Consider the following 115,343-nt stretch of genomic DNA (forward strand, 5'->3'; position numbering starts at 1 on the left):
GGTGCATCTGCGGGAGCGCGTCGTGCAGGGCGGTACGGCCACCGTGCGAGGGCAGCGCACGACGGTTCGGCCGGCCAGGGGGCACGCGGCGGAGCGTGCCGCCATGCGGGCGGCCTCCTGGACGTTCGACCATCCGCGTGCGCTGCGTGCCGGTGAGCGGATGGCCGCACGGGCGCGGCGCCTGGTGCCGCGCAGGCTGCCGGGACCCGGCCGCGCGTGGAGCGATACCCGGGAGGTGCCGGCGGTGCCCGCGGAGTCGTTCCGCGACTGGTGGCGGCGCACCCGCGGTACCGCGGGCGGCGCGCTCGGGAGCGCCGCCGCGCACACCGCGGAGAGGGGTAGTGGAGCAGCCGGCTCGGCGGGCCGCGCCGGACCCCGGGAGGACCCGGGGTGAGCAGCCGGGAGACGGTACTCGGACGGGTACGCCGGGCGCTGGCCGACGTACCGCGCGGAGAGTTGCCGCAGCAGGCGCCGGTCGCCCGCGACTATCTGCGCGTCCACGGCCGGCGTTCCCCGGCTGAGGCCGCGAGGCTGCTCGCCGCCCATCTGGCGGACTACCGGGCGCAGATGCACCACAGCACTCCCGGCGGGCTGCCGGAGACCGTCGCGGGCCTCCTGGTGCGCCGAGGATCGCGCCGTGTGGTGACTCCTCCGGGAGTCCCGGAGGAGTGGCTGCCGGACCGGATCGAGCAGCTGCGGGACGGGCCGGCGCTCACCCCGCTCGTGCTGGACTCGGTGGACAGCGTGGTGACCGGGTGCGCGGTCGCGGTGGCCGAGACCGGCACCCTGGTGCTGGACGGCTCCCGGGATCAGGGGCGGCGGCGCATCACGCTGGTCCCCGATCACCACGTCTGTGTGGTGCGGGTGCCGGAGCAGGTCGTGGACTCCGTACCGCAGGCTCTGGAGCGGCTGGATCCGGCACGGCCGCAGACGTGGATCTCCGGCCCGTCCGCCACCAGCGACATCGAACTCGACCGGGTGGAGGGCGTGCACGGCCCGCGCACGCTGGACGTGGTGCTGGTGTCCGCGGACGGGCGGCAGACGGCGGACGGCGAAGCCGCGCGGAGCTGACCGGCCGCGCACCGGTCGCCCGTTGTTCTCCTGAACGTAACTCCCTTGTATTACCGGCGAGTTCAGCCGCACTGTTATCCGATTTCCCTACCGGAACCGCTGGTTCGCGCATGCGTTCCCGTGCAAGGGTCGAACCGTTCGTTCCATATCTCGTAATGCCGCAAGGAGTTCGCGCACGTGAGCCACCCCCAGACCGCCCCCCGCACCGGTACGCCGTCCAGCTTCCCGGACTCCGAGCACCCGGCCGGGCAACCGGTGCGGAAGCCGGGGCTCATGATCGCCCTGCTGGCCGCGACCGCACTGTCCGCCTTCTCCGGCGCAGTCGGTGCACTGCTGGTCTACGTCGGCGGCAAGGACCTCGCGGACCGGAACGTCCGCAACGCCGTGGACAGCGACCCGACGGCGGTCGGTCTGCCGGCGGGCACGGACGCGGCCGACGTCGCGGAGATGACCCGCACCGCATGGGACGACGTCGTCACCGAGTGGCAGAGCACCATGTCAGCGCGGGCCGCCATCGCCCTGGCCCTGGCCCTCGCCCTGCTGCTGGCCGGGATGTTCGTCGGCAGCAGATGCACCCTGTGGGCCCGGGCCCTGCTCACCGTGTCGGCGGTGGGCGGAGCTGTCTTCCCGCACCTGCTGATCCTGCGGGACGCCGCCCCTGCCGGGCCGTACACCACCAGCCTCATCGCCGCCGCGGGGGCGCTGCTCGCAGCGGTACTGTGCTGGCTGCCGCCGGTGGGGCGCTACCGAGAGGCGGTCCGCGGCCGCTGACCGCACCGGCAGCGATCCCGTCCGACAACGTTGCCGACGGGGTTCACCGGCCCGGGTGCGCCGCGCGGGGTTTCACCGGACGCGCAACCTCTCAGCCCCGGGCGTAACGCCGCGCAGTCGGCGCCCGGGGCCGCCTACGGTGCCAGCGTGGAATCCCGAACAGTGCGCCCCTCACTGCACGTTGTCCCGTTCCCCGTCGGCCGGGCCTGGCTGTGGCAGGACGGTGCCGAGGTCACGCTCATCGACACCGGTCCGCCCGGCAGCGCCGACGCGCTCGCGGACGCCATACGCGGCTGCGGGGCCGGCCGCGGGCGACTGCGCCGGATCGTCCTCACCCACTTCCACCCCGACCACGCCGGTTCGGCCGCCGAGCTGGCCAGGCGGTACGGAGCCGAGGTGGTGGCGCACCGCGCGGACGCTCCCGTGATCCGCGGCCGGGCGCCCGCTCCGCCACCGGACATGGCGGGGGCGCCGGAGTGGGAGCGTGCCCTCTTCGATCAGGTGCACGCTCCCTTCGGCAGCACCTCCGACGCACCCGCGATACCGCCCGCGCCACCCTGCCGGGTCGACCGGGAGGTTGCGGAGGGGGACCTGCTGGACTTCGGCGGCGGAGCCACCGTGCTGTCCGTGCCCGGACACACCGAGGGCAGCATCGCGGTACTGCTGCCCGAGCACCGCACCCTGTTCACCGGCGACACGGTGGCCCGGCTCGGACAGGGACCCGCACCGGGCGTGTTCAACCTGGACCGGGCACGCACAGTGGCGGCGTTCCGGCGGCTGTGCGCGCGGGCGGCGGAGGAGGGTGTCGAGACCGTCTGCTTCGGGCACGGTGAACCGCTGGCCACCGGTGGCGGTGAGACACTCGCGCAGGCCGCTGCACGTTACAGCTAGCCTGGTCGACCGCACGACGCGCGGAGCGTGCCGCGCCCTGCGCACCCACCCCTCAGCAGGACCGGGAGGCCCCGTGAACCAGCCCGCACCCCGCCAGGTCGCCTCGCTCGAGGGAGTCGGTGTCCGCCGCTCGGCCTCGGACCAGCTCATCCTCGACGGCATCGACTGGTCGGTGCGGGCCGGGGAGCACTGGGCGCTGCTGGGAGCCAACGGCGCCGGGAAGACCACCTTGCTGAAGCTCCTCGGCGCCGTGCTGCACCCCACCACCGGCAGCGTGGAAGTGCTGGGCAGCAGGCTGGGCAGCGTGGACGTCCGGGAGCTGCGCGCACACATCGGCCATGTGTCCACCGCACAGCGCGTGCCGCAGGACGCCACGGCGCACACGGTCGTGCTGACGGGGGCGACGGGCACGGTGCAGCCGCTGTGGCGCAAGTACGACGACGCGACCCGGCAACTGGCGAGCGACCTGCTCTCCGAGCTGGAGTGCAAGGAACTGGTCGACCGGCCCTTCGGGGTGTGCTCCGGGGGCCAGCGCGCCCGAGTGCTCATCGCCCGCGCCCTGATGCCCGCACCGTCGCTGCTGCTGCTGGACGAGCCCTTCAACGCGCTCGACCTGCCCTCGCGCGAGGACCTGATCGACGCGCTGCGCCGACTGGCCGCCGACCGCCCGTTCCTGGCGACCGTGACGGTCACCCACCATCTGGAAGAGCTTCCCCCGACCACCAGCCACGCACTGCTGCTCCGGGAGGGCAGAACCGCCGCTTGCGGCCCCGCGCCCGAGGTACTGACCGGGGAGGTGCTGACGCAGTGCTTCGGCCGCCCCGTCGAGGTCTCCCGCAAGGACGGCCGGTGGCTGGCCCGCTCGGGCCGTCGGTCCTGAGGCCCCTCGGCAGGCCCCCCGTCCACCGCCGAGCCCGCCGTCTCCGGGATGCCAGGTGTCCGGCCCCCATGGCCGAGACGAATTCCAGGGCCCCTGCGGCACCGATCCGGGCCGTCCCGGGACGGGGAGCCTAGGTCCTTCGCCGCGGCCCGGCTCCGCCCCGCGTCCGATACCTGTCGCCGGGCCCGCTCGTACCGTCCTGGTCATGGACTCCACGAGAGAGAACACGAGCCGCGGCGACCCGACCGGCACCCTGGACGAGGCCTTCGAGCGCCTGCACACCAGTGGGCCCGAGCGGGAGGGCTGGCTGAGCAACCACGCCCCCATGGCGGTGGAAGCGCTGGTGCGGCACGGACAGGCCCCGGCGGTGCACAAGTGGATCGACGCCTACCGGAACAAGCTGGAGGACCTGCCCGGACGGAGCAGCCGGGTCACCGCCGACAACTGGGCCGAGGCGCTGGGGGACCCGCGACGGCTCGGGGACTGGATCGGCTATTTCGCCCGCCAGGTCGAGGAACACCCCTGGCGCGACGTACTCGCCCTGTGGTGGCCGCGGCTGCTGCCGGGCATCTCCGCGGGCGCCACCCATCCGGTGATCCGTACCGGACACGCCGTACGGGTGCTGCTCGCGGACGTCCCCCCGAGTGCACCGCGCCTGGCGGAGCTGGCGCACGCGCTCGGGTACTGGGCGGCCCGGCACAGCACTCTGCCGGAGATCGGCCTGCTGCCGCGGGAATCCACCGCGGCGGCGGGCCTCGGCGCCGTCCCGCTGATCGCCGACCAGAGCGGCGGTATCCGCGAACGGCTGGCGCGCATCACCGCGCTGCCCCGTCGGCCACAGGCAGGACGCCCGGGATCGGACGCGGTCGCCGCGGACCGCGCCACCGGCCCCGACAGCGCCCGCGCGGAACTGCGGGAGATCGTCCGCGCCGCCACCCACCGGTACGCCACCCACGCGCACGGCTCGCCGGTCATGCTGGTGCACGCGGCCACCGCACCCAACGCGGTGCTGCGCGTGCTGCCCGCGCTCCCGCCCCGCCTGTGGGAGCTCAGCGCCGACGCCGCCTGGGCCGCGAGCGCGGCCGTCACAGCCGTGTACGCACCCGCGCAGGCGGCGCCGGTCCCGGACAGCACCCCGCCGGCGCCGGAGGAGGTCTTCGCCCGCGCGGCTGCCCACGGCGACGAACACGCGATCAAATTGGCGGACACCGCGCTGGAGGTGGCGGCCGCCCCGGAAGGCGGCGATCCGCAGTCCATGGCAGCGGCGCTGCGCGCGACCGAGCTGATCCCGCGGGGAAACTGACCGGGCCTCAGAGGGCCGCGCGGAAGGTGTCATAGGAACTCCGGCCGAACAGCACGAGGCGCACCTCGGCGAAGCCCTGGCCCTCGGCCCGCAGGGTGCGCAGCGCGATGCGCGCCGCGTCGTCCAGCGGCCAGCGGTAGACACCCGTGGAGATGGCGGGGAACGCGACCGTCCGGGCACCGAGTTCACGGGCGGCGCGCAGCGATTCGCGGTGGCAGGAGGCCAGCAGCTCCGAGCGGTCCTCCTGCCCGCTCCAGACCGGGCCCACCGTATGGATGACCCAGCGGGCCGTCAGCCGTCCGGCCGTGGTGGCGACCGCAGCGCCGGTGGGGAGGCCGTCGGCGTACCGCTCGGCGCGCAGTCTGCGGCACTCGGCGATGATCTCCGGGCCGCCCTTGCGGTGGATGGCCCCGTCCACGCCTCCACCGCCCATCAGCGAGGATTTGGCCGCGTTGACCACGGCGTCGACATCCTGCTCGGTGATGTCCCCCTGCACGAGGGTGAGGTGAGTGGGCATGGCCCCATCCTGGCGCGGCGCCCGGCGTGGCGCACGCCGGTTACCGGTGCGCGCCCCCGAACGGCGCCGCGGCACGGCTGTCTGCTGCGCGCCCTCTGGTCGGCGCTCCCGCGTTCGTATTAGCTTGCCCCACCGCCCGCTGCCCCCAGGACGCCGGAAGGACGGTCCCCGATGACCGCTGCACCCTCGCGCCGTTCGCTGCTGGCCGGTGGCACCGCCGCCACCCTCGGCACGCCGCTGCTCGCCCCGTCCGCCTCCGCCACGGAACCCTCCCGTCCCGGCGGCGGCCACCGCAAGCCGCGTGTGGTCCCCGGCGCCGACGCGGCGGCCGCCGAGGGCTGGCGCACGCTGCGGGGGCGGAAACTCGGCGTCCTCAGCAATCCGACCGGGGTGCTGCGGGACGCCCGGCACGTGGTCGACTCGATGGCGGCCCACAGGGAGCTGCGGATCGCGGGCGTCTTCGGCCCGGAACACGGCTTCCGCGGCAGCGCGCAGGCGGGCGAGTCGGAGCCCGAGTTCGAGGACCCGCGCACGGGACTGACGGTCTACGACGCCTACGGCGCCGACGGGGCGAAACTGGCCGCCCTGTTCCGCAAGGCTGACGTGGACACGGTCGTCTTCGACATCCAGGACGTCGGTGTGCGCTTCTACACCTACATCTGGACGATGTACCACGCGATGGTCGCGGCGCGGGAGATCGGGGCGTCGTTCGTGGTCCTGGACCGGCCCAACCCGATCGGCCGCAGGGCGGACGGCCCGCTGCTGACGCCCGCGTTCGCCTCCGGCGTCGGACTCAAGCCGATCATCCAGCAGCACGGTATGACGGTCGGCGAGCTGGCCCGCTACTTCAACGGCGAACTGCTGCCGGGAGAGGGCGGCGGGGGCCGGGTGGAGCTGGAGGTCGTCCGGGTCCGGGGCTGGTCGCCGCGCACCCCGGCGCAGGAGACGGGACTGGCCTGGGTGCCGCCCTCCCCCAACGTCCCGACCCCCGACACGGCGACCGCCTACGCGGGAACCGGGTACTTCGAGGGCACCAACCTGTCGGAGGGACGCGGGACCACGCTGCCCTTCCAGTTCATCGGCGCTCCGTTCCTGGACCATCACTACAGCGACCGGCTCAACGCGCTCGGGCTGCCTGGGGTGCGCTTCCGGGAGGGCTATTTCGTTCCCACGTTCAGCAAGTACCAGGGCAGGACCTGCGCGGGAGTGCAGCTCCTGGTGACCGACCCCGCCCGCTACCGGGCCGTACCGACGGCGGTGGCCATGCTGCGGGAGGCGATGCGCTACGACGGATTCGCCTGGCGCGAGGACGCCGACCCGAAGCGGCCCTTCTGGATCGACAAGCTGTCGGGCTCCTCCCGGCTGCGGGAGATGCTGGACGCGGGCAACAGCCTGGAGAAGATCACCGGGGCCTGGCGGGCAGAGGTGCGCGACTTCGAGCGGGCCAGGCACCCCTACCTGCTCTACCGGTGAGGGGACCGCGGCGGGCGCCCCCGCCGGGCCCCGGTCCGCCGGTGTTCCGGCGGCGCTCGTCCCCCGCCGTCCCCGGGCCGGCCGCCCGCTTCCGGCCGCGGGTCAACCGCTCACTGCCGCGTCCGCGGTCCGGCTGTCGCGCCGGACCAGCGCGGCGTACCGCCCCTCCGCCGCGATGAGTTCGGTATGGGTGCCGCGCTCGGCGATCCGCCCGCCGTCCAGGACGACGATCTGGTCGGCGTCGCGGACGGTGGAGAGCCGGTGCGCGATGGTGAGCGTGGTGCGCCCTTCCGAGAGTGCGTCGACGGCTTCCTGGACCGCGCGCTCGGTGCGGGTGTCGAGTGCGCTGGTGGCCTCGTCCAGGATGAGTACCGGCGGGTCGCGCAGGATGGTGCGCGCGAGGGCGAGCCGCTGCTTCTCGCCGCCGGAGAAGCGGTAGCCGCGCTCGCCGACGAGGGTGTCGTAGCCGTCGGGAAGCGCGGCGATCTGCTCGTGGATCTGCGCGGCGGTCGCCGCCTCGCGCAGTTCCTCGTCGGTGGCGTCCGGCCGGGCGAAGCGGAGGTTGTCGGCGACCGTCGCGTGGAAGAGGTAGGTCTCCTGGGAGACCACGCCGACGGCTCCGGAGAGGGTCGCGAAGTCGAGGTCCCGTACATCGACACCGTCGAGGGTCACCCGGCCTGCGGTCACGTCGTAGAGCCGGGGCACCAGGTAGCTGAGGGTGGACTTGCCCGAACCGGTGGCCCCCACGACCGCGAGGCTGCTGCCGGCGGGGACGGTCAGGTCGATACCGCGCAGCGTGTGGCCGCTGTCGCGTGCGGGGCTGCCCGGCGGACGGGTGTCGTAGGTGAAGTCCACGTTCTCGAACCGGATTTCGCCGCGCACCTGCGGAAGCGGGACGGGGCGGCGCGGTTCGGTGATGGAGACGGGCAGGTCGAGGTATTCGAAGATGCGCTGGAAGAGGGCGAGCGACGTCTGCATCTCCACACCCGTGGTGAGCAGCGAGACGGTGGGGCGCAACAGCCCCTGCTGGAGGGTGACGAAGGCGACGAGGGTGCCGATGGAGAAGGCGGGCCCCCCGAAGTGGGTGAGCATGCCCGCCGTCCAGTAGAGCAGAGCGGGGATCGCGGACATGACGATCCCGATGGTGGACATCCGCCAGCGCCCGGCCATGTGGGAACGGATCTCCAGGTCGGCCAGGGTCTCGGATTCATCGGCGAAGTTCCTGGTGAGCGAGTCGGCCCGGCCCATGGTGCGGCCGAGCAGGATGCCGCTGACCGACAGGGACTCGGTGACGAGGGCGGACATGGCGGCCATCTGCTTCTGCCGCTGGGTGGTGATGCGCTTGCGCTCCCGGCCCACCCGGCGGCTCACCCAGACGAAGAAGGGCAGCAGTACCAGGGAGGCGAGCGTCAGCCGCCAGTCCAGCGCGAGCATGGCGACGATGGTGGCCACCACGCTGGTGAGATTGGAGACCAGCGAGGTCGCCGTCGAGGTGACCGTCGCCTGCATCCCGCCGATGTCGTTGGCGATGCGGGACTGGACCTCGCCCGTCCGGGTCCGGGTGAAGAAGGCGAGCGGCATCCGCTGGAGCTTGGCGTACACCCCGGTGCGCAGGTCGTGCATGACGCGCTGGCCGACCGTGGTGCTGATGAGCGTCTGGAGCACGCCGAAGACACTGGTGACGACCGCCGTGACGATCAGGCCGAGGGCGAGCAGTGAGAGCAGTCCGGTGCGCTGCCGGGGGATGGCGACGTCCAGGATCTCGCGCAGCAGGAACGGTGAGGCGACGGAGACCAGGGAGGAGGCGGCCACCAGGAGGCCGACCAGAGTCAGACGGGCACGGTAGGGACGGAAGAGCCGCAGGATGCGGCGCACCTGGGCGGGCTGCTCCCGCGGCGTCGGGGTTTCCTGCGGTGACGGCGTCCAGCCGGATGCTTCACGGTGCAAGGGGCTCCTCGGTACTCGGGGGTGTCGCCCGGGGCGAAGCCGGTCCGCCGGCTCGGGCGCGCTCGACGGACTGCGCCGAGACTCATGGAGCATAGTTCATCGTTACCTATGTTCACAATGACTTATATCCTGATAACCTGCCGGCATGGCCCACCACCCCTCCGGCGAACGCGCCTCCGACCTGGCTGACCAGCTCCTGCACCTGACGAAGCGGATCAACCACGCACACCGGGAGAACTTCGCGCCACTGGGGGTCACCCCCGCGCAGGGCCGCATGCTGCGCACGGTCGCGCACTGTCCGCAGCCGCCTCGGATGGCGGACCTCGCCGCCCGGCTGGGAGTGGTGCCCCGACAGGTCACCAGCCTGGTCGACGCGCTGGAGGAACGCGGCCTGGTGCGCCGCTCCCCCGACACCACCAATCGCCGGGTGATCCGCATCGAACTGACCGACGGCGGCTCGACGGCCCTCACCGCACTGCGGCAGGCGCGCAGGAGCGCCGCGGAAGAGCTGCTCGCACCGCTGACCGCCGCACAGCGGGAGGAACTCAGCCGGCTGCTGACTCTGCTCGACGCGGACCAGAGCCGCCACTGACCCCGACCGCGGGAGCCCGGCCCGCCCACGGTGACGCAGGCCCTCCGGCGCCGGCTGCGCGCACCGGATCGCCGCGGAACGGACCCACCGGCGACCGTTACCCGGCGGGAACGACCCGCACGGATCCGGTGGGCCGGCGGAACTAGCATGTGCCACACACAAGCCCGCACTCCCGCCCGACCCCTGTGCGCCCAGGAGATGCCATGCCGCTGCTCGAACCCGAGGCCGGAGCGCTGCGCCCGCGGACCGGCACCGGCCACTCCCCCGCCGCCGACCGGGTCCCCGAGACGCTGGCACACGGAACGCCTCAGCCGCTGCGCGGCGACCTGGAGCGGCTGCTGGGACCGGAGAAGGTGCTCAGCAAGGTCTCGGACCTGGTGCGCTATGCCTCTGACGCGAGCCCCTACCGCTTCGTGCCGCGGGTGGTCGTCCTGGCCGAGGACGTGGCCGATGTCTCTGCCGTGCTCGCGTACGCGCGGCAGAACGCCCGGGACGCCGTCTTCCGCGCCGCGGGGACCTCGCTGAACGGGCAGGCCCAGGGCGAGGACATCCTGATCGACGTCCGTCGGCACTGGGCGGGTGTCGAGGTGCTGGCCGACGGCGCGCAGGCCCGGATCCGGCCGGGTACCACCGTCTTCCGCACGAACGCCGCGCTGGCGCGGCACGGGCGGCTGATCGGCCCCGACCCGGCCAGCGCCATCGCCTGCACCGTGGGCGGAGTGGTGGCCAACAACGCCTCCGGGATGACCGCCGGAACCACGCGCAACTCCTACCGCACGGTCGCCTCGCTCACCTGCGTCCTGCCCAGTGGCACAGTCGTGGACACGGCGGACCCGGCGGCGGAGGAGAAGCTGGCACAGGCCGAGCCGGCACTGTGCGCCGGGCTGCTGGCGCTCAAGGCGGAGATCGAGTCGGACACCGCGCTGGTGGCCCGGATCCGGGCGAAGTACGAGCTGAAGAACACCAACGGATACCGGCTCGACGCCTTCCTCGACGGCAGCACCCCGGTGGAGATCCTGCGGGGGCTGATGGTGGGCTCCCAGGGCACGCTCGGCTTCCTCGCCGAGTTCGTCTTCGACACCCTGCCCCTGCACAGGCGCACCTCGACCGGACTGTTCTTCTTCCCGTCACTGTCCACGGCGGCCGCAGCCGTGCCCCGCTTCAACGAGGCCGGCGCCCTGTCCGTGGAGCTGATGGACGGAAACACGCTGCGCGCCTCGGTCAGCGTCTCCGGCGTGCCGCAGGACTGGGCGGACCTGCCCAAGGAGACCACGGCTCTGCTGGTGGAGTTCCGCTCCCCCGACGACGCCGTGCGCGAGGAGCACGAGGAAGCGGCGCGCGCGGTGCTGGCCGAACTGGAGCTGGTCGCACCGGTCACCTCAGTGACCAACGAACTGACCCGCGACCCGGCCACGATCGCCTCCTACTGGAAGGCGCGCAAGGCGTTCGTCACCGCGGTCGGCGGCTCGCGCCCCGCGGGCACCACGCTGATCACCGAGGACTTCGCGGTACCGCCCTCCAGGCTGGCCGAAGCCTGCGAGGCGCTGCTGGAACTGCAGGAGCAGCACGGATTCGACGCGGCGGTCGCGGGGCACGCCGCACACGGCAATCTGCACTTCCTGCTGGCCTTCGACGCGGCGGCGCCGGACGACGTGGAACGCTACGCGGCCTTCATGGACGCGTTCTGCCGGATGACCGTGGAGCGCTTCGACGGCTCTCTGAAGGCCGAGCACGCCACCGGCCGCAATATCGCCCCCTTCCTGGAACTGGAGTGGGGCAGCACGGCGACCGAGCTGATGTGGCGGGTGAAGCGGCTGCTGGACCCGAGCGGGGTGCTGGCGCCCGGTGTGCTGCTGGACCGCGACCCGCAGGCACATCTGCGGGGCCTCAAGTCGATCCCCGGGGTGGAGGCGGCCGCCGACCCCTGCATCGAGTGCGGCTTCTGCGAACCGACCTGCCCGAGCGAGGACCTGACCACCACGCCGCGGCAGCGGATCGTGCTGCGCCGCGAGATGACGCGGCAGGCCCCCGGCTCGCTCGTCGGCGAGAACCTGCTGGCCGACTACGGTTACGACGCCGTGGACACCTGTGCGGGCGACTCCACATGCAAGCTGGACTGCCCGGTCGGCATCGACACCGGGGCACTGATGAAGACCCTTCGGCACGCCCGCCACTCGCCACGGGAGGAGCGCGCCGCGGAGCGCACCGCGCGGCACTTCGCACAGGTGGAGCGCGCGGCCCGGCTCGCGGTGGCCGCCGGAGACCGGATCCGCAGCCGGGTGCGCGGGCGGGGAGGAGACCTGGGCGACCGGTTGCTCGGTGCCGCGACCGGTGCCGCCCGCCGGGCGGTCCGCCCCGATCTGGTGCCGCAGTGGCTGCCGGAGATCCCGGCGGCCGCTGCCAAACGGCTCCCGGCGACGGACCGGCAGGAGGCCGCTGCGGTCTATTTTCCGGCGTGTGTGAACCGCATCTTCGGCGACCCGGACGGCCACCGCGGGCTGTCGCTGCCGGAAGCCCTGGTCACCGTGTCGGCCCGCGCGGGTCGCCCGGTGTGGGTACCGGAGGACGTCACCGGGACCTGCTGCGCGACGATCTGGCACTCCAAGGGCTACGAGGCGGGCAACACCCTGATGGCCAACCGCATGGTGGAGGCTGCCTGGCGGTGGACCGACGGGGGCGAACTCCCGCTCGTCGTCGACGCGTCGTCCTGCACTCTGGGACTGACGGAAGAGGTCGTCCCGTACCTGACACCGGCCAATCGCAAGCTGCACGCGAGGCTGACGGTGCTCGACTCCCTCGTGTGGGCCGCCCGCGAACTGCTGCCGCGGCTCACTGTGGAGCGGAAGGTCTCCTCGGCTGTGCTCCATCCCACCTGCTCCATGCGGCACCTGGGCGACGAGGCGGAGTTGCGCGAGGTGGCCGAGGCGTGCGCCGAGGAGGTCGTGGTACCGCTCGACGCGGGATGCTGCGCCTTCGCGGGTGATCGCGGCCTGCTGCACGAGGAGCTGACCGCCTCGGCGACGGCCCGGGAGGCCGCGGAGGTGAACCTCCGCTCCTACGACACCTACCTGTCGGCCAACCGCACCTGCGAGATCGGCCTCGACCACGCTACCGGCAACCGGGGCTACCACTCGGTCCTGCAGGAGTTGGAGCTGGCGACCCGGCCCCGGTGAGGCGGTGCGGGCGGGCCGCTGGAAGGCGGCCCGCCCCGTTCGTCCCGCGCCTCAGCCGGTCGCCTCCACATGGAAGGCCACGGACTGGTGGGCCGGGACCGTCAGCCGGGCGCTGCCGTCGGCGGCGACCGTGACCTGCTGAGCGCAGCCGCCCTGGGCGACGGCGACATCGCAGTACGTTCCGGCGGGAAGGGAGGTCTGGAACGTCCTGCTCAGCTCGGCGTCGCCGTTGTTGAGTGCGACGAATCCCCGGTCACCGCGCCCGAAGGCGAGTGCCTGCCCCTCGGACCACCAGTGCGTCAGCTCCGCCGTACCGACCGCGTTCCGGAAGCCGACCATGCCGGTGATCTCGGGTTCGGCGTGGAGGTCCGTCCACCCGCTCTCCCCGGTGGGCGGTCCGGCATCGCGGTCGGTGAACGTGTAACCCGAGAAGATGTTCGGGGAACCGTAGGGGTGGGCCAGCTCGAAGACATTGGCGAGGGTGTGGGTGGCACCGTCCCGGTAGCTGAGCGTGGAGCCGTTGCGTTCGGTGTCCCAGTTGTCGACGAACGTGCGTGCCGCCCCGCTCTCCAGCATGCCGTCACCGACGCTCCACAGGGATCCGAGGTCGCCGCCCTGGAAGGCGCTCTTGAGGCGGCGGCCGTAGCGGAACTCGTCCACGTCGCCGACCCCCGTGTACTCCTCGGGCTGCACCGCCTCACCGGCACCGTGGATGACCTCACTGACCCAGTAGCCGGGCGGCTGGGTCAGCTTCGCCTTGACGGCCGCCAGATCGGCGGCGGCCATGTGCTTGGCGGCGTCGATGCGGAACCCGGCCACGCCGAGGGAGCGCAGATCGTCGAGATACCCGGCGAGAGCGGCCCGCACCTTCTCGCTGCCGGTGTCCAGGTCGGCCAGTCCCACGAGTTCGCAGTTCTGCACATCGTCGCGGTCGGTGTAATCCGAGATGTCGTGGCGGCAGGTGTGGAAATCGGCGTCCTGGTAGGTCCCGGGGTAGTCGTACTTGCTGTACACGGTTCCGCCGGTGCCGGTGCCCGCCCCGGAGGTCATGTGGTTGACGACCGCGTCGGCGATGACCCGCACGCCCGCCGCCGCGCAGGTGTCGACCATGCGCGCGAAGTCCTCCCGGTCGCCGAGCCGTCCGGCGATCCGGTAGCTGACCGGCTGGTACGACGTCCACCATTGGTCGCCCTGGATGTGTTCGGTGGCGGGTGAGACCTCGACATAGCCGTACCCTGCAGGGCCCAGGGTGTCGGTGCACTCCCGGGCGACGGCGGTGAAAGGGCGCTCGAACAGCGTCGCGGTGACGGTCCGTTCACCGGGCGCCGTGACCGCGTCGGCAGCGGGCCGTGCCGATACGGCGGATGCCGAGCGGGATGCTTGGGCCTGCCAGGGAGTCGCCGCCAGCAGGGCACTGGCCACCAGTACTCCCGCCGTACCGGCGCTGAGCAGTCGTTTCCTCATCGTGCGGCTCCTTCGGTCTGCGGGCGCGGTAGGGGCCCGGGAAGGCAGCAGCCAGCGTGTCCGGCCCACCGTGGGGGGATGTGAACGGGCAGTTGCGGAGGGCCCGTTCACGGGTGGTACGGCGGGGAGCCTGCCGGTGCCCGGCGGCGCCGTCAAGAGATCCTGCAAGATTTTCCGGTTCATTGCTGCAAGAATTTGCGGAAACGGAAGTCCATCCACGGACGACGAGAGTCCACGTACGTCCTCTTGCGGCCCGGTGGTCTCCACCAGCAGGGTCCTGAATCGAGATCACGCATCCGAGTTGCAGAGAGCTGCGGGAGACCCGATGAGTGACGACCAGGGATTCAGCCGGCGTTCGGCACTGCGCACCGCCGGTGCCGCGGGTGCCGGACTCGGCATCGGCGCGCTGGGCACCCCGGCGGAGGCGGCGCAGGGGGACGCCTCCGCCGCCCGACAGAGCGCGAGCACCGCGGCACCGCCACGCCGCGGCCGCACCATGATCGGCGTACCGTTCGAGCAGCGCAGCACCATCCGGGTCGGCCTGGTCGGCCTGGGCCGGCGCGGCGGGAGCATGATCGACCTGTTCCTGGCGCTGGAGGGAGTGCAGGTGGTCGCTCTGTGCGACCCGGTGCGGGAGAAGACCGAACGCGCGGCGAAGAAGGTCACCGATGCCGGACAGCCCGCTCCCGCCCTCTACACCAAGGGGGACCACGACTTCGAGAAACTGTGCAGGCGCGGCGACCTCGACTTCGTCTACGTCGCCACCCCGTGGGACTGGCACTTCGAGATGGCCAAGGCCGCGCTGACGGGCGGCAAGCACGTCGGCGTCGAATGCCCCATCGCTCTGGAACTGGGACAGTTGTGGGAACTGGTCGACCTCTCGGAGCGGACCCGCAGGCACTGCATGCAGTTGGAGAACTGCGTCTACGGCCGGAACGAGATGCGGGTGCTGCGGATGGCGCACAAGGGGCTGTTCGGCGACCTCCTGCACAGCGCCGGCGCCTACCTGCACGACCTGCGCGGACTGATGTTCGACCCCGACTACTACGAAGGACCCTGGCGCCGCAAATGGCACACACGACTGCGGGGAGACCTGTACCCGAACCACGGTTTCGGCCCCGCGGCCAACTACATGGACATCAACCGCGGCGACCGGGCCGTCCGCATCGCGACCTTCGGCTCCCCCTCACTGGGCCTGGCCGCCTACCGCGAGGAGCACATGCCGCCCGGCCACGAGAGCTGGAAGGAGACGTACATCGAGAGCGACATGTCGATCAGCCTCGTACAGACGGCCAAGGGCCGGGTCATCCGACTGGAGCATGACGTCTCCAACCCGCACCCCTACTCCCGGATCAACACTCTCGGCGGCACCATGGGAGTCTTCGAGGACTACCCACCGCGCATCTATCTGGAACCGGACATGTCAGGTGACCAGTGGGGCGACTTCGGACAGTACAAGGAGCACGACCACTGGCTGTGGAAGGAGCACGCCGATCCGCCCGGCGGGCACGGCGGCATGGACTACATCATGCTGTTCCGGCTGACGCAGTGCATGCGGCTGGGGCTGGTGCCCGACTTCGACGTCTACGACGCCGCGACCTGGACGTCACCCGTGCCGCTCAGCCACGCCTCCATCAAGGCCGAAGGCACGCCGCAGGAGATCCCCGACTTCACCCGCGGGCACTGGAAGAAGAAGCGGCCGGGGGTCGATTCGGAGAAGCCGGAGACCTGAGCGGGGGCACGCGAAGACACCGGCTCGGCGCCTGAACCGGACGGGCCGGGCAGACCCGCGCAGCGCGCCCGGCCTGCCGTTTCACCTCCCGAGCGTCGCCCGGTCCCCCATCACCACCACGGGATGCTTGTCCGGGTCCAGCGTGCGCAGCAGCGTCCGCATGCCGGACTTGGACAGGCTCACACACCCCGACGTCCCGCTGCCGTGATCCATGTGCAGCCAGATACTCCCCCCCTTGGCCTTGCCCTGCGGGCGGGTCGGGTCGAGGGGGGAGGTGCCGGTGACACGGTTGTAGTCGATCGCGATCACATGGTCGAAATCGTGCCGGGTCTTCTTCGGCCAGTACGAGGGCGGGGTGAACGCCGACGAGTGCGTGTAGGGCAGTTCGGCCTCGCTCTCCGGCAGTACGCCTCCCGCGTCCGAAAGCGTGAAGACGCCGACGGGGCTGCGTTTGTCACCCTCGTGGTGGTCTGTCGTCCAGCCCTTCTTGCCGTTGTGGCCGGCCCAACGGTGCTCCTCGCGCCACTTTTTGCCATGCCGTGTGTAGAGCCGCACCGTGGCCTCCGCCGCGTCCTCGCCCTTGCCCTCGACGGCCACGACCTGGCTCGTGTCATCGGGGATCCTCGACTGCAGCCGGTCACCCACCCGGGGGATACGGGTGGGGTTCTCGGCCAGTTCGGCCTCCGCCGAGTGCTCAGGCGCCTTCGTCCGCTTCGGGCCGCCCGAACCACCTTCGTCCCCGGCACCGCCCCCGCATCCGGAGAGCAGTACGGCCAGCGCGGTGCCCGCCGCGGCGGCCGCCACCGCCCCACCGACCGCGCCCCGGCCGCGGGCCCCGCCGATCGGCGCACCCCGGGAGAGGTCCTGGGCGGCCTCCGGCCGGACGGTTCCGTCACCTGTACGTCGTGCCCCACGCATGCCCATGCCCTCCATCCTCGCATTGGCCGGAAATACGCCGCCGTCCGGGAAATCCCGTTGCAGACGCGGCAGCGACCCGGTGGGATCGGCGCACGCCCGCGGGATCCGTACCGCCTGCCCGCATACCCCTTCCGCCGTTCCCCCGCCGTCCCGTCCGTGCGGTTCCCGAGCCCCTTGGAACGCGTCATGCAGATCCGCGACCTTCCCTACGACGACCCCGGCGAACCCGATGTCCGTTCGGGCTTCCGGCTGCTCCTGTGGCTGGGACGCATGCAGTTGGGCGGCCAGTGCAAGGCGCTGGGCTGGGGAGTCGTGCACCTCGCCTCGATCGCCTCCTTCCCCGCCGTCGCCGGGCTGGCCGTGACCGCGGTGGTGAACCGCTCGGGCGGCGACCTGGCGCTGGCCGCGCTGGCGATGGCCGCCGTCACGATCACCGTGACGACCGGGGACACCCTGCTGCACAGGGCCGCCGTCACCAACTGGATCACCGCTGCCGCACGCATCCAGCAGCTTCTGGCACGCCGCACGGCGGCTTTGGGCGCGACCCTCACCCGCAGAGTCGCCGCCGGCGAGATCGTCGCCGTCTCCACGGGTGACATCGAACGCATCGGATGGTGCGTCGAGGCGGTCTCACGCTTCAGCGCCGCCCTGCTGACGACACTGAGCGTCTGTGTCGCGCTGGTGGTCTATCAGCCGCAGCTGGGTCTGCTGGCCTGCGCCGGGATGCTCGCACTGGCGCTGACCGTGCTGCCGCTGCTGCCACGAGCCACCCGGCGCGCCGACACGCAGCGGGAGCGCGCCGGGCGGGCCACCGAACTGGCCGCCGACACGGTGGCCGGGCTGCGGGTACTGCGCGGCATCGGTGGTGAGGAGCTCTTCCTCACCCGCTACCGGCAAGCCTCGCAGCAGGTGCGGCACGCGGCCGTGCGCACGGCCCGCATGTGGTCGTTCATCGAGGCGATCCAGGTCGCACTGCCCGGACTGCTGCTGGTGGCCGTGGTCTGGTACGGCACCCGACTGGCGCTGCACGGGCACATCGCCGTGGGCGAACTGGTGATGGTCTACGGCGCGATCAGCTTCCTGCTGGTACCGCTCCAACTCTTCGGCGAGTTCGCCATGTCGTACTCCTTCTCGCGCCCCTCCGCGGCCCGCGCGGCACGGGTACTGGGACTGCGCCGGCCCGGCGAGGAACAGCACCCGGCGACCGCATCCCCCATCCGGTCGGACCTACAGGAGCGGCCCGCCCGCGCCGGCTCTGCCGACGTGCGGGAGGGGTTGTACGACCCGGCCACGGGTCTGCACGCCCCGGGGGGTCTGCTGACCGCCGTGGTCTGCGGCGATCCGGACACGGCAGGGCACCTCGCCGAACGGCTGGGCGGGCACCCGGCCTCCGCCGCCGGAGCGGGGAATGCGCCGCCGCAGTCCGCGGCCGGGGAGCGAGCCGACCGGGAACAGGCCCAAGAACGCAGGAGAGAAGAGGCCTCGGTACTTCTGGACGGCACACCGCTGGACGCCATGCCGCTGATACAGGCCCGGGCCGCTGTGCTGGTGCAGGACAAGGACCCGGTGCTGCTGTCCGGCACACTTGCCGATCTGCTGGACGTGCCCTCATCCGGCACGGTGGAAGCCGGCCGGGCACTGAAGGCCGCCCAGTGCGCCGACGTCCTCACCGCGCTGGTGCAGGGCAACCCGGACGCGGCGGACGATCCGATGCGGGCCAGGATCACCGAGCGGGGACGCTCGCTCTCCGGAGGGCAGCGGCAGCGGCTCGCGCTGGCACGGTCGCTCCTGACCGATCCGCGGGTACTGGTGCTGGACGAGCCGACCTCGGCCGTGGACTCGCACACCGAGGCGCGCATCGCCCGGGAACTGACCACGCTCAGATCGGGCCGGACGACGGTGGTCCTCACCTCCAGTCCCCTGCTGCTCGAGACCGCCGACCGGGTGGTCTTCGTGCACGGGGCCAGGGCTGCGGCCGTCGGCACGCACCGGGAACTCCTCAGCTCCGAGGACGCGTACCGGACCGTCGTCACCCGGGCACCACAGCCCGACGCCCTGCGGCCGGCCGGGCCGCGGGCCGAGCACGCGCAGACCGAGGGAGTCGGACCCGCATGAGCCCGCAGAGCCACCCGGTGACGGACGACCGGACAGCGGGTGAGGCACGCCGCGGTCCCCGGTTCGGCGTACCCGAGCCCGGCTACGACCCGTCGGCCCCCGAAGACGTCACGATCCTTCCCGTCGGCTCCTCCGCGACGGTCCGCAGCTATGTACGGGAACTGCTGCGCCGGCACCGGCGGGCCTTCGCACTGCTCGTCGGCGTGAACAGCGGCGCCGTCCTCGCCTCGACCGTGGGGCCCTGGCTGCTGGGCGGAATCGTGGACGGGCTCGCAGCCGGACGGGAGGACCTTCAACTGGGCCGGGCCACCGCCCTGTTCGCCCTCGCGCTGCTGGTGCAGACGGTCTTCACCCAGCAGGTGCGGGTGCGAGGTGCGATGCTCGGCGAGGAGATGCTGGCGGACCTGCGCGAGGACTTCCTCGTGCGTGCGGTCGGACTGCCACCGGGCGTGCTGGAGCGGGCCGGGACCGGCGACCTGCTCTCCCGGATCACCACCGACATCGACCGGCTGGCCGACGCCATGCGCAAGGCGGTGCCCCAACTGGCGATCGGCCTGGTCTGGGCGGCGCTGCTGGTGGGGGCGCTGTGCGTCACGGCACCGCCGCTGGCCCTGACGGTGCTGCTCGCCCTGCCGGTACTGCTGGCGGGCTGCCGCTGGTACTTCCGCCGGGCTCCGCACGCCTATCGGGCGGAGGCCGCGGGCTACGCGGCGGTCGCCGCGGCGCTGGCCGAGACGGTGGACGCGGGCAGGACGGTGGAGACGCACCGGCTGGGCTCCCGCCGGGTGGCGCTCTCCGAGCGCCGGGTCGCCGAGTGGACCGCCTGGGAGCGCAGGACCCTGTGGTTGCGCACCGTGCTCTTCCCCGCCGTCAACCTCAGCAACATGCTGATCATGGGCGGTGTGCTGTTGCTGGGCGGCGTCTTCGTGCTCCAGGGCTGGATCGGCGTCGGCCGGCTCACCACAGGTGCTCTGCTCGCGCAGATGCTGATCGAGCCCGTGGGCCTGATTCTGCGCTGGTACGACGAGCTCCAGATCGCCCAGGTCTCCCTCGCCCGGCTGGTGGGGGTCCGGGAGATCGAGGCGGAGGGCGGGGAGGGCCCCGCGCCCCGCGGCAAGGACATCCGCGCCGGCGGAGTGCGGTTCGGCTACCTGGCCGATGTCGACGTCCTGCACGGGGTGACGCTGGATGTGGCCGCCGGCAGCCGGGTGGCGCTGGTCGGGCCCTCCGGAGCGGGCAAGTCGACACTGGGACGGCTGCTGGCCGGGATCTACGGACCGCGCCGCGGCGAGATCACCCTGGGTGGGGCCGCGTTGAGCGAGCTGCCGGCGGAGGAGGTGCGCCGCCATGTGGTGCTGGTCAACCAGGAACATCACGTCTTCGTGGGTAACGTGCGCGACAACCTGCTGCTGGCCCGGCAGGACGCCGAAGATGCCGAGCTGTGGGCGGCGCTGGGCGCGGTGGACGCCGGCGACTGGGTCCAAGCGCTGCCGAACGGGCTGGACAGTGCGGTCGGCTCCGGCGGGCTGGCCGTCACCCCGGCGCAGGCCCAGCAGATCGCACTGGCCCGCCTGGTACTGGCCGACCCGCACACACTCGTCCTCGACGAGGCGACGTCGCTGCTGGACCCGCGTGCTGCCCGGCATCTGGAGCGTTCACTCGCCCAGGTCCTCGAAGGGCGCACCGTGGTGGCGATCGCGCACCGGCTGCACACCGCACACGACGCGGATGTCATCGCGGTCGTGGAGGAAGGCCGCATCAGCGAACTGGGCAGCCACGACACGCTGGTGTCGGCCGACGGCCCCTACGCCGCGCTGTGGCGCTCCTGGCACGGCTGATCCGCGGCAGGGGCCGCCGCGTATCGGGGCCGCGGCGGGGCTCAGCCTATGAACCCCAGGGCCACCACGCTCCCGGCCCCGCTCAGCACCATGAAGGCCGGCATCAGCACCGCGTTCTCGACCCGGGCTCCGGCCCGGAAGCGCATGAACCGGGGGGTACCGAGCGGATACCACCGCTTGCCCGCTATCGGGATGGGCCACAGTATCGGGCAGCCGGAGATCGTCAGAGCGTCGCCGATGTTGTGCACCATCGCGCCCAGCACGATCGGCAGCCCCATCCACAGGTACTCCTGGCCGTCTCCGGTGAACAGCCAGTCCGCACCGTTGCCGGACTTCTCCAGCAGACCGGTGAGGATCCAGGCGCACGCGGCTCCCAACAGCCACACCAGCACGTCGCTGGAGACCCGCGCCATCCGCCACAGCAGGCCCTCGACCGCGAGGACCACGTGGATGAAGAGGATGACCAGCACCGCCCAGCGGCCCCACACGGCGGCGGCCGCGGAGAAGCCCGCACCGATGAGGAGCGCCCAGGGCCAGGTGTGGGTGAGGGTGCGGTGCCCTCCGGAACGGCGCCGCTCGCCACCGGAGCGGGTGCCGTTGTAGACGGCGGCGGAGAGCTTGTCCACCACTCCGCACAGCAGGCGGGAGAGGGGGCCGAAGGCCCGGGAGATGGTGGCGGACTTCTGGTCGAGGTCGGGTGCCAGCGCCGCCCCGGCGCACAGCAGCGCGCCGACCACCACCACCGTCCAGGGCATCGGATGGTCCAGCAGCGCCGCGGCCGCCCCCACCCCGAGCCAGGCAGCGGCTCCCGACAGCGAGTGCGCCGGTCCCATCATGCGTATCCCCGCCCTGTTCCTCGTATCGCGTCGGCCGCGGCCGACGCGGGGCCCACCCCGTGGCCGCGCTGCCGCCGTCGGCAGCTGATGCCCGTTCGGCGACACAGCGTAGCGCCAGGTGATCTTCGAGAGCCCACCGGTTCCCTGATCGTGCCGGGCAGCAGGCAGTATGGGGGGCGTGACAGCCACCCTTATCGACCAGATGCCGAGCGACGCCGATCCCGATGCCCTCTTCGAGTCCTTCTCCGGATGGGCGGAAGAGCGGGGCATCTCGCTCTATCCCGCCCAGGAGGAGGCACTGATCGAGGTGGTCTCGGGGTCGAATGTGATCCTGTCGACCCCGACGGGATCCGGCAAGAGTCTGGTCGCGGCGGGAGCGCACTTCGCCGCGCTCGCCCAGGACAAGGTGACCTTCTACACCGCGCCGATCAAGGCACTGGTCTCGGAGAAGTTCTTCGACCTGTGCAAGCTCTTCGGCACCGAGAACGTGGGGATGCTCACGGGGGACGCGTCCGTCAACGCGGACGCGCCCATCATCTGCTGTACCGCCGAGGTGCTGGCGTCCATCGCGCTGCGCGACGGGGCGGACGCCGATGTCGGCCAGGTGGTGATGGATGAGTTCCACTTCTACGCGGAGCCGGACCGGGGCTGGGCCTGGCAGATCCCGTTGCTCGAATTGCCGCAGGCGCAGTTCGTGCTGATGTCGGCCACCCTGGGGGACGTCTCGCGTTTCGAGGAGGATCTGACCCGGCGCACCGGCCGCTCCACAGCCGTGGTGCGCTCCGCGACCCGCCCGGTGCCGCTGTCGTACGAATATCGCACCACGGGTCTCACGGAGACACTGACCGAACTGCTGGAGACGCATCAGGCTCCCGTCTACATCGTGCACTTCACCCAGGCACAAGCCGTGGAGCGGGCCCAGGCGCTGATGAGCATCAACATGTCGACCCGCGCGGAGAAGGACGAGATCGCGAAGGTCATCGGCAATTTCCGCTTCACGACGGCCTTCGGCCGCAACCTCTCCCGTTACGTGCGGCACGGGATCGGAGTGCACCACGCCGGAATGCTGCCGAAGTACCGGCGGCTGGTGGAACGGCTGGCCCAGGCGGGGCTGCTGAAGGTCATCTGCGGCACCGACACCCTCGGTGTCGGCGTCAATGTGCCCATCCGGACCGTCCTGTTCACCGCGCTCACCAAGTACGACGGCAGCAGGGTGCGCACCCTGCGCGCCCGCGAGTTCCACCAGATCGCGGGCCGGGCCGGCCGAGCGGGCTTCGACACCTCGGGCTTCGTCGTCGCGCAGGCGCCCGAGCACGTGATCGAGAACGAGAAGGCGCTGGCCAAGGCAGGAGACGATCCGAAGAAGCGCCGGAAGGTGGTCCGCAAGAAGGCCCCGGAGGGTTTCGTGAGCTGGGGCCAACAGACCTTCGAGAAGCTGATCGCCTCCGATCCGGAGCCGCTGACCTCCCGCTTCAGGGTGACGCACGCGATGCTGCTGTCGGTCATCGCGCGCCCCGGTGACGCCTTCGCGCAGCTGCGGCGGCTGCTGGAGGACAACCACGAGGACCGCCGAGCCCAGCTGCGGCACATCAGGCGAGCCATCGCCATCTATCGCTCGCTGCTGGACGGCGGCATCGTCGAGCAACTGGAGGAGCCGGACACCGAAGGAAGGCGGATCCGGCTGACCGTCGACCTCCAGCAGGACTTCGCGCTCAACCAGCCCCTCTCCACCTTCGCGCTCGCCGCCTTCGAGCTGCTGGACCCCGAATCGCCCTCCTACGCACTGGACATGGTGTCGGTCGTCGAGTCGACGCTGGACGACCCGCGCCAGATCCTCGCCGCCCAGACGAACAAGGCCAAGGGCGAAGCCGTTGCCGAGATGAAGGCCGACGGAGTCGAGTACGAGGACCGGATGGAACGGCTGATGGACATCACCTATCCGCAGCCCCTCGAAGAGCTGCTCTTCCACGCCTACGGCCTCTACCGCAAATCCCATCCCTGGGTCGGGGACCACCCCCTCTCCCCCAAGTCGGTCATCCGGGACATGTACGAACGGGCGATGACGTTCAGCGAGTTCGTCTCCTTCTACGAGCTCGCTCGAACCGAGGGCATCGTGCTGCGCTATCTGGCGAGCTCCTACAAGGCTCTGGAGCACACCGTCCCCGACGACCTGAAGTCGGAGGATTTCCAGGACATCATCGAGTGGCTCGGCGAGATGGTGCGCCAGGTCGACTCCAGTCTGTTGGACGAGTGGGAGCAGCTCGCCAACCCCGAGGACGAGACGGCTGAGGAGGCCCAGGAACGGGCCGACCAGGTCAAACCGGTCACCGCCAACCCCCGTGCCTTCCGCGTCCTGGTGCGCAATGCGATGTTCCGACGGGTCGAGCTGGCCGCTTTGGACAAGCTCTCCGAACTGGGCGCCCTCGACGGGGACGCGGGCTGGGACGAGGACGCGTGGGCCGAGGCCATGAACGGATACTGGGAGGAGTACGACGAGCTCGGCACCGGGCCAGACGCCCGCGGCCCGCGGCTGCTGCGGATCGAGGAAGTGCCGGAGGACCGGCTGTGGCGCGTCCGGCAGGTGTTCGCCGACCCGCGCGGCGATCATGACTGGGGTATCTCGGCCGAGGTGGACCTCGTCGCCTCGGCCGAGGAGGGCCGCGCGGTCGTCGAGATCACCGACGTGGGCCCCATGTGAGCGCGGCACCGCGCGTGCCGACCGCCTTGGACGCGAGAGAGGAACGCACGAGATGACCGGGCCCAACCCTGCCGAACGCCTTGTCGACCTGCTGAACCTGGAAGAGATCGACCTCAACATCTTCCGGGGCAGGAGCCCCAGGGAGTCCCTCCAGCGGGTCTTCGGCGGCCAGGTCGCCGGGCAGGCGCTGGTGGCGGCGGGCCGCACGGTGGACGAGGACCGCCCCGTGCACTCGCTGCACGCGTACTTCCTGCGACCGGGGATTCCCGGTGTGCCGATCGTGTACCAGGTCGAGCGGGTCCGGGACGGGCGCTCGTTCACCACTCGTCGCGTGATCGCCGTCCAGCGGGGCCGCACGATCTTCAATCTCACCGCCTCCTTCCATGTGAGGGAACCCGGCTTCGAGCACCAGATGCCGATGCCCGAGGTGCCGGATCCCGAGAGCCTGCCGCGCCTCGCCGATGAAGTGCGCCAGCAGCTGGGCGCCTTGCCCGAGCCGCTGGAGCGGATGGCGCGTCGGCAGGCTTTCGACCTTCGCTACGTGGACCGGCTCCGGTGGAGCAGCGAGGAACTGGCGGGGGCCGAGCCGCGCAGCGCGGTGTGGATGCGGGCGATGGGCTCACTCGGCGGCGACCCGCTCGTCCACACCTGCGCGCTCACCTACGCCAGCGACATGACCCTGCTGGACGCGGTACGGCTTCCGATCGAACCCCTGTGGGGTCCGCGCAGCTTCGATACCGCCTCGCTGGACCACGCCATGTGGTTCCACCGCCCGTTCCGGGCCGACGAATGGTTCCTCTACCAACAGGAGTCCCCCATCGCCACCGGTGCGCGCGGTCTGGCACGTGGCCAGATCTTCGACCGGAAGGGCAACCTGATCGTTTCGGTGATGCAGGAGGGCCTGTTCCGCCCGCACAGCCCGGAGCCGGAGACCTCTTCCAGCGGGGAAGCCCGAGGAGAGACGCCCGCACGCTGAGCGAGCACCTCTGCGCCTCGCCGGTACGCGGGTCGGACGGGCCGCCGCGCGGCCGGTTCAACCGGCTGTTCGTGCCCAGGGCCTCGGCCTGCGGCGACGCAGCAGAGTCCACCGGCGCCGCGGGCCGGGAGACGAGGGCGATCCCGCTACAGGCCGCGCAACCCCGGGGTGGGGCCGCCCTTCCCCGGGGGCGGCGCCCGAGGGGCGGCCGGTGCGGCCCTCCGCAGATCCGGAGCCCGGCTCGCGAGCACCGCGAGTGGCGCACGCCGCGGGAGCCTCAGCGGCCCTGGCGGTCTCCAGGTCGGCGTCCAGCAGGAAGCGATACCAGCGAATCTCCTCGGCGCCCTCGGCCAGGCACACGTCCTCCAGGACGTCCCGAGTGGCCTCGGCGGCGCTGCGGACTTCCAGAAATCCGGGCCGCAGCGCCCTGAGCCTGGCACGTTCACCCGAGTCGGGCACGGCTTCGGCGAGCACCGCGTCGTCCAGCACACTCGCCCGCACCGCGGCCCGCTCCCAGTGATCAGCGGCATGCCGGGTGAGCTGCCCCACCCGACGACCCCGCCAGCGCCGGGCGCGGTGGTCGGTGCCGGCCTCCAGCCCGGCCCGCAGTCCGGTGGGGAGGTGACCGGTGAGCAGTTGAGGATTGTTCTCCGCGAAGTCCCGGAGCTCTTCGGCGAGATAGAGCCAGACGACCGAGCGGTATCGGTTCACATAGAAACTGACCGGCGCGAAGCAGCCCGCCCTGGCGAGCCGCGCGCACCGGGACGGGCTGATGTCCAGCAGCGCGGATGCCTCCCGCACCCCCATCACGCGCAGCCGCTCGCGCAGCATCCCGGGGAATCCCGAAGAGGCCTTGATCCGCTCCACTTCCGCCCGGGGCACCCGGCGCGCCCCACCCTCCGGTCCCGGCACGGTACGCACCTCTTCGATCTGGACCGCCAACTCGAACTCCCTGGGGCGCAGCCCCAGTTCCCGCGCGGCCGTACGCAGGCCCACGTCGGTCGTCTCCCGGAGTGGAGCCGGCGTGCGGTGCTCCATGGGCTGGTGTCGCATACGGTCATCCCCCGTCGCTCGTCCCTCACCTTGCGTGACAACGACGGTAGCCCGGGGCGAAGAATCCCGCCGAGCCTGTGGAAAACCCTAGGGACGCGCAGGTCGGTCGCCGTTCCGGGCGGCCAGCCCGAGATGTTCGCCGACACGGTTGACCAGCAGCGTCATCTCGTAGGCGACCTGCCCGATGTCCGCTTCGGCCTCCGCCAGGACGCACAGGCAACTGCCGTCCCCCGCCGCCATCACGAAGAACACGCCCTCGTCGAACTCGATCATGGTCTGGCGCACCCGTCCGGCCTTGAAATGCTGCCCGGACCCCTTGGCCAGGCTGTGGAGTCCGGAGGAAACCGCGGCCAGGTGTTCCGCGTCCTCGCGCTCGAGGTCGTGGCTGCTCCCCGTCACGAGCCCGTCGTTGGAGAGGACCAAAGCGTGCCGGACCGATGAGATCCGCTTCGTGAGGTCGTCCAGCAACCAGTCGAGTCCCGTGTTCAGTGCCACGACGCGCCCCCTTTTCCTCGGCATCTGCCGTGCCACCCTTACCCACGAGAGCACAGTCAGCAACCATGAGGTGGTTATCTGTTGCGCACAGTTACTCCCCTGTCGCAACTGTCACAGAGGTAACGACAGACCGAGCCCGAATCACCTCTGCCGAAGTCGCCTCCGGAGCGGGAGACTAGGACGATGGCACACGACCTGGCAGAGGATCGGGAGGCGGTCCGGGCATTTTTCGAGGAGCGGGCCGCCCGTTGGGACGCACGGTTCCCCGACGACGGACCCGCCTACACCGCGGCCGTGGCCGAAATCGGGCTGCGTCCGGGCGACGCCGTACTCGACGCGGGGTGCGGTACCGGACGGGCGCTGCCCGCGCTGCGCGGCGCGGTGGGCCCGGAGGGGTCGGTACTGGGCGCCGACCTCACCCCGGAGATGCTGGAAGAGGTGGTGCGGGCAGGCCGGGACAGCGCCGCCCTCTTGCTCCTCGCCGACGTCGCCCGGCTCCCGTTGCGCGGGGATTGCCTGGACGCGGTGTTCGGCGCCGGGCTCATCTCCCACCTCCCCGGTCCGCAGCGCGGTCTGCGCGAACTGGCCCGCGTCGTTCGCCCGCACGGGCGGCTCGCACTCTTCCACCCGGTGGGCCGCGCCGCGCTGGCAGCCCGCCGGGGCCGACAGCTCATGCCGGACGATATCCGGGCCGAGCCGCGGCTGCGGACGCTGCTCGATGCCACCGGCTGGCGGCTGATGTCCTTCGCCGACGAGGACGACAGATACCTGGCGCTGGCGGAGCGACAGCCCCGATGAGGCCCGGTGCCGGAACGGGCGAACCGGTCCGGCGCCCCGGCGGAGCGGCACCGATGGAACGGGCCGGGGGTGCCGCGCTCAGGCGTGCGGGTCGCGGGACTCGGCCGCCGCCCGCCGCCCGGGGCAACCCGAGCCGGCCGGGCCGCCTTGGGCGGGAAAGACCCCCAGGTCAGCGATGCGGAAGCCGTTCGGGTAGCCGGGGTAGCCCCGGATCTCCGGATTCTGCCTGGCATAGTGCGGCCGTCGGCGCGGCGGCAGCAGGCGGACGCCCCGGCCGCGGAGTCGCAGCGCTCCCCGGGTCAGCCGCCGGGCGAATGCGCCCGGCTCCGGGTAGCGGAACGCCCGCAGCAAGGCGTCGTCGAGCAGCGCGAGGCTCGCACCGCGCACCACGGGGGCGAGCGGGCGCGGATACCAGGACGCCATCAGCTCCAGGGTGGCGTCGGAGACCTTCCGCGCCGCCTCGTCCCAGCCGAAGTGCTCCGCCTCGTAGCGGTCGAGGAAGCGCTCGAACTCCGCATAGCTGCCGGGGATCTCCTTGATGCCCATGCGCCGCCCGAGGGTGCGGTAGTAAGTGCTGACGGCACGCAGTTCGTGGCCGGTGAGACGACGCCAGCCGAACGCGTCGAGCCAGCGCTTGGGCATGACGACGAAGGTGCACAGCACATAGCGCATGTCGTCGTCACTGATGTCGTAGGCGTGGTGCATCTGGTTGATCCGGCGCACCGCGGTGCGCCCCTGGGCACTGTCGAAGCCGTGCTCGACGACGGCGTCCAGCAGAAGCGCGGTGTCGTCGTAGCGCTTCTGCGAGCGGTCGGTCAGCTCCGCGGTTGCGGCCAGGAGCCTGCCGATGCTCGGCACTGCGTACGTGCGGTACAGGGCGAGTTCGAGGGCACGGGTGAAGTCCCACGGGAACTCGTATGCCGCGATCAGGCGGTAGATCTCATGCGCGTCCTGCTCCGGGTCGAGCCGGAGGATGTGGCTGAGCCGTTCGTAGCGGCGCACGCGGAGTGCTCCTCTCCCTCGGATCCTGGCGTGGTCACGGAGGTGTTTCGGCTGTCCCTCGTGGACGCGTTCCATCTGTCGCCTCCGGACTCCGGGGGCTATCGTCACCGAGATCCACCAGGAACGGGAGGTCATCGGTGGCTGCGGAAGAGGAAGATTCGCTCTATGTGCTGACTGCCGTGCTGCTGACGCCCGCACAGTTCCCCAGTGTGCTTGCGGACGACTACCCGGCCGCCTGCGCCGCACTGGACCTGGAGCCCTATGCCGAGGGGTACGGCCTCGTGCTGGGACAGGACGGGGCCGGTGCCCGATGGACCGTGGTGACGGAGGAGGTCCCGCAGGTGGCGTGTGCCATCGCGGCCTGGGACTGCGGTATGGAAGCGGAGCTCTCCCCGGACGAGCGGGACATCGTCGCGGTGCTGCCCGGGTGGCCGCTGGCACTCGCGGTCTCCGCGCCCGGTCTGCCCGAGCCGCACGACCCGTCCCTGGAAGGGGAGCCGGCGGACGCCGGGCCCTTGCTCACTCCGCCGGACACCTCCGGCTGGGGACCGGCGCAGCGACGGCTGGGGGCGGACGAGATAGCGCTCCAGTGGGCGCAGTGGCGGGACCAGGTCGACGACGAGGTGGAGTTCGTGGAGTCGGGCGGCGGGCCCGCCGCACCGGTGCGGCGGGTGCTGGAGGAGGTGCGGGCCTATCTGGCGGCGCCCCCGCCCCCCGGGCGGATACGGTCCGCGTTCGCCTCGGGCGACTCCCGCACCCTGCGGGCGGACGGGCCTGGCTGGAGCATGGTGGCGCGCACCGACGACATCGCGTTCGTGCTGCTGGACGAGGCGCCCGGAGAAGTGCTCCCGGTCGGCCGCGGCCGCGAACTGCCCGAGCTTCTCACGGCCCTGGACGGGATCGCGCTGCGCCCGGCGGCGTGACAGCATCACCCGGCGACCCCACCCGACCGGCGTTCATCGGCCCAGGGGCACGAGGGCATAGGTTCGCACGGCACCCCGGTCATGCCCTGCCGCGAGCGCCGGGGCAGGGCCCGTGGCGGGCCGACAACGGTCAGCGGTCCAGCTCCTTGCGGCTGACTCTGCGCAGCCTCCTGCGCTGCGAGGGATCCAACGCCAGGTATGCGACCGCGGGGACGCCCACGATCACCAGCAGTGCGATCCAGAACGACGTCAGCCACCACAGCAGCAGCCCGACCGCCACCCCGCCGACGGCGATCTTCGCTCGGTTGGTCATCCTCATACCTCCTCCGCACCCGCGGGGCGCCCTCTGTCATCCAGTCCGGCAGCTCCGCCTCTCCTTCCATTGAACGCCATCCGGGCACGGCGGGTTCCCTCCCGCGCGGGCGGACGCCGCGTGCCGCGGGATTCACCGGTACGCGGCGTCCGGCCCCCGCGTGCTGTACCCTCGGCCGCCCCCACTCACTAATCAAATTTGAGGAATGCATCAGCACTGTGGCAGCGACCCTGACAACCGCCCCCCGGATGTCCCAGCTCACCGACTGCGTGGCCGTCTTCCTGCCCGCGGACCCGCCACGCCGGTCCCGTGTCGCCTTCCGGCTCCCCGAAGGGGCCGTGCAGCACCCCGCCGCACCTGATGCGGCGCCGTCCCACACCCACGGAGCCGACCGCGGGCCTCATGCCGATTCCCTCGAACTGACAGTTGTCGTTCCGGTCGGCGGTGGCGCGGAGACCCGCACGGTGCCGGTCCTCGCCCTCCCCGTGACGGCGGCCCTTCCCGTACTCACCAGAGCCCATGCCGCACGCCAGGAGGGGGGAGCGGGGCCGACCACGGCATTCTGGGGCGCAGCCGCGCTGTTCGCCCTCCGGCTGACCGCCGAGGGGCGACTGCGGCCGGGAGTGACTCCGGCCGGCTACGACGCCTGGAGCCTGGGCCCGCTCACCGGTGAGGACCGCAGCGCGCTGGAGGAACTGGCCGCCGCGATGCCTCCGGACGCCCATGCAGTGCCGCTGCCCGGAGGCGGTCCGTTGCGCATGCCGGAGCCCGGCTCGCTGCTGCTCGCGTTCCTGGGCGCGGTCGCGGACGGCCTGCCGCGCACTCCTGCCGCGGCGGTCGCCGCAGGAGCGGCCGCGTTCACCGGTGACGAGCCCGTCGCAGTGCCGGAGCTGCGGCCCTGGGCCGCGGAAGTGGCCGCCGGTATCGACGGGGGGCTGGGCCTTTCGCTGCGGATCGAGATCGAGAGTCCGCATGTCCTTGGCGCGGAGACGGAACGCAGCGGAGTGCTCACCGAAGAGCAGACCGGCCCCGTCTTCCGGGGAGTGCTGCAACTGCACGTGCCTGCCGACCGCGCGCTGGTCGCCGACGCCGCGGCGGTCTGGGCGGGCACCGCACCCCTGACGGAACGATTCGGCCCACAGGCGCGCACGGACGCGCTCCTCGCGCTGCGGCGCGCGGCCGCTGCCTGGGCACCCCTCACCCCGCTGCTGTCGGCGGCGGTGCCCGACTCGCTCGAACTCGCCGACGAGGAGGTGGCCGAACTGCTGGGCACCTCGGTTCCGCGTGCCCTGGCCGACGTCGGCCTCCAGGTGCACTGGCCGCGAGAGTTCGCCCGGTCGCTCACCTCCCGCGCCGTGATCGGCCCGGACGGCGAAGCCGATCCCTCCGGCGGCGGCAGGCAGAACCCGCACCGCCGGGGAGTGCCCTCCCGGCTGGATCCCGACACGCTGCTCCGCTTCGACTGGCGCTTCGCCATCGGCGACCAGGAGGTGACACGCGCCGAACTCGACCGCCTGGCCGAGGCGGGGCGCCCGTTGGTGCGGCTGCGCGACCAGTGGGTGCTCGTGTCTCCGCAGGAGATCGCAGCCGCCCAGCAGCGCAAGGACCGCAAAGTGGGCACGCTGGAGGCACTCGACGCCGTCCTCACCGGCGCGGCCGACACCAAAACGGCCGACAGGGAAGCCGCACGTGTCGAGGTCGAGGCCACCGGCTGGCTGGAGACGCTGCGGGAGCGGCTGTCGGATCCGGAGCGGCGCGAGGAGCCCCCGCTGCCTCCGCCCGCCGAACTGAGGGCTACGCTGCGCGACTACCAGTTGCGCGGTCTGGACTGGCTGCACCGGATGACATCACTCGGCCTCGGCGGCTGCCTCGCCGACGACATGGGTCTGGGCAAGACACTCACGCTGATCGCGCTCCACCTGCGCCGGCAGCACGTCGAGGGCTGCGGCGGACCGACCCTGGTGGTGTGCCCCGCGTCCCTGGTGGGCAATTGGCAGCGGGAGATCGAGCGGTTCGCGCCGGACACTCCGGTACGCCGCTACCACGGACCGAACCGCTCGCTGGAGGGGCTGCGCGGGGCCGAGTTCGTACTGACGACGTACGGCACGATGCGACTGGACGCCGCTCGCCTGGTTCCCGCAGACGGTGGGTCCTGGGGCATGGTCGTCGCGGACGAGGCCCAGCACGTCAAGAACCCGTTCGCAGCCACCGCCAGGGCCCTGCGCACGATCCCGGCACGAGCGCGGGTGGCACTGACGGGAACGCCGGTGGAGAACAACCTCTCCGAGCTGTGGGCGGTGCTCGACTGGACCACCCCGGGGCTCCTGGGCCGCCTCGGTACCTTCCGCAGACGCTACGCCGACGCGGCCGAGGGCGGCGACCCGGTGGCCGCGCAGCGGCTCGCACGGCTCGTGCGGCCGTTCCTGTTGCGGCGGCGCAAGACGGATCCGGGGGTCGCGCCCGAACTCCCGCCGAAGACCGAGACCGACCGTGCGGTCGCCCTGACCCCGGAACAGACGGGTCTGTACGAGGCCGTGGTGCGCGAGAGTCTGGAAGCGCTGAAGGGCACCGACGGGTTCGAACGGCGCGGCCTGGTGGTCGAACTGCTCACCTCGCTCAAGCAGATCTGCAACCACCCAGCGCAGTACCTGAAAGAGCACGGCGGCCGGCTGTCCGGACGCTCGGGAAAGCTGGAACTGCTGGACGAACTGCTCGACGTCCTGCTGGCGGAGGGAGCCTCCATTCTCGTCTTCACCCAGTACGTACAGATGGCCCGGCTGCTCGAACGTCACCTGGCCTCCCGGCACGTACCCACGCAGTGCCTGCACGGGGGCACCCCGCTGCCCCGGCGGGACGAGATGGTGCGCCGCTTCCAGGAGGGATCGGCACCGGTGTTCCTGCTGTCCCTCAAGGCCGCCGGTACCGGTCTGAACCTCACGCGTGCGAGCCATGTCGTCCACTACGACCGCTGGTGGAACCCGGCGGTCGAGGCCCAGGCCACCGACCGCGCCCACCGCATCGGCCAGACCCGGCCCGTTCAGGTGCACCGGCTGGTCACGGAGGGAACCGTGGAGGACCGGATCGCCGACATGCTGCGGCGCAAGCAGGCCCTGGCGGACTCCGTACTGGGCACCGGCGGGGAGTCGGCGCTGACCGAACTGACGGACTCCGAGCTGGCCGAGCTCGTCGAACTGCGGAAGGTGGAGCGTTGACCGGAGGAGACGAGCAGGCGCACACCGTGGCGGAAGCGGAGAACGGGGGCGAAGGGCGCGAACGCGTTTTCGCGCCCCTGCCCCCCGCTCGTGGGCGGGCGTTCGCCCGGACCTGGTGGGGCCGGACCTGGCTCAAGGCCCTCGAGGACACCGCGCTGGACGGTGCACAGCTCAAGCTGGGCCGCACGTTCGCCAGGCGGAGCGCGGTCGGGGCCGTCGCCGTCCGGCCCGGCCGCATCACCGCGGTGGTCCTCGGTGCCGACCGGACACCGTGCCGCGCCGATGTACTGCTGCGCGAACTCACCGCGGACGAGTGGGACCGGCTGTTGGACGTGGTCGTCGCACAGTCGGGCCATATCGCCGCGCTGCTGGACCGGGACATGCCGCCCCGGCTGGTGGAGGACGCGGCCGAGGCCGGACTGGACCTCCTGCCCGGCGTCGGGGACCTGGACCCGGAGTGCGCGTGCGGCGGATGGGACCACTGTGCACACACGGCCGCGCTCAGCTACCAGACCGCGCGGCTGCTGGACGAGGACCCGCTCGCCCTGCTGCTGATGCGGGGACGGGGCGAGCGGGAATTGCTGGAGACTCTGCAGGAGCGCAGCGCCGCACAGGCCGCGGAGAAGGGCGGACGGCCGCCCGCGGCAGCCGCGCGCGAGGAGGACGGGCCGGAGGGTGTGGACGCCGCTGAGGCTTTCGCCCTCGGCGTGCTGCTGCCCCCGCTGCCCGAACCACCCGCGCCGTCGGGCGGAGCCGTGGGGGCCGCGGCTCTGGACGGTGCCGCCGATGTGCCGGGACTGGACGTCGGGGCCCTCTCCTTCCTGGCCGCGGACGCCGCCGTGACAGCGCGCCGCATGCTGGCCGAGGCCGTCTCCCCGCAGGGGCCCGGCCGGCCGGTGCAGGGTTCGCTGACGGCGCGGGAGGACGCCGTGCGACTCGCCGCGGCAAGCCCCGGACCGGCCGTCACGGTCCGGCTGGCCGCGTTCTGCGGCTGCTCGGAGGCCGAACTCGAGATCGCCGTACGGGCCTGGGGATTCGGCGGCGCGGAGGCGCTGTCGGTTCTGGCGGACCGGCCGGGGCCACCCGCGGCGCTGCGGCAGGCGCGTGACGAACTCGACCTCGCATGGGGCGAGGAGGAGATCCCGCCGGTGCTGCAGGGCGAGGGCCGACGCTGGACGGAGGTGGGAGGCGAGGCCCAGCTCCGCTACGGGCCGGACGGCCGCTGGTGGCCCTTCCGCAGGCGTGGGCAGGCGTGGTGGCCGGTGGGCGGGCCGGAGCGGGATCCGGCGATCGCGCTCGCGGCCGCACTGGCCGAGGACGGTGAATCGCAGGCCGGAGCCTGAAGACGGACGTGCCGCCGCCCCGGGGCACGGGCGGCGGCACGGACCTGAGGTGTTCCGTCAGGCGAGGCCCTCCAGAACGGGGAGATAGCCACCGGACTGCCCTGCGGCGGTGGGGTGGTAGGACTCGTCGATCGGGAAGGTGACGCTGTGCAGCCACTCGTCGTCCGAGCAGATCTCGTGGCCCGAGAAGGTGGGACGGACGTCGCCGAAGCTGAACCCGTGGTCGGCGGCGCGCTTGGCGGTGACCTCGTCCAGGGCGTCGGACGCGGAGTTGATGGCTTCGCGGGACTTCTCGCTGATGCCCACGATGCAGCCGCCGTCGAGCTCGTAGATGTGCGGATAGCCCAGTACGACGACCTTCGCGGAGGGTGCGCGCTGGGCGATGGCGTCATAGACGCCGTCGAGCTTGCCCGGCAGAGTGTTCTCGACGTAGTCGCGGGCTTCTTGGACCCGCGCCAGGCAGGCGCTCTCGCCCTGGGTGACGCAGGTGGTCATGGTGTCGGCGAATCCGGCGTCGTTCCCGCCGATACTGATGCTCACCAGGCCCGTGGAGGAGTTGAGGGGGCCGAGCTGGCCGGCGAGCACGTCGTCGGTGCGCGCGCCGGAGCAGGCGGTGAAGTCGAAGGATGAGGGGGAGTTGGCGGCGTTCCAGAGGTTCGGGTAGGCGTGCGCGCTTCGCTTGCAGTCGCCTCCCGCGTAGTCCCCGGCGCCCACTCCGGAGGAGTAGGAGTCGCCGAGGGCCACATAGCCGGTCGCGGCCGCCTCTTCGGCGGAGGCGGACGCGGCACCGGTGAGGGAGGAGAGTCCGAGGACGGCGACGACGGCAGCCGTGGACGTCCATCTGCGCAGCTTCATGGGGCCTCTCAGGGATAGGCACGGTAGGAACTGCTGTCACTTCGGTCGCGGCTGGACTTACCCCGCGATCGATGCGTCCATGCCAACCTTGGAGGCTCAACTACGCGCGCAGACTGTCGCGTCGAAAAGAACAGGAGAGCGTACTCCCGGCCGATCAGGCCGGCCGGGTCGCACCGGACCGGGTCACACCAGGGGTTTGGAGAGCTGCTTGCCCTTGCCGGCCGTCAGACTGCAAGTGACATAGCTCAGTGCGGTACCCGCGTTCTCCGCCTTGGGGTACGTGATGAGCGTCCCGCCCACCGTGCCCCGCGGCTGCTTCGCCGCCTTGTTCCGCAGCAGGGTGCGGCACATCGAGTCCGCCTTGCTGCGGACCGCGTCGTTGGTGCTGTAGTCCCCGGTGAGCTTCTTGCGGCTCACCACCTCCGCGTCGTGGGACTCGTCGCACTCGCGGTCGATGACCGCGCCCTCCCGCTCCTCGGACTGGTCGAAGCAGTCACCGACGCGGAGAAGGAACGACGGGAGCGGCACATCACTGGGACTCTCTTCAGGGTCCTCCGAGGGTGCGTCCGGGGTCGGATAGTCGGTCGCCTCCTCGTGGGAGGGCTCGTCCGCCGGCGTCGAGCTGGGCTCCGGGGAGGCCGAGGACGACTCCGAAGGGGAAGGCGTGCCCCCGGCGGAATCGTCGGAGCCGGAGTCGCCACGCGTCAGGTACACGACGGACGCGGTGATCAAGGCAAGTGCGACCACCGCCGCCGCGACCACCGCCGCCACCGTCTTCCCGGTGTTGCGACCGGGCGGCGGTGGAGGAGGCCATCCGCCGCCCGGCACTGCGCCGAAACCACCGGAATCGGGAGGCCCGAAACCTCCTCCCGGAGGCTGCGCCGGGGGCGGCGGACTGCCTGGGGGCGGATGGTTCGGCGGCGGTGGCATCGTCATGGACACCACTGTGTCATGTCGCACTCACTGTCGGCATCGAGGTTCCGGAGGAGGCATCCGTTCCGGCGCGGGAGGCGCTCCCCCGGTCGGCGGCGGCAAGAGCCGGAGTCGCGATGCCGGCCGTCGCGGCCTTGGAGACCGGGCCGTTGGTCACTTGACCCCGACGCCGCCGTACCCCATGTGACGCCGGAGGTCGGCGCCGCTCGGCACGGGCCCGTCCGGCCGCCACAGCGGGAGCTGGACCAGGCCGGGCTCCAGAAGCTCGAATCCCTCGAAGAAGGCGGAGATCTCCGGCCCGGACCGCCACTGGGCGCTGGAGGTGGACTCCTCGTTGTAGACCTTCGTGACCTTCCCGAAGCCGTCGCTCTGATTGAAGTCCGCCGTCCCGTGGCTGAGGATCAGGTGGCTCCCGGCGGGCAGCCGCTCGGTCAGGGACCGCACGATGCCCACCGCGTCCTCGGCGTCGGTGACGAAGTGCAGCACAGCGAGCAGTACCAGGGCGACCGGCTCGTCGAAGTCGATGAGGTCCTGGGTGACCGGGTGGTCGAGGATCGCGGCCGGATCGCGGATGTCGGCCAGGACGAACCCGGCGTTGCCGGAGTTGGTCAGCTTCGCTCCGGCGTAGGCCGCGACGATAGGGTCGTTGTCCACGTAGGCGACCCGCACCCCGGGGTCCATCCGGCGGGCGACGTCGTGGGTGTTGGGCGAGGTGGGGATGCCTGTGCCGATGTCGATGATCTGTCGGACACCGCTGTCGACCACTGTCCGCACAGCCCGGTGCATGAAGTCCCGGTTGCTGCGGGCCGTGACACCCACGTCCGGAAGTGCCGTGAGGATGCGCTCCGCCGCGTCCCGGTCGGCCTCGTAGTTGTCCTTACCCCCGAGGTAGTAGTCGTACATCCGGGCCGGGTGCGGCCTGGTGGTGTCTATCTGATCCGGGCTGAATCCAGCCTCCGACACGTGCTTCTCCCACTCGTCCGTCGATCCGGACCGGGCTTTCGCGGTCCGGTGGTGTGCTCAGCCGACCAGGAAGTCGGCTTCCCCCGCCTTGGCCGCCTCGATGAATCCCGAGATGTCACTCCGGCTGCAGATGAGTGCCGGGCCGTCGGGATCGGTGGACTGGCGCAGCGCGACCCGGCCGTCGGCCAGCTTGAGCGCCTCCACGCAGCTGCCGCCGTTGCCCCCGCTCCAGGGCTTGCGCCAGCCCTCGTCGCCCAGATGTGCGGCGGGCATCCCGTTGTAGATTCGACCCATGGTTCAGATCTCCTTGCGCAGTGCACTCAGGACCGCCCGGGTCCGCACCAGCGGCACGGCCTGGGCGCTCATCCGGTCCAGCGCCTCGAGGAACACGCTGACGTCGTCGCGCTGGTCGAAGTAGACCGCACCCACGAGGCTCTCGGCGCAGACCATGTCGGGCAGCTCGTCGAGAGGGAACCGGAAGAGGTGGAAGGGGCCGTACATGGCCGGGTGCGGGCCCGCGCTGAACGGCATGATCTGCAGCGCCACGTTCGGCCGCTCGATGGCCTGGATGAGGTGGTCGATCTGCTCGCGCATCACATCGGGCGAGCCGAGCGGACGTCGCAGAACCGTCTCGTCGATGACGGCCCACAGCAGCGGCGGGTTCGCCTCCTGGGTGAGCACGGTCTGCCGTTCCATGCGCAGCGCGACGCCCCGTTTGATCTCCGCCTCCGGGGCGTGCGGCATACCCGCACGCAGTACGGCCCTGGCGTAGCTCTCCGTCTGCAGCAGCCCGGGGACGTAGTGCGGCTCGTAGGCGCGGATGACCTCGGACTCGCTCTCCAGGCTCACGAACACGCTGAACCACTCGGGCAGCACGTCGCGGTACCGGTGCCACCAGCCTGGCTGGTTGGCCTCCCGGGCGAGCGAGACGAAGCCGTCGATCTCCTCCGGGTCACTCACCCCGTAGGTGCGCAGCAGCTTCTCCACATAGGGGACCTTGAGACCGACCTCCGCCTTCTCCATCCGGCGGATGGTGGCGTGCGTGACGTCGAGGGACCTGGCCGCCTGTTCGAAGGTCACTCCCGCACGCTCACGCAGGTGCTGCAGTCTCTTTCCGAGCACCACACGCAGCACGGTGGGCGCCGCACCGCCCGTCCGTGAGTCCGCCACAGCCGCTCCCCTCCAACTGACATCGGTAGAGCGAAGTTTGGCATGTGCCGGCTCGCCAGCACACCCTGTCAAACACAATTCTGCAATTCACAGATTGATCCTTGCCTAACGCGAGTGACGAACCGCATAGTGGAGCTGTGGCTGCCCCCCATGACGCCCTGCCTTTAGAACACCGGCCAGACGGCGCGCCGACGACCCGTCCGCTGCGCGACGCCTTCCACCTGCCGGCCCGCGACACTTCCGTGGCACTGGCACGCGCACGCGTGCTGGAGAGACTCCGCGAGTGGTACGTCGACGACGAGTCCAACGCCGACGCGCAACTGCTCATGTCCGAGCTGTTCACCAATGCCGTCCGCCACACGGACAGCGAGAAGGTGAGCTGCGAGCTGTGGGTCATCGGAGTGCGGCTCCGCCTCGAGGTGGCGGACGAGGGCGGCGGCCAGTCGGTCATGCGCGTGGAGGACGCGGACCGCGGCCGTACCGGCGACGACGAGCGCGAGAACGGAAGGGGCCTGCTGCTGGTGAGCGTGCTCGCCGACGACTGGGGCATACGCAGGGCCCGCACAAGCGGCTCCGAGATGACGACGGGGCACGCGGTGTGGGCCGAACTGGAATGCAACCGGACTCACGGCTGACACTCCGCTCGCGATCGGCGGCGGACGCAGAGCTGACAGCGTCCCGCACCGGTGGCAGGATGCACGGCACTTACCGGCCATGATCGGGCTCCTTTGCCGACCTGTCCCCCTTGTGGAGGCGCTGTGTCCGCACGATCCGCGCGTAAGCGACAGTACGGGATATCCCTGACCGCAGTCATGACGGCCGCCCTGCTGACGGCCGTCACCGCCTGCTCCAGCACCAAGACCTCCGGCAAGAGCGGCGACGAGGTCCAACTGGTGGCCTCGGGCAAACTCACCGTCTGCACCCATCTGCCCTACGAGCCGTTCCAGTTCAAACAGGGCAAGAAGATCGTCGGCTTCGACGTCGACCTGGTCGACCTTGTCGCGGAAGACCTCGGCGTCGAGCAGAAGATCGTGGACACCCCGTTCGAGGGGATCCAGTCGGGCGAGGACCTCAACGCGAGCAAGTGCGATCTCGCTGCCGCGGGCATGACCATCACCCCGGTCCGCGAGAAGAACCTCGACTTCTCGGCCCCCTACTTCGAGGCGACCCAGGCGCTGCTGACCGGGAAGGGCGGGAAGTACGACTCCCTGGACGACCTCAAGGGCAAGAAACTGGGAGTCCAGCAGTCCACCACGGGCGAGGAGTACGCCAGGAAACACGCCGACGGCGTCACCGTCCGCCACTACGAGGACCTCGCTCTGCTGCTCAGCGCCGTCAAGACCGGTCAGGTCGACGCGGGGATCAACGACAACGGCGTGCTCTACGACTACGCGAAGAAGAACCCGGACACCGAGGTCACCACCGAGTTCGACACCGGTGAGCAGTACGGCATCGGTGTGCGCACCGGAAACGACGCACTTCGCAAGCAGATCGACAAGACGCTCAAAAAGGCCAAGGCCGACAAGAGGCACGACAAGCTCTACAAGAAGTGGTTCGGCACGGAGCCGAAGAAGTGAGCCGCCGCAACCGCACCCGTGCCATCAGAACCGCCCAGTACGGCGTTCTGCTGGCCCTCGTGCTGGCCCTCGCCCTCGCCGCCGACTGGGGCGAGCTGCGCCGCGCGTTCTTCGACGTCGAGGTCGCGAAGAAGCAGTTCCCGGACGTGGTGACCACCGCCTTGGTCAACACGGTGATCTACACGGTGCTCGGATTCACCTTCGGGCTGGCGCTGGGGCTGCTGCTGGCGCTGATGCGGCTGTCACAGGTGCCGCCGTACCGCTGGCTGGCCGTCGCCTACATCGAGTTCTTCCGCGGCGTACCGGCACTGCTCGTGTTCATCGCGCTCGGCTTCGGCGTACCGCTGGCGTTCCAGCTCTCCATCAACCAGTACGTGACGGTGATGCTGGCTCTGGGACTGGTCGGCGCCGCCTACATGGCCGAGACGATCCGCGCCGGCATCCAGGCGGTCCCCCGGGGCCAGACGGAGGCGGCCCGTTCCCTGGGGATGTCACCGACGTGGGCGATGGTCTCGGTCGTCATCCCGCAGGCGTTCCGGATCGTGCTGCCGCCGCTCGCCAACGAACTCATCCTGCTCACCAAGGACTCCTCGCTGGTGTATCTGCTGGGGCTGTCGATGGATCAGTACGAGTTGGCGAAGTTCGGCCGGGACGCCCTCAACCAGCACCGCAGCCTCACCCCGATCCTGATCGCGGGGCTGTTCTACCTGGCCATCACGCTGCCCCTGGGCCACCTGGTGCGGCGTCTGGAGGCCCGTACGGCGAAGGCGAGGTGACCGGGGTGACGGAGAGCACGGGAGCGCCGGCGGCGGGCACGGCCGCCATCGAGGTGCGGGGGCTGCGCAAGTCCTTCGGCGAGCTGGAGGTGCTGCGCGGGATCGATGTCACGGTGCGGCGCGGCGAGGTGGTCTGTGTCATCGGCCCGTCCGGATCGGGCAAATCGACCCTGCTGCGCTGTGTGAACCTGCTGGAGGAACCCACCTCCGGCACGGTGTGTGTGGCCGGTACCGAGGTCACCGACCCGGAGGTGGACATCGACCGGGTCCGGCGCCGCATCGGCATGGTCTTCCAGTCCTTCAACCTCTTTCCCCACCTGACGGCTCTGGGCAACCTGACGATCGCGCAGCGTCGTGTGCTGGGGCGGGGCAGGGCGGAGGCGGAGGAGGTCGCCCGGCGCAATCTGCGCCGTGTGGGACTCATGGACAAGGAGTCCGGTTACCCCGCCCAGCTCTCCGGAGGGCAGCAGCAGCGGGTGGCCATCGCCCGCGCACTGTCCATGGGCCCCGAGCTGATGCTGTTCGACGAACCGACCTCGGCACTCGATCCGGAGCTGGTCGGCGATGTCCTGGCGGTGATGCGCGGACTGGCCGACGAGGGGATGACCATGCTGGTGGTCACCCACGAGATGAGCTTCGCCCGGGAGGTGGCCGACCGGGTGGTCTTCATGGACGACGGGCTGATCGTCGAGGAGGGCCCGCCCGAGCAGGTCGTGGGCGCCCCGCGGCAGGCACGCACCCGCGCCTTCCTCGCCCGGGTGCTGGACCCCGCGGCCGCCGGAGTGCTGGAGGGCGGGGCGGCACAGCCGGAACCGCCGCCCGGCCCGGCCCCCGAGGAAGTGCGCAAGCGGCCGCTCCGATAGCGAAGGCCGCCGCGCGGAGGGAGGTCCGCCGTCAGGGATCCGCAGCCTGTCAGACCTGTGCCCTACATTTCCTCTCATCGAGGACGAGTGTCCGCCGGCACCGACGGGTGCCCGGAGGAGAACGAAAGGCCAGGACCATGGCAGACAGCCCCCGCTCGGCGGACGCTCCCGTGACCGAACCCCCGGGCAGCCCGGAAGAGCTGCTGGAGCAGGCCAAGCCGTATCGCAACGAGCTGCTGGCGCACTGCTACCGGATGATGGGCTCGGTGCACGACGCCGAGGATCTGGTGCAGGACACCTATCTGCGCGCATGGAAGGCCGGGGACCGGTTCGAGGGCAGATCCTCACTGCGCACCTGGCTCTACCGGATCGCCACCAACGCATGCCTGACCGCGATCGAACAGCGCGGCCGCAGGCCGATGCCCTCCGGGCTCGGCGCGCCCAGCGACGACCCCGAGCGCCCGGTGGTCGAGGCCCCGGAGGTGCCGTGGCTGGAGCCGATTCCGGATGCCATGTTCGCGGGCTCCTGCGGACCCACGGATCCGGCCTCGGTGGTGGTGGGCCGCTCGTCGATGCGGCTGGCGCTGGTGGCGGCCCTGCAGCATCTGCCGACCCGGCAGCGTGTCGTCCTGTTGCTGCGGGATGTGCTCAAGTGGCGCGCGGCCGAGGTCGCCGAACTGCTCGGGACGACGACGGCGAGTGTGAACAGCGCCCTGCAACGGGCCCGCGCCCAGCTCGAACAGGTCGCTCCCGTGGAGGAGGAGCTGACCGAACCGACCGACTCGGCGGCGCGCGAGCTGCTGGACCGGTACGCGGCGGCGTTCGAGCGTTCCGACGTGACGGCCATCGTGGACCTGTTCAAGGAGGACGCCGTCTGGGAGATGCCACCTTTCCCGGAGTGGTTCCGCGGCCGGGAGAACATCGTGCGGCTCATCGGGGCCCAGTGTCCCATCGGCCGGGACGAGGGCCTCATGCTGCCGACCCGGGCCAACGGCCAGCCCGCATTCGGGCTCTACAGCCTGCGGGAGGACGGCGTGCACCGGCCGTTCCAGCTCCAGGTGCTCACACTGCGGAAGGGACAGGTCGCGCATGTCGGTGCGTTCTTCGGCGAGGCGCTGTTCGCCACCTTCGGCCTCCCCGCCCAGGTGAGCGCACAGGAGGCCGCGGCGCTGCGCCGCTGAACCACCGGTGGTGCCCGGCACCCCGCCGCAATGGCGCGCGGTACCGCCCGGGGGCGGGCCGGCGCGCCGAGCGGCGGGGTGGCACGGCGTTGCCGAGGGCCGGGCCGCCCCGCGACGGCAGCGGGAGCAGCTCGGCCGCGTCGGCCCTTCGGCGGCTCAGACACCCAACAGGTGATCCATCGCCAGTTGGTCGAGGTGTTCGAAGGCCATGCCCCGCTCCGCTGCCGCCGCGAGGTCGAATTCCTCGAAGGCGGCACGGTCGGCACGCAGCGCATCCGGCGTCTCCTGCGGGCCGAGCGTCGGCCGGGAGAGCTCGTCCACCCGCGCGGCACGCAGCGCCTCCTGTACGGCGGGGTCGGCGCGGAAGGCGGCAGCGCGTTCCCGCAGGATGAGGTAGTTGCGCATGCAGCCCGCCGCCGAGGCCCATACTCCGGCGGCGTCCTCGGTGCGCGGAGGCTTGAAATCGAAGTGCCGCGGGCCCGCGTAACCGGTGTGCTCCAGCAGGTCGACAAGCCAGAACGCGGCACGCAGGTCCCCGGCGCCGAACCTCAGGTCCTGGTCGTACTTGACCCCGGTCTGGCCGTTGAGGTCCAGGTGGAAGAGCTTGCCGGCCCAGATGACCTGGGCGATGGCGTGCGGGTAGTTCAGGCCGGCCATCTGCTCGTGCCCGACCTCCGGGTTGACGCCGAAGAGCGCGGGCTGCTCCAGATGCCCGATGAAGGCGAGAGCGTGTCCGACCGTCGGCAGCAGGAGGTCGCCACGCGGTTCGTTGGGCTTCGGCTCCAGGGCGAAGCGCAGTTCGTAGCCCTGTGCGGTGACGTACTCGGCCAGCAGGTCGAAGGCTTCCTTGAGCCGGTCCAGTGCGGCTCGGACGTCTTTGGCCGCGCCGGATTCGGCACCTTCCCGGCCCCCCCAGGCGACGTAGGTGTGGGCGCCCAGTTCAGCGGCCAGGTCGATGTTGCGCATCGTCTTGCGCAGGGCGAAGCGCCGTATGCCACGGTCGTTGGCGGTGAAAGCGCCGTCCTTGAAGACGGGGTGGGTGAACAGGTTCGTCGTGGCCATGGGCACCGACATGCCCGTCGCCTCCAGTGCCTTCCGGAACCGTGCGACGTGCGCGTCCCGTTCCCCCTCCGGGACGCCGAAGGGGACGAGGTCGTCGTCGTGGAAGGTGACTCCGTAGGCGCCGAGTTCGGCGAGCCGGTGCACCGAATCGACGGGGTCGAGCGGTTTCCTCGTCGCATCGCCGAACGGGTCCCGGCCCTGCCAGCCCACCGTCCACAGGCCGAAGCTGAACTTGTCCGCCGGTTCGGGTTCGTAGCTCATGCTGTCGTTCCTCTCCCACGCACCGTCGCCCTTGGTACGCACGGGGGACACCGCGATGCGCAGCTATTCGTCATGGCAGTTTACAAATTAGTATGCGCACAGCACCGGAAGCCAGGGAAGGGAGCGGCAGTCCATGAGCGCACCGGAGGGACCGTTCGTCATCGGGGTCGACAGCTCGACCCAGTCCACCAAGGCCCTCGTGGTGGACGCCGCGACCGGCCAGGTGGTCGCCCGAGGCCAGGCACCGCACACCGTCTCCCCCGGCGACCGCCGCGAGTCGGACCCCGAGGAGTGGTGGCAGGCGCTGCAAACCGCGGTGGGGCAGTGCGGGCGGGCCGCCGGAGAGGCCGCCGCCGTGTCCGTCGCAGGCCAGCAACACGGCCTGGTGACACTGGACGGCGCGGGAGATCCGGTGCGCCCCGCGCTGCTGTGGAACGACGTACGCTCGGCGCCCCAGCGCGACCGCCTGGTCGCCGACCTCGGCGGTCCCACGGCTTGGGCCGAGCGCGTCGGCAGCGTCCCGGCACCGGCATTCACCGTCACCAAGTGGGCCTGGCTGCGGGAGAACGAACCGGCAGCCGCGCGGTCGACGGCTGCCGTGCGGCTGCCGCACGACTTCCTGACCGAGCGGTTGACCGGGCAGCCGGGCACCGACCGGGGCGACGCCTCGGGCACCGGCTGGTGGTCTTCGGCGACCGGCTCCTACGACACGCAGATCCTGGAGCTCGCCGGTCTGGACGCCGCCCTCCTGCCGCCCGTGCTCGGTTCCGGGGAAGCGGCGGGCACGGTCAAGGAGACCGGGGACGGACTCCTGCCGGCGGGCACGCTGGTGGCGACCGGGACCGGGGACAACATGGCGGCCGCACTCGGCCTGGGGCTGCTGCCGGGCCAACCGGTGCTCAGCCTCGGCACCTCGGGCACGGTCTACGCCGTCTCCAGCCGCCGCCCCGCCGATCCGAGCGGGACGGTCGCGGGCTTCGCGGACGCGCACACCGGCTGGCTGCCGCTCGCCTGCACCCTCAACTGCACCCTGGCCGTGGACCGGATGGCCGCGCTGCTCTCCCGGGACCGCGAGGACGTGGAACCGGGCGGGCGGGTCACCGCGCTCCCCTTCCTCGACGGTGAACGCACTCCCGACCTCCCCTATGCGACCGGGCTGCTGAGCGGACTCCAGCACGCCACGACGGGCGGCCAGGTGCTCCAGGCCGCATACGACGGCGCCGTCTTCGCGCTGCTGCGCGCACTCGACCTCGTGCTGGCCGAGGGCGGGGACCCGGCTGCGGCGCAGGAGGCGCCGCTGCTGCTGATCGGCGGCGGCGCCAAGGGCACGGCGTGGCGCGAGACAGTACGGCGGCTGTCCGGGCGGGCCGTCCAGGTGCCGAGCGCGCAGGAGTTGGTTGCCCTGGGAGCCGCGGCACAGGCCGCGGGGCTGCTGCTGGGCGAGGACCCCGGCGCCGTCGCCCGCCGCTGGCGCACCGCACAGGGCGCCTCGTACGAGCCCGTGGACCGCGACGAGGACGCGCTGGCCCGCCTCTCGTCGACGCTCGAAGGAGCGGGTGCGCTGCTCGACCGGCGCCCGTGACGGGCGGCTACCCGGCACGGCAACCGGAGGCACGGTCCCGCATGCTCCACCACTGCTCCGCCCCTGCTCCTGCCGCTCGCCCCGTCCGTACGGAGCGGCGTACGACAGGCTGCGGCAGGCTCTCGGCGCGCCGCGTGAAGCAGATGTGCGATGGCCGCTGAGGCAGCCGGACCCCAGCGGGAGATCCGCAGGCGGAACCTGTCGCGCGTGCTGTACACGGTGGCCAGACAGGGGCCATCGTCCCGTGCTGCGGTGGCGGCGCGGCTGGGGCTGACGCGCACGGCCGTCTCCACCCTCGTGGACGAACTGCTGCGCGGTGGCCTGCTGACCGAGCAGGGGCCGGCACCGGCGGCCGGCGGGCCCGGACGGCCCGGTACCGCACTCGCGCTCACCGACAGCGGGCCGTGCGGACTGGGTGCCGAGATCGGAGTCGACCATCTGGCGGTCTGTGCGGTCGACGTTCAGGGCAACGTGCGCGCCCGTGCAAAGACGGACTCGCCGGGCAGAAACGGTGAGCCGGAAGCCGTGCTCACACCGCTGCGGGAACTGGTGGACCAGGTGGCAGCCCGGGCGCGTGGGCTCGGACTGGCCCCGGCCGCACTGGCGGTGGCGGTACCCGGACTGGTCGCCCGCGGCACAGCGACCGTGGTCCGCGCCCCCAATCTCGGATGGCGCGGTGTCGACCTCGCTCCCCCGCTCGCGGAAGCGGGAGCAGAACGGGATCCCCTGCCGCTCCTGGTGGACAACGAGGCCAACCTAGGAGCGCTCGCCGAGCTCTGGCTGGGCGGCGGCAGAATCCCTCGCGATTTCGTACACGTCTCGGCCGAGGTCGGTATCGGTGCCGCCGTGGTGCTGGACGGTGCGCTGCTGCGCGGCCACCGCGGGTTCGCCGGAGAGATGGGCCACCTGCCGGTGCATCCGGACGGAGACCGGTGCGCATGCGGGGGCAGAGGCTGTCTGGAGCAGTACGCAGCAGAACCGGCTCTGCTGCGCGCCGCCGGGATCGCAGCCGACCGGCCACGAGCCGACGCCCTGGCCGCCCTCCGGGAGAACGCGGCATCAGGCGGCGTACACGCGCTGGGCGCCCTGGAGGCAGCCGGTGGCGCCCTGGGGCTGGCACTGGCCGGAACGGTGAATCTGCTGGACCCCCGCGCTCTGGTGCTCGGCGGCGTACTGGCCCGCTTCGCTCCCTGGCTGCTGCCGTCCCTGGAGCGGGAACTGAGGGGACGCACGGCCGCACCCGGTGACCTGCCGGAGCTGCTCGTCTCGGAACTGGGCGCGGACGGACCGCTGCTGGGTGCCGCGCACACGGCCGTGCGCGTGGTGCTGGACGACCCGCTCTCCTACCGGGCCGGGGCCCGGGTGTGACCTGGCCGTCCGGGGCGCGTCCCTGGGACCTCGAAGTATCCGCAGGGCGCTTCCCCTCGGCCGGCGGTCCACGCGCGCTGCCCTGGGGCGGGACGCTGCGAGACGGCCACAGGTCGGTCCAATGGCACATTCTGGCGACTCTTGGCAGCCCTTCCGGGGGCTGCCATCATCAACGCGCGTCAACTCGCCCTGTACGTGCACCCATTCCCCCACTGGGAGACACGATGGACTCAGCACGCCAGAACCCCGGATCCTTCCCCTCACGCCCCCACCTTCCGCGGCGCGCGCTGCTGCGCGGAGGGGCAGGCTTCACTCTCGCCGCCGGTCTCGCAGGCGCCTCACTCGTCTCGGGCGGAGCCGCGGTGGCCCGGTCCAGAAGGCCGCTCGCCGTGGACTATCCGGCGGCGGAGTGGGTCCCCGCCTCCTCCGCCAACTACACGACGGCGAGCCGGCCCGCGCAATACCCGGTCGAGTTCGTGATCATCCACGTCACCCAGGAGTACTACGCGGACACCCTGGAGATCTTCCAGAACCCTGACAAGGCGGTCTCCGCGCACTACGTGGTGCGCTCCGACGACGGCCACGTGGCCCAGATGGTGCGCGAGAAGAACGTGGCCTGGCACGCGGGCAACTGGGACTACAACACGCGCAGTGTCGGCATCGAGCACGAAGGATGGATCGACGAACCGGCCTGGTTCACAGAGGCCATGTACGAGGCATCGGCCGCGCTGACGGCGGACATCTGCCGCCGGCACGGGATCCCGCTGGACCGCCGGAACATCATCGGACACAACGAGGTGCCCGGCGCCGACCACACCGACCCCGGCGGCGAGTGGGACTGGGCACACTACATGGACCTCGTCAAGGCGCATTGACGGAACGGGAGGCGGGCGGGCCCGGCAGAGTCGGCCGACCGACCCGGCTGGGCAACAGGCCGACAGCAAAGAGACCGCCCTCGGCGGCAGCCCGGCTGTCGGCCGCCGAACGGGGGCGCGTATCCGGTTCCGCACGGGTACGCGCGCCCGTTCGCGAACAGATGCGTGACCCCCACCCGTCCTGCGGCAGCTCGGCCCGGCCACCGCCCGGCCCTGCCGGGGCAGACACCCGCATCCCTGCCGACCCGCCCTGACCACACGCCAGTTCGGGCGCGTGATCAGCCGGGCACGCAAGCACTTCAACCCATCGTGTGACTACCGGCTGGAAGGCTTCTGCGCGGCTCCCTTCCCCGCCATCCTCAGCGTGTGCGACAACGGGAAGACAAACAGGCCGCGGGCCGCGACGGACGGCAGAAGCTGGCAGCGGCGGCACTCGTGTGCCTGGCGATGGGGGCAACGGCCTGCGGGGCGGCAGTGGCGGCTGCTCCGGTTGCCGAAGCCCCCCTCGCCGCCGACGAATCCGTCGTGCTCGCGGCAGCAGCCCGGACGGACGGCGGTGGAGCGAATGACAGCCTGCCACCGAAGCCCTCCCACTCGACCAGTAGTTCACTCAACCTCGCCGCTTCTTCGGCGACAGCCGCTTCCACTCCCCGGACAGTGACACCACCGCACCTCCCGCCCACCGTGGTTCCGCACGCGGCAGCGGCCGGCCGGCGGCCCCACCCGGACGGCGGCGCCCACCTCTCGGTCGGCACCGGGAGAACCCGTGTCGATGCGACAGCAGGACGGACCGGCCGCTGTCCGGGCGCCTCCCTGTCGGTGCGGGCGCCCGGCGTCAGCCTCGACCTCTCGGCGGGAGCGGCATGTCTCCCGCATCCGCCCCGCCCCACTCCGCCGACGCCCCGGCCGTCGCCCCGGCCTCCGAAGCAGAGCCCTCCCGCGCCCGCCCCGTCTCCCGCGCCCTCGGAGCCGCCGCCTTCTCCGGCCGCAGAGCCGCCCGTCCCCCCGAAGCCGCGGGCCATTCCCCAGGCGTCGAAGGTCCGGGCCGCCGCACGTCCGGTCCGGCCGGACCGGACGTCGCCCCGTCCCGCGGAGTCCTCCCGGCCGGTCCGTTCGCCGGCGCCCTCGCGCACTGCGGTCGCTGCTCCGCGCCGGCCCGCTCCCCAGCGCGAGCGACCGGACGGCAGCCTGTCGATGGTCACCCGCACGCTGCTGATCGTCACTCCGGCCGTCCTCGCGGCCGCCGCGCTGCGCCCCCGTTCGAGCGGCGGACGGCAGGCGGCGACAGGTGGCCCCGGCACGAGCGACAGCTGACCCCGGTTCCGGCCGCGCAGGTGGTGCACCACCGCCCCTCTCCCCCCGCCCAACGCCTCGTGGAGGACCCGTGTCCGAAAGCTTCATGCCGGCGCTCAGTCTGATCGCCGCCTGTCTGGTCGTCGTCGTTGTCGTCGTCCTCAGACGCCGGCGTGCCACGACAGGCGATCCGACGGAGACGCCGGACGTAATCGAGTACATGACGATGATGATCGGTGTGGTGTATGCGATTGTGCTGGGACTGGCCATCGCCGGGGTCTGGGAGGCGCGCAACGCGGCGGACGAGGCCCTCGCTCAGGAGGCGCAGGCGCTGCACGAGGTGAGCGAACGGGTGGGCGTCTACCCGGCGGCCGAGCGCGAGCGGGTGCGCGCGGACATCGACGGCTACGTGCGGTACGCGGTCACCACCGAGTGGTCGCACATGGTGGAGCAGAACGAGCTCACCGACCGGGGCACTCGCATGCTCGAGAAGCTGCGCGGCGACGCGACGTCCTTCGAACCGGCCACCATGCAGCAGGCGCAGTCCTACCAGGCCGTTGTCGACCAGATCGCCGCGGCGGACACCGCCCGCACCGCACGGGCGACCGGCGCCGGACCCACGATGCCGGGCGTGGTGTGGATCGGGCTGTACGCGGGCGCGGTGGTCTCGGTGGGCATGCTCTTCGCGCTGCAGATCCAGCGCTCCGGCAGGGAACTGATCCTGGCGGGCATCTTCAGCGCCCTGATCGCCTTCCTCCTCTTCCTGGTCTGGCACTTCGACGCCCCCTTCGCCCGCGGCCTCGAGGACCCGAAGGAAGCGTTCACGACGCTGTTCCCACGGGCCGCGGGCTCCTCGGGCTGAGCGGCCCCGGCAGGCGTCCCTATGGACCTCCGAGCCCGCCCGCGGTCGGGCACACCCCATCGGCTCCCCCGACCGCGGGACGGGTGAGATGCTGGCGGTCCCAGAGGCGAGAGATCACAAAGGAGTCCGGGTGTCCCTGCTCTTCCCCGCGCTGCACGCGGCGTCCTCGCACACGGCGCTGCGTTTCGGCGACCGAGTCCTCAGCTACCGTCGGCTGGCTGCCGTGGCCGGCGGCCTGGCCACCAGGTTGCAGACCTCGGCGCCCGTCGCGGTCTGGGCGAAGCCCAGCCTGGAGACGGCGGTCGGCGTGGTCGCCGGTCTGCTGGCCGGGGTGCCCGTGGTCCCGGTGAACCCGAAGAGCGGCGAGAGCGAACTGGCGCACATCGTCAACGACAGCGCACCCGCGACAGTGCTGGCAGAACCCGGTGCGGAGCTTCCGGCAGCGCTCGGGTCGCTGCCGCGCACCGACATCGCGATCCCCGACGAGGCGGAGGAGGGGACCTGGGTGCTGCCCACCGAGCCGAACGCCGAGACCGCGGCACTCATCGTCTACACCTCGGGCACGACCGGGCCGCCCAAGGGCGTGGTGCTGTCGCGGCGCGCCGTGGCCGCCAATCTGGACGCGCTGGTGGAAGCGTGGCAGTGGACGGAGGACGACGTGCTGGTGCACGGACTGCCGCTGTTCCACGTGCACGGGCTGATCCTCGGCGTCCTGGGTCCGCTGCGCCGCGGGTGCGCACTGCGCCATCTGGGGGCCTTCAGCACTCAGGGAGTGGCCCGGGAACTGGCGGGCGGCGGCACGATGCTGTTCGGTGTCCCGACCATGTACCACCGCCTCGCCGACGCCTGTGAGAGCGATCCGGACCTGGTGCGCGCGCTCGCCGGGGCACGGCTGCTGGTGTCGGGCTCGGCCGCGCTTCCGCTGCACGACCACGAGCGGCTCACCGCCGCGACGGGCCAGCAGGTGATCGAGCGGTACGGGATGACCGAGACGCTGATGAACACCAGCGTGCGCCCCTCGGGAAGCTCCCGCAGGGGTTCCGTCGGTCTGCCGCTGCGCGATGTGGACATCCGGCTGGTGGACGACACAGGGCAGCGCCTTCCCTCGGAGGACACCGAGACGGTGGGGGAACTCCAGGTGCGCGGGCCGAACCTGTTCACCGAGTACCTCAACCGCCCCGACGCGACGGCCGAGGCATTCGACGGCGGCTGGTTCCGCACCGGTGACATGGCGACACGGGACGCGGACGGGTCGGTGCGCCTCGTCGGCCGCAAAGCAACCGACATGATCAAGAGCGGCGGCTTCCGGATCGGTGCGGGCGAGATCGAGAACGTCCTCCTCGGGCATCCCGCCGTCGCGGAGGCCGCCGTCACCGGCGAACCGGACGACGACCTGGGCGAGCGCGTCGTCGCCTGGATCGTGCCGGTGACGCCACAGCAACCGCCGTCGGCGGACGACCTGACCGAACTGGTGGCCGGCCGGCTCGCCCCGCACAAGCGCCCGCGCGACGTGCGCTTCCTGGACGCACTGCCACGCAACGACATGGGAAAGGTGCTCAAGCGGGAACTGCCCGGTCAGCAACGCTGACAGCCAGTACGTCCGCGTCCGCGAGCGCCCCTCCCCGACCGGCCGCCGGACCCGCGGTACCTGTCGTTCGCACGGATCCCGGTGGGATACCGGGCGACTCAGCCCGGGGGCGCGGAGGTGGGCAGGCTTCCTCCCAGGTCTGCGACCTCGGCGAGGTGGCGATAGGAGCGGAGGCGGTGGTCGGGGTCGTAGGTGTTGAGCGTCAGCAGGAGTTCGTCGGCCCCCGTGCGCTCCACGAGTCCGGCCAACGCGGCGGCGACCTCGTGCGGGGTACCGTGCAGCTGGGTCTGGCGGGCCTCCTCGAAGGCGGCGCGCTCCTTCGGGCTCATCGTCCGGCCGAGCACGTCCTGGGGCGGAACGAGCGGCGTGAAGGTGCCCCGGGTACGGGAGAGCGCCGTCGACCACGCCTCGGGAACCTGCAGCCCTTCCGCCTCCGTGCGGGTCTCGGCGGCGGCGGCGTTCACCGCGACGACGACGTAGGGCGCGGCCCCGTCCCGGACGGCTCCGCTCGCCCCGGCTCCCGGAGCGCCGGGCCCGGTGCGTGGCCGGAAGGCCGCCCGGTAGGCCCGTATCGCCTCCCGTGTCCGCTGCTCGTCGCGGGAGGCCCCGATCACCAGCGGCAGTCCGTGCTCGGCCGCCACCGCGGCACCCGAGCCGACCGCAAGGACGAAGGGTGGGACGCGGAGTCCCTCTGCGGGCCGGGCACGCACCGGCCCGGTGCCCTCGAAGTAGCCGAGCAGTTCTGATATCTGCGCACCGAAGTCCTCGGCGGCGTCCTTGCCGACACGCAGTGCCTTGCGGACGCCGTCGGTGAATCCGACAGAGCGCCCCAGTCCCATGTCGATGCGGCCGGGGTGGAGGGACTCGAGCACTCCGAACTGCTCGGCCACCACCAGTGGCTGGTGGTTGGGGAGCATCACCCCTCCGGTCCCGACCCGGATCCGGGAAGTGGCTGAGGCGACCGCAGCGGCCAGGACGGTCGGTGCAGAGCCCGCGATACCGGGGACGGCATGGTGCTCGGAGACCCAGAAACGCAGGAAGCCCAGCGCTTCCGCCTGCCGCGCGAAGCGCACCGTCTCGCGCAGCGCACGGCCGGAGTGCTCGCCCTCCCGGGTGAGGGAGCGGTCGAGGACGGACAGAGGTACCGGGATCCGGGGCGATGGGGTCACCTCCGCTACAACACCTGTGGGCGGCACGGATTCCCGGTTCCCGCAAAGGTGCGCTACTCCTCGGCCGGGGGTTCCTCCAGCAGTCCGGCATCGTGGACGAGGAGAGCGAACTGGACGCGGTTGTTGAGGTCGAGTTTGGTCAGGATGCGGGAGACGTGTGTCTTGACCGTCGGCACGCTCATGTAGAGGGACGCCGCGATCCGGGCGTTGGCCAGTCCGCGGCCGACGCCGAGCGCCACCTCGCTCTCCCGCTCGCCGAGCCGGGCGAGGGCGTCCTTGGCGCGGGCCCGGCGGGTGTCCCGGCCCGCGGGGGTGACGTGTTGGATGAGCTGGCGGGTGACCGCGGGCGAGAGCACGGGCTCCCCGGAGGCGACCTTGCGCACCGCGGCCAGGATGTCGGCGGGTGGGGTGTCCTTGAGCAGGAAGCCGGCGGCTCCGGCACGCAGGGCGCGGAGTACCTGGGCGTCGGCGTGGAAGGTGGTCAGGACGACGACCTCGGGCGGTTCGTCGCGCGCCCGGAGCATCTCGGTGGCGGTGAGCCCGTCCATGGCCGGCATCCGGATGTCCATCAGGACCACATGCGGACGGTGCTCGTCGACCAGTCGGAGCACCTGGCTGCCGTCCGCGGCCTCCCCCACGATCTCGATGCCCTCGATGCCTCCCAGCATCAGCCGGAGCCCGGCCCGTACGAGAGCGTCGTCGTCGACAAGGAGCAGGCGGATGGTCATGCACATACCGTAGCCAGCCACTGCCCGGACTCCGGCCCCGCCCTACGGAGCCCACAGTCGCGCGCCGGCCGGGTGCGCTCACGCACGGGCGCCCGCGTCGTCCCCGACGGGTGCGTCCCAGTCGATGCGGTAGTCCAGCAGCCAGTCGCTGCCGGAGTCGTCGTCGCGCCGCGGGCCGGTCCGGGCCTCCACGGGACGCGGGACGACCCGTTCGTTCAACCGGGCGCTGCGTTCGACGACGGCCTCGACCCGGTTGCGGCGCAGCGACTCGAAGCGGGTGAACGCCGCGGGCACCCCGGGGAGATCGCGGAGGCATTTGGCGAGGACGACGCTGTCCTCGATCGCCAGGGAGGCGCCTTGTGCCGCGTTGGGCGCCGCCGCGTGCGCCGCGTCCCCGAGTACCACCATGGAAGCGCGATGCCAGACAGGGGTGCGGGCCATGTCATAGGCGTTGGTGGCCACGAGTCCCCGGCTGCCCCGGACGATCTCGGCGGCGGGCGAGGCGTCCTCGGAGAAGAGCGAGACGACGTGGTCCCGCCAGCGAGCCAGCTCCGAGGGGGTACCGGTGGCCAGTTCCTCCCGGTCGAGCTCGCCGCCGGGGGTGTTGGCGAACCACCAGACCTCGCCGTCGGGCGCCGTGGTGCAGCCCAGGAACGCGCGCCGCCCTTGGATCATCCGGTAGGTGCCGGAAGGCGGCGCAGTCTCCGTGGGCACCTCGGGTGTGTAGCCGCACACGGTGATCTGCCCGGTATGGCGCGGCGCGGGCGCGCCGGGGTCGATGAGAGTGCGAGTGACGGAGTGGAGACCGTCGGCCCCGATGAGCAGGTCCCCTTCGGCGCGCGTGCCGTCGGCGAAGTGGGCGGTGACCCGCCCGTCGGGAGCCGTGTCGGCGGAGACGAGACGCTTGCCGTGCTCGATGGCGACACCCCGGCGGATCGCCTCATCATGAAGCGCGCGGTAGAGAGTCGCGCGCCGGAGCGTGCGCGGACCGAGAGGGCCGGCGTCGCCGGGGCTGCCCCCTCCCCCCGCGACCGGCCGCACGCCCACTCTGTCCCCGGTGTGCGCGAGCATCTCAATGCGTTCCGCGGGAAAGGAGACATCCAGGACAGCCGGATGGGCGTCGATGGTGCGCAAGGCTTCCAGGCCGTTGTGGAAGAGCACGAGGAAGGCACCGGCATCGTCGGCGCCGGACCGGTACGCCTCGTGGACGGTCGAGCTGATCCCCGCCTTGTGCAGGGACATCGCCGTCATGGCTCCGGCGATGCCGCCGCCGATGATGAGCGCGTGCCGCTGCCGCATGGCATCTCCTGTCGCTGAGTGTTCCGTTCAACCGCCGCTCTCCCCTACTGACCGCCTGCGAGGGCGGGCGGTTGCGTCTCGGATGCCGCCCGGGCCGCACGCCTCTCCGGCGGAGCCGGCCGCGGGCGGACGGAACCGGGGTGCGGTGGCAGCCCGGAGGCCCTTGTCCCGCCCGCGCGGAGTCCACTGCCCGGACCTCTCGCCGTGCCTCGGTCAGCGGCCCAGGGCAGCCGCGAGATAGGGCGCGGTGACGCTGGTGCGGGAGGTGGCCACGTCCTCCGGGGTTCCGGCAGCGACGATCCGCCCGCCCCGGTCGCCACCACCCGGCCCCAGGTCGATGACCCAGTCTGCGCCGGCGACCACCGCCGGATCGTGTTCGACGACGATGACCGTGTGGCCCGCCCGGACCAGTCCGTGCAACTGCCCCAGCAGCACCTCGGTGTCGGCCGGGTGCAGTCCGGCGGTGGGCTCGTCCAGGAGGTAGAGCGTGTGGCCGCGGCGGCCGCGCTGGAGTTCAGCGGCGAGCTTGATGCGCTGAGCCTCGCCCCCCGACAGCTCCGTCGCCGGCTGCCCCAACCGCAGGTACCCCAGGCCGACACGCTGCAGGGCTGCCAGTCCGCGCCGTGCCGCCGGAACGTCCGCGAGGAACACGGCAGCGCCGTCGACCGTCATGCCCAGGACGTCGGCGACGGTCGCTCCCCGGTAGGTGATCTCCAGCGTCCGAGGGTTGTAGCGCGCCCCGTGGCAGTCCGTGCACGGCGCGTAGCTGCCGGGCAGGAAGAGGAGTTCCACCGCGATATACCCCTCGCCCTGGCAGGTCGGGCAGCGGCCTTCGGCGACGTTGAACGAGAAGCGTCCGGCTCCGTACCCCCGGGCCCTGGCCTCGTCCGTGGCGGCGAAGACCTTGCGCACCGCGTCGAAGAGGCCCGTGTAGGTCGCCAGATTGGAGCGCGGGGTGCGCCCGATGGGCTTCTGGTCGACGCGTACCAGCCGGTCCACGGCCGCTGCTCCCTCGGCCTTCGTGACATCGGTGCGGCGACTGGACGGGAGCTGTTCCGCCCCCGGCTCAGCATCGTCCGTGCCCGGGCCCGCGGCCCCGCTCCTCTTCCCCGATACGACCGTCCCGGTGCCGGTGTGCGCGGCGACGACGTCGGCCAGGACCTGGGTGACCAGCGTGGACTTACCAGAACCGGAGACCCCTGTGACAGCTGTGAAGACACCGAGTGGAAACGCCACATCCACGTCCCGCAGGTTGTGCCGCGTCACCCCGGACAGCGACAGCATGCGCTCCGGGCGGCGTGGCGTGGCCTCCCCCCGCCGCCAGGCGCGACGGCCGGGACGGGCGGGCTCCGGTGCCCCGGAGGCGCGGGAGTCCACACGGTCGCCCTCTGGGGCAGAGGGCATGCCGGGCCCCGGGGCGCCGAGGGGACCTTCTTCCGCGAGGCCGGGGGCTTCCGCGGGGAAGAGGTAGGTTCGCGTGACGGAACGCTCCGACTCCGCCAGCCCGGGCACCGGGCCGCTGTAGAGCACCTCGCCTCCGTGCTCGCCCGCAGCGGGGCCCACGTCCACAACCCAGTCGGCCCGCCGGACCACGGCCATCTCGTGCTCGACCACGAACAGCGAGTTCCCCGCTTCCCGGAGCCTGTCCAGGACCGTCAGCAGTGCCTCGGTGTCGGCGGGGTGCAACCCGGCCGACGGCTCGTCCAGGACATAGACCACGCCGAAGAGGCCGGAGCGCAGCTGGGTCGCCAGCCGAAGCCGCTGCAGCTCCCCCGCCGAGAGGGTGGGAGTGGGCCGGTCGGTGCTGAGATAGCCCAGACCCAGTTCCACGAGCACGTCGATGCGGGAGACGAGGTCGCTGCAGAGGGTTGCGGCGATGCTCTGCCGGATGCCTTCTTCGGGGCCCCCTACCCCCTCCCCTCCCCCTGTGGCGGCTCGCAGCACCCCGGTGAGCTCTTCCAGCGGCAGGGCCGCCAGCTCGGCGATGTCCCGGCCCGCGAACGTCACGGCGAGCGCCTCCGGGCGCAGCCGACGACCGCCGCAGACCGGACAGTCGGCGCTGACCAGGAACCGCCGCACGCGCTGCCGCAGGGTGGCGCTCTTCGTCTCCGCGAAGGTGTGCAGCACATACCGCTTCGCGCTCTGGTAGGTGCCCTGGTAGGGCCGCTGGATACGGCCCGCCTCACGCACCGGGTGAACGGTGACGACCGGCTGCTCGTCCGTGAACAGCAACCATTCGCGCTGTTCGGACGGCAGCTCCCGCCACGGACGGTCGATGTCGTAGCCGAGCGCCGCGGTCACGTCGCGCAGGTTCTTGCCCAGCCACGCTCCCGGCCACGCCGCGACTGCGCCCTCCCGGACACTGAGCGACGGGTCCGGGACCAGTGAATCCTCGGTGACCCGGTGCACGACACCCAGCCCGTGACACTCCCGGCAGGCGCCGGCTGCCGTGTTGGGCGAGAAGGCGTCCGAATCCAGCTGCTCGGCGCCTTCCGGATACTGCCCTGCCCGCGAAAAGAGCATCCGCAGCGAATTCGACAGCGTGGTCACCGTACCGACGGACGAGCGGCCCGTGGGTGTCGACCGCCGCTGCTCCAGCGCCACCGCGGGCGGCAGGCCGGTGACCTCCTGGACCCGCGGTACTCCGACCTGGTGGATCAGCCGCCGCGCATAGGGGGCGACCGACTCGAAGTAGCGGCGCTGTGCTTCCGCGTAGAGTGTGCCGAAGGCCAGCGAGGACTTGCCCGAACCCGAGACACCGGTGAAGGCGACCAGCGCGTCCCGCGGGATGTCCACGTCCACGCCGCGAAGATTGTGCTCGCGGGCGTCGCGCACCCGTACGTATCCGTCGTCGCTCATCCTTCCATGATCGGACATGCGCCCGAGACCCCGCGGCAGCGGCCCTGCCCCGGGAGTGGCCACAGTGCGTGAAGGGCGCGCAGGGGTGGTACCCATGGCCGCCATGGAGTGGTTCACGCCGTGGTTCCCGGCGTCCGGATACGGACTGAGCCGGCTGGTTCTCCAACGTGCGCTGGCAGGGGTCTATCTCGTTGCCTTTCTCTCGGCGGCGCTGCAGTTCCGGGCGCTGCTGGGCGAACGCGGCCTGGTGCCCGCCACGTCGTTCACCCGCCGGGTACCGTTCCGGACCTCCCCCAGCCTCTTCCACTGGCGATGCGACGACCGCTTCACGGGAGCGTGCGCCTGGGCAGGTACCGCGCTGGCTGCCGCGGTGGTGGCAGGCGCCGCGGATGTCGTCCCCCTGTGGGCCTCGATGGTGATGTGGGCATTGCTGTGGTTCCTCTATCTCTCGTTCGTGAACGTCGGTCAGATCTTCTACGGCTTCGGCTGGGAGTCACTGCTGCTGGAGAGCGGATTCCTCGCGATCTTCCTGGGAAATGCGCAGACCTCGCCGCCCGTGCTGACCCTGTGGCTGATGCGCTGGCTGCTCTTCCGGGTGGAGTTCGGCGCGGGGCTGATCAAGTGGCGCGGAGACACCTGCTGGCGCAACCTGACCTGCCTCTACTACCACCACGAGACCCAACCGATGCCCGGACCGCTGAGCTGGTTCTTCCACCACCTGCCGCGGCGTATGCACCGGATGGAGGTGGCCGCCAATCATGTGGCCCAGCTCATCGTGCCCTTCGGCCTGTTCTTTCCGCAGCCGGTCGCCACTATCGCCGCCGGGCTGATCATCATCACGCAGCTGTGGCTCGTCCTGTCGGGCAACTTCTCCTGGCTCAATTGGCTGACGATCGTTCTGGCGCTCTCCGCCGTCGATCCCTCTCCCGTCACGGGCACCCCCGGCTACGCGGCGACTCCCCTGTGGTTCGCCGTCGTGGTGTGCCTCGCGACAGTGCTGATCATCGTGCTGAGCTGGTGGCCAGCGCGGAACCTGCTCAGCCGGACACAGCAGATGAATCGCTCGTTCAACTCCCTCCATCTGGTGAACACCTACGGTGCCTTCGGCAGCGTGACCCGTGTGCGGCACGAGATCGTTCTCGAGGGCACGGACGAGGAACAACTCAGTTCAGAGACGGTATGGCGCGCGTACGAGTTCAAGGGCAAGCCGGGGAACGTACGCCGACTGCCGCGGCAGTTCGCTCCGTACCATCTGCGTCTGGACTGGCAGATGTGGTTCGCCGCGCTGTCCCCCGCCTATACACGCGGCTGGTTCGAGCCCTTCGTCTCCCGACTGCTGGAGAACGACCCGGCCACCCTGCGGCTGCTGCACACCAACCCGTTCCCCCAGCAGCCACCCACCCATGTGCGCGCGTTGCTGTACCGCTACCGCTTCACGACACGGGAGGAGCGGCGGGCGACCGGGGCCTGGTGGCACCGCACCTTCGAGCGCGAGTTCCTGCCGCCGGTCGCGCTCGCGGGACATTCGGGCGGGCGCCACGGCTGGTGACCGTGCGGTATCCGTGGTGTGATCACGGCTGTGCGAATGGCTGTTCTCACACGCGGCTGCGTTCCGCCTGGGCATGCAGGAGGTTCCCTCATCGCGGTCCTCGCTCTCTCTCCGCTCTGCCGGCACGAGGCGCCTTCTCGCCCCGGTGGAAGCAGTCTGCCCCGGCTGCCGCGCTCATGGGCGGCCCTCGCATTTCCGGTGGACAACTGACCGGTTGTGCATATCCCCGCCACCCACACGGGTGGCGGGGGTGAGCTGAGCGCGGACGGGGGAACAGCTTCAGCCCTTCGGGACCCGGGCCACCTCGGGCGAGTCCGACTCGAGCGGCACGGACCAGGACCGCACGAGCCCCAGTTGTGCCGCCTGCCGAGGCAGCACGGCGTCCAGGGCCCAGTCCGCCAGGACCCGGATCCGGTTCCCCGGCATGGCCGCCAGGTGGTACCCGCGGGTCACCAGGTTGGCGAGCGGCCCGGAGAGCGGTACCCGCAGCGGGTTCGCGGCGGCCTTGACCCCGCCCAGATCCACCATGAAGCCGAGGTCGTGATGCTTGTAGGGGCGGGGTTCCCCGTGTCCGAAGGAGGCCGCGAGATTGCGGCCCGCGACCTTCCCCTGCCGCACCGCGTGCTGCGCCGTCATCGGAGTGATCTCCCCCGGCCGGGTCAGGTCCGGCACGGCGGCAGCGTCACCGCAGGCCATGACCTCAGGCCTGTCCGGCACCCGCAGGTACTCGTCGACCACGATGCGGCCCTGCCGGGTCTCCAGCCCGAGATCCTTGACGACCGGATCGGGCCGCACCCCCACACACCAGATCAGCGAGCGCGTCGGGACGAACTCGCCGCTGTCCAGCACCACTCCCTCACTCGTCGCCTCCTGAACAGAGGTTCCCGCCCGCACCTCGACGCCCCGCTTGCGCAAGACCTCATCCGCGGTCTCGGACAGACGGTGATCCAGCTCAGGCAGCACGCGAGGCGCGACATCGAGGAGCATCCAGCGGGTCCGTGTCTCCCCCGTCCGCCGGCTGTCCGCCGTCCCGCGCTCCCCCGTGCCCTGCCGACCGTGCTGCCGGGCCAGCGATTCGGCGAACATCTGACCGTGCGCCGCGACCTCGGTGCCGGTGTAGCCCGCTCCGACGACCACGAAGGTGCGGCGTGCCGTTGCCTCCTCCGTGTCCTCGGCGGCTGCAGCCAGCGCGATCTGCCTGTTTATGTGATCACGGAGGTAGAGAGCCTCCGGCATACCCCGGAAGCCGTGCGCATGCTCGGCGACCCCGGGGATCGGCAGCAGCTTGTTGACGCTGCCGACCGTCAGCAGAAGCCGGTCGTAGCCGAGCTCGCCCGACCGGCCTTCGGGATCCACATATCGGAGGCGACGTCCGGCGAGATCGACACTGTCGACCTCGCCGAGGACGAGTCGCACCCGCGGCAGCGTGCCGGCGAGCGAGACCGAGACCCGCCGCGGCTCCAGGATGCCCGACCCGACCTCGGGCAACAGTGGCAGGTAGAGAAAGTAGTCGTTGGGGTTGACCAGCACGATCTCCGCTTCGTCACGGAGCGTGCGGGACAATGTGCGCGCTGCCCTGTAGCCGGCGAATCCAGCTCCGACGATCACAATGCGGGACCGGCTCACAACCGGGACCTCCTCCCAGAACGAGACCGGGGTCCCGCACCGTACGGGCCCCGGCCGCCTGCCGCGGAACTGCCGGGTTTCCCAGCGCCTCGCCCACCAAACGCGGGCTGCGGGCGGCCGGGCGCGGGGAGTAGCCCTTCGATCACCGGCCCGTACTCCCCCGCGCGGGAGGGGCGACTGCCCGCGCATGATCCTCGGGCCCGGTCAGTACCGGGAGGGGGTGAGCGAGCACCCCCTGAAGTGCTGTATTGTTCTTTGTGCGCGAGCGGCGAGGGAAAAGCCCCGAGCCGAGCGAGCACCGGGACGTGGCGCAGTTTGGTAGCGCACTTGACTGGGGGTCAAGGGGTCGTGGGTTCAAATCCCGCCGTCCCGACTGCGAAGATCGCAGATCGGAAGCCGTTCCAGCATTTGCTGGGACGGCTTCTTCCGTACATGCGTCTGCTCCCATGATGGGAGCCCTCTGGGAGCGCTCGCGCTCCCACGCTCCCAGCCGTCAGCCGTGCCCGATTTCTCCGTCCCACGATCGGGTCGAGGTTGTGCGCGGTACGCCGCTGCTGCGCGCCGTCGCTAGTCTTCTGAGTCAGGAATTCTATTCAGATAGCTGGCGAGGCGTTCGAGGATCTCGTCTGCGGTCTTCGTCCAGACGTAGGGCTTGGGGTCGGTGTTCCATGCGGCGATCCAGGTCCGGATGTCCTTCTCCAACGCCTGGACGCTTCTGTGGACGCCTCGCCGTATCTGCTTGTTCGTCAGCTCGGCGAACCACCGCTCGACCAGGTTGAGCCAGGACGAGCCGGTGGGCGTGAAGTGCAGGTGAAAGCGGGGGTGCGCCAGCAGCCAGGTTTTGATCGCCGGTGTCTTGTGGGTGGCGTAGTTGTCCAGCACCAGGTGCACGTCCAGGTCCACCGGTATCTCCTGGTCGAGTTTGATCAGAAACTTCTTGAACTCCTCGGCCCGGTGCCGGCGGTGCAGGGAGCCGATCACCTTCCCCGTGGCCACCTCCAGCGCGGCGAACAATGTGGTGGTGCCCGCGCGCACGTAGTCATGGGTGACCCGCTGCGGGACACCGGGCATCATCGGCAGCACCGGCTGGGACCGGTCCAGGGCCTGGATCTGCGACTTCTCGTCGACACAGAAAACCAAGGCCCGCTCGGGCGGGTCCAGATAGAGGCCGACCACGTCGTGGACCTTGTCGACGAAGTACGGGTCCGTCGACAGCTTGAACGTCTCGGTGCGGTGTGGCTGCAGGCCGAAGGCCCGCCAGATCCGCGACACGGTCGACTGCGACAGGCCCATCTCCGTGGCCATTGCCCGCGTCGACCAGTGCGTGGCGTTCTTCGGCGCGGATTCCAGTGTCCGCTTCACCACGGCGGCGACCTGCTCGTCGGTGACCGTCCGGGGCCCGCCGGACCGCGGCATGTCACCCAGCCCGGCGATCCGGTGCTCGACGAACCGCTTCCGCCAGCGGCCCACCGCATGCGGCGTCGAACCGAGTTGTCCGGCCACGTCCTTGTTGGACGCGCCGGCCGCGCAGGCCAGGATGATCCGGCACCGCAAAGCCCACGCCTGCGGGGTGGAACGGCGCCGAACCCATCCCTCCAGCGCAGCCCGCTCCTCATCCGACAGGATCAACTCGGCCTTCGGCCGCCCAGTACGTGCCACCAAGCAACCCTACACATCTGAATAGACTTCCTGACTCAGAAGACTAGGGCGTGTTGCGGAAGTGCCGACCGTGCAGACAACGGTGTCTGATTGCCGCCAGCAAGGTCCTGCTGTGGTCCTCATGCTGGCGGCATGACGATGTCATTCACTACGGAGTCAGCAACAGTTCTCAGCGGCATGTATGCCGCTGAGGCGGAGTACCTGGCGGCGGGAGGCCCTGGCGAGGCTTCATTCGACCTCCTCGCCCCCTTCTTTGCGCCGGATGTCGAGCTGCATCAAGCAGATGCCCTGCCCTACGGAGGCACTTGGCGTGGGCACAACGGCATGACGCAGTTCTTCCTCATGATGGGAGCGGTGTGGGAGTCGTTCGAGATGGTGGAGCAGGAGTTCCTGGCCACTGGCGAGACTGCGGTCGTGCTCACACGGGTCCGTGCTCGTGCTCGCGCGACCGGCCGTGAAATCAGCTTTCCCATTCTGCAAGCGATCACGGTCAAGGACGGGCGGATCATCGAGGTACGTCCGTTCTACTGGGACACGCGGGCTATCGCCGACACCTGCGCCGTGCCGACACCGACAGACTGAAGTCGACGGCGAAACGCACTGGTCACAGCCACTCGTTGAGGACTGCCACCAACACGGTCGCCTCGTAACGGACGGCAAGCTTGTCGTATCCCGTGGCCACGGCCCGGTGACGCTTGAGGCGGTTGATCCCGCACTCGACCGCGTGGCGCTCGCGGTAGTCGGTCTTGTCGAACTTCGGCGGCCGACCGCCTCGGGAGCCGAGTTTCCGGCGGTTGCGAACTCGGTCCGCCGGGACCGGAATGGTCGCCTGGATACCGCGTCTTCGCAGGTAGGCCCGGTTGCGGCGGGAGTCGTATGCCTTGTCGGTCCGTACACGGTCCGGTCGCCTACGGGGCCGACCAGAACCGATCCGCGGCACCCGGATCGCGTCCAGGACCGACTCGAACTGCGGAGAGTCGCCTCGCTGTCCAGCCGTGATCAGCACCGACAGAGGCTTCTGCCCCCTGCTCGACGGCAAGGTGGATCTTGGTCGTCAGCCCGCCCCAGGAACGTCCGAGGCCGTGGTCGGCCGGCTCGACGGCAATGCCGCCGGGCGGCTCCTTTTGCAGATCCCCCTTTTCGCCGCTCCGGCCGCGTGCCGGTGGGCCCGGCAGACGGTGGAATCGACGTTCACGTCCCAGGTGATCAGGCCCTTCGCATCCGCCTCGGCCTGGAGGTGGGTGACGATCCTGGCCCAGGTGCCATCCCGCTGCCAGCGGCGGAATAGGTCCTAGATCCGGTCCCAGGGCCCGTAGCGTTCCGGCACATCGCGCCAGGGAGCACCTGTCCGGGTCCGCCACCGTATGCCGTCTATCAGTTGCCGCCGCGTCCACACCGGCGGACGGCCCGGCTTGATGCCCTGTGGCAGCAGCGGCTCCAGCCGGGCCCACTGGCCATTCGTCAGATCACCACGTCCCACAGAGCGTGATCACCACGACCAAGATCCACTTTCGCAACGGACCCTGGCCCGCCACTGGCCTGAACGGCCAGCGTAAGGACACGCCGACCGTCCTATTCGACACCGGGTTGCTGACGAAGGGACACACCGCGTCAGTGAGGCCCCTCCATCAACTGTCAAGCATGCGTCACCATGCAGGGCTGCCGCAGTAGCCGCCGGTCAGGCAAGCTCGGAAATTGAGCCCGCTTATGCCGTAGAAGTCGGAGGAGAACGACTCCCCGTTGGCGGCGGTCTGAACCGGCGTCCAGCCCCGGCAGGCCCACCTTGCCTGGAGGATCACCCACTTGCCGTCCTTGGCGTGGTCGTAGAACTTGCCACTGTAGGTGCCGTCATAGGTGCCCTTCGAGTTCTTGTGCCAGCTCCAGCAGACGTAGACCGAGCCCTTGCCGTTGCTCGTCCACAGGGTTGTGCACTTGCTGCCCTGTGCTGAGGAAGAACCCTGCTCGGCGGCCACAGCGCTGCCGGCGAAGCCGGTAGTGAGAGCGGTTGCTGCTGCCATTGCAGCGATGAGCGGTCGGATCTTGACCATGCTGTCCCCCTGACGTGATCGCAGTGGCTGATCTTGCCGGTGATGCGCTCTGCCGAGGATGCCGCTGCTGGGAAGATCGAGACATCCCGTCACGGTTTGCTCTTCGCCTCAGCCCAGTACGGTAGTGCGCGGCCCCGTACAACTTCCGCAGTAGGCCGCAGAGTGGCCGAACCGTATCGGTCCTGGCAGCGCGCGTCAGAGGAAGCTCCACGAGCAACGGCTCACATGATGAGCCGAATTGTCTGAGCCTGTTCCACTTTGACGGACACCGTCTGCGCGGGTGGGCGGCGCAGGTAGCAGGCCACGCGCAGGGCGTCAGCGACGCTGTGTCTCAAGCTCGCCGGCACCATGTCCGCGGCAGCTCCGCTGACCGGGCTGTGTGACAGCTCCCGCGGCCCGGTGGCCACCCACCACCTCGTTCACCGTTCGGTCTGGCCAGACCGCAGCCAACAACGGCGCCGTCCTGCTGGCCAGCCCTCGCATCTCACCCGCTGGTCGGAGCCCTACCCCCGCGTCGTCGGCGTCACCAGCCCCAGCTCGTAAGCCAAGATGACCAACTGCACCCGGTCTCTCGCATCCAGCTTTGTCAGCAGCCTGCCCACATGGGCCTTGGCCGTGGCCACGCTGATGTGCAACTGCGTGGCGATCTCCGCGTTGGACAGTCCGCGGCCGACCAGGGTGAGCACTTCCCGTTCGCGGACGGTGATGCCGTCCACCGGTCGCGGGGGCGGCGGTGTCGCATCGGGGCGGGCCGAGAACTCCGCGATCAGGCGGCGTGTCACGCTCGGTGCGATGAGGGCGTCGCCCGCGGCGACGACCTCGATCGCGGTGAGGATCTGGTCCATGTCCATGTCCTTGACGAGAAAGCCGCTCGCCCCTGCGCGCAGCGCGCCGTAGACGTACTCGTCGTCGTCGAACGTAGTGAGGATGAGGACCTTCGGTGGTGTGCTGGAGCCTGTGATGATCCGCCGGGTGGCCTCGATGCCATTCATGCCGGGCATCCGGATGTCCATCACCACCACATCCGGCGCCAGCTGGTCCGCGAGCCGCACCGCCTCCTCCCCATTCGCCGCCTCGCCCGCCACCTCCAGCCCGGGGCGGTCGGCGACTAGCACCCGCAGCCCGTGCCGGACCAGCGGCTGGTCATCGGTGAGCAGCACCCGGATCATGTGACTGCCACCGGCAGCGGGAGTCGTGCCGCAACGACGAAGCCGCCCTCGGGACGCGATCCGGCCGTGAACTCGCCGTGCAGCAGCGCCGTCCGTTCCCGCATGCCCGTCAACCCGTAGCCGGCTGCGCCGGGAAGACCGGACAGGCCACGGCCCTCGTCGGTGATCTCGATGAACAGATCGTCCTCCTGGCAGTCGATGGTCACACGGCATGCGGGGGCGCCCGAGTGGCGGACCACGTTGGTGATCGCTTCCTGGATGATGCGGTACGCGGACAGTTCGATCTCCCCCGGCAGCGGCCGCCGCTCCCGGCGCCACTCGATTTCCACCCGCACCCCCGCATCCAGGGCCCGCTCCACCAGCACATCGAGTTCGGCGAGCCCCGGCGCCGGGCCGAGTGGTGCGCCGTCCCCGGGAGCCGTCTGCCGTAGTGCGCCGAGCATCCGGCGTAGGCCCGCCAAGGTGTCGCGGCTGGTTCCCTCGATGGCGGCAAGGGCGTTACGGGCCTCCGACGGCTGAGTGTCGATGACGCGCCGACCCACCCCGGCCTGGATGGCGATGGTGCCGATGCTGTGCGCCACCATGTCATGCAGCTCCCGGGCGATCCGCAGCCGCTCTGCGACGACGGCCTGCTCGGCGGCTCTGACCCGCAGGTCGGCTGTGTGCTGGCGGCGTTCGCGGACCGAGTAGCCGACCGTCCAGGTGGTGACCATCAGCAGAGCCAGGAAAACCAAAGCGGCGAGGAACGGCGACGAGCCCGCCCGGTAGTAGCCGGCGCCCCCGATCTGTACGCCGAGCGCCACCAGTGCGGCGACGATCGCGGTCCGCCTCGACCGGGTGGCGGCTATCCATCCGATGGTGAGATCGGTGAGGACTGCCTGTAGAGACGCGATCTGCCACGCTTGCGTCTGCGCGGGCGGCACGATGCCCATCGCGCGCTGGCCCGCAGCCATTGCCGATTCCGCCCAGACGGTCGCCGCGAAGGAGATGGTGAGCAGCAGCGCCAGGGCAGGCAACGGCCGCCGCAGCACCAGGGGCAACAGCAGAACGGCCGGCAGCGCGGCCGGCAGCAGGCGCATGCCGGTCAGTTCGCGGCCGGTGTTCAGCACGACGACGTAGAGCAGGACGACGTATGCGATGCCTGAGCACCAGGCCAGGACCTCGGCAAGGAGCGACCGCGGAGCATCCAGCGGGGCTTTCATGCGCCGATCATAGGCAAACAGCCCGCACCCGGGAATTGGTCCACGGGCTTACTCCCGGGGGCTACTTGGGATGCCCCGCTTGTGGCCGGCGGTCCGATGCCCGAGCGGGGCCCGCCCCGGCAGCGTGGACACGTGATCGAAGCAACCGAACTCACCAAGTGCTACGGCCGGACCACCGCCGTCGACCGACTGTCCTTCACCGTGCGACCAGGCGTGGTCACCGGATTCCTGGGCCCGAACGGTGCCGGGAAGACCACCACGCTGCGGATGGTCCTCGGGTTGAACCAGCCAACTGGCGGCACCGTGACCGTCGACGGGCAGCCGTTCGACGACCGTCCCCGCGGCCTGCGGCACGTCGGCGCTCTGCTCGACGCCCACGACGTGCACGGCGGCCGCACCGCCCGCGCCCATCTGACGGTGCTGGCGGTCAGTAACGGACTGCCGCGCAGGCAGGTCGCGGAGGTGCTGGCAGAGGTGGGCATGGCAGAGGCGGCCGACCGTAGGATCGACGGGTTCTCCCTGGGTATGAAACAGCGGCTCGGTATCGCCGCCGCCCTGCTCGGCGATCCTCCCGTACTGCTCTTCGACGAGCCGCTCAACGGCCTCGACCCGGAGGGCGTGTGCTGGGTGCGGAGCCTGTTCAAGCAGTTGGCGGACGAGGGCCGCACAGTGCTTGTCTCCAGCCATCTGATGCGGGAGATGGAGCAGACCGCTGAGGAGCTGATCGTCATTGGCCGCGGCAGACTGATCGCGGCGGAGAGCCTGCGGGACTTCGCGGCCCGCAGCACGCAGCTGCGGGTGAGCGTCCGTACGCCCGAGGCGGACCTCCTCCCCGGGCTGCTGACGGACGAGGGCGCGGCGGTACGGGCAGAGCTCGACGGGTCGTACACCGTGACCGGTCTGCCAGCGGAGCGCATCGGCGAACTCGCCTTCACACACCGGGTGCGGCTGCACGAGCTCAGCCCGCACTCGGCCTCCCTGGAGGAGGCGTTCATGGAACTCACCCAAGAGAGCGTCGAATACTCCGCAGGAGCTGACCGATGACCGCCACACTCGACAAGACCCCCGCCCGCCTTCCGGTCCAGGAACTCGCCCGGTTCCGTCATCTCCTCGCCGCCGAATGGATCAAACTCTGGTCACTGCGCTCCACCTACTGGGTGCTCGGTGCCGGCGCGCTGACCGTGATCGGCATCAATATCAACTCGGCCGCCTCCAACGCGGACCGGCTGGCGCACCAGCCGCTGATGCCGTCGGATCCGCCGGCGGGGGTTCCGGCCCGCCCTGAGCTGTTGTTCGATCCGCTGCACACGGCATTCGTCGATCCCGCCTGGCAGCTACTCATGATCATCGCTGCAACGGTGGGAGGGATCGCGGTCTTCGGCGAACACACCAGTGGACTGATCCGTACGACCTTCGCCGCAGTACCCAACCGGCAGGCAGTGATCGCCGCCAAGGTGACGGTGGTGTCGGCGGTCATGCTGACGCTCGGCACGCTAGTCTCCAGCACCTCCTTTGGTATCACCCAAATGCTGCTGAGGGAGTACGGCGGCCTGTCGCTCAGCGATCCTGGCGCACTGCGCGCCGTCGCCGCAGCCGCTCTCCTGGCACCGCTGTGTGCGCTGGTAGGTATGGCGGTGGGCGCGGCCGTCCGGCACGCCGCAGGCTCCATCGTTGCCGTCATCGCCCTGCTGTTGCTCATTCCGGCCTTGCTCCAGGGCGAGCGCTACCGTTGGGTCAAGGAAATCGGCAACGCCATGCCGCTCAGTGCCTGGGAACGGCTGGTGACGAACCCGGAGCGGGCGCACGACTTTGGCAAGTACCCGCTGACAATCACCGAGGCGTGGATCGTCTACGGCGCGTGGTCCACCGCAGCAGTGGCCATCGCGCTGCTCGTGATACGACGCAGGGACGTATGAGTCAACTTGACCGGTTCTGAGGGTCCGGGCTTGGAGGTAGCGTCCAGCTGGCTGCTGGGTGGGCTCCTCCGTCCAGACACCTCTATGGGGTGGCGGGGACGCGTGACTCACGCGCCGCATTCCACACGCTCTCGCCACGGGTGGCGAGGTTGTGGGAAGCATTCCGGTCGGCGTGGGCAACGACCCGCACCTCCTGCAGATGAAAAGCCCCCGGTCCACACGGTTGCGCAGTACAGTCCGGCACACTTCCTCTCCGTGGTGGGGAAGTTGACGGATGCGGCGTGGGATCACATTGCACCACTGTTGCCGGTTGTGAATGGCAGGTCATCCGTAGCGCGATCACCGGCAGATGGTGAACAGGTGCTGCTGTGTTGTTGGCACGCAGAGCTAATGCGCCGGGCGTGCGTTCCTGGAAGAGTGGGCGTGGGCTTGATTCGGTTTGACGGACATTCGAGATCAGGGGGCGTCGCCCCGGAAGGATGTCCATCATGGAGAGCATGGGGAAGAAGAAGCCGCGTCCTCGCCGCTCGTTCACGCCGGAGTTCAAGGCCGAGATCGTTGAGTTGTGTCAGCGCGGTGACCGCTCGATCGGCCAGATCGCCAAGGACTTCGACCTGACGGAGACCGCGGTGCGGCTGTGGTTCCACCAGGCCGGGACCGACGCCGGCCGGCTACCCGGGCTGACCAGTAGTGAGAACGAGGAACTCGCCCGACTGCGCCGGGAGAACCGGCGTCTGCGCGAAGATGTCGAGATCCTCAAGCGGGCCACGGCTTTCTTCGCGACGGAGACCCGGTGAACATCGACCCGTTCATCGAGGCGGAGAAGCAGGCAGGCCACAGCATCAAACGCGTCTGTGAGCTGCTGAAGGTCTCCCGTGCCGCCTTCTACTGCCGCCGCACCGACGTCCCCGGCGCCCGTGCGCTGCGTGATGCGGAACTGAGCGGGAGGATCAGTGAGGTCCATCAGGCATCCCGCGGTACCTACGGTGCCCCACGCGTCCACGCCGCCCTGAAACGCGAGGGCACCGTCTGTGGACGCCGACGAGTCGCCCGCCTGATAAGAGCCGCCGGCCTCACCGGCCGCCACTGTCGGCGCAAGCACCGCACCACGGTCTGCGATCCGGCGGCGCCGTCCCGCCCCGACCTGGTGGACCGCGACTTCCAGCCCGACCCGGCCGCCGCCGATACCCGCTGGTGCGGCGACATCACCTACATCCCCACCCACGAGGGCTGGCTCTACCTGGCCACCGTCATCGACATCGCCTCCCGCCGCGTCGTCGGCTGGGCCACCGCCGACCACCTGCGCACCGGCCTCGTCGCTGACGCCCTGCGTGCGGCCTGCCACCGGCGCCGCCCACCCGCCTCGGTGATCTTCCACTCCGACCGCGGCTGTCAGGACGGATTCAACTGATCGTCGCAACACCTTGATCGGAAGGTGGAGCGATGGGTGCTGTGGAACGGCACAAGCAGGTTCGTGCGTACCGGGGGTTGATGCCGTCGCCGGGCAGGCCGTCGGTGGCCTGGCGTGAGGACAGGGTCAGGTTCTGGACGGAGATTGCTCGGGGTGCCAAGACCGAGGTTGCGTGCAGTGCTGCGGGGGTGTCCGGGCCGGTGGGGTTCCGCTGGTTCCGGCACGCTGGCGGCGTGAATCCGTGTCTTCCTGATGAAGTGTCCGGGCGCTACCTGTCGTTTCGAGAACGGGAGGACATCGCTGTCTGGCATGCCCAGGGCGCCGGCGTCCGCGAGACCGCCCGCAGGCTCGGACGGGCGCCGTCGACTGTCTCCCGTGAGCTACGGCGCAATGCCTCCACTCGGACCTACACGCTGGACTACCGGGCCTCGACCGCGCAGTGGCACGCTGAACGCCGGGCCCGGCGCCCGAAGACAGCCAAGCTCGTGGACAATCCAAGACTGCGAGTCTATGTCCAGGCCCGTCTGTCAGGGGACGTCACCGACGCCGGAGGCAACCGTGTCGGCCCCGAGGGCCCGGCCTGGAAGGGGCGCAACAAACCGCACCGCGGGGACAGAGGCTGGGTGACAGCATGGAGCCCGGAGCAGATAGCGCGACGCCTACCCATCGAGTTCCCCAACGACGAGGACATGCGCATCAGCCACGAGGCGATCTACCAGGCGCTCTACGTCGAGGGACGTGGCGCGCTGAAACGCGAGCTGGTGGCCTGTCTGCGCACCGGACGGGCGCTGCGTGTTCCCCGGGCTCGCGGCCGGCAGAAGGCGTGGGCCCACGTCACCGACAAGGTCCTCCTCAGCGAGCGTCCCGCCGAGGCCGAGGACCGCGCCGTTCCCGGGCACTGGGAGGGCGACCTCATCATCGGGCTGAAACGCTCGGCAATCGGAACCCTCGTCGAGCGCACCACCAGGTTCACCATGCTGGTCCACCTGCCGCGCGAGGAGGGCTACGGCGTGATCCCGCGCACGAAGAACGGCCCTGCCCTGGCCGGATACGGCGCCATCACGATGAAGGATGCCTTGGCCAGGACGATGACCACGCTGCCTGAGCAGCTCCTGCGGTCCCTCACCTGGGACCGCGGAAAGGAGTTGTCCGCGCACGCCGCCTTCACGGTCGAGACCGGCATCCCTGTCTACTTCGCCGACCCACACAGCCCCTGGCAACGCGGGACCAACGAGAACACCAACGGCCTGCTGCGTCAGTACTTCCCCAAGGGCACCGACTTGTCCCGCTGGAACAGCGAAGAACTCCAGGCCGTCGCGGCCGTCTTCAACAACCGACCCCGGAAGACCCTCGGGTGGCGAACCCCGGCTGAAGTGTTTACCAAGCAGCTACGATCGCTCCCACCAGTCAACGTTGCGACGACCGATTGAATCCGTCCAGTACACCAGCCGTGAATTCGCCGAACTCGCCGACAGCTTCGGCATCCGGCTGTCCGTCGGCCGCACCGGCCAGTGCTGGGACAACGCGCTGGCCGAGTCGTTCTTCGCCACCCTCAAGAGGGAACTTCCCTGCGACAGCCCATGGCCCAGCAAAGCCACCGCACACGCCGCGATCTTCGAATGGGTCGAGAGCTGGTACAACCTCAAACGCCTGCACAGCAGCCTCGGCTACCGAACCCCCGCCGACTACGAAGCCGCCACCACAGCGGCCTGACCACCACACCGACGGTGTCCGTCAAAGCGGAACAAGCTCAATCATGCTGTGACCTGCGGCCACCGTCTCATCGTCAGTCCACGCAACTCACGATGATCAGCGGTGGCCACGCCTATCCCCGTATCGGCTCCCACCAGCGAGATCACGATCTACAGCTGGAGACCAACGCCCGGGTGATCATCGGCTTCCCGGCCCGCGAGGGTTCACCGGGCTCGTCGGCAGTTCGTGCAGCACCGGCACATGGGCGCCCCCCGATGAACTTTTCCACCGCGACGACGCTCAACGCCAAGGCGAACGCCGCGGTGGCCGACCTCTACGAACGCGGCCTGCTCCCCGTCCCCAGTGGGATGAGCGCGGTAATGGTGCGTGCCATTCTCGATGTCTCGGACCGCGAGCACGGCCTTCTGCCGACCAGGTCGCCGTCCTGGCCTGCGGGGGACCCACGCGCCTCAGTGGTCCTGTTTTCTCGCATTTGATTGTGTTTCCGTCGAATGTTGCGCCTGCCGGTTGCGGAGAGCCCACGATGGGTCGCGCAGAGTTCATCGTCGGATTCTCGGAGGGGCATAGATGAAGGTCCGTCGAAAGGCAGCGGGGCTCGTCGCGGGGGTGGGCATGGCCGCCGGCACGATGCTGGCGACGGTGCCGGCAGCACAGGCGCAGGCGCCCGACGCGGTACAGGCCACCGGTTCGGCTGAGCGAGTGGGGAGCGGCCAAAGGGCGACGGTACCGCCGGCTCCGGTGAACAAGCGGGCGAGCGCGGGGATCACCGCGACCTCACCGAAGATCTCGCCGTCCGCCGGCTACAAGTACGTGGTCTCCGCAGGCTCGTACACCTGCGACTACGGGAACCTGTGCACCCCGGTATGGGACCCCACCGTCGGAAAGTGGAAGGTGTTCTTCCTCTACTACTGCAACACCTACTCGCTGTCTTACTGGAACGGCGAGGGCAACTACTACAACAACCAGACCACCGGCACGAAGGCGCACTTCTACAACTCGAGCGGCGGGACCTACCAGACCTCGACCGCGCCCGATCCCAACCGCCCGATCGACTGGGACCCGGTCTGGAAGATCAAGAACTGCTGACATCCTCACCATGAGTGAGTGCTCGCCTCGACGGTCAGGTCGAGGCGAGCACTTCGTCACGCACACCTGCCGTCTTCGCGTCCCACACGGCGCCGCTGACCGCGCCGTTGAGCAGTGCCTCCCCCAGTGCCGTCCGCCGATGCAGCACACGGTGCCCGTCCCGGAAGGAGCTGACCAGCCCCGCTTCGCGCAGCACCGCGGCGTGCCGGCTGGCGCTGGCCGGCGAGAGCACCAGCCTGGCGGCGATCCCGCTGGTGGACATGGGCCGGCCGAGCAACTCCAGCACCAGGGTCCGGGTGAGTCCGAGCAGTCGGTGCAGCCGCGCCTCAGGGCCAGGGTCCTGATCGGCCTCCGCCAGCCAGCCGGGCACCGGCAGAATCGGATAGACCAGCACTGGAGGGAATTCGGGCGCGGCCAGGGTGATGGGCCACCGGGTGCAGAAGAACGACGGGATCAGCGTCAGCGGGCGGCCGTTCAGCCTCAGGCTCCGGCTGAAAGGATAGCCACATTCGATGCGCCCGTCGCGCCAGGTCAGCTCCGGCTGATAGCTGGCCAGCAGTCCCTCGGCGCCCGTGGTGAGCGCCGAGCCGGCCCGCGCCGACCGGTCGGAGCCGACGGCACGGTCGACGGCCGCCTTGTACGGAGCCACCGCCACCGCGTGATAGCGGCGTATCGCCGCCCCCAGGCGATGCAGCACGTCGCTCCCGCCTTCGGCGAGCCTGCGGGCGCCCGTCGGCATCGGCCGGTCCTTGTGGAGCTTGGCGATCTCCTGCCCGAGCCGCCGCCTGGGAGTGGAGAGCACCGCGTCCAGCCCGGCGTCCGGGTCGGGATCGCCGCGGCCGGGGGTGAGAAAGTCCGGAAAGTAGGGTGCGCAGGGGCACAACTCCATCAGCGCCCGAGCCGTCCGGAGCAGCCCCGATCGCGCGAGCCTCTCGCGGACCTGCTGACGCCAGGGGTCGAAAATCAGCGCCGAGTGGCGGTTCTGAAGTAACTGCAGGCTGAGTACCACGTCCCACATGAAGTCGCTGTCCGTGGCCAGCCGCAGCCGGTTGAGGTCGTCCGTGCCGAAGTCGATCCGCAGCATGTCCCGCACTTCCCCCCGGTCATACGTCCCCCGTGACATACCGCAGTGACAGACGGAGACGCGAGTGCGGCGGTTCCAGGAGAAATCAGAACGTCCGAAAGTCATCCCGCACCAGGTGCGCCGGGCGCCGCGTGAGCGGTCGAGGTAGCGGCGCGTGCAGTCGGGGCGACCGCACTCTGTCGGGCGGCTGATGGTGCCTCTGCTGCGTCACAGGGGGTCGGGGTGCGGCCTGTCCGGGCTGCGCAGTGCACCTCGCGCCCCGTGGGGGCGCGGGGAGCCGTGCGACCGGCCACAGCTGACCCGCGGGTCGCAAACGGCGAGCAAGGGGACCTGGTCAGCGGATCACGTCGAACACATTCTTCTGCAGACCATTGGCGTAGGCCTCGTGCTCGACGAGCTTCAACTTCTGGGTGTCCTTGTCCGTGGTGCTGAACAGCCGCTTGCCCGCCCCGAGCAGGAGCGGGAAGACGAGCAGGTGGTAGCGGTCGATCAGGCCGGCGTCCCCGAGGGCCCGGTTCAGGGAGGCGCTGCCGTGGAGGATGATCGGGCCGCCCTCCGTCTCCTTCAGCGCGGCGACGTCGTCGAGGGAGCGCAGGATCCTCGTCTCGCCCCAGTTCGAAACCAGCTGCTCCTCGGTGAGGGTGGTGGAGACGACGTACTTCGGCATCAGCTTGTAGTCGGCGAAGTCCTCCATGTCGGGCCACACGGGGCTGAACGCCTCATAGCTGGTCCGGCCCAGCAGCATCGCGGTGGCTTCCTTCTGCTCCCGGCCCTTGATCTCGAACGCCTCGGGAAGGAACTCGATCTCCTTGAAGGTCCACCCGGAGTTCCGGTAGCCGGGCTCCCCGCCGGGAGCCTCCACAACACCATCGAGCGAGATGAACGCAGTGCTGATCAGAGTACGCATTTGGGGTTCCTCGAGTCTCGTGTGCGGTTCGCTGAAGGTCCGGTCGGTGCGGGCGCCGACCGCATTCACGGTCGCTGTGCACCAGCCATGTGTTCCGACCGAGGACGGCTGAGAAACTCATCGGTCATTCCCGCTCCCATTATGTCCTGGCGGCCGCGACCGTTCCCGTTGTCGGCCGTGGCTGTCGGACGGCATGGCGGGCCTGCCGTACTTGGAGGGCCCGCCGATCTCCTACTGGACCCGACCGTCACCTCACGCCTGCTTCCGGTAGGTGCGGAAGGCGCGCGTGGACAGCAGGCCCATTACGAGGGCTGCTGCTGCGAGGAGCCTCAGGCGCGCCCCGACCGTGCTCCGGTCGGGGTGGGCCCCCATCGCCTCCCGGGCCACGTCGACTGCCCATTCCACCGGGTTGTGGTCGGCTGCGACACCGACCCAGCCCGGGACGAGGCCGAGGTCCATCACGGCCGAGCTGAGGAACATCAGCGGCAGCGTGGTGAATTGGGAGATCGCGATGAGCGTCGCCTGCCGGCGGGTCAGCAGGGCCACTGCGTCGGACAGTGCCGAGAAGATCAGAGTCAGCAGCACCGCGGCGAGCACTGTGATGCCGAGACCGGAAACGCCCCCCCGGGGGAACCGGGCTTGGACGACCAGGGCGGCCAGGGCGATGGCGACGATGATCAGGCTCTGGATGAGCATCTGGATCGCCTGGTATGCCATGGTCGCGATCACCCTGGCGCCCCGGTCGGCGGCGAGGTGAGCATCCGGTCCAGCGCGCCGCGGTCGATGTCCTGCAGGTAGTTCGTTCCTGCCCACGCGCTCGCGAACAGTGCGGTCATCATCTCCACGCTGGTCCGCATCCTGAACGGACACGACCAGCGCCCCCAGCACACCGTCGGGGGATAACCCGGTGCGGCCGGTGCCGCGTACGCGGCATCCTCTTCCCATATGGACGACAAGCGGAAGGTCCGCGTTTCCAAGTACCTGGCGCGCCATCTGCGCCATGACCCCGCCCGCATCGGGCTCAGCCTCGACGCGCGGGGCTGGGCCGACACCGGGGAACTGCTGGCCGCCGCGGCAGCCCACGGGTTCCCCGTCACACGGGCCGAACTCGAAGAGGTGGTCGTCACCAACGACAAGCAGCGGTACGCCCTCTCCCCCGACGGCGCCCGCATCCGGGCCAATCAAGGGCACACCGTACCCGTCGAGTTGGACCTGCCCGTGTCGGCGCCGCCGCCCGTGCTCTTCCACGGCACCGTGCCCCGCTTCCTCGCCGCGATCCGGACGGAGGGTCTGCGCCCCATGGCGCGGCATGCGGTCCATCTCTCACCGGACCGCGAGACGGCGACCCGGGTGGGGGCCCGCCGGGGACGTGCCGTCGTGCTGACGGTCGCCGCGGCGCATATGCACGAGCAGGGCCACGTCTTCCACCGGAGCGAGAACGGAGTGTGGCTGACCGCTTCCGTGCCGCCTCATTTTCTCGACTCCCCCCACTGACCGAGGCCGCTCGGGTGCATGGAAGCGACACGGCTGGAAGCAGGGCGACACGGCCGTGGTCAACCGTGGTCTCGGTGACCGCGGCTGGTTCCGGGGGCCGGCGGCGGGGCACGGTGGCGCTGCCGGTGCTTCCGGCCGCGGGGGCGCGGACGAGGAGGCGGACGGGCGTTGAGGGAGAGCCGCCCTCGTCGGGGGGAGGACCCGCCCGGTGGTTTCTCGTCGGCCACTTGGCCCACGGCAGGGTACGCGGGAGCGCGTCGGGGTTACCCGTACGCGCATGGCCGGTATCCAGCTCAGCACCTCGGCGTTCGACGACAACGCGGTGATCCCGCGCCGCCACACCCGGGAGGGCGAGGAGATCTCCCCGCCTCTGGAGTGGTCCGGCGTGCCGGACGGCACCGCCGAACTGTTGCTGCTGTGCGAGGACCCGGACGCTCCGTCGGGCACCTTTCTGCACTGGCTGGTCACGGGCATCGACCCGGACGCGCGATCCGCGGAGGCCGGGGAGACGCCACGGGGCGGCACCCCGCTCGCCAACGGCTTCGGCGGTACCGGCTGGGGCGGCCCGCTGCCGCCGGCCGGGGACAAGGCGCACCGATACTTCTTCCGGTTGTACGCCCTGCCCGAGCCGGTGCGGGTCCCCGACAATGCCTCCGCCGAGGACGTGCACCGCACGGTGGACGACGCCGCGCTGGCCAGCGGCAGCATCGTCGGCCTCTACCAGCGCTGACGGGCTCCTGGCCCGTTCGGCTACCGGCCCTTGGGCGCCGTGAGGGTGTCCCGGGCGGCGAGCGCTGCCTCCGCGACGCCGAGCAGTGCCTCGCCGGGAGACGCATCCTCGGCCTGGGCCGCGAGGCCGAAGGACAGCCGCATAGGAGGCGGTCAGCGTGCCTGTCGGTGCCGACTGGTACTTCGGCGAGAGGCGCGGGCTGGTCGACGGGATCGCCACCGCCGCACGTGGCCGCAGCGGTCGAGGAGCCGGTGCCGGACCGGGACCTCGTCTCCCGCCCTCGGTGCTGGTCCGGGGGCGGATGTCGCTGTCCGGCACCCCGCTGCTGCTGTGCCGGGGCACAACGGCCCGGGCCGACACTCCGGCGAGCATGCGGCGGACTCGGCCCCGGCTGCTCAGTGAGCAGCTTCCCTTCCCCGAACGCAGGTAACGGGTTGCCCTCCTGCTTCCACGCGCTGATGCCCGCCGCCCGGAGGGGGCGGGCATCAGCCGGAGAGCCCCGTGTCTGCGCGAGGGTGTGTCCGTCAGCGCAAGTCCGTCGAAGACGCGTGGGGCCGGGCAACTACAGGCGTTACCAGTCGGTCACAGCTATCGCGTTGGTCACGGCCTGCGGGTGTGGGCACGTGGCGTACGACCACTCGCGGTCGCCCACCGTCGCGCCGGTCACCACGGACCCGTCACTGCACCATGCTTTGACGTAGTGGCTGTGAAGACGTGTCTCGCCTTCGCACCACGCGCCTGCGGTCGCGGTGCCCACGCCGGTCGTCTGGCAGATGGTGTCCGATACGCCGGTGTTTTGCTGCCCTGCTGCGGATGCGGTTCCGGCGAAGCCGAGCGCCAGCGCCACGGTGGCGCCGGCGGCGGCGAGCGTCTTGGCGGTTTTCATACTTCTGACTCCCAATCGATCGTGGCGGTACTGCGTCCCGTCGGTGGGAAAGGCACAGCGCTTCCGGCAGGAAAGTCTGCGTCGCAACAGGCGGGTTGCCGTTGGCACAGCGTGTCAGGGTATTGGCGACGAGCGCCCCTTTCAGACTTGGCGAGCCAGGAAGCGGTCACGCAGAGCCCCTCCGCCTCTCGAGTGAGGCCGGTTCGCAGGCGTCGGGTCGTGTGGAAAGAGGGAGGTCTCGCCGGTGAGGCGGGGGCCCCGGCTCCGCCGCCGGATCACGGCTTCGCAGCAGGCCGGGAGATACCCGCAGTGGTTTCGTGGTGTGTCCGGTTGCGATAGGCACCGGGGGTGACGCCGTAGCGGGCGCGGAAGGCGCGGTTGAAGTCCGCCGGGCGCGGGTACCCCCACCGCGCTGCGATGGCCGAGGCCGACAGGTGCCGCTGCAGGGGGTCGGCCAGGTCACGCCGACAGCGCTCAAGCCTCTGGTCGCGCAGCCATGCCCGGACGCTGTTTCCGTGCTGCTGGAACAGCCGGTGCAATGAGCGAACCGACATGTGGTGGGCCGCCGCGATGCGGTCGACGGTGAGTGCGGGGTCACCCAGGTGCTCCTGCACGAAGGAGGTGACGCGCAGGTACAGGGCGCGTTTGCGGGAGTCGACCAGGACATCGCTCATGCGGTCCAAGTGGTGTGCAAGGACCGTGCTGACCAGATCGACGGCGGTGGTCCCCAGCCGGAGCGCGTCGGAGGGTGTGCAAGCCCGGTACTCGGCGGCGGCGGTGAGGAACTGCGCGACCAAGCGGCCCGGCCCCCGGCGTGCGGTCATCGGAACGGCCAGGAGACGGTCCAGCCGCCGCGCGGGGAAACACAGCGTGGACTTGGGGAACTGGAACATCACTCCTCCCGCCCGCGTGCCGACCGGGGACTCCTCGGCTGAGGCGTCGAAGGGACGAGAGCTGTCGTAGAGCACCATCTGGCCGCTCTCGATCACACCGGTGTTACGCGCCTGCTCGATCCGCTGGCGGCCGGAGTTGATGACGACCAGTTGGAAGAGCTCCGGGTCGGACTGCCGGATCAGCCTGGGCGTGCGCTGCGAAACCAGCGCGCTGTAGGAGAGCTCGGACATCTGGGATGCGCCCATAGGCATGGTCCGCAGCCGCGCCACGAACGGCTTCTCCTGGCTGACAGCCTTGATCCGTGTCGTCACGAGCGCCAGTGCGGTGATCTCCGCCCACTCGCCGACCTCCTCGACCGATACATCCACACACTCGCCTGTGGTTCCCATCGCGATCTCCCCCAAGAAGACATCCGAGGCCCCGCCCGATGGTCGAGGAGCGGGCCACCGGCAGTGTTCAACGGCTGCCCTGCCGGGTTCCAGAAGGACACACGCCAAGGGCCGAGCCCTCAGCCGAGTCGGCACGACGGTTCTCCGCCGTGAGCGGCTCGAATGCTTAAGGCCGCGGCTGCCGCCGCGCCCGGGCGGGCCGCAGCCGGCATCCTCCTGACGGGGAAGGGGGGCCGCTCTGGAGCAGCCCGCAACCGGTGCGGGCTGCGTCCCCGAGCTGGTGAGCGCCACTTTCGCCACCCGCGAGACCGTCTGGTGGGGGCGGAACAGCGCATGTGCGTCGGACTCGAAGCAGTTCGGGCCCTGGTCATCCGGCTTCGACAAGCGTGTTCGGCCACATGATCAAGCAGGGACGGCACCGATCAAGCCGCCGTCGATGACGAGATCCTGACCGTTGATGTAGGACGCGTCCGACGAGGCGAGGAACGCCACAGCCGCGGCTACCTCCTCCGGGCGCCCGAAGCGGCCGGCGACGATCTGGCCGGTGACCGCCGCTGTCTCCGCTTCGGTCAGCGCGTCTGCCGGGTACATCGGGGTGTCGATGTACCCGGGGCTGACGGAGTTGACGGGGATACCGCGCGGGGCGAGAGAGGCGGCGAGGGTTCGGGCCAGGTTGTGCACCGCGGCTTTGGTGGCCGAGTAGAGGGTCAGGATGCTGTTGCCCCGATGAAGGGTCCAGGAGGCGTTGACGACGATCGAACCTCCGTCTGTCAGGAGTGGGAGTGCCTGTTGGACAGTGAAGAACACCCCCTTGAAGTTGACGTCGATGCCGTGGTCGAAGTCCGGTTCGGTGATGTTCTCGAACGGCAGGAATGTGCCGGTGCCCGCGTTCGCGAAGAGGCTGTCCAGGCGGCCGTGACGGTCCTGGACGGTCTGCATCAGCGCATCCACCGCGCCGAGGTCGGCGGTGTCGGCCACGACTCCCGAGGCGCCCGGGCCGAGCTTCTGCACGGCGGAGTTCAGCCGCGTGCGGGTGCGGCCCGTGACGATGACGTGGGCGCCTTCGGCGACGAGGCGGTGTGCGGTCGCCAGACCCATGCCACTGGTGCCGCCCGTGATGAGGACGGTCTTGTCGGTGAAGCGGTTCATGCCGGTGTTCCCGTCAGGGTGTGCGCGAGGTGATCGCCGAGGTGGGGCAGCCAGTCGGGCCGCGCGTTACCGAGGAGGTGGTCGCCGTGGGGGACGGACAGGTAGCTGCCGTGGGGTGCCAGACGGGCCAGGGGCTCGCCGTTCGTCACGCGGGATGACGTCCAGGTCTCCGTCCACGACCAGCAGCGGATCCGCGATGCGGGGGGCCAGGGCGGCGAGGTCCACCGGACGTACGAACTCGCGGGCTGCGTCGGAACCCCCCGCCCGTCGGGTCATGATCTCTCGTACCGGCGGGGGCAGTTCCTCCCAGTCGAGGCGGAACGGACCGCTGACGGTGGCGACGGCCGCCACGCGCGACTCCAGCGCCGCGGTCCGGGCCGCGAAATAGCCGCCCAGGCTCATGCCTACGAGTCCGATGCGTGCGACGCCGAGGGCGTCGACGACCCGGCCCACGACTCGCTCGTAGTCCGGCACGAGGGTCGTGGTGGCCGCGAGCACGCCCTGCCCGGGGCCGTCCATCGCGAACACCGCAAGACCCCTGGCCAGCAGCACGGACACCAGATCGAGGAACTCTTCCTTGGCCGAGTCCAGGCCGGGGACGACGACCACGGTCCCCGGCGCATCGGCGGGGCCGCGCAGCCAGCCGGTGAATCCCTCGCCGCTCACCCGCCGCGCACCGGGCTCCAGCACCGTCAGTGCCCGGCTCAGGGCGTGGTCCGCCTCGACGGCAGCACGGGGTGCGTCCGCGTACGGTGCCAAGGTGGCCAGGTGGAACCACCGGGCCGCCATCAGCAGGTACTCACCCGCGGAGAGGGACGATCCCGCATCCTCCGCGCACTGTAGGTAGCCGTGAACGGTGCGCAGGAAGGAGGGGCCCCAGTCGGCGACGGAGGCGAGGTCCTCGGTGACGCGCCGGTACTCGTGCGGGTCCACGCCGGTGCCGGTGGCGCGGGTCCACTGGGCGGCGGCGAAGTCGGTGGCGCTCATCGTGCTCCTCCGGTCAGCAGGACTGCCTTGCCGCGTATCCGGCGTTCGCGGAGGTCGACCAGGGTGTCGGCGGTCTCTGCCCAGCCGGTGATGCGGCCGACCTCCGGGTGCAGGCGGCTCTGTTGCACGAGGCGAACCAGGGCTGTGAGATCGGAGCCGTACGGGGCCTCGGCGTAGTGGAAGTGCTGGATCGTGACGCGCTCGGGCCCGCCGAGGAGTTGGAAGAAGTCAAGGGTCGCCGGAGTGCGGCTCGCCTGACCGAACCAGACGAGCGTGCCGCCCGGGCGTACCTTCGCCAGGGCGAGGGCCAGAGCCGCTCCGCCTGTGGATTCCAGCACGACATCGAATGGTCCCCGGGCCGCGTCGACCTCGTGCACCACGTTCGCGCCCAGCTCTGCGAGCCGTTCGCCACGCACCGGCGTGGCTGTCACCGCGGTCAGCTCGGCTCCCGCCCCGACGGCCATCTCGGTGACGTAGTGGCCGACGCCGCCTGAGGCGCCGGTCACAAGCACCCTTCGGCCGGCCAGGGAACCGGCCGTACGCAGCAGTCGCAGGGCCGTGATCCCGGCCAGGGGCAGAGCCGCCGCCCGTACGCTGTCGATGCTGTCCGGCAGTGCCGCGAGCGAGTGCGTGGGCACGGTTGCGTACTCGGCCCAGCCGCCCTGGGCCGGATGCCCGACCACACGGGTACCGATGCCGGGGCCGGATCCGTCGGCCGCCGCCTGTACGACGAGCCCTGCGATGTCCTTGCCGGGAAGCAGCTCCGGCCGGGGGTGTTCGAGAAGGAATGTCTCGCCCCGGTTCGGGGCGAACGCCTCGACCTTGATCAGTGCCTCACCGGGCTCCGGCACGGGCCGGGGGACCTCGGCGAAGGTGACCGGACGCGCCGCTTCCCCCGTGGGAATCAGTCTTTGCATGGAGAGATGCAAACCCCGCGGCCCTCCCGCGATCCAACAACGAACAAGCAAAGCCGACAACTTTCGGTTGTCACCTATGGTGAGAGCCATGGATCTCGACATGGCGCAGGTACGTGCCTTCGTGCGCACCGCCGAGGAACTGCACTTCGGCCGGGCGGCCGGGACGCTCGCCATCTCCCAGCAGGCGCTGTCCAAGAGGATCGCGCGGCTGGAATCCCTGCTCGGCACCGAGCTGTTCCAGCGCGGTGGCAACGGCGTACGCCTCACCGAGGCGGGCCGGCGTTTCCTCCCACCGGCCCGGCAGACCGTGACTGCCGCCGACGGCGCGGTCGCGGCGGCGGTCGGCGAGGACCGTCCGCTGCGCGTGGATGTCTGGGGACACCTCTACGCGCCGATGCGGACGCTGGCCCAGGTTGCCGGGCGGGCCGGAGAGCTGGAGTTGGGGCACGGGCGCGATCTGCCGGCAGTGACGACGGCACTGCTGCACGGCGACATCGACGCTGCCTTGGGCCGGGCCCACCCCCCGCTTCCCGCGGGGCTGGCACACTGCCTCGTCCGCCTCGAACCGGTGGACGCCGTACTGAGCGCGGACCACCCGCTCGCAGCCGAACCGGCGCTGCCGCCGGACCAGCTGCGCGACAGCGTGCTGTGGGCGCCGGGCGCGCTGGACCGACTCGACTTCCTCCAACGGTTCGCCGACCGATTCGGCATCCACAATACGGCCACGAGCGTCAACCTGGGGCTCGCCCACTTCCTCGCCGAGGTGGCGGAGGAGCCGCGACGCTTCTCGCTGATGCCTGCCGATGTGCCACTGCCGGAGGTCCCCGGGCTGCGCTCCGTTCCGTTGGTCGATCCCACGCCGCTGTATGCCTGGTCGCTGCTGTGGCGTGCCGGCAACGGGCGCCCTGGCCTGAACAGCCTCGTTGCCGCCTGCGCCGAGGAAGCAGGGCAGAGTCGATGGCTGGAGTACGATCCGACCCGCGAATGGCTGCCCGAGCCACCCGCGAGCGACCCCCGGACCCGGACCGGAATGACCTCGTCGAGGTCGGCGGAGCAGTCCGGTCCCGGCGCCGGCCGGGCATCTGCCGGGCGGGCGTACTCCATGTGCCAGCACTCGCCCGCACGTGGCACAGCGCGAGCGGACTCACGGCCCGCACCGATCGTCCTCGCCTCCGGGCCGGCTGCCGTCCTCGCCTCCCTCTTGGCCGCCTGCTCCCCTCTGGCCCGCAACGGAATCACGAGACGCACGGCTGCCCCGCTGTCCCTGGCCGACGAGGGAGACTCCGCAGGGCAGTCCACCGGATGCGGTCATTCCCCCTGCACGGTCTCCTTCCGGCCGAGGTGTCCGGCCACCGCGGGGCGATACGGGATCCGGGCCCGGACGGGGGGCCGGCCGGGGCGTCGGAGTCGGACCGGTTCCGGAAGGGCGGGCCAGTAGTGCTCGGTGAACAGCCGGGCGACCAGCTCGCCTCGGCTGGAGACGCGGGTCTTGGCGAAGACGGCCTTCAGATGGTCGCGGACCGTGTGCGGGGAGATGAAGAGCGTCGCCGCGATCTCAGCGGTGGTCATCCCGCGGGCGACGAGCTGCGTGATCTGGAGCTCCCGCGAGGTCAGGCCGTACGCCTCGGCGATGAGGACCGCCAAGTCGGCGGGTGTCGCGGGCTCGATGACGAGGGCCACCGGGCCGGTCCTGCCGCCGGGTCCTGTGAGGCAGGACGCATGGCAGACCAGCCAGCGGCCCTCAGTGGTCCGGATGCGCACCCGGGCTCTGCCGTGGTCGCGGCCGTCGGCGATGGCCCGTGCCTGAAGGGCTGTGCCGATCACCCAGATGGGCAGCTTCAGCCCCAGCGGTGAGGGGAAGGCCGGCCCCTTCGGCAGCAGCGCGAGGAGATGTCGTGCCTCCGCGTTGACCGACGTGGCTTCGCCGGACTCGTCGAAGAGGATCAGCCCGGGCGCAGGGGAGTCGGTACCGGGTGCGGACTCGGACGGCTGGGTGAAGGTGCGCAGCCGCGCGGCCAGCGGGCCGGACAGGTCCGCGAGCAGCGCGATCTCGTCCGGACGGAACGCACCGGTGTTGCGGAACAGGCTCACCAGCCCCCACGGCCGGTCGCCGACCCGCAGTACGGCGCGCAGTTCGTCGTGCACGCCCTGGCCGAGCAGGAGGCGCCGGAAGCGGGCGCTGCGGGCAGGCAGGTCACCGGTGGCCGCACGCAGCCCGGCCGCCGGCAGGGACGCACGGGCCAGCTCGCGGAACGGCAGGATGTTCTCGTCCAGGATCTCGCTCTCCCAGTAGGTGGCACACCTCTCCCCGTCGCCGAGGTTCTCCACCAGCATCGGCGCTGTGATCAGACCGGTCTCCGGGTCGACGGCCGTCCACACGGCCGAGTGGAACGGCACGGACTTCCGCACACCGGCTGAAGCCAGGCTGAACAGCTCGAACGCGTCGGTAGCCCGTGCGACGGCCGACAGCACCGGTCGGCATGGATCAGCCATGTGTGTCCCCTCCACTGATCATCCTGCCCGCTCCCCCGCTCATCCTGCTCGGTCCCGCGCCGGGCACCAACCCCTCGATTGAGGGGGGTGTTCCCAGCGGATCACCCCTTCTCACGGGATGGGGCCGCTGGGCGGGGGTGGCGCAGGTTGGTGGCACACGACCAGCAGAGAGGCAGCACATGGACATCGCGATTGTCGGAGGGGGTGCCGCGGCGGTCGGCCTGCTGCACGCGCTTGCCACCATGGAGGGCGAGGCCGCCATCGCGGCCGGAGCCGGCACGATCACGGTCTTCGAGCCGTCGCCGCAGCTGTGGCGGGGACGACCGTACGGCCCGGACCTGGATTCGGTCCTGGTGAACGCGCCACCCGCCCTCATGTCGATCCGTCACGGCGACTTGGGCCACTACGCCGCCTGGCTGGGAGAACGCGGTGCCGACCACATCGACGAGCGCCTGGGGCAGCCGCTGGTCCCGCGCGCGCTGTTCGGCGAATATCTGGAGCACACTGGGGAGAAGGCCGTAGCGGCGCTGGGCGAGCAGGGCCGGCCGGTGCGCGTCGTGGCCGCCCGCGTGAGCGAGGTCGTCCGTTCCGGAGCCGGGATCGTGGTGCGCACGGACGACGCGCAAGAGCACCGAGCCACCCACGTGGCGCTGGGTGTGGGCGGAGGCACCCCTCCGGACCTGTACGGCCTCGCCGGTGGCCGGGGCTTCACGGCCGACCCCTACCCGCTGGCCGGCACGCTCGACAACGTTCCGGCCGAGACCGATGTGGCGGTCATCGGCAGCGGCCTCACCGCCGTGGACGTCGTCGTGTCGCTCGCCGCGCGCGGACATGCGGGACGCATCACGCTCCTCTCGCGCAGCGGAGTGCTGCCGCACGTCTGGCAGCGTCAGGACGGCCGGAGCCCACGGCATGTGACCGCCGAACGGGTGGCGGAGCTGCACCGGACACGAGGGAACGTCACGCTCGACGACCTCATCGGGCTCTTGCGTGCGGAACTGGCGGAGGCGGGTGAGGACTTCGAAGAGCTCACGGCCGAGCTTCGGGCCGCCAAGACCGACAATCCGCTCCAGCGGCTCCGGCGGCAGATCGCCGCCATCGACGACCCCCGGATCGGGCGCCGTGTGCTGCAGCAGACCGTGCACAGCGTCGGCCCGTACGCGTGGCGGCTGTTGCCCGAGTCCGACCGCGCGTGGCTGCGGCGCCGGCTCCGTACGGCCGCCGGCGTGGCCTCGCCCATGATCCCGAGGAACGCGTCGATCCTGATGCGGCTGCTGGATTCCGGCCAGCTCACCGTCGCTCCCGCCATCCGCGCGATCGAGCCGGTGAACGGGCGGTACCGGGTGCGGCACGGCCACGGTGAACTCACCGCGGAGATCGTCGTCAACGCCGTGAACCCGCCACCGCACGCGATTCCGGCCCCGGCCCGGGACCTGGTCCAGTCCGTGCTGGGCACCGGCCTGGCCACGCTTCACCCGTCAGGCGGCCTGATCCCCGCCGACCCGCGCGTGCACGTGGTCGGAGACCTGACGGGCGGCGGCTCCTTCATCACCTCGAGCATTCCCGGCGTCGCCGCCCAGGCGTCCCGCGTCGCCGAGGCGCTTCGCTCACCGAGCTGATGCGGGGAGACCTCCTGACACCCCTTGCGGCCGGTGGTCCGGGCCGGACGGCGCCGTCCAGGCCGCGTGGGGTGCGCGTACCTACGGCGTGGTCCGCGCGATGCCCCGCGAATAGTGCTCCTTGAACACCTCCAGGTGCGCCCAGGTGGTCAGGCCACGCACCTCGTCGAGGGCTTTGAGCTGCTCGGTGATGCGGTGCAGGCGGGTCGTCGAGTCGGCGCCGAGGGTGATCACCAGGTCGAAGCGGCCCACTGTGCGGGCGACGAACTCCACTCCGGGCAGCGCGGCGAGGAAGGCGGTCACGTGCTCGTCGTCCCCTCCGAGGTTCAGGCCCGCGCCGAGTGCCGGTCTGCCGCTGCCCGCGCCCCGGCGCACCACGGCGGCGACGTGCAGGGCGCGGCTGGTGACGAGCCGGCTGACCCGGGCGCGGGCGGCGCTCGGCGACATGCCGACGCGGGCGGCCAGTCCGACGAACGGCATGCGGCCGTCGCGCTCCAGCAGTTCGATGAGCCGCAGATCGGTTTCGTCGACGTGCACATCGCTGCGGAGCGGCCCCTGCGGCATGAAGACCGATGTGACGACGTCGGTGTAGAGGAGCGTGTTGACCTCTCGTACCCGGGGCTGGGCGCGGAGGCGGGCGAGCGCGCCGTACAGTTCGCGGTCGCTGGGGACGCGCAGCTCCGCGACGAGGTCGTAGGCGCCGCTGACCGCGGAGACGAAGACCGACGCGTCCGTGGCGCACAGCGCGCCGACCACCTCGTCGGCCGGGCCCGACACGGCGACGGAGACGTGCGCGAGCGTGGTGAGCCCGAGCAGCTGGGGGTGTGCCACCGCGACGATCTCCACGTCTCCGGAGCCGAGCAGGGCCTGCACCCGCGCCGAGACCGCCGTCCGCGGCGCTCCCACCCGGGCGGCCAGGTCGCTGTAGCTCGCCCTGCCGTCCTGCTGGAGCGCGGCGATGAGCTGTGTGTCCAGACCGTCACTCATGCCTGTCCGAGACCCAATCTTTACAGAGTGATTCCGTACTTCCGTAGGGACAAGTTTACGGTTCTCACGGCCCCTGGGAACTGATCAGCCGAAGAATGGGGGCAGAGGGCGACAGAAACGCTGACATGCCTTCGCTTTGCAGCGCACCTGCTATTGCTGCCGTCGGTGGGCGGATCTACGGTGCCGGTCACTGGAACGCCCCCGACCCCCGCACGAGGAATCACATGCGCGCACTGCGCCACCAGGAGACATCGGTCCTGGACGCGACCGTCACCCTTTTCACCAGCGCCACCCTGCGCACCGTCGACCCCGGTACCGAGGGGGCCGAGGCGTTCCTCGTGCACGGGAACCGGTTCGGCGCCGTCGGCACCGTCGAGGAGTGCCGGGCCGAAGCCGCACGGATCGGCCGGCCGGCCGAGGAGGTGGATCTTCGCGGCGCCGTCGTGGTCCCCGGCTTCGTCGATCCGCACGCCCATCCCCTGATGTACGGCCAGATGATGAGCTGGATCGACTGCGGGCCGGACAACGCGTCCGACATCCCGGGCATCATCGCACTGCTGCGCACGGCGGCCGAGTCCCTGCCGCCCGGTCGGCCGGTGCGCGGCTACGGATACGAGCACCGCAACCTCGCCGAGCGCCGCCACCCCACCAAGGAGGAGCTGGACCGGGTCAGCACCGACCGCGAGGTGTATCTGATGAACGCCAGCGGTCACGGTGGCGTCGTCAACAGCCGCACACTGGCCCGGCACGGCGTCACCCGGGACACACCCGACCCGGAGGGCGGCACCTTCTTCCGGGACACCGACGGGGAGCTGACCGGGGAGATCTCCGATGCCGCCTGCAACATCCTCACCGGTGTCGGGGGCGTCAAGGTGGGCCGCCACGGGCCGAACTTCCACCTGGAGGACGAGCCCGAGGAGCATCTGCGGCAACTCCGGGCCGCACAGGAGCGCTTCCTCGCGGGCGGTGTGACAACGATCGGGGACTGCCAGGTGACCCGCCGCGAATTCGACACCTATCTGCGACTGGCCGACGGCGGCGAGCTGCGCACCCGCGTCGGCATGTACCTGCTGAGCCATCTGCTGGACCGTGTGGTCGAGACCGGAATGCACGGCGCCTTCGGCAACGCCCGGCTCTCCTTCGCGGGAATCAAGTTCTACGCCGACGGCACTCTCGGCGGCTGGACGGCCTACTTCCCCGACGGCTACGCGGGGGACCCCTGCCGCACCGGGCAGCTGTACCACGAGCCGGGGGCATACCGGGAACTCATCGACAGGGCACACTCCGTGGGGCTCCAGACGGCGACGCACGCACAGTCGCCCGACGCGATAGAGATGGTGCTCGACGCCGTCGAGGCCGCACAGGAGCACCACCCCCGGTCCGATGCGCGGCACCGGATCGAGCACTGCGGGCTGCCCACCGCGGAACAGATCGAGCGCATGCACCGGTTGGGCATCCACCCGGTCAACCAGACCCAGCACTACTACAACTGGGGCGAAGGCGTCACCGACGCGATCGGCACCCCCGGCGAGCGGTTCAACCCGCTCGGCGAGTTCCTGGCGGCCGGAGTACCCGTGACACTCAGCTCGGACGCGCCCGTGGCCGAGCCGAAGCCGCTGGAGGCGATCCAGGCAGCCGTCACCCGTGTCACCCGGCGCGGGCACCGGCTGGGCGACGCCTCCCTGCGGATCCCGGCGGCCGAGGCACTCGCCGCGCACACGCTCGGCGGGGCCCGCACTCTGGGCCGCGAGCACGAACTCGGCAGCATCACCCCGGGCAAGCTGGCCGACTTCACCGTCCTGGACGCCGATCCGCTCGCCGTCGACCCCGGGTCCGTCGCCGCGATCGACGTCCTCCAGACGTGGGTCGACGGCACGCTCCAGCACTCCACCTCAGCCACATCGACCAAGGGGCAGCCGTGACGGAACACGCTCAATCCCGCAGGGCGCGCAAGGCGGGTATCGCCGCGTTCGTCGGCACCACCATCGAGTGGTACGACTTCTATGTCTACGCCACCGCCGCGTCCCTGGTCTTCGGCCGGATCTTCTTCCCCGAGGGGACGGACCGGCTCACCGGAATCGCCGCGGCGTTCGCCACGTACGCGGTCGGATTCTTCGCGCGGCCGCTCGGCGGTGTCGTCTTCGGCCACATCGGCGACCGGTTCGGCAGACGCAGCGCACTGGTGATCACCCTGACCATGATGGGTGCCGCGACGTTCCTCGTCGGTCTGCTGCCCACCTACGCCGGCATCGGGGTGTTCGCCCCCCTCCTGCTCGTCCTTCTCCGCTTCGTGCAGGGCATCGCCGTCGGCGGCGAATGGGGCGGCGCCGTCCTGATGGCCGTCGAGCACGCGCCGGAGGACAAGAAGACCTTCTACGGAGGCTTCGCGCAGCTCGGCAATCCGGCCGGAGCCCTGCTGTCCACCGGCCTGTTCAGCCTGCTGTCCACCTTCGGCGACGACGCCCTCGAGGAGTGGGCGTGGCGGGTGCCGTTCCTGCTGTCGGCGGTGCTCATCGTCATCGGCATCCTCATCCGCCTGAAGATCGAGGAGTCACCGGTCTTCGAGGCAGAGCCGGAGCCCGACGGGGGCCTGCCGCTGACGTACGCGCTCAAGACGAACTGGAAGCCCATCCTGCTGGGCATCGGCACGCTTCCCATCGCGGTGGGCGGCTACTACCTGGTGACCACGTTCATCACCGCGTACGCCACTGATCCGGCGGTGGGGCTCTCGGAGACGGTGGTGCTCAACGCGCTGAGCGTCGCGGCTGTCGTCGAGCTGATCGCGACACTGGGTGTCGCATGGCTGGGCGACAAGGTCGGGCGCGTCCGTGTGGTCGTCTGGGGTCTGGCAGCGGTGGCCGTGCTGGCCGCACCGCAGTTCCTGGTGGTCTCCTCGGACTCGACGGTACTGATCTTCCTCGTCTTCGCAGCGATGCGGCTGGTCATGGCGGCGACATACGGTCCGGTGGCCGCGGTCCTGGCCCAGATGTTCGGCCCCCAGGCGCGCTACACCAGCATCTCGGTGACCTACCAGGTGGCCGGCGCGCTGTTCGGCGGCCTCTCACCGGTGGTCTCGACGCTGATGTTCCAGGCGACCGGCAGCATCGTGCCGGTCATCGTGCTGCTCGTCGCCATGTGCGCGCTGAGTATCGCGTGCCTGTTGAGGGCACCGCAGCACACCGACGACCCGGCGCCCGCGGAGAGCCCCGGGCCGGCTGCGTCGGTTGGCAAGGCGTCCGGACCCGAGTGACGGGGGCGACGGCCGACCCCGCGCACTCACGGTTTGCGGGCGACTCCGCCATAGGCGGCGATCTTCGGCCGTTCCCCGATCTCGGTGGACTGCGGCCGCCACTCGGTGATGGGGACGAAGCCCGGGGCGACGAACTCGAACCCGTCGAAGGCGGCGCGGATCTGCTCCTGGGTGCGCGGGTTGTATGGAGCCCCACCGGTCTTCGCGTATTCCTCGCAGAGGGTCACATACGCCGGGCTGTCGACGGAGCCGTCCCACAGGACCAGGTGACTGCCCGAGGGCACCGCCTCCATGACGGTGCGCACGACGCGCAGCATGTCCTCGTGGGTTGCGGCATGGCCGAGCACTCCCATGAACATGACGGTGATCGGCTGGGTGAAGTTCAGAACGTTCCGGGCGTCGGCGACGATCTGCTCCGGGTCGTGGAAGTCGGAGTTGATGTAACTCGTGACTCCCTCGTCGGAGGTGTTGGTCAGCAACGCCCGGGCGTGGGCGAGCACCAGTGGATCGTTGTCGACGTAGACGACCCTGGACTCCGGCGCCGCGCCCTGTGCGACCTCATGCGTGTTCTGCATGGTGGGCAGGCCGGTACCGATGTCGAGGAACTGGCGGCTGCCGGCCTCGTCGGCCAGGTGGCGCACGGCGCGGATGAGGAACTGGCGTGACTGGACGGCCATGGTGGAGATGTCAGGGTCGATCTCCAGGCACGCCTCTCCGACGGTACGGTCGACCTGGTAGTTGTCCTTGCCGCCCATCCAGTAGTTCCAGATCCGGGCCGAATGCGGGATGTCGCTCCGGATCGCCGGTTCCTGCGGGTTCGGCATGGGCGTTCAGCTCCTCTGGGCATGGATGAGCGGTGGACGAGCGCCGCGACCGGGACCTGCCGCGGACCTCCTCCAGCCCGCAGGCACCACCTGGGCACGGCTACCGCACGTTACCCCTCAGACACACCTGTCGTGCCGATATTGAGAATTCTTAACGCTTGTCATTCATTCAGTTCGGATGCGGTTCCCGTCCGCCGCGAAGCAGCGCGGGAGCGGGGCGCCGACCGGAAGATACCCGGTCGGCGCCCGCGGGACTCACGCGGAGGCGCCGGCCGCCTCCGGGGCGAGGTGCCGGGCGAAGAACCGCAGCGTGCTGTCCAGCTCGAAGGCCGGGATGTCCGCGTGTGCGCCCGGGTTGGCGTGCAGGGTCTTCTCGGCCGATCCCAAGGCGTCGAACAGTGCCAGGCACTGCTCCCGCGGCACCCGCTCGTCGTCCCACTGCACCAGGAACTCGACCGGAACGGTGATCCGCGCGGCAGGCCCGGCAGTTGCCACTACCCCGCCCAGCCCCAGCACCGCCGCACGCACCCGGGGCTCGACGGCGACGAACGGAACGCCGAGTCCGCAGCCCAGCGACACCCCCCAGTAGCCCACCGGGCCGGAGCCGACGTACTCCAGTTCCTGGAGCGCGTCCAGAACCGAGCGCCACTCCGGGACGGTCCGGCGCGCCACCATCGCCTGGAAGTCCGCGATCAGCGGAGCCAGTTCCTCGCCGGCTGCCACGCGGGCCTGGTTCTCGGTCGCGAGCCGGTCGTACTCGTCCTCCTGCGGCCGGTCGCCGTGTCCGGGCACATCGACCGCCGCCACCGCGAAGCCGCACTCGGCCGCGAAGCGGCGCGCGCGGACGGCGATCCCCGGAGCCTTCTTGTGCTGACCGCCGCCGTGTCCCATCAGAACGAGGGGGCGAGTACCGGCAGCGCCTGCGGGTGTCCACAGCACGCCGGGAATCTCGCCGAAGGTGAAAAGCTGTTCGGTTACGTCGTCACACGACGTCTGAGAGGTGAAGCGCATAGCGTCTCGAGCCCTTCGGAATGCCTTGAGCGGGCACTCCCCGGACCATGCGGGAGAGGGAGCCCCGACCTGTCACAGCGTTGATCGGTCTCACCTCCTCGGTTCGCAGCGGCGCACGGCGGGCTGAAAATATCACAGTTGGCTTGACCCGGTCCGGCCAAGGGGATCGGCATTGAGGAATGCGGATGCGGCAACCGGGGCGCGGCTCCGGATGCGGTGGCGCGTCACCAGGTCCGCGGCTGCTGCTGCGGAGGCATCAGCCAGTTCAGTGTGCGACCGATGTCGCTGGGAGAGACGATGCCGACGGCACGGCCGTCCTCCAGTACCAGCACCCGATGCTCGGCGCCGGGCTCCATCCGCGGCAGCAGGTCCGCCAGAGGATCGTCCGGGCCGGCGGTGACCACTTCCGACAGCGGCAGCATCACATCACCGACCGCCGTGGTCTCCCACCGGTCGGCATGGACCTGCTGAGCCCGCTCCAGCGTGATCAGTCCCGCCGCGTCACCTGCCGCTCCCACGGCGGGGAAGGCCGAGTGGCGATACCGGTACCGGGGGTCGGCGAGCAACTGCCCCACCGTCAGCCCTGCGGGGGCCGTCACAGGGTGCTCCGTCATGGCCCGGCGCACCGGCACTCCGGCCAGAGTGCTTCTGATCTGGGCCTGCCTGCCTTCCGCCGTCGCGGCGGTGAGCAGGAACCAGCCGACCAGTGCCAGCCACAGCCCGTCGAAGGCGCGGGCCGTGAGGAAGAGCAGAACGCCCCCGACGACGAGCAGCCAGCCGAAAGCCCGCCCCACCACGGTTGCCCGGACGGCCGCCCGCAGCCGGTCCCCGCTACGGCGCCACAGCAGGGCGCGGAGCAGGCGGCCGCCGTCCAGAGGAGCGGCGGGAATGGTGTTGAAGAGAGCGAGCAGCACATTGATGACCGCCAGCCAGGCCGCCGCCTCCACCAAGAGGCGCGGGGCCCCCAGGAGATGGACGAGCCAGGAGCTCAGCCCGAAGGCCACGCCGAGCAGCAGACTGACCAGGGGGCCGACTCCGGCGATCCGCAACTCCGCTCCCGGCTCGGACGCCTCGGACTTCAGCCGGGCCAACCCGCCGAGCAGCCACAGCGTGATGTCCTCGACCAGCACTCCGTTGCGTCTGGCGACGATCGCGTGCGCGAGTTCGTGCGCCAGCAGCGACCCGAAGAACAGCAGCGCGGTGCCCAGCCCGGTCACCCAGTACAGCGCTTCCGCGCGCCCGGGCTCGACCTGCGGGAAGCGGCTGTGGGCCAGAACCCATGTGATGAGGGCGAAGATGAGCAGGACGCTCCAGTGGACGCCGATCCGCACTCCGGCGACCCGCCCCAGCGGAAACGTTGCACGCACGGTCGTCTCCCTGCCTCGGCATGACTGGTGCGATGTCCGAGCCGCGACGAGCCGCGTGCGTGGCACGTGCCCCGTCTTGCCGGGTCCGAGGTCGCCGCACCTTTCGACGACCGAATGGGAGGCGGACCCCCGTTCATCAGGGTCGGCCGCCGCTCCGGCTCAGTCGGTGATCTCGATGCGCTGGGCCTTCCCCTTCCCGGTCTTGGGGACGTTCACCGTGAGAACGCCGTCGCACAGCTCCGCACTGATGTGCTCGGCGTCGGAGTTCGGCGGCAGCGTCGTGCGGTAGTCGAACCGTCCGATGCGGCGGGTGTGCCTGCGGACCGTTCCGGTCCGTTCCTTCTCCTTCACCTCGCCGCGGACATCGAGCTCGCCGTCCGCGACCTCCACGGTGATCTGGTCCTTGCGCACGCCGGGCAGCTCCAGTTCCCCCAGGTAGGCGTCCTCGACCTCCTCGACGTCGGCCAGCGGGGCCCACGGCTCGGCCATCCCGAATCCGGGGAACCCGGCACCGGGGAGAGTGGCGTGCAGCAGCTCGTCCACCCGGGTGCGGAGGTTCTCCAGCTCGCCGAAGCCTGCCGCCGGGGGCCCGGCCGTGTGGTGCCGTGCGGGAACAGTCATGATCTCCTCCTTCGCTGCCGCAGCCCGCCTCCCGGTACCCGGGCGGCGGGCCGGAGCGCTTCGCCGACAGCGGTCACCTGGGCTGCCCGACCGTCGGACGGGCCTCCGCGCGGGGGACCTGCATGCCTTCGACGTCGTGCTCGGCGATGCTCAGCAGTCGCTGGGCGAGGTCGCGCATGGCTCTGCCCGCGGCCAGCTCGTCGCCGATCTCCGGCACATCCGTGTCCGCCGGGTGGCGGTGGGCCGTGCCGTGGCCGGTGACCTGCGCGGCGCCGGTGTCCAGCGTCGCGTTCGCCCTGGTCGCTCCCTCGTCGTTCTCGAAGAGCTGGAGGCGAACCTTCCATTCCATGGTGTGTGACATCGTCCTCTCCTCACCCGGTGCGGACCGGTGCGGACCGGTGCGGCACCCGATGCGTCAGGTGCCGAGCGAGTGCGGTGCGGAGGCTCCGTCCCCTGCTGCCGGGCGCCGGAGCCGGGAGGCGCTCTCGCGGACGCAGAACCCGAGGCACGCGGCAGACGAGCCGACGGCGGACGGCGACCTGCGGCTTTCCGAGCTGTCCAATGGAGCGCCCGTCCGCTCCCCGCCACTCGATTCCCTTGTCGGGACCGGCAGCGATCCGGTCGCGGGCGAGAATCGCACCTACATCCTGCCGCCGGTCCGTACGCGGCGAAGTGTCGGTGAACCCGCCATCGAGGATCCACCTCATCCCCGGTACATCCCCCGGTACCTTCCACTGTCCTACGCGAGAGAAGCAGCCGCCATACGACGCCGACAGCGCCGGCCCGCGTGACCGAGCGTGGCGCCCGGACACTGTCCGCGGCGCGCGCCTGACCTGCCGGTTCCCCGAAGGCGGGGGCGGCGGGCCGGCACCGGCCCGGCTTCTCCCCCGAACGGCGGACCGCGGTGGCCCACCGGCCGGCCCTCTGCTCACCTGGAACAGGCGGTTCACGCATCGCGGGCCGAGGGCCACGGCACGACCGCGTCAGAAGGCGACCGGAGGCAGGGACGATGCACGACGGCGGGCCGCGGCCAGGCGTCTCAGGCGGTGATCACGGAGGCCGGCCCAGGCCGTACGCGGAGGCCCGTACGACTGGCGGGAGCGTGCACCGCCATCCCCTCGGGCAGGCCGGGCGCAGGGCCGTCGGCCAGAAGGGCCGGCGGCGTGGTCACGGGGCCGGGTTCGGGGGCCGCATCGCAGCCGGCGGTACCGGGAGCCGGACCGTCCTCGGCACCCCGCACCCCCCGTTTGCCGCTGTGCGCCGGTGCGCGGGGAAACCCTCGTGCCGGCCGATCCGACCGGATCGCGGACCGGTGGCTGAGCCGCCGTCATGCAGCCGGCCGCCTCGAGGACCGAGCAGTCGCTGTTCCCGGTGGAGGTCGACCCGCGGGAACCGCTGGCGCGCCTCCGACAGGATCTGAGGACCGGGGCGGAGGGGCCCTCCCGGCGTGAGGCGGAGAGACGTGCCGCCGTGTACGGCCTCAACGAGGTCCGCCGGGAGCATCACGGACAGCTGCGGCGTGAACTGGCACGGCAACTGGTCCATCCGCTCGCGCTGCTGCTGTGGGGGGCGGCGGGACTGGCCTTCGTCGCCGGTACCGGTGTACTGGGCGTGGCGATCGTCGCCGTCATCCTCCTCAACGCCGGGTTCGCACTGCTCCAGGAGCGACAGGCGGAACGCGCCGTCGAAGCACTGGCCGACTACCTCCCGGCACATTCCCGCGTGATACGGGACGGCCGGGAGCAGAGTGTCGAGTCGACGCAACTCGTTCCCGGCGACCTGATCCTGCTGGACGAGGGCGACAAGGTTCCCGTCGATGTGCGGCTGGTGGAAGGGGCCGTGGAAGTCGACCTGTCGTTGCTGACAGGCGAGTCCGCCCCGGTGGAGCGGGCCGCAGGGCAGGCGGCTGCCGACGCGCCGACCCTGCGCGAACCGAATCTGGCCTTCAGCGGCACCACATGCCTCGAGGGGCAGGCGAAAGCCATCGTCTTCGCGACCGGCCGGCACACCGAACTGGACCGGATCGCGGCACTCAGCCAGCGCACCAGGCGTGAGGGAAGCCCTCTGGAACTCCAGGTCAAGCGCGTGGCCTGGCTGATCGCCGCGGTCGCTGTCGGCATGGGAGCGGTCTTCCTGCTGATCGGGACGGCGTCGGGCCTCCCGGTCAGGGACGCGCTGACGTTCGCGATCGGCCTGCTGGTCGCGAACGTCCCCGAGGGGCTGCTGCCGACCATCACCCTGGCGCTCGCTCTGGGGGTGCGGCTGCTGGCCCGGCAGGGCGCGGTCGTCAAACGCCTCAGCGCGGTCGAACGCTGGGTTCGACGCATGTCATCTGCACCGACAAGACCGGGACCCTCACCCGCAATCGGATGCGCCTGCGGACGGTGTGGACGCCACTCGGCGGTGAGCGCGGCGTCGAGCAGCCGAGCCCGGGGGACGATGTCGGCAGGCTCGCGGACGCGATGGCCGAGTGCACGACCGTCACCCGCGGCGAGGACGGGGCGTTCACCGGCGACCCCACGGAGGTCGCACTGGTCGAGGGAGCCGCGCGCCTGGGCCGCGCTCCCGACCCGGGCGGCCGGGACCTGCGCAGACGGGCCCTGTTCCGCTTCGACCCCCGGCTGCGGATGATGTCGGTCGTCAGCGACCTGCGGGACACGCCGACGGTCACCGTCAAAGGCGCTCCGGAAGCACTGCTTCCGCGCCTGCGCCGCACCGTCGACGTCGACGCAGTGCGCGCGGCCGTGGACGCCATGGCGCGGGAGGGGCTGCGCGTCCTGGCCGTCGCCACGCGGACACCCGCGACCCCCGACGTGCCGACGCGGCGCGAGGAGGTCGAGCGCGACCTGGAGCTGCTGGGTCTCGCCGGTCTCTACGACCCGCCGCGCCCCGAGGTGGCCGACGCGGTGCGCCGCTGCCATCAGGCCGGGCTTCGGGTGCATGTCGTGACCGGGGACAACGGCACCACCGCCGCCGCCGTGGCACGTGAGGTGGGCATCGGCGATCCCGGCCTGAGCGTCCTGGCCGATGCGGAGTCGGTGGGCGAACAGCGGCTGGACGAACTGCTCGCCTCGCCCACCGAAGTGGTCTTCGCCCGGGCCTCTCCGGAGACGAAGCTGCGGGTGGCGGACGCGCTGCGCGAGCAGGGCCAGATCGTGGCGATGACCGGCGACGGGGTCAACGACGCGCCCGCGCTGCACCGGGCGCACATCGGGGTCGCGATGGGCCGGTCGGGCACCGACGTCGCCAGGGAAGCCGCCACGATGGTGCTCGCGGACGACAACTTCGCCGCCGTCGTCCAGGCGGTGGAATCCGGCCGTCGGGTCTACGACAACGTCCGCAAGTTCATCCTCTACATCTTCGCGCACGCCGTCCCGGAGATCGTGCCGTTCCTGTTGTACGCGCTCAGCGGGGGCGCGATTCCGCTGCCCCTGACTGTCCTGCAGATCCTCGCGATCGACCTGGGCACCGAGACACTGCCCGCACTGGCGCTGGGCCGGGAACCGGCCGAGCCCGGGCTGATGACCAGGCCGCCCAGGCGCTCCGGACAGGGTTCCGGGGTGATCACCAAGGACATGCTGCTCCGGGCGTGGGTCTTTCTGGGGCTGCTCTCCACCGTGCTGGTGACGGGAGCCTATTTCTACGTGCTGTGGCGTGCCGGGTGGACGCCCGGTGCCTCAACCGCCGAGGGCAGCGAACTGCACCAGGACTATCTGACCGCCACCACCGCCACCTTCGCGGGCATCGTCACGTGCCAGGTCGGCACGGCGATGGCGGCCCGGACCGACCGGGCGTCCCTGCGCGAGGTCGGGTGGGCGTCAATCCACTGCTGCTGGCCGGCATCGTCTTCGAACTCGCCTTCACTGCCGTGCTGATCTGGGTGCCGCCCTTCCAGAGCGTCTTCGGCACCGCCCCGCTGCCCTGGGACGTGGTGGCGCTGCTGCTGACGTTCCCCGTACTGCTCTGGGGAGCCGACGAGCTCCGGCGCTCGCGGCGGCGACGCCGCACGGCGGTCAGGGGCCGGGCTGCCGGTACCGCACGCCGGGGATGACCGGGAACCGCGGGAAGCCGGGGAGAGCCTGGTGGACGCCCGGTACCGGAGCAAGAGGTGCCCGGCAGAGCAGCGAGAGTCGCCCGGAAGGTCACCGAGGGGGATTCTTCCGACCCGCTCCATGGGAGCTGCTCCGGTTGCCGGGCCCCGGGCGGTGCGGGATTGTGCGAAGAAGCGAACGTGATGTCGTCCCGGAGCCAGGGCGGTGCATTCCCGTGCGGTTGCCGCAGACAGTAGTCGGAACGGACGGTTCGCCTCCGGCCGCGGCCGCGGTGGAGTACGCCGCCCGAGAGGCCGTGTGCCGGAGTGCGCGGCTGCGGATCGTCCACTCCGTCGACTGGGTGCCGCCTCCCGGGATCGCCACCGCACTGGACGATGCCGGTCGGCAGGCGCTGCGGGAGAGCGGGGAGCGCGTGCTGTCCGAGGCCGCGGTGCGTGCCCGTTCCGTCGCGCCGGAGGTCGACGTCCGCACCACATTGGCGAGCGGTGATCCGCGGCGGGTGCTCGCGGAACTGTCCCGGGACGCGCTGATGACCGTCGTCGGCAGCAGCGGGAACAGCGGCATCACCGGCGGTCTGCTCGGGTCCGTCTCCAGGCATCTGGCGACCCGGGCCGAGGGACCCCTGCTCGTGGTCCGGGGGACTCCGGCCCCCGGCGGACCCGTCGTCGTGGGCATCGACGGTTCGCCCGCGGCGGAGGCCGCGACGGCTTTCGCCTTCGCCGAGGCCGCGGCCTGCGGCGGACCTCTGGTGGCTCTGCACGCCTGGTCGGAGTGGAGCGTGCCGCCCGTGCCGCCGCACGATCCGGCGCTGCGGTACGCGAAGGCCCCTGGAGAACTGCAAGCGGGCGAGGAGCGGCTGCTGGCGGAACTGCTGTCCGGGTGGGGGGAGCGCTGTCCGGACGTCGCTCTCGAGCGCCGCACGGTACGCGAACGGCCACGGCAGGCGCTGATCGAGGCGAGCCGTACGGCCCGGCTGCTCGTGGTCGGCAGCAGAGGCGAAGGGGGCTTCGCCGGACTGCGCCTGGGCTCGGTCAGCATCGCGGTCCTCCACCACGCGCACTGCTCGGTCGCTGTGGTGCGCTGACGGAGGACGCGGCTCCAGCGGCCGGAAAGATCCGCTGCGAGAGCAAGGGCACGGTCCGATCCGCTGCCGCCGCGCAGCGCCGGGCCCCGCTCACCATGAGCGGGGTCTCGCGGCGGTACGCCGCGACGACTTGGCGCGTGCGGTCACCGGCACCGAGGAGGCCCCGGGGCCCGGCCGGCGGACCGTGTCCGGGAGGACGAGGGCCGAGGGGCCGGTCGGAGGTGCGGCGTCAGCTCGGCGCGAACTTCGCGACGTACTCGTCGAAGGGCTCGATGCCCGCTTCGGCTCGGAGTTCGTCCACGCGCTCCGGCTCCGCGCAGGGCCACGGACCGGCACCCCGTCCCGGACACCGGCGATCTGGGTTCCGCAGATCTGCTTGCCGCCCTCGTTGACCAGCATCCGGTCCCGCAGGAATGCCAGTTCGCGCGGGCCGGCCGAGCCTGCGGACACCGCCCCCTGCAACAACTTCAGGGCGCGACTCTGGATGTCGAGCTGCCGGTCGGCGTGTTGGGCGATCAGCCACGCCGCGCGTGCGGCTTCCTCGCCGACCAGCTCCGCCGTCGGCCAACCGTGTGCGTCCATGATCTCGCCGAGCCGGTCGCCGTGCACGGCGGTCAGCCTCCGCCACGCCAACTGCCGGACGGGATCGTCGCTGTTCGCGTCGGCCGACATCCGGTGATCGGCCGCGGCCATGGCCGTGAGTTCCGCCGCCGGCGCGGCCATGTCCTGCGCCACTGTCCACTCCCCGTCCGGTCGGGTGCGTTGTGCTGTCACCGGGAACACTAAGGGCGCACGGCACCCGCGAAGATCATTCCGGCGGACGGTGACAGGCGCCTTCCCGGACTGCGACAATGAGAGTGTTCGCCGAAAGCGAGGCGTTCAGCGGGCCGCCGAGTCGGGCCGCCGCCAGCACCACCGCCCCCTCCCCGACGTGGTACCGCCACGGACGGCTCACCCGCGTCCACCGGCGGCCGGGGCGGCAGACCGGCCGGGATGGCCGGGAGCGGTCGTAGGATTTCCGGGTGTGCGGACGCCGGTGGCTTGCAGCGAGCCGGGGGCGGTCGTGTCCCGTTCGGTGGCGGCTGCCCCGCCCACGTCCCGGAGATCTCGCCGTCGGATACCGCGGCGGCCGTCGTGGCGGGGCTGCTCGTATCGGACGGCAGACGCCCGGTCACCCGTCTCACCCACTGCACGCGCCCGGTTCATGTCCCCGCCGCCGCAAGCGAAGGTCCCAGGAGGTCCCGTGGCCGACTCAGCCGCCCCGAATCCGCCGCTCACCCAGGCGCGGTCCCTGCGACCCGTCGCCTTCGGAGCCGATCCCACCGGTGAGCGCTTGGCGCGGATCCGCCGCTCTCCGCACTTCGCGAACGGAGTCTTCCAGAACCCCGACAACCCCGAGGGCCCCGAGGCCCGCCCTTCCGGTTCCAGGCTCGACTTCGCGAAGATGTACTTCGAGAAGGAGGCGCGCAGGCGACGCCGGCCCGCCGGGCCCATACCCCTCCACCCCACCACGGCGGAGGACCTCGCCCGGCCGCCGGCCGGCGGGCTGCGGCTCACCTGGATGGGCCACTCCAGCGTGCTCGCCGAGATCGACGGCCGGCGAGTGCTGTTCGACCCGGTGTGGGGGCGGCGCTGTTCCCCGTTCTCGTTCGTGGGGCCGAAGCGGCTGCACGCTGTTCCGCTGCCGCTGGCCTCGCTCGGTGCGGTGGACGTGGTCGTCATCTCGCACGACCACTACGACCACCTCGACCTGCCCACGATCCGCGCGCTGGCCTCGACGGACACGGTCTTCGCGGTGCCGCTCGGCGTGGGTGCGCATCTGGAGCGCTGGGGCGTTCCGGCCGACCGGCTGCGCGAGTTGGACTGGTGGGAGTCGACGCGGGTGGCGGACCTGCGGCTGACCGCGACTCCGGCCCGGCACTTCTGCGGCCGGGGACTGCGCAACCGACAGCACACCCTCTGGGCGTCGTGGGTGGCCGAGGGTCCCTCGGGCCACGGGGTTTTCCACAGCGGTGACACCGGCTACTTCCCCGGGTTCCGGGACATCGGCGCCGAGCACGGACCCTTCGACGCGACCATGATCCAGATCGGGGCGTACAGCGAGTACTGGCCCGACATCCACATGACGCCGGCCGAGGGCGTGCGGGCGCATCTGGATCTGCAGGGAGGGGAACCGCACGGGGTGATGCTGCCGATTCACTGGGCGACCTTCACACTCGCACCGCATCCCTGGGACGAGCCCGGGGAAGGCACTCTCGCTGCGTGCGGGGAGGCCGGCACCCGGGCCGCTCTCCCCCTTCCGGGCGAGCCGTTCGAGCCCGCAGCGGACGATGTCCCCTCCGCCCCGTGGTGGCGCACCGTCGCCCGGACCCCCGCGCCCGGTCCCCCGGTGGCGGAGGCACCGGCGGACGCGCCGGGTGCCGCGGCTCCGCAGGGGGCCGAGCCGTCCGGGAAGGCGGCCGGGTCCCCTGGGTGAGGCCGTACCTGCCGGCCGCTCTCCGCTTTCGCCACCCCGGGGGTTGGCCGTCCGGGTGGCCGAGCGCTCGGCCGACCGCGGTCGGCGGCCGGGTCGCCGGGACGGCGCCGGGCGCGCCCCGGGTCCGGTCCGTCCACCCGCGGAAGCACCGGTGCGCTGCCGGGGAGGCGCCGCGCTGCGGGTGGCGCACCTCCCCGGCGAAGCGCCCCTCTCGTGCTAGTTTGTCCCCTTCGATCTGGTGGTCGGCGGGCCGTGGGACGCCGGTCCGGCCCGGACCGATGGCGGTTCGGAACACGGTGCCGATACCGACGGAGAGCGACAGCCGAGGACGGGCGAGCCATGAGCGCCATCGAAGAGACGGTTGAAGTCCGGGTCCCGGTGCATACCGCCTACAACCAGTGGACCCAGTTCGCCGACTTCCCGCGGTTCATGTCATCGGTGCGCGAGGTCGAACAGATCAAGCCCAATCTCACCCACTGGGTGGTCGGGGTCGGGCCGCTGCGCGGGAGGTTCCAGGCGGAGGTCGTGGAACAGCGACCGGACAGGTATCTGGCCTGGCGGAGCACGGGACGCAGACACGCGCACAGCGGTGAGGTGTGCTTCCGGTCCACGGAGGCGGACCACAGCGCGGTCACGGTACGGATGCGGATGCACCCGCCCGGATTCGCCTGCCGCCTCGCGGCCACGTCCGGGCTCCTGCGCGGCGCGGTCCGCCGTGAGCTGCGCTGCTTCAAGGAGTTCATCGAGGCCGTCGGGGAGGAGTCCGGAGGCTGGCGCGGCACCATCGGCGGCGGCCGGGTGACTCCGGGCGAGCCGGAACCTCCCCGGAGCCGGGTCCCGCACTGGCCGGTCGGCTGATCCGGAACGGAATCGGCAGCGGAAGCGAGGCGCGAACCAGATGCACAGGCCACCCGAGGACGAGCCCGAGGAGCAGTTGTCGGTGACGCCGCCCGAGGAGTGGGCGGCGGGGATGCCCGCGGTCGCGCACGCGGTCGAGTACTCCCTCCGGCAGACGTCGCCCCGCCGGGCCGGGAAGACGCTGTTGACCATGAACCAGGTGGACGGCATCGACTGCCCCGGTTGCGCCTGGCCCGACCCCTCCCCCGGCCACCGGCACCGGAACGAGTACTGCGAGAACGGCGCCAAGCACATCAACGACGAGGCGACCTCGCGACGCGTCACCGCCGACTTCTTCCGCAGACACCCGGTCTCGGAGCTGGCCCGCCGCTCGGACCTGTGGTTGAACCAGCAGGGCCGGCTGACCGGACCGATGGTCAAGCGGCCGGACTCGGACCACTACGAACCCGTCAGCTGGCACGAGGCCCTGGGGCTGATCGCCGCCGAACTGAAGGCGCTGGACTCTCCCGATGAGACGGTGTTCTACACCTCGGGCCGGGTCAGCAACGAGGCGGCGTTCGCGCTGCAGCTCTTCGCCAGGGCGTTCGGGACGAACAACCTGCCCGACTGCAGCAACATGTGCCACGAGTCCAGCGGCTTCGCGCTGCACGAGACGCTGGGCACCGGCAAGGGCACCGTGACCCTGCACGACCTGCACCACGCGGACCTGATCTTCCTGGTGGGGCAGAACCCGGGGACCAACCATCCACGGCAGCTCTCCGCCCTGGAGGAGGCCAAGCGCAACGGCGCGCGCATCGTCGCGGTGAATCCCCTGCCCGAAGCCGGACTGCTGCGGTTCAAGAACCCGCAGCAGCCGAGCGGGGTGCTCGGCCGGGGTACCCGGATCGCCGACCGTTTCCTGCAGATCCGCAGCGGCGGCGACCTGGCGCTGTTCCAGGGGCTGAACAGGCTGCTGGTCGAGGCCGAGGAGGCGGCGCCCGGTACCGTGCTCGACCAGGACTTCATCAGCTCCCGCACCAGCGGCTTCGAGGACTTCGCGCGGCATGTGCGCGAGATCGGCCGGGACGACGTCCGCGCCGCGACCGGACTCGCGCCCGAGGAGATCGAAGCGGTCCGGGACGAGGTACTGCGCAGCAAGCGGGTGATCGTCTGCTGGGCCATGGGCGTCACGCAGCACAAGCACGGGGTTCCGACCATCAGGGAGATCGTCAACTTCCTGCTGCTGCGCGGGAACCTGGGCAGGGCCGGTTCGGGGGCCTGCCCGGTACGCGGACACAGCAACGTCCAGGGTGACCGCACGATGGGCATCTGGGAACAGATGCCGGACGCCTTCCTGGACGCGTTGCAGCAGGAGTTCGGCTTCGAGCCCCCTCGCGCGCACGGGCTGGACTCGGTGAACTCGATCAAGGCGATGCGGGACGGGCGGATCAAGCTCTTTCTCGGCGTCGCGGGCAACTTCGTGCAGGCCGCTCCGGACACCGCGGTCACCGAGGAAGCGATGCGCAAGTGCCGCTTGACCGCACACATCTCCACGAAGCTGAACAGATCCCACACGGTATGCGGCCGGACCGCGCTCATCCTGCCGACCCTGGGCCGCACGGAGCGGGATGTCCAGTCGAGCGGCGAGCAGTTCGTCACCGTCGAGAACTCCATGAGCGAGGTGCACACCTCCCGCGGACGGCTGCAGCCCGCCTCGACGCTGCTGCTCAGCGAAGTCGCCATCCTCTGCCGGCTCGCCCGCGCCACTCTCGGCGACGTCCCGGACATCCCGTGGCAGCAGTTCGAGGCCGACTACGGCGCCCTTCGGGAACGGATCTCCCGTGTGATTCCGGGGCTGCACGAGTTCAACCGTCGGGTGATCCGCCCGGGCGGCATCAGGCTGCCCAACCCGGTCAACGAGGGTGTCTTCCGCACTTCGACGGGGAAGGCGCTCTTCAGCCGGAACACCTGGCAGATGCCGCTCGCACCCGAGGGGCATCTGCTGCTGCAGACCCTGCGCTCCCACGACCAGTGGAACACCATCCCCTACACGGCGGACGACCGCTACCGGGGGATCCACGGAAGCCGCCAGGTCGTGCTCGTCGCCCCGGAGGACGTGGCCGAACTCGGCCTCGCCGCGGGGCAGCGGGTCGACCTGGTCAGCGTATGGACGAGCGGCGAGGAGCGCCGGGCTGCGGGCTTCGAGGTGGTCCCCTATCCGAGTGCCCGGGGCTGCGCGGCCGCCTACTATCCGGAGACCAACGTCCTGGTGCCGCTGGACAGCGTGGCCGAGGGCAGCAACCAGCCGACATCGAAGGCGCTGGTCGTCCGGCTGGAGCCGGTCGGCGCCGCGGACCGGGCCGGGGCACCGGCCTGAACCAGACGGGTGGCGTGTTCCCCCCCAGGGCTCCGGCGAGGGGATCCCGGCGGAAGCCGCCTGGCCGGACCGGCGCCCGGAAGCCGCCCGGCCGGGCGCGCAATCCGGCCAGGGTCCGCGCTCCACGGCTAGCACCCGCCGCCCACCGTGCGTAACTTCTCTGCACACCAGGCGTCACACGTCGTGCGGTGCCGTGGAGCTCTTGCGGGACGAGGGCTCACGCAGGGCAGACACGGCCACGACCTGGGCTGTTACGGGGCTGGGGGCTCGGGGGAGCTCAGCGCCGGGCAGCGAGGCCCCGAGTCGGCAGCACTCCGGCTCGGGGCCCTGCTCGTACGTATTCCGTTCCGCGCCCTGTACCGCGCCGCAAGGAGGACCTGTGCCCTACACGACCGTCGACCGCATCGAGTTGTTCTACGAGGATCACGGCTCCGGGCAGCCGCTGATCCTGCTGCACGGCTGGGGCACGAACGGTCAGGTGTGGCGCGCGCAGGCCGAGGAGTTCGCCGGCGCGTACCGGGTCGTCGTACCGGACTGGCGCGGATGCGGGCGTTCGGCACGGCCGGGCGGCGGCGACACGATCGCGGGTCACGCGCGGGACGTCCTGGCGCTGGCGGAGGCGCTGGAGCTGGACCGTCCGGTGCTGGTGGGCGTCTCGGCCGGAGCGGCGATCGTGCTCGAGGCCGCCCGGCGGTCCCCGTCGTCCGTGCGCGGGGTGGTCGCTGTCGACGGCCCCGGATACTGGCCCGCGGAGCGGAAGGCGGAACTGCTCATCGAGCTGCGCAGGATGCTGCGTACGGACCGGGCGGCGACGGTCCGGCAGTGGGTGGTGGACTGGTACGGCCCGCTGGCGGACCCGGCACTGCCGGAGTGGACGGTACGGCAGATCCTGGCCGCCTCGGACTCCATCGACGAGATCCTCTCGGACGCGGTGCGGCACAATCCCCGGGAGACGATCGGGGAGTTGGAGGTTCCCGCGTTCTTCGTCCACGGGCGGCTCGACGCCGAGATCCCGGCCGAGGTGTCCGAGACGCTCGCGGACCTCGCCCCGCGCGGCGAGGCGCACATCATGGAGGAGTCGGGCCACATGCCGCACGTGGAGCAGCCCGCGGAGTTCAACGCGTTGCTGCACTCCATACTCCGGCGTCTCGCGGCGCCAGGTGCGGCGCGGGACGCGCGGCAGGACTGACAGCTTCGCATCACGCCGGAACCATCAGCAGGGCCCCGAGCCGGAGAACCGGCTCGGGGCCCTGCCGTACTGCGCCGGGTCCCCCGAACCCCGTACGCGGTACGGCTCCAGGACTTGGCCGATACTGATCTGTGTGGACTCCACTGCATCATTCGGCATTTGACTCCTGGGATGCAGAACGTTACTCACTGTGGAAAAGGCAGGCTAGCCGCGGAACGCGGCCCCTGGCCGGATAACGCGACGGTGAGTGAGGAAGCTCCGATGAACGCGCCCGCTGCCGATGACAGCCGGATGCGGACGCTGGTCCGCAGTGATGATCTGGACGAGACACGCGAGATGATCAGCACCGCGTACAGCCCTTACGACCTGCGCGTTCTCAACAAGCCGCAGGACTTCTCGGCGTGGTACGCGGAGGGCGGCTTCCCCGGGGTCACCCTCTCCGCGTTGAGCTACGGCACGGAGACGCTTGTGGCGCCCGAACCGCTGACGACATACCTGCTGATCTGCCAGGTGCACAGGGGCCGGGTACGCGTGGAGTCGCCGGGGCGCGAGGAGCAGTTCGTCGACACCGGGGAGACCTACATCCTCGACCCGCACCGGAGGTTCAAGGTCTTCTGGGGTGCCGGGGCCCGGATGACCACGCTCCGGCTCTCCCGGGAGGCGGTGGACCGGGCGGCGGGCGAGGCGCTCGGCCGCGAGGAGCCGGTCCGGGCCCGGTTCGCGCTGGGCGGCCCGGTCTCCGCTGCGGCGGCGGAGAGTTGGTCGGGGGTATCGGCGGCGGTACACCGGGAGGTCATGTCGGGCGGTGTGGCCCACACCAACCCGCTCATCGCGGCACAGCTCACCCGGACGGCTGCCGCGACCCTGATGGCGACCCATCGCCTGCTGCCCGCCGAGGAACCGGTGCGGCACGTCGGAAACGTCGCCCATCCGGCCGTACGCAGGGCGATCCAGCTCATGGAGGAGCGCAGCGACCAACCGCTCTCCCTGTCGGACCTGGCGGTGGCGGCCAGGCTGAGCCCCCGCGCCCTGCAGGAGGCGTTCCAACGGTACGTGGGCCGGACGCCGCTGGCCCACCTGCGCGAGATCCGCCTGGAGCGCGCCCATCAGGACCTGCTCGCGGCGGACTCCGACGGCCCGGTCACCGTCGCGGAGATCGCCTTCCGCTGGGGCTTCTCCAACCTGGGCCGGTTCGCGGACTGGTACCGGCGCCGCTACGGGCACGCCCCGTCCCTCACCCTGCGCGGGTGAGCGGCGGCGCCCGTACGCGGGTGAGGGACGGGGCTCGGATGCGGCGCCTCGTCACGCCCACGTCTGGCGCAAAAGCACTGTAGGGGAAACTGCGTCCGAAAACGGGCCTGTCCAAGGTGTACGCCGCCCTCTTTCATACGGGTCGGAGGGAGCGACCCGGAGCGCAGGGGCCCGGCTCCCTCCTGTCCCCCGAAACCGCACACGCCGCAAGGGATGCCCATGTCGCGAAGATCCCTCAGAACCGCAGCGGTGGCGGCGGCGTTATCCGCCGGCGCGTTCTCCGCACAGCCCGCCCAGGGCGCATCCGCGGCCATCGCCGACCCGCCCGACGACCGGATCGTCATCGACGTCGCCACGGTCAACGGTTCCGGCTGCCGCGAAGGAACCGCCAAGGTGGCGGTCGCCGAGGACAACACGGCTTTCACCGTCACCTACAGCGACTACCTGGCCGAGGTGGGACCGAACTCGAAGCCCGTCGACCGCCGCAAGAACTGCCAACTGAACCTGATCGTGCACGTGCCGCAGGGGTTCACCTACGCGATCGTCTCCGCGGACTACCGTGGCTACGCCTATCTGCAGCCCGGCGCGACCGGCCTGCAGAAGGCGTCGTACTACTTCCAGGGCTCCCCCGACACCGCGGCCACCAGCCATCCCTTCACCGGCCCGCAGGATGCCAACTGGCAGGCCACCGACTCCACCGACTGGGGTCAGGTGGTGTGGAAGCCCTGCGGTGAGCAGCGCAACTTCAACATCAACACCGAGGTGCGGGTCGATGTCGGCAGCTCCGATCCGACCACGACCAGCTTCATGACGATGGACTCCACCGACGGGGACATCAACACGACCTACCACTTCGCCTGGAAGCGGTGCCCGTCCTCCTGAGCCGCACGGACATCCGCTGACGGTCGTGGCCGGCCCGGGACAGCCGGTGCCGGGCAGGGCCGGAGCGAGCGTCCGGGACCTCGGCCCATCCCCACCGGGCGGTGGGGGTTCCGGGCGGCAGCGGCCACCCCTACGGCCGGCCCGGCACTGTCCCGGCGTGGGCCATAGCAGCGCGCTAACAGAAAAATGTTAGTACCCGAACTCCTCGAATTCCGGAAACCTGAAGCCGGTACTTCCCTGGACGCCACGCGCGGGACATCGCGCGTCTTCGGAAACGAGGAGCCTTGCGAATCACCAGGATACTCCCCACACTCATAGCCGCCCTGCTGGCCATTGTCAGCCTCGGCACCGCCGCGGCGGCTCAGGACCACTCCCCCACCGGCCCGCCCAGCGCACCTGGCGCGTCCGCGGCCGGCACCCGGGACAGCGGCCCACAGCCGATCATCGGCGGCGGATACGCCCAAAGCGGGCCGTGGGCCGCCCGGTTGTTCTCCGGCGGAAGACAGACCTGCAGCTCGACGATCATCGCCCCCACCTGGATCCTCACCGCCAAGCACTGCGTCAGCGGCGGCCGGTTGTCCTTCCGGATCGGCAGCCTGGACCAGACGAGCGGCGGCATCACCGCCAACGGCATCCAGGTCTCCACCCACCCCTCCGCCGACCTGGCACTGGTCCGCCTCGACCGGTCCGTCCAGGCGACCTACGCCCGGCTCGGCCAACCGGGCTCGGTGTCGGTCGGCCAGTCTGTGCAGGTGTACGGATGGGGCGCCACGTCCCGCTGCGGACAGGAGATCAACTGCCAGTCCCGCTATCTGAAGTACGCGAACGTCGTGGTGACCGGCGGCTGCCGGGACGCGTACTACGGTTCGGCGATCTGCGCCCGGCGCGGTGACGGCATCACGGCGGGCGGCGATTCGGGCGGCCCGATGATGGCGAACGGCACGCAGGTCGGTGTCGCCTCCACCAGCGACCGGCAGTCGAGCACCGCCTACACCAATGTCACGCGGTACCGTTCCTGGATCCAGTCCGTCGCGGGCGTCTGAGCGCCCCGGACCGGCCGTCGTGGCCGCCGGTTCCCCGTGCGCGACCTGACACGGGGAACCTCGGCGCCCGGCCGCCCGGGGACGGGGACGTCCGGCGAATGTCAGGGGTGGCCCGCCGTGGGGGCACCTGCGGCCATCATGGAGACCAGAGCCCCGGGGCTGTCCGGGCCGAAGAGCAGGTCGAGCCCTGCTGCGGACTCGGCGGCCCGCTCCGCGCTGCGCGGGAAGAGGACCTCCTCGTAGGCGGTGAGGGCCTTCTCCCGGTCGCCGGGGTGGGCTGCGAGGGCCTGCGCGAGTTCGGCACCGTCCAGCATTGCGAGGTTGGCGCCCTCACCGGCGAACGGGGACATCAGATGGGCGGCGTCCCCCAGGAGTGTGACGCCCGGCACCCGGTCCCAGCTGTGGCCGACGGGCAGGGCGTGGATCCGGCGCGGGACCAGGCGGCCGTCGGCCTCGGCGAGCAGCGCGCGCAGGCTCGGGTGCCAGTCGGCGAAGTGCTCCAGAACCGACTGCTTGGCGGCCTGCGTGTCGGTGAAGTCGATGCTGTCGAGCCAGGATTCGCGGGCCCGCACGGCGACATAGACATGCAGACTGCCGTCGGGCTCCCGGTGGGCGAGGAACCCCCGGCCGTCCTCCGGCGCGAAGAACATCCCCCCGCCCACCAGCGCCGCGGCCGCGGGGTGGCGGAGGTCGGCGTCGAGCAGGTCGAGTTCGACGAAGGAGATGCCGGTGTAGGCGGGCCGGGCGGGCGAGAGCAGCCGGCGGACCCGCGACCAGGCACCGTCGGCGCCGACCAGCAGGTCCGTCGTGACGACGCCGCCGTCGGCGAACGTCACCTCGTGGCGGCCGCCGTCCAGCGCACGGACGGTGTCGGCCTTGGCGTTCCAGCGGACGGTGCCCGCCGGCAGCGCGCCGAGCAGCAGGTCCCGCAACCGGCCGCGGTCCACCTCCGGTCGGGTGCCGGTCCCGTCGTCCTCCTCGGCCATGCGAAGGGCGGCATCCTTGCCGACGATGCGCATCTCCTGGCCGCCGGGGTGGATGATGCGACGGAACTCGGCGGTCAGGCCGGCCGCCTCCAGGGCGAACTGGCCGTTCTCCTCATGGATGTCGAGCATGCCGCCCTGCGCGCGGGCGTGCGGGGAGGCGTCCAGATCGAAGACGGCCGCCTCGATGCCGTGCACATGCAGGACGCGGGCGAGCACGAGTCCGCCGAGACCGGCGCCGATGACGGCTACAGGATGATGCAGGGGCATGAGGTCACCTCACTGGATGGTGAGAACAGGGCCCGCGACCGGAGTCAGGCGCGGGGGGTGTGGCGAATGCCGTTCAGCAGCACACGGAAGGCCCATCCGAGCCGCTCCTCGGGGGTACCGGTGAACAGATCCGCACCGACGGCGGCGAGTCGCGGATGTGTGGCGGCCGGGGTGTCGGCCAGGGCGGTTCCGGCCTGCGACCGTGTTGCGGCCCCCGCTCTCCCGGCTTCGTCCCCGGTGGCGTGCTCCGCCGCTGTGGCGGTGGCGGTCTGCAGCAGGACGTCGACCCCCCAGGCCGCCCGGTCGTCCGGGACGCCGCCCTCGTGGAGCAACCTCAGCAGCGTCTCCAGCAGGGCGAGGTAGTGCGGGCCGGACGGCTGGACGGCGAGGGCGGCGCGGGCCAGTTGCGGATGCGCGAGGAGGACGCGTGTGTAGGAGTCGAGAACGGCCACGGCGCTCTCCTGCCAGTCGCCACCGGGCACGGCGGGATCGAGGTCGACCTCGCCCAGCAGCCCGTCCAGTACGGCCGCGTGCAGTGCGGCGGTGTTGCGGACATAGACGTAGAGCGAGGCGGGTCCGGTGTCCAGCTCCCGCGCCAGCCGCCGCATCGTCACACGCTGCAGACCTTCGGCGCGCATCAACGCGACAGCGGTGGCGACGATGCCCTCTCTGCTCAGAGCGGGCTTGGCGGGCCGCTCCCGGCGGCTGCGGGGCGCGGCGGAATGCTGGGCGGTCACCCTCCGAGGATAACGAACATGTTCGTCACGGACAAGTTCGTCACGACCGCGTTCGTACCGCCGCCGGTCGCAGCCGCGGCAAGGGATGGTCCCCGTGGCCGGTCGCTCCGGCCACGGGGACGTGCGGATCGGACGGCCACCGGCCCGGCGGCCCGGGTACCGCGCGAACCCGCCCCCGAACCGGCTCCGGCGACCCGCCGACAGACGCCCGACCCGGGCCGAGGCGCACGTCGGTGCCCCCTGTGCGGCGCCGGCACGACGCTCCTCCGCGCACGGGAGCCGCCCCCACGACCCGGCGCTCACCCCTCCGCACGCCAGACGAGCGTGTAGCGCCAGAAGAGGCGACGGCGCAGGTGCGCGCCGGGAAGGGTGCGGCGGGCCTCCCGGGCGATCTCGGCGAAGTCCCGCTCCGGCGAGCGGGTCACGGCGGTCATCGAGAGCGGGGGCTGCCCCGTGCGCCCCCTGTTGCGGTACCAGCCCACGGCGGCGTTCAGCGGAACCGCGGCGGTGCCGAGCGCGTGGTCGCCGACGCTCCGCGCCCGGGCGCAGCCGACGACCACCAGCGTGCCCCCGGGCGCCAGTCGGCGGCGGAATGCGCGGAGTGCCTCGCCGAGCGGCAGATGGTGCAGGACCGCCACGCAGGTGAGGACGTCGTACGGGCCGGCGGGGAGCCCCTCGGGCGCGTCCGCCACCGTGAAGGTCACCGGAGCCGTCTCGGGGGTCGCCGCCACTGCCCGGGCGGTGAGCACCGGATCGGAGTCGACCGCGTGTACCTCGCGTGCCCGCGTCGCCAGCAGCCTGGCCAGGTCGCCGCTGCCGGAGCCGACGTCCAGGGCGCGGTCGAAGCGCCGGGGAAGCCGGCGCAGGATCCAGCGGTGGTAATGCGCGTTGTGGTCCCAGGGATGTGCCGCGTTGAAGCGGTCCAGTGCGCCGAGGATCCGGTGCGGCAGGGTCGTCATGGGGCAAGTCCATCACCGGGCGCGTGGGCCCGGGTACCGTCCGCCCGAAAGGGCGGGGCCGGGACCTGGTAGCGCAGCGGAACCACAGCCGGCGACGGAACCGGGGGTGAGCACCCCGCGGTGGGCCCCCGCACGGGAGGGCGCACGCGTCTCCGGCTCAGGCAGCCGCCGGTACCTGGCCCTTCGGGGCCCGCCCTCCTTTCTCCGCACCGCCGACCCCCCGGACCGCCGGGATGACGGCGGCGACCACGGCGGCGACGAGAGCGACTCCGCAGCCGATCAGCAGCCCGGTACGGAATCCGGTCTCCGAGGCGAGGCGGTGCCCGCCCAGGGTGATGGTCGACTGCGCCAGCACGACACCGATGACGGCCGAGCCGATGGTGGTGCCGAGCGAGCGCATGAGCGTGTTGAACCCGTTGGCGGCAGCCGTCTCGGAGAGCGGCACCGAACTCATGATGAGGGCGGGCATGGCGCCGTAGGCGAGGCCGACCCCGCTGTTGATCACGATGCCGACGACCATCAGCCCCCATGCGGAGCCCATCAGCGCCAGGGACAGCCCGTACCCCGCGGAGATCACCAGGGCACCGCAGACGAGGGCGAGCTTCGGACCGCGCGCGTTGATCAGCTTCCCGCCGAGTGGCGAGACGATCATCATCATCACGCCGCCTGGTGCCATCCACAGTCCGGTGGCCAGCATCGACTGCCCCAGCCCGTACCCGGTGATCTCGGGAAACTGCAGAAGCTGGGGCGCGATCAGCATGAAGGCGTACATGCCGACGCCGACGAGGACCGAGGCGACGTTGGTGAGCAGCACCGGGGGGCGGGCGGTGGTGCGCAGGTCGACAAGCGGATCGTGGGTGCGCAGCTCCCAGGCCCCCCAGGCGGCGAGGGCTGCTACGGCGACGGCGAACAGGGCCAGCGTGGTGCCCGAACTCCAGCCCCAGTCCGCGCCCTTGGAGATCGCCAGCAGCAGGCACACCAGGCCGACGGCGAGACCGAGTGCGCCGGGGGCGTCGAAGCGCTGCCCCTCGGCACCGGCCGGGACGTCCGGGACGAGGAACCAGATCAGCGTCCCGATCAGCAGCGCGAGTGCAGCCGAGCCCCAGAACAGGGCCCGCCAGTCGGCGTACTCCGCCACCGCTGCGGCAACCGGGAGCCCGATGGCGCCGCCGATCCCCATGGAGGCGCTGACCAGGGCGATGGAGCCGCTGAGCTTCTCGGCCGGGACCACGTCGCGCAGCAGTGCGATCCCCAGCGGCACCATGCCCATACCCATGCCTTGCAGTCCCCGTCCGACGATCATCGGGACGACGGAGGAGGAGAGGGCGCACACCACCGAGCCCACCACGAGCGGAACGGCGCAGACCAGCAGCATCCGGCGCTTGCCTATGAGGTCGCCGAGGCGGCCGGAGACCGGCACGCACACTCCAGCGACCAGCAGCGTGACGGTGATCACCCAGGCCGCGTCGCCGGGCGTGGTGTGCAGGATCCGCGGCAGCTCGGCGATGAGTGGGGTCACCAGGGTCTGCATGACCGCGGCAACGGTGCCGGCCAGCGCGAGCGTGGCGACGACGCCGCCAGTGCGGGAGGTCGGCTGGGGACCGTCCATGACGGGACTCCTCTGTGGGGGTTCGGGGTTCCACCGGCGCGGGGGCGGTGGCGCGTGAACAGGGATGTGCATCATACATATGATGTGCATCGGCCATATCGCATGCGCCATACACCCTGCGTGATACACAGGACCACTGGAGGCACGCTCGGCCGCCCGGCGCGCGGCCCCCGAAGGAGGCACATGGACGAGGCCGCGCGCCAGGTGGAGTACGAGCAGATGCTGCTCAGCCGCTATCTCCACCTGCACAAGTCCAAGGGGCGGCGCAAGGACAGCACGCTCGACCGCAGCGCCTACATCCTGCTCAGCCGGATCCGGATGCAGGGGCCGATGTCCATCGGCCAACTCTGCGACGCCTTCGGCCTCGACGCCTCCACCCTCAACCGGCAGACCGCCGCAGCCGTGCGCGCCGGACTCCTGGAACGCATCCCCGATCCGGACGGCGGCATGGCCCGCAAGTTCCGCACCACGGCCGAGGGCGAGCAGCGACTGGACGAGGAGCGCGAAGGCACTGTGCGCAGCCTGGAGCGGATCATGGCCGACTGGGACGACGAGGACATCGCCGCTTTCGCCGCCTACCTCAAACGCTTCAACACCGACATCGAACGTCTGGACGGCCGCCCCTGGCCCCGGCCCTGACACGGCCGAACGCACGACACACCGCCCGCCCGGGGCGCCGGGCGGCGCCGCACCCCGCCGCGCGCCACACCCCGGCCGACCCAACCGGCGACCACGCGCTGCCGTGGGCGCGGACCGGGCAGAAGCAGAGCCACCGGGCGGCTCCGGGGACACGGAAGCCACCCGGAAGGCGGGGCCCTGCTGCCAGGGCCGCAGGCGGAGCGCTCCCGCGCCCGGCACGGGACCGCGGCGGGGCGACGTCGCCCCGCCCGTCCGGTTGCAGGTTGTCCGAGGACGGGGTTCCACTCGGACCCGAGCGCACGTCACCAGACCTGTGCGGCACCGGTATCCGCCCCTGGCCGTACCGAGGTGTCCGTCCACGGTCCGACC

General features: G+C 71.1%; 97 protein-coding genes, 1 tRNA gene and 5 pseudogenes (1 of these 103 only partly in view). 57 read left to right on the plus strand and 46 right to left on the minus strand.

The window, feature by feature from the left end; genetic code table 11:
* The 6 genes from P2424_RS17340 to P2424_RS17365 form a co-directional block, all read left to right on the plus strand.
* Positions 1–394, plus strand: the 3' end of a protein-coding gene (locus P2424_RS17340) for a lactate utilization protein B (RefSeq protein ID WP_276476648.1). It extends 1,169 nt beyond the left edge of the window; only the last 394 of its 1,563 coding nucleotides appear in the window; the start codon falls outside the window, past its left edge; the stop codon is at positions 392–394.
* Positions 391–1,071: an LUD domain-containing protein gene (locus P2424_RS17345; protein WP_276476649.1), complete on the plus strand. Its 681-nt coding sequence runs from the start codon at positions 391–393 to the stop codon at positions 1,069–1,071. Before P2424_RS17340 ends, P2424_RS17345 begins: the two co-directional genes overlap by 4 nt.
* A gap of 177 nt (positions 1,072–1,248) precedes the next feature.
* Positions 1,249–1,842: a hypothetical protein gene (locus P2424_RS17350; protein ID WP_276476650.1), complete on the plus strand. Its 594-nt coding sequence runs from the start codon at positions 1,249–1,251 to the stop codon at positions 1,840–1,842.
* Between the two features lie 147 nt (positions 1,843–1,989).
* Entirely contained in the window at positions 1,990–2,733 is a 744-nt protein-coding gene (locus P2424_RS17355) for an MBL fold metallo-hydrolase (RefSeq protein ID WP_276476651.1), read from the plus strand.
* A 73-nt stretch (positions 2,734–2,806) separates the two neighbouring features.
* A complete protein-coding gene (locus tag P2424_RS17360) occupies positions 2,807–3,613 on the plus strand; it encodes an ATP-binding cassette domain-containing protein (protein ID WP_276476652.1) in 807 nt (268 codons plus the stop codon).
* A gap of 205 nt (positions 3,614–3,818) precedes the next feature.
* Positions 3,819–4,916 carry a questin oxidase family protein gene (locus P2424_RS17365; RefSeq protein ID WP_276476653.1) on the plus strand — a complete coding sequence of 366 codons (1,098 nt, stop codon included), beginning with the start codon at positions 3,819–3,821 and terminating at the stop codon, positions 4,914–4,916.
* Positions 4,917–4,923: 7 nt separating this feature from the next.
* Here the strand turns inward: P2424_RS17365 and P2424_RS17370 are convergent, their stop codons facing one another.
* The gene (locus tag P2424_RS17370; protein WP_276476654.1) at positions 4,924–5,433 is read right to left on the minus strand and encodes an O-acetyl-ADP-ribose deacetylase; all 510 of its coding nucleotides are present in this window, start codon (positions 5,431–5,433) and stop codon (positions 4,924–4,926) included.
* Positions 5,434–5,604: 171 nt separating this feature from the next.
* Here P2424_RS17370 and P2424_RS17375 point away from each other — a divergent pair, with 171 nt between their 5' ends.
* Complete coding sequence (locus tag P2424_RS17375) at positions 5,605–6,906, plus strand: DUF1343 domain-containing protein (protein ID WP_276476655.1); 1,302 nt, start codon at positions 5,605–5,607, stop codon at positions 6,904–6,906.
* A 102-nt stretch (positions 6,907–7,008) separates the two neighbouring features.
* Here P2424_RS17375 and P2424_RS17380 read toward each other — a convergent pair whose 3' ends face one another.
* A complete protein-coding gene (locus tag P2424_RS17380) occupies positions 7,009–8,853 on the minus strand; it encodes an ABC transporter ATP-binding protein (protein WP_276476656.1) in 1,845 nt (614 codons plus the stop codon).
* 145 nt (positions 8,854–8,998) lie between these two features.
* On the opposite strand from P2424_RS17380, the gene P2424_RS17385 reads away from it, so the two are divergent.
* Positions 8,999–9,445, plus strand: coding sequence for a MarR family transcriptional regulator (locus tag P2424_RS17385; protein WP_276476657.1), 447 nt, complete (start codon positions 8,999–9,001; stop codon positions 9,443–9,445).
* A gap of 203 nt (positions 9,446–9,648) precedes the next feature.
* Complete coding sequence (locus tag P2424_RS17390) at positions 9,649–12,618, plus strand: FAD-binding and (Fe-S)-binding domain-containing protein (RefSeq protein WP_276476658.1); 2,970 nt, start codon at positions 9,649–9,651, stop codon at positions 12,616–12,618.
* A 51-nt stretch (positions 12,619–12,669) separates the two neighbouring features.
* Here the strand turns inward: P2424_RS17390 and P2424_RS17395 are convergent, their stop codons facing one another.
* Positions 12,670–14,082: an alpha-amylase family protein gene (locus P2424_RS17395; RefSeq protein ID WP_276476659.1), complete on the minus strand. Its 1,413-nt coding sequence runs from the start codon at positions 14,080–14,082 to the stop codon at positions 12,670–12,672.
* A 325-nt stretch (positions 14,083–14,407) separates the two neighbouring features.
* Between P2424_RS17395 and P2424_RS17400 the strand changes: the two genes are divergently transcribed.
* Positions 14,408–15,814: a Gfo/Idh/MocA family oxidoreductase gene (locus P2424_RS17400; protein WP_276476660.1), complete on the plus strand. Its 1,407-nt coding sequence runs from the start codon at positions 14,408–14,410 to the stop codon at positions 15,812–15,814.
* An 81-nt stretch (positions 15,815–15,895) separates the two neighbouring features.
* On the opposite strand, the gene P2424_RS17405 is transcribed toward P2424_RS17400, so the two are convergent.
* Positions 15,896–16,738: a L,D-transpeptidase family protein gene (locus tag P2424_RS17405; RefSeq protein WP_276476661.1), complete on the minus strand. Its 843-nt coding sequence runs from the start codon at positions 16,736–16,738 to the stop codon at positions 15,896–15,898.
* A gap of 180 nt (positions 16,739–16,918) precedes the next feature.
* On the opposite strand from P2424_RS17405, the gene P2424_RS17410 reads away from it, so the two are divergent.
* A complete protein-coding gene (locus tag P2424_RS17410; protein WP_276476662.1) occupies positions 16,919–18,847 on the plus strand; it encodes an ABC transporter ATP-binding protein in 1,929 nt (642 codons plus the stop codon).
* Positions 18,844–20,685: an ABC transporter ATP-binding protein gene (locus tag P2424_RS17415; protein WP_276476663.1), complete on the plus strand. Its 1,842-nt coding sequence runs from the start codon at positions 18,844–18,846 to the stop codon at positions 20,683–20,685. The genes P2424_RS17410 and P2424_RS17415 overlap by 4 nt, the downstream gene beginning before the upstream one ends.
* Positions 20,686–20,726: 41 nt before the next feature.
* Here the strand turns inward: P2424_RS17415 and P2424_RS17420 are convergent, their stop codons facing one another.
* The gene (locus tag P2424_RS17420) at positions 20,727–21,521 is read right to left on the minus strand and encodes a metal-dependent hydrolase (protein WP_276476664.1); all 795 of its coding nucleotides are present in this window, start codon (positions 21,519–21,521) and stop codon (positions 20,727–20,729) included.
* Between the two features lie 169 nt (positions 21,522–21,690).
* Between P2424_RS17420 and P2424_RS17425 the strand changes: the two genes are divergently transcribed.
* A complete protein-coding gene (locus P2424_RS17425) occupies positions 21,691–24,219 on the plus strand; it encodes a DEAD/DEAH box helicase (RefSeq protein WP_276476665.1) in 2,529 nt (842 codons plus the stop codon).
* Positions 24,220–24,271: 52 nt separating this feature from the next.
* Positions 24,272–25,195, plus strand: a complete 924-nt coding sequence (gene tesB, locus P2424_RS17430; RefSeq protein WP_276476666.1) for an acyl-CoA thioesterase II — start codon at positions 24,272–24,274, stop codon at positions 25,193–25,195.
* A gap of 57 nt (positions 25,196–25,252) precedes the next feature.
* Here the strand turns inward: tesB and P2424_RS17435 are convergent, their stop codons facing one another.
* Together P2424_RS17435 and P2424_RS17440 are read right to left on the minus strand one after the other, a co-directional pair.
* Positions 25,253–26,248, minus strand: a complete 996-nt coding sequence (locus tag P2424_RS17435; RefSeq protein ID WP_276476667.1) for a DUF6397 family protein — start codon at positions 26,246–26,248, stop codon at positions 25,253–25,255.
* Positions 26,249–26,335: 87 nt separating this feature from the next.
* The gene (locus P2424_RS17440) at positions 26,336–26,743 is read right to left on the minus strand and encodes a roadblock/LC7 domain-containing protein (RefSeq protein ID WP_276476668.1); all 408 of its coding nucleotides are present in this window, start codon (positions 26,741–26,743) and stop codon (positions 26,336–26,338) included.
* A gap of 183 nt (positions 26,744–26,926) precedes the next feature.
* Here P2424_RS17440 and P2424_RS17445 point away from each other — a divergent pair, with 183 nt between their 5' ends.
* Entirely contained in the window at positions 26,927–27,541 is a 615-nt protein-coding gene (locus tag P2424_RS17445; protein WP_276476669.1) for a methyltransferase domain-containing protein, read from the plus strand.
* Between the two features lie 78 nt (positions 27,542–27,619).
* Here P2424_RS17445 and P2424_RS17450 read toward each other — a convergent pair whose 3' ends face one another.
* Positions 27,620–28,543: an oxygenase MpaB family protein gene (locus P2424_RS17450; protein ID WP_276476670.1), complete on the minus strand. Its 924-nt coding sequence runs from the start codon at positions 28,541–28,543 to the stop codon at positions 27,620–27,622.
* 137 nt (positions 28,544–28,680) lie between these two features.
* On the opposite strand from P2424_RS17450, the gene P2424_RS17455 reads away from it, so the two are divergent.
* On the plus strand, positions 28,681–29,466 hold the full coding sequence (locus tag P2424_RS17455; RefSeq protein ID WP_276476671.1) for a hypothetical protein: 786 nt from the start codon (positions 28,681–28,683) through the stop codon (positions 29,464–29,466).
* A 130-nt stretch (positions 29,467–29,596) separates the two neighbouring features.
* On the opposite strand, the gene P2424_RS17460 is transcribed toward P2424_RS17455, so the two are convergent.
* Positions 29,597–29,779 (minus strand): hypothetical protein, encoded by a 183-nt coding sequence (locus P2424_RS17460; RefSeq protein WP_019359107.1) that lies wholly within the window; start codon positions 29,777–29,779, stop codon positions 29,597–29,599.
* Positions 29,780–30,027: 248 nt separating this feature from the next.
* Here P2424_RS17460 and P2424_RS17465 point away from each other — a divergent pair, with 248 nt between their 5' ends.
* Both P2424_RS17465 and P2424_RS17470 read left to right on the plus strand, forming a co-directional pair.
* Entirely contained in the window at positions 30,028–32,991 is a 2,964-nt protein-coding gene (locus P2424_RS17465) for a DEAD/DEAH box helicase (RefSeq protein ID WP_276479010.1), read from the plus strand.
* Positions 32,988–34,334, plus strand: coding sequence for an SWF or SNF family helicase (locus P2424_RS17470; RefSeq protein WP_276476672.1), 1,347 nt, complete (start codon positions 32,988–32,990; stop codon positions 34,332–34,334). Before P2424_RS17465 ends, P2424_RS17470 begins: the two co-directional genes overlap by 4 nt.
* 57 nt (positions 34,335–34,391) lie before the next feature.
* Here the strand turns inward: P2424_RS17470 and P2424_RS17475 are convergent, their stop codons facing one another.
* The 5 genes from P2424_RS17475 to P2424_RS17495 all read right to left on the minus strand — a co-directional run bounded on the left by P2424_RS17475 (position 34,392) and on the right by P2424_RS17495 (position 38,255).
* Positions 34,392–35,189: an SGNH/GDSL hydrolase family protein gene (locus tag P2424_RS17475; protein ID WP_276476673.1), complete on the minus strand. Its 798-nt coding sequence runs from the start codon at positions 35,187–35,189 to the stop codon at positions 34,392–34,394.
* Positions 35,190–35,372: 183 nt separating this feature from the next.
* Positions 35,373–35,903: a hypothetical protein gene (locus tag P2424_RS17480; RefSeq protein WP_276476674.1), complete on the minus strand. Its 531-nt coding sequence runs from the start codon at positions 35,901–35,903 to the stop codon at positions 35,373–35,375.
* 372 nt (positions 35,904–36,275) lie between these two features.
* On the minus strand, positions 36,276–37,085 hold the full coding sequence (locus P2424_RS17485) for an SAM-dependent methyltransferase (RefSeq protein ID WP_276476675.1): 810 nt from the start codon (positions 37,083–37,085) through the stop codon (positions 36,276–36,278).
* 57 nt (positions 37,086–37,142) lie between these two features.
* On the minus strand, positions 37,143–37,379 hold the full coding sequence (locus P2424_RS17490) for a DUF397 domain-containing protein (RefSeq protein WP_026005066.1): 237 nt from the start codon (positions 37,377–37,379) through the stop codon (positions 37,143–37,145).
* 3 nt (positions 37,380–37,382) lie between these two features.
* Positions 37,383–38,255 carry a helix-turn-helix transcriptional regulator gene (locus tag P2424_RS17495; RefSeq protein ID WP_276476676.1) on the minus strand — a complete coding sequence of 291 codons (873 nt, stop codon included), beginning with the start codon at positions 38,253–38,255 and terminating at the stop codon, positions 37,383–37,385.
* 137 nt (positions 38,256–38,392) lie between these two features.
* On the opposite strand from P2424_RS17495, the gene P2424_RS17500 reads away from it, so the two are divergent.
* The 5 genes from P2424_RS17500 to P2424_RS17520 all read left to right on the plus strand — a co-directional run bounded on the left by P2424_RS17500 (position 38,393) and on the right by P2424_RS17520 (position 42,652).
* On the plus strand, positions 38,393–38,890 hold the full coding sequence (locus tag P2424_RS17500; RefSeq protein WP_276476677.1) for an ATP-binding protein: 498 nt from the start codon (positions 38,393–38,395) through the stop codon (positions 38,888–38,890).
* Positions 38,891–39,067: 177 nt separating this feature from the next.
* Positions 39,068–39,832, plus strand: a complete 765-nt coding sequence (locus P2424_RS17505) for a basic amino acid ABC transporter substrate-binding protein (RefSeq protein WP_276479011.1) — start codon at positions 39,068–39,070, stop codon at positions 39,830–39,832.
* Complete coding sequence (locus P2424_RS17510) at positions 39,829–40,608, plus strand: amino acid ABC transporter permease (RefSeq protein WP_276476678.1); 780 nt, start codon at positions 39,829–39,831, stop codon at positions 40,606–40,608. The genes P2424_RS17505 and P2424_RS17510 overlap by 4 nt, the downstream gene beginning before the upstream one ends.
* Before the next feature lie 5 nt (positions 40,609–40,613).
* Positions 40,614–41,471, plus strand: a complete 858-nt coding sequence (locus tag P2424_RS17515; RefSeq protein WP_276476679.1) for an amino acid ABC transporter ATP-binding protein — start codon at positions 40,614–40,616, stop codon at positions 41,469–41,471.
* A 137-nt stretch (positions 41,472–41,608) separates the two neighbouring features.
* Complete coding sequence (locus P2424_RS17520) at positions 41,609–42,652, plus strand: sigma-70 family RNA polymerase sigma factor (protein ID WP_276476680.1); 1,044 nt, start codon at positions 41,609–41,611, stop codon at positions 42,650–42,652.
* Between the two features lie 156 nt (positions 42,653–42,808).
* On the opposite strand, the gene xylA is transcribed toward P2424_RS17520, so the two are convergent.
* Complete coding sequence (gene xylA / locus P2424_RS17525) at positions 42,809–43,975, minus strand: xylose isomerase (protein WP_276476681.1); 1,167 nt, start codon at positions 43,973–43,975, stop codon at positions 42,809–42,811.
* 133 nt (positions 43,976–44,108) lie between these two features.
* On the opposite strand from xylA, the gene xylB reads away from it, so the two are divergent.
* The 5 genes from xylB to P2424_RS17550 all read left to right on the plus strand — a co-directional run bounded on the left by xylB (position 44,109) and on the right by P2424_RS17550 (position 51,543).
* Positions 44,109–45,557: a xylulokinase gene (xylB, locus tag P2424_RS17530; RefSeq protein ID WP_276476682.1), complete on the plus strand. Its 1,449-nt coding sequence runs from the start codon at positions 44,109–44,111 to the stop codon at positions 45,555–45,557.
* 150 nt (positions 45,558–45,707) lie between these two features.
* The gene (locus tag P2424_RS17535) at positions 45,708–46,925 is read left to right on the plus strand and encodes an ROK family transcriptional regulator (protein ID WP_276476683.1); all 1,218 of its coding nucleotides are present in this window, start codon (positions 45,708–45,710) and stop codon (positions 46,923–46,925) included.
* 224 nt (positions 46,926–47,149) lie between these two features.
* A complete protein-coding gene (locus P2424_RS17540; RefSeq protein ID WP_276476684.1) occupies positions 47,150–47,800 on the plus strand; it encodes an N-acetylmuramoyl-L-alanine amidase in 651 nt (216 codons plus the stop codon).
* 1,384 nt (positions 47,801–49,184) lie between these two features.
* Complete coding sequence (locus P2424_RS17545; RefSeq protein ID WP_276476685.1) at positions 49,185–49,955, plus strand: DUF4239 domain-containing protein; 771 nt, start codon at positions 49,185–49,187, stop codon at positions 49,953–49,955.
* A 130-nt stretch (positions 49,956–50,085) separates the two neighbouring features.
* Positions 50,086–51,543, plus strand: coding sequence for an acyl-CoA synthetase (locus tag P2424_RS17550; RefSeq protein ID WP_276476686.1), 1,458 nt, complete (start codon positions 50,086–50,088; stop codon positions 51,541–51,543).
* Between the two features lie 98 nt (positions 51,544–51,641).
* Here the strand turns inward: P2424_RS17550 and P2424_RS17555 are convergent, their stop codons facing one another.
* From P2424_RS17555 to P2424_RS17570, 4 genes are all read right to left on the minus strand, one after another.
* A complete protein-coding gene (locus P2424_RS17555; protein ID WP_276476687.1) occupies positions 51,642–52,712 on the minus strand; it encodes an MsnO8 family LLM class oxidoreductase in 1,071 nt (356 codons plus the stop codon).
* Positions 52,713–52,765: 53 nt separating this feature from the next.
* The gene (locus P2424_RS17560) at positions 52,766–53,440 is read right to left on the minus strand and encodes a response regulator transcription factor (RefSeq protein ID WP_276476688.1); all 675 of its coding nucleotides are present in this window, start codon (positions 53,438–53,440) and stop codon (positions 52,766–52,768) included.
* 78 nt (positions 53,441–53,518) lie between these two features.
* Positions 53,519–54,739, minus strand: coding sequence for an FAD-dependent monooxygenase (locus P2424_RS17565; protein WP_276476689.1), 1,221 nt, complete (start codon positions 54,737–54,739; stop codon positions 53,519–53,521).
* 213 nt (positions 54,740–54,952) lie between these two features.
* A complete protein-coding gene (locus tag P2424_RS17570) occupies positions 54,953–57,598 on the minus strand; it encodes an excinuclease ABC subunit UvrA (protein WP_276476690.1) in 2,646 nt (881 codons plus the stop codon).
* A 94-nt stretch (positions 57,599–57,692) separates the two neighbouring features.
* Here P2424_RS17570 and P2424_RS17575 point away from each other — a divergent pair, with 94 nt between their 5' ends.
* Positions 57,693–59,147 (plus strand): lipase maturation factor family protein, encoded by a 1,455-nt coding sequence (locus tag P2424_RS17575; RefSeq protein ID WP_276476691.1) that lies wholly within the window; start codon positions 57,693–57,695, stop codon positions 59,145–59,147.
* A gap of 279 nt (positions 59,148–59,426) precedes the next feature.
* Here the strand turns inward: P2424_RS17575 and P2424_RS17580 are convergent, their stop codons facing one another.
* Positions 59,427–60,773 carry an NAD(P)/FAD-dependent oxidoreductase gene (locus P2424_RS17580; RefSeq protein ID WP_276476692.1) on the minus strand — a complete coding sequence of 449 codons (1,347 nt, stop codon included), beginning with the start codon at positions 60,771–60,773 and terminating at the stop codon, positions 59,427–59,429.
* Positions 60,774–61,072: 299 nt separating this feature from the next.
* Here P2424_RS17580 and P2424_RS17585 point away from each other — a divergent pair.
* Positions 61,073–61,146 (plus strand) — tRNA-Pro (locus P2424_RS17585).
* A gap of 194 nt (positions 61,147–61,340) precedes the next feature.
* On the opposite strand, the gene P2424_RS17590 is transcribed toward P2424_RS17585, so the two are convergent.
* Positions 61,341–62,432 (minus strand): IS630 family transposase, encoded by a 1,092-nt coding sequence (locus P2424_RS17590; protein ID WP_276476693.1) that lies wholly within the window; start codon positions 62,430–62,432, stop codon positions 61,341–61,343.
* A gap of 132 nt (positions 62,433–62,564) precedes the next feature.
* On the opposite strand from P2424_RS17590, the gene P2424_RS17595 reads away from it, so the two are divergent.
* Positions 62,565–63,014 (plus strand): nuclear transport factor 2 family protein, encoded by a 450-nt coding sequence (locus P2424_RS17595; RefSeq protein WP_276476694.1) that lies wholly within the window; start codon positions 62,565–62,567, stop codon positions 63,012–63,014.
* A 22-nt stretch (positions 63,015–63,036) separates the two neighbouring features.
* Here P2424_RS17595 and P2424_RS17600 read toward each other — a convergent pair.
* The 4 genes and pseudogenes from P2424_RS17600 to P2424_RS17615 all read right to left on the minus strand — a co-directional run bounded on the left by P2424_RS17600 (position 63,037) and on the right by P2424_RS17615 (position 66,851).
* A pseudogene (locus P2424_RS17600) lies at positions 63,037–63,912 on the minus strand (IS5 family transposase).
* Positions 63,913–64,078: 166 nt separating this feature from the next.
* Positions 64,079–64,480: a hypothetical protein gene (locus P2424_RS17605; RefSeq protein WP_276476695.1), complete on the minus strand. Its 402-nt coding sequence runs from the start codon at positions 64,478–64,480 to the stop codon at positions 64,079–64,081.
* A gap of 503 nt (positions 64,481–64,983) precedes the next feature.
* Positions 64,984–65,649 carry a response regulator transcription factor gene (locus tag P2424_RS17610; RefSeq protein ID WP_276476696.1) on the minus strand — a complete coding sequence of 222 codons (666 nt, stop codon included), beginning with the start codon at positions 65,647–65,649 and terminating at the stop codon, positions 64,984–64,986.
* Positions 65,646–66,851 carry a sensor histidine kinase gene (locus P2424_RS17615; RefSeq protein WP_276476697.1) on the minus strand — a complete coding sequence of 402 codons (1,206 nt, stop codon included), beginning with the start codon at positions 66,849–66,851 and terminating at the stop codon, positions 65,646–65,648. Before P2424_RS17615 ends, P2424_RS17610 begins: the two co-directional genes overlap by 4 nt.
* 132 nt (positions 66,852–66,983) lie before the next feature.
* On the opposite strand from P2424_RS17615, the gene P2424_RS17620 reads away from it, so the two are divergent.
* The 8 genes from P2424_RS17620 (at position 66,984) to P2424_RS17655 (ending at position 72,977) form a co-directional block, all read left to right on the plus strand.
* On the plus strand, positions 66,984–67,895 hold the full coding sequence (locus P2424_RS17620; protein ID WP_276476698.1) for an ATP-binding cassette domain-containing protein: 912 nt from the start codon (positions 66,984–66,986) through the stop codon (positions 67,893–67,895).
* Entirely contained in the window at positions 67,892–68,767 is an 876-nt protein-coding gene (locus tag P2424_RS17625) for an ABC transporter permease (RefSeq protein WP_276476699.1), read from the plus strand. Before P2424_RS17620 ends, P2424_RS17625 begins: the two co-directional genes overlap by 4 nt.
* A gap of 488 nt (positions 68,768–69,255) precedes the next feature.
* Positions 69,256–69,564 carry a transposase gene (locus P2424_RS17630; protein WP_276473972.1) on the plus strand — a complete coding sequence of 103 codons (309 nt, stop codon included), beginning with the start codon at positions 69,256–69,258 and terminating at the stop codon, positions 69,562–69,564.
* Positions 69,561–70,178 carry an IS3 family transposase gene (locus P2424_RS17635; RefSeq protein ID WP_276476700.1) on the plus strand — a complete coding sequence of 206 codons (618 nt, stop codon included), beginning with the start codon at positions 69,561–69,563 and terminating at the stop codon, positions 70,176–70,178. Before P2424_RS17630 ends, P2424_RS17635 begins: the two co-directional genes overlap by 4 nt.
* Positions 70,179–70,210: 32 nt before the next feature.
* Positions 70,211–71,608, plus strand: a complete 1,398-nt coding sequence (locus P2424_RS17640) for an IS30 family transposase (protein WP_276476414.1) — start codon at positions 70,211–70,213, stop codon at positions 71,606–71,608.
* Positions 71,592–71,891 carry an integrase core domain-containing protein gene (locus P2424_RS17645; protein WP_276476701.1) on the plus strand — a complete coding sequence of 100 codons (300 nt, stop codon included), beginning with the start codon at positions 71,592–71,594 and terminating at the stop codon, positions 71,889–71,891. The genes P2424_RS17640 and P2424_RS17645 overlap by 17 nt, the downstream gene beginning before the upstream one ends.
* 92 nt (positions 71,892–71,983) lie before the next feature.
* On the plus strand, positions 71,984–72,367 hold the full coding sequence (locus P2424_RS17650) for a hypothetical protein (RefSeq protein ID WP_276476702.1): 384 nt from the start codon (positions 71,984–71,986) through the stop codon (positions 72,365–72,367).
* A gap of 91 nt (positions 72,368–72,458) precedes the next feature.
* Complete coding sequence (locus tag P2424_RS17655) at positions 72,459–72,977, plus strand: hypothetical protein (RefSeq protein ID WP_276476703.1); 519 nt, start codon at positions 72,459–72,461, stop codon at positions 72,975–72,977.
* 34 nt (positions 72,978–73,011) lie between these two features.
* On the opposite strand, the gene P2424_RS17660 is transcribed toward P2424_RS17655, so the two are convergent.
* The 3 genes from P2424_RS17660 to P2424_RS17670 form a co-directional block, all read right to left on the minus strand.
* Positions 73,012–74,061 carry a helix-turn-helix domain-containing protein gene (locus tag P2424_RS17660; protein WP_276476704.1) on the minus strand — a complete coding sequence of 350 codons (1,050 nt, stop codon included), beginning with the start codon at positions 74,059–74,061 and terminating at the stop codon, positions 73,012–73,014.
* 334 nt (positions 74,062–74,395) lie between these two features.
* Complete coding sequence (locus P2424_RS17665; protein ID WP_276476705.1) at positions 74,396–74,968, minus strand: dihydrofolate reductase family protein; 573 nt, start codon at positions 74,966–74,968, stop codon at positions 74,396–74,398.
* A gap of 252 nt (positions 74,969–75,220) precedes the next feature.
* Complete coding sequence (locus P2424_RS17670; protein ID WP_276476706.1) at positions 75,221–75,685, minus strand: ABC transporter permease; 465 nt, start codon at positions 75,683–75,685, stop codon at positions 75,221–75,223.
* 228 nt (positions 75,686–75,913) lie between these two features.
* On the opposite strand from P2424_RS17670, the gene P2424_RS17675 reads away from it, so the two are divergent.
* Both P2424_RS17675 and P2424_RS17680 read left to right on the plus strand, forming a co-directional pair.
* The gene (locus P2424_RS17675; RefSeq protein WP_276476707.1) at positions 75,914–76,462 is read left to right on the plus strand and encodes an RNA 2'-phosphotransferase; all 549 of its coding nucleotides are present in this window, start codon (positions 75,914–75,916) and stop codon (positions 76,460–76,462) included.
* A 277-nt stretch (positions 76,463–76,739) separates the two neighbouring features.
* Positions 76,740–77,192 carry a YbhB/YbcL family Raf kinase inhibitor-like protein gene (locus P2424_RS17680; RefSeq protein WP_276476708.1) on the plus strand — a complete coding sequence of 151 codons (453 nt, stop codon included), beginning with the start codon at positions 76,740–76,742 and terminating at the stop codon, positions 77,190–77,192.
* Positions 77,193–77,212: 20 nt separating this feature from the next.
* Here P2424_RS17680 and P2424_RS17685 read toward each other — a convergent pair whose 3' ends face one another.
* Complete coding sequence (locus P2424_RS17685) at positions 77,213–77,335, minus strand: hypothetical protein (RefSeq protein WP_276476709.1); 123 nt, start codon at positions 77,333–77,335, stop codon at positions 77,213–77,215.
* 14 nt (positions 77,336–77,349) lie between these two features.
* Between P2424_RS17685 and P2424_RS17690 the strand changes: the two genes are divergently transcribed.
* Entirely contained in the window at positions 77,350–77,622 is a 273-nt protein-coding gene (locus P2424_RS17690) for a hypothetical protein (protein ID WP_276476710.1), read from the plus strand.
* Positions 77,623–77,763: 141 nt separating this feature from the next.
* On the opposite strand, the gene P2424_RS17695 is transcribed toward P2424_RS17690, so the two are convergent.
* The 5 genes from P2424_RS17695 to P2424_RS17715 all read right to left on the minus strand — a co-directional run bounded on the left by P2424_RS17695 (position 77,764) and on the right by P2424_RS17715 (position 82,414).
* Entirely contained in the window at positions 77,764–78,078 is a 315-nt protein-coding gene (locus tag P2424_RS17695) for a hypothetical protein (RefSeq protein WP_276476711.1), read from the minus strand.
* Between the two features lie 275 nt (positions 78,079–78,353).
* A complete protein-coding gene (locus P2424_RS17700; protein ID WP_276476712.1) occupies positions 78,354–79,361 on the minus strand; it encodes a helix-turn-helix domain-containing protein in 1,008 nt (335 codons plus the stop codon).
* Between the two features lie 402 nt (positions 79,362–79,763).
* Positions 79,764–80,510, minus strand: a complete 747-nt coding sequence (locus P2424_RS17705; protein ID WP_276476713.1) for an SDR family oxidoreductase — start codon at positions 80,508–80,510, stop codon at positions 79,764–79,766.
* Between the two features lie 66 nt (positions 80,511–80,576).
* Positions 80,577–81,497 carry an alpha/beta fold hydrolase gene (locus P2424_RS17710; RefSeq protein WP_276476714.1) on the minus strand — a complete coding sequence of 307 codons (921 nt, stop codon included), beginning with the start codon at positions 81,495–81,497 and terminating at the stop codon, positions 80,577–80,579.
* Positions 81,494–82,414 (minus strand): zinc-binding dehydrogenase, encoded by a 921-nt coding sequence (locus tag P2424_RS17715; protein ID WP_276476715.1) that lies wholly within the window; start codon positions 82,412–82,414, stop codon positions 81,494–81,496. Before P2424_RS17715 ends, P2424_RS17710 begins: the two co-directional genes overlap by 4 nt.
* 88 nt (positions 82,415–82,502) lie before the next feature.
* Between P2424_RS17715 and P2424_RS17720 the strand changes: the two are divergent.
* Positions 82,503–83,423, plus strand: a pseudogene (locus P2424_RS17720) (LysR family transcriptional regulator); the annotation flags it as partial.
* A gap of 299 nt (positions 83,424–83,722) precedes the next feature.
* Here the strand turns inward: P2424_RS17720 and P2424_RS17725 are convergent.
* Entirely contained in the window at positions 83,723–84,907 is a 1,185-nt protein-coding gene (locus tag P2424_RS17725; RefSeq protein ID WP_276476716.1) for a helix-turn-helix transcriptional regulator, read from the minus strand.
* A gap of 179 nt (positions 84,908–85,086) precedes the next feature.
* Between P2424_RS17725 and P2424_RS17730 the strand changes: the two genes are divergently transcribed.
* The gene (locus tag P2424_RS17730) at positions 85,087–86,526 is read left to right on the plus strand and encodes an FAD/NAD(P)-binding protein (RefSeq protein ID WP_276476717.1); all 1,440 of its coding nucleotides are present in this window, start codon (positions 85,087–85,089) and stop codon (positions 86,524–86,526) included.
* A gap of 81 nt (positions 86,527–86,607) precedes the next feature.
* On the opposite strand, the gene P2424_RS17735 is transcribed toward P2424_RS17730, so the two are convergent.
* Entirely contained in the window at positions 86,608–87,513 is a 906-nt protein-coding gene (locus P2424_RS17735; protein WP_276476718.1) for an Lrp/AsnC family transcriptional regulator, read from the minus strand.
* Between the two features lie 224 nt (positions 87,514–87,737).
* Here P2424_RS17735 and P2424_RS17740 point away from each other — a divergent pair, with 224 nt between their 5' ends.
* Positions 87,738–89,435 carry an amidohydrolase gene (locus tag P2424_RS17740; protein WP_276476719.1) on the plus strand — a complete coding sequence of 566 codons (1,698 nt, stop codon included), beginning with the start codon at positions 87,738–87,740 and terminating at the stop codon, positions 89,433–89,435.
* The gene (locus P2424_RS17745; RefSeq protein WP_276476720.1) at positions 89,432–90,763 is read left to right on the plus strand and encodes an MFS transporter; all 1,332 of its coding nucleotides are present in this window, start codon (positions 89,432–89,434) and stop codon (positions 90,761–90,763) included. The genes P2424_RS17740 and P2424_RS17745 overlap by 4 nt, the downstream gene beginning before the upstream one ends.
* Positions 90,764–90,789: 26 nt before the next feature.
* Here P2424_RS17745 and P2424_RS17750 read toward each other — a convergent pair whose 3' ends face one another.
* The 5 genes from P2424_RS17750 to P2424_RS17770 all read right to left on the minus strand — a co-directional run bounded on the left by P2424_RS17750 (position 90,790) and on the right by P2424_RS17770 (position 94,947).
* The gene (locus P2424_RS17750; protein ID WP_276476721.1) at positions 90,790–91,587 is read right to left on the minus strand and encodes an SAM-dependent methyltransferase; all 798 of its coding nucleotides are present in this window, start codon (positions 91,585–91,587) and stop codon (positions 90,790–90,792) included.
* A gap of 255 nt (positions 91,588–91,842) precedes the next feature.
* A complete protein-coding gene (locus P2424_RS17755) occupies positions 91,843–92,598 on the minus strand; it encodes an alpha/beta hydrolase (RefSeq protein ID WP_276476722.1) in 756 nt (251 codons plus the stop codon).
* 224 nt (positions 92,599–92,822) lie between these two features.
* A complete protein-coding gene (locus P2424_RS17760; RefSeq protein WP_276476723.1) occupies positions 92,823–93,965 on the minus strand; it encodes a site-2 protease family protein in 1,143 nt (380 codons plus the stop codon).
* Positions 93,966–94,124: 159 nt separating this feature from the next.
* On the minus strand, positions 94,125–94,586 hold the full coding sequence (locus tag P2424_RS17765) for an Hsp20/alpha crystallin family protein (protein ID WP_276476724.1): 462 nt from the start codon (positions 94,584–94,586) through the stop codon (positions 94,125–94,127).
* Between the two features lie 73 nt (positions 94,587–94,659).
* On the minus strand, positions 94,660–94,947 hold the full coding sequence (locus P2424_RS17770; RefSeq protein WP_276476725.1) for a DUF1876 domain-containing protein: 288 nt from the start codon (positions 94,945–94,947) through the stop codon (positions 94,660–94,662).
* 968 nt (positions 94,948–95,915) lie between these two features.
* On the opposite strand from P2424_RS17770, the pseudogene P2424_RS17775 reads away from it, so the two are divergent.
* The 3 genes and pseudogenes from P2424_RS17775 to P2424_RS17790 all read left to right on the plus strand — a co-directional run.
* Positions 95,916–96,803, plus strand: a pseudogene (locus P2424_RS17775) (HAD-IC family P-type ATPase); the annotation flags it as partial.
* Positions 96,804–96,955: 152 nt separating this feature from the next.
* A pseudogene (locus tag P2424_RS17780) lies at positions 96,956–98,637 on the plus strand (HAD-IC family P-type ATPase).
* A gap of 215 nt (positions 98,638–98,852) precedes the next feature.
* Positions 98,853–99,722 carry a universal stress protein gene (locus tag P2424_RS17790; RefSeq protein WP_346660100.1) on the plus strand — a complete coding sequence of 290 codons (870 nt, stop codon included), beginning with the start codon at positions 98,853–98,855 and terminating at the stop codon, positions 99,720–99,722.
* A 229-nt stretch (positions 99,723–99,951) separates the two neighbouring features.
* On the opposite strand, the pseudogene P2424_RS17795 reads toward P2424_RS17790, so the two are convergent.
* Positions 99,952–100,457, minus strand: a pseudogene (locus P2424_RS17795) (DUF6624 domain-containing protein).
* Between the two features lie 508 nt (positions 100,458–100,965).
* Here P2424_RS17795 and P2424_RS17800 point away from each other — a divergent pair.
* From P2424_RS17800 to P2424_RS17830, 7 genes are all read left to right on the plus strand, one after another.
* Positions 100,966–102,198 (plus strand): MBL fold metallo-hydrolase, encoded by a 1,233-nt coding sequence (locus tag P2424_RS17800; RefSeq protein ID WP_276476729.1) that lies wholly within the window; start codon positions 100,966–100,968, stop codon positions 102,196–102,198.
* A 339-nt stretch (positions 102,199–102,537) separates the two neighbouring features.
* On the plus strand, positions 102,538–103,056 hold the full coding sequence (locus P2424_RS17805) for an SRPBCC family protein (RefSeq protein ID WP_276476730.1): 519 nt from the start codon (positions 102,538–102,540) through the stop codon (positions 103,054–103,056).
* 40 nt (positions 103,057–103,096) lie between these two features.
* Positions 103,097–105,412 (plus strand): FdhF/YdeP family oxidoreductase, encoded by a 2,316-nt coding sequence (locus tag P2424_RS17810; protein WP_276476731.1) that lies wholly within the window; start codon positions 103,097–103,099, stop codon positions 105,410–105,412.
* 379 nt (positions 105,413–105,791) lie between these two features.
* The gene (locus P2424_RS17815) at positions 105,792–106,601 is read left to right on the plus strand and encodes an alpha/beta hydrolase (protein WP_276476732.1); all 810 of its coding nucleotides are present in this window, start codon (positions 105,792–105,794) and stop codon (positions 106,599–106,601) included.
* Between the two features lie 261 nt (positions 106,602–106,862).
* Positions 106,863–107,852, plus strand: a complete 990-nt coding sequence (locus tag P2424_RS17820) for an AraC family transcriptional regulator (RefSeq protein ID WP_276476733.1) — start codon at positions 106,863–106,865, stop codon at positions 107,850–107,852.
* Positions 107,853–108,071: 219 nt separating this feature from the next.
* Positions 108,072–108,734 (plus strand): DUF4360 domain-containing protein, encoded by a 663-nt coding sequence (locus tag P2424_RS17825; protein WP_276476734.1) that lies wholly within the window; start codon positions 108,072–108,074, stop codon positions 108,732–108,734.
* Between the two features lie 284 nt (positions 108,735–109,018).
* Entirely contained in the window at positions 109,019–109,777 is a 759-nt protein-coding gene (locus tag P2424_RS17830; RefSeq protein ID WP_276476735.1) for a trypsin-like serine protease, read from the plus strand.
* A 101-nt stretch (positions 109,778–109,878) separates the two neighbouring features.
* On the opposite strand, the gene P2424_RS17835 is transcribed toward P2424_RS17830, so the two are convergent.
* From P2424_RS17835 to P2424_RS17850, 4 genes are all read right to left on the minus strand, one after another.
* Entirely contained in the window at positions 109,879–111,030 is a 1,152-nt protein-coding gene (locus P2424_RS17835; protein WP_276476736.1) for an NAD(P)/FAD-dependent oxidoreductase, read from the minus strand.
* A 44-nt stretch (positions 111,031–111,074) separates the two neighbouring features.
* Positions 111,075–111,767 carry a TetR/AcrR family transcriptional regulator gene (locus P2424_RS17840; RefSeq protein WP_276476737.1) on the minus strand — a complete coding sequence of 231 codons (693 nt, stop codon included), beginning with the start codon at positions 111,765–111,767 and terminating at the stop codon, positions 111,075–111,077.
* Positions 111,768–112,066: 299 nt separating this feature from the next.
* Complete coding sequence (locus P2424_RS17845) at positions 112,067–112,726, minus strand: class I SAM-dependent methyltransferase (RefSeq protein ID WP_276476738.1); 660 nt, start codon at positions 112,724–112,726, stop codon at positions 112,067–112,069.
* Between the two features lie 157 nt (positions 112,727–112,883).
* The gene (locus tag P2424_RS17850) at positions 112,884–114,335 is read right to left on the minus strand and encodes an MFS transporter (RefSeq protein ID WP_276476739.1); all 1,452 of its coding nucleotides are present in this window, start codon (positions 114,333–114,335) and stop codon (positions 112,884–112,886) included.
* Between the two features lie 183 nt (positions 114,336–114,518).
* Between P2424_RS17850 and P2424_RS17855 the strand changes: the two genes are divergently transcribed.
* A complete protein-coding gene (locus P2424_RS17855) occupies positions 114,519–114,974 on the plus strand; it encodes a MarR family transcriptional regulator (protein WP_276476740.1) in 456 nt (151 codons plus the stop codon).
* Positions 114,975–115,343: the final 369 nt, after the last annotated feature.

Origin of the sequence: Streptomyces sp. WMMB303 (assembly GCF_029351045.1) — a bacterium.
GTDB lineage: Bacteria > Actinomycetota > Actinomycetes > Streptomycetales > Streptomycetaceae > Streptomyces.

Bases quoted from the DNA above. Each gene is read 5' to 3' on its own strand.
- P2424_RS17365 (WP_276476653.1), top strand. From the start codon at position 3,819: ATGGACTCCACGAGAGAGAACACGAGCCGCGGCGACCCGACCGGCACC.
- P2424_RS17370 (WP_276476654.1), bottom strand. From the start codon at position 5,433: ATGCCCACTCACCTCACCCTCGTGCAGGGGGACATCACCGAGCAGGAT.
- P2424_RS17375 (WP_276476655.1), top strand. From the start codon at position 5,605: ATGACCGCTGCACCCTCGCGCCGTTCGCTGCTGGCCGGTGGCACCGCC.
- P2424_RS17385 (WP_276476657.1), top strand. From the start codon at position 8,999: ATGGCCCACCACCCCTCCGGCGAACGCGCCTCCGACCTGGCTGACCAG.
- P2424_RS17390 (WP_276476658.1), top strand. From the start codon at position 9,649: ATGCCGCTGCTCGAACCCGAGGCCGGAGCGCTGCGCCCGCGGACCGGC.
- P2424_RS17395 (WP_276476659.1), bottom strand. From the start codon at position 14,082: ATGAGGAAACGACTGCTCAGCGCCGGTACGGCGGGAGTACTGGTGGCC.
- P2424_RS17400 (WP_276476660.1), top strand. From the start codon at position 14,408: ATGAGTGACGACCAGGGATTCAGCCGGCGTTCGGCACTGCGCACCGCC.
- P2424_RS17405 (WP_276476661.1), bottom strand. From the start codon at position 16,738: ATGGGCATGCGTGGGGCACGACGTACAGGTGACGGAACCGTCCGGCCG.
- P2424_RS17410 (WP_276476662.1), top strand. From the start codon at position 16,919: ATGCAGATCCGCGACCTTCCCTACGACGACCCCGGCGAACCCGATGTC.
- P2424_RS17415 (WP_276476663.1), top strand. From the start codon at position 18,844: ATGAGCCCGCAGAGCCACCCGGTGACGGACGACCGGACAGCGGGTGAG.
- P2424_RS17420 (WP_276476664.1), bottom strand. From the start codon at position 21,521: ATGATGGGACCGGCGCACTCGCTGTCGGGAGCCGCTGCCTGGCTCGGG.
- P2424_RS17425 (WP_276476665.1), top strand. From the start codon at position 21,691: ATGGGGGGCGTGACAGCCACCCTTATCGACCAGATGCCGAGCGACGCC.
- tesB (WP_276476666.1), top strand. From the start codon at position 24,272: ATGACCGGGCCCAACCCTGCCGAACGCCTTGTCGACCTGCTGAACCTG.
- P2424_RS17435 (WP_276476667.1), bottom strand. From the start codon at position 26,248: ATGCGACACCAGCCCATGGAGCACCGCACGCCGGCTCCACTCCGGGAG.
- P2424_RS17445 (WP_276476669.1), top strand. From the start codon at position 26,927: ATGGCACACGACCTGGCAGAGGATCGGGAGGCGGTCCGGGCATTTTTC.
- P2424_RS17460 (WP_019359107.1), bottom strand. From the start codon at position 29,779: ATGACCAACCGAGCGAAGATCGCCGTCGGCGGGGTGGCGGTCGGGCTG.
- P2424_RS17465 (WP_276479010.1), top strand. From the start codon at position 30,028: ATGTCCCAGCTCACCGACTGCGTGGCCGTCTTCCTGCCCGCGGACCCG.
- P2424_RS17475 (WP_276476673.1), bottom strand. From the start codon at position 35,189: ATGAAGCTGCGCAGATGGACGTCCACGGCTGCCGTCGTCGCCGTCCTC.
- P2424_RS17490 (WP_026005066.1), bottom strand. From the start codon at position 37,379: ATGGGTCGAATCTACAACGGGATGCCCGCCGCACATCTGGGCGACGAG.
- P2424_RS17505 (WP_276479011.1), top strand. From the start codon at position 39,068: ATGACGGCCGCCCTGCTGACGGCCGTCACCGCCTGCTCCAGCACCAAG.
- P2424_RS17520 (WP_276476680.1), top strand. From the start codon at position 41,609: ATGGCAGACAGCCCCCGCTCGGCGGACGCTCCCGTGACCGAACCCCCG.
- xylA (WP_276476681.1), bottom strand. From the start codon at position 43,975: ATGAGCTACGAACCCGAACCGGCGGACAAGTTCAGCTTCGGCCTGTGG.
- xylB (WP_276476682.1), top strand. From the start codon at position 44,109: ATGAGCGCACCGGAGGGACCGTTCGTCATCGGGGTCGACAGCTCGACC.
- P2424_RS17535 (WP_276476683.1), top strand. From the start codon at position 45,708: ATGGCCGCTGAGGCAGCCGGACCCCAGCGGGAGATCCGCAGGCGGAAC.
- P2424_RS17540 (WP_276476684.1), top strand. From the start codon at position 47,150: ATGGACTCAGCACGCCAGAACCCCGGATCCTTCCCCTCACGCCCCCAC.
- P2424_RS17560 (WP_276476688.1), bottom strand. From the start codon at position 53,440: ATGACCATCCGCCTGCTCCTTGTCGACGACGACGCTCTCGTACGGGCC.
- P2424_RS17565 (WP_276476689.1), bottom strand. From the start codon at position 54,739: ATGCGGCAGCGGCACGCGCTCATCATCGGCGGCGGCATCGCCGGAGCC.
- P2424_RS17570 (WP_276476690.1), bottom strand. From the start codon at position 57,598: ATGAGCGACGACGGATACGTACGGGTGCGCGACGCCCGCGAGCACAAT.
- P2424_RS17575 (WP_276476691.1), top strand. From the start codon at position 57,693: ATGGCCGCCATGGAGTGGTTCACGCCGTGGTTCCCGGCGTCCGGATAC.
- P2424_RS17595 (WP_276476694.1), top strand. From the start codon at position 62,565: ATGACGATGTCATTCACTACGGAGTCAGCAACAGTTCTCAGCGGCATG.
- P2424_RS17605 (WP_276476695.1), bottom strand. From the start codon at position 64,480: ATGGTCAAGATCCGACCGCTCATCGCTGCAATGGCAGCAGCAACCGCT.
- P2424_RS17610 (WP_276476696.1), bottom strand. From the start codon at position 65,649: ATGATCCGGGTGCTGCTCACCGATGACCAGCCGCTGGTCCGGCACGGG.
- P2424_RS17615 (WP_276476697.1), bottom strand. From the start codon at position 66,851: ATGAAAGCCCCGCTGGATGCTCCGCGGTCGCTCCTTGCCGAGGTCCTG.
- P2424_RS17625 (WP_276476699.1), top strand. From the start codon at position 67,892: ATGACCGCCACACTCGACAAGACCCCCGCCCGCCTTCCGGTCCAGGAA.
- P2424_RS17630 (WP_276473972.1), top strand. From the start codon at position 69,256: ATGGAGAGCATGGGGAAGAAGAAGCCGCGTCCTCGCCGCTCGTTCACG.
- P2424_RS17640 (WP_276476414.1), top strand. From the start codon at position 70,211: ATGGGTGCTGTGGAACGGCACAAGCAGGTTCGTGCGTACCGGGGGTTG.
- P2424_RS17650 (WP_276476702.1), top strand. From the start codon at position 71,984: ATGATCAGCGGTGGCCACGCCTATCCCCGTATCGGCTCCCACCAGCGA.
- P2424_RS17655 (WP_276476703.1), top strand. From the start codon at position 72,459: ATGAAGGTCCGTCGAAAGGCAGCGGGGCTCGTCGCGGGGGTGGGCATG.
- P2424_RS17660 (WP_276476704.1), bottom strand. From the start codon at position 74,061: ATGCTGCGGATCGACTTCGGCACGGACGACCTCAACCGGCTGCGGCTG.
- P2424_RS17665 (WP_276476705.1), bottom strand. From the start codon at position 74,968: ATGCGTACTCTGATCAGCACTGCGTTCATCTCGCTCGATGGTGTTGTG.
- P2424_RS17670 (WP_276476706.1), bottom strand. From the start codon at position 75,685: ATGGCATACCAGGCGATCCAGATGCTCATCCAGAGCCTGATCATCGTC.
- P2424_RS17675 (WP_276476707.1), top strand. From the start codon at position 75,914: ATGGACGACAAGCGGAAGGTCCGCGTTTCCAAGTACCTGGCGCGCCAT.
- P2424_RS17680 (WP_276476708.1), top strand. From the start codon at position 76,740: ATGGCCGGTATCCAGCTCAGCACCTCGGCGTTCGACGACAACGCGGTG.
- P2424_RS17685 (WP_276476709.1), bottom strand. From the start codon at position 77,335: ATGCGGCTGTCCTTCGGCCTCGCGGCCCAGGCCGAGGATGCGTCTCCC.
- P2424_RS17695 (WP_276476711.1), bottom strand. From the start codon at position 78,078: ATGAAAACCGCCAAGACGCTCGCCGCCGCCGGCGCCACCGTGGCGCTG.
- P2424_RS17700 (WP_276476712.1), bottom strand. From the start codon at position 79,361: ATGGGAACCACAGGCGAGTGTGTGGATGTATCGGTCGAGGAGGTCGGC.
- P2424_RS17705 (WP_276476713.1), bottom strand. From the start codon at position 80,510: ATGAACCGCTTCACCGACAAGACCGTCCTCATCACGGGCGGCACCAGT.
- P2424_RS17710 (WP_276476714.1), bottom strand. From the start codon at position 81,497: ATGAGCGCCACCGACTTCGCCGCCGCCCAGTGGACCCGCGCCACCGGC.
- P2424_RS17715 (WP_276476715.1), bottom strand. From the start codon at position 82,414: ATGCAAAGACTGATTCCCACGGGGGAAGCGGCGCGTCCGGTCACCTTC.
- P2424_RS17725 (WP_276476716.1), bottom strand. From the start codon at position 84,907: ATGGCTGATCCATGCCGACCGGTGCTGTCGGCCGTCGCACGGGCTACC.
- P2424_RS17730 (WP_276476717.1), top strand. From the start codon at position 85,087: ATGGACATCGCGATTGTCGGAGGGGGTGCCGCGGCGGTCGGCCTGCTG.
- P2424_RS17735 (WP_276476718.1), bottom strand. From the start codon at position 87,513: ATGAGTGACGGTCTGGACACACAGCTCATCGCCGCGCTCCAGCAGGAC.
- P2424_RS17740 (WP_276476719.1), top strand. From the start codon at position 87,738: ATGCGCGCACTGCGCCACCAGGAGACATCGGTCCTGGACGCGACCGTC.
- P2424_RS17750 (WP_276476721.1), bottom strand. From the start codon at position 91,587: ATGCCGAACCCGCAGGAACCGGCGATCCGGAGCGACATCCCGCATTCG.
- P2424_RS17755 (WP_276476722.1), bottom strand. From the start codon at position 92,598: ATGCGCTTCACCTCTCAGACGTCGTGTGACGACGTAACCGAACAGCTT.
- P2424_RS17765 (WP_276476724.1), bottom strand. From the start codon at position 94,586: ATGACTGTTCCCGCACGGCACCACACGGCCGGGCCCCCGGCGGCAGGC.
- P2424_RS17770 (WP_276476725.1), bottom strand. From the start codon at position 94,947: ATGTCACACACCATGGAATGGAAGGTTCGCCTCCAGCTCTTCGAGAAC.
- P2424_RS17805 (WP_276476730.1), top strand. From the start codon at position 102,538: ATGAGCGCCATCGAAGAGACGGTTGAAGTCCGGGTCCCGGTGCATACC.
- P2424_RS17810 (WP_276476731.1), top strand. From the start codon at position 103,097: ATGCACAGGCCACCCGAGGACGAGCCCGAGGAGCAGTTGTCGGTGACG.
- P2424_RS17820 (WP_276476733.1), top strand. From the start codon at position 106,863: ATGAACGCGCCCGCTGCCGATGACAGCCGGATGCGGACGCTGGTCCGC.
- P2424_RS17825 (WP_276476734.1), top strand. From the start codon at position 108,072: ATGTCGCGAAGATCCCTCAGAACCGCAGCGGTGGCGGCGGCGTTATCC.
- P2424_RS17835 (WP_276476736.1), bottom strand. From the start codon at position 111,030: ATGCCCCTGCATCATCCTGTAGCCGTCATCGGCGCCGGTCTCGGCGGA.
- P2424_RS17845 (WP_276476738.1), bottom strand. From the start codon at position 112,726: ATGACGACCCTGCCGCACCGGATCCTCGGCGCACTGGACCGCTTCAAC.
- P2424_RS17850 (WP_276476739.1), bottom strand. From the start codon at position 114,335: ATGGACGGTCCCCAGCCGACCTCCCGCACTGGCGGCGTCGTCGCCACG.
- P2424_RS17855 (WP_276476740.1), top strand. From the start codon at position 114,519: ATGGACGAGGCCGCGCGCCAGGTGGAGTACGAGCAGATGCTGCTCAGC.